Consider the following 115,343-nt stretch of genomic DNA (forward strand, 5'->3'; position numbering starts at 1 on the left):
GTGTTCTCCGACGACGGCGGCCCGGTCGGCGTGGCGGTCAACACCGGCAACGGGTTCGCGCCGCCCACCCCGTTCGGCGGCAGCCTGGGCGAGGTCGCCGAGGACCGCAACGCCTCCCTCGGCGGCGGTGTCTACTTCACCTTCGGGTTCTGCTTCTTCTTCGGCTGCATCGTGTTCAACCCCGGCGGCGACGTCTCCACCGGCATCGGCCGCACCGAGGTCGCGCTGCGCGACGTCAACGGCGACGGGTTCCTCGACCACGTGCGGTCGGGCAACGACGGCGAGCTGGTCGCCGCGCACAACCGGACCGGGCGCACCAACCTGCTGCGCACCGTGCACCGCCCGATGGGCGGCCGGCTCGACCTGGACTACACCCGGTCGGGCAACACCACCGACCAGCCGGACTCCCGCTGGGTGCTGTCGCGCAGCAGCGTGCACGACGGCCACCCCGGCGACGGCCAGGACACCCAGCTGTCCACCTACCGCTACGAGAACGGCCGCTACGACCGGCTGGAGCGCGAGTTCTACGGCTTCGGCAAGGTCGTCACCGAGCACCGCGACGCGGGCGCCGGCGACGCGCTCTACCGGTCGCTGACCGCCGAGTACCGCACCGACAGCTACTACGCCAAGGGCCTGCCCACCCGCACCCTCACCGCGGACGCGGCCGGCCGGAAGTTCGCCGAGAAGGTCAACACCTACCAGCTGCGCGACGTGGCGACCGGCTCGGCCGCGAACCCGGGCAGCACCACGGCGACGGTGTTCCCGCTGCTGTCCCGGACCGACAGCCACTTCTACGAGGGGCAGCCGAACCCGGGCAAGTCCACCCACACCGAGATGACCTACGACGAGCACGGCAACCTGCTGCGCTCGTTCGACGCGGCCGACGCGGGCCCGGCGGACGACGTGGAGGCCGTGTTCGGCTACTCGTCGGCCGACCAGGCGTGCCGGGACCGCAACATCGTGGGCATCGCCACGTCCGTGCGGGAGGGCGGCACGTCACCGCAGACCACGCTGCGGCAGCGCAAGTCCAAGGTGGACTGCGCGACCGGCGACATCCGCACCGTGGAGGAGTACCTGGCCGACGGCTCGGCCGCGGTCAGCGACATGGAGTACTTCCCGAACGGCAACCTGCGCGCGCTGACCGGCCCGAAGAACAAGAACGGCCAGCGCTACCGGCTGGAGTACGGCTACGACACCGTGGTCGGCGTGCACGTCGAGTCCACCGTGGACAGCTTCGGCTACCGGTCCACGTCGACGCACGACCTCAGGTACGGGCTCACGAACCTCGTGGTCGACGAGAACAACCAGCAGCTGCGCACCGACTACGACAGCGTGGGCCGCACGGACTCGGTCACCGGGCCGTACGAGATCGGCGGCGGGCGGCCGACGATCGACTTCGAGTACCACCCCGAGGCGGCCGTGCCGTACGCGGTCACCAGGCACCTCGACCGCACCGCGACCGGCGTGCGCGACGACACCATCGACACGGTCCGGTTCGCCGACGGCGTCAAGCGGGTCCTCCAGATCAAGCAGGACGCCTCGGTGGCCGAGACCGCCGGTGCCGCGCCGGCGGAGGTGATGGCGGTCTCCGGCCTCGCGGTCTACGACTTCGTCGGCCGGGTGGTCGAGCAGCACTACCCGGTCACCGAGCCCAAGGGCCCGGCGAACGCGGTGTTCAACCCGGCCGTCGACCCGGTCCGGCCGAGCCGGCTGAGCTACGACGTGCTCGACCGCACCGTGCGGTCCGAGCTGCCCGACGAGACGGTGTCCGCGCTGTCCTACGGCTTCGGCGCCGACCGATCCGGCACGACCCGGTTCGAGACCGTCGGCACCGACGCCAACGGCAAGCAGCGCCGCACGTTCGCCGACGTGCGCGGGCTGACCACCGCCGTGAAGGAGTTCAACGCCGGCACCGCGATCTGGACCGGCTACGACTACGACCCGATGAGCCAGCTCACGGCCGTCACCGACGACCGCGGCAACACCACCCGGGCCGAGTACGACCGGTTCGGCCGCCGCACCGTCGTCGACAGCCCCGACCACGGCCGCACCGAGACCAGGTACGACCTGGCGGGCAACGCGATCGCCAAGGTCACCGCCAAGCTGCGCGCGGCGAACAAGGCGATCGAGTACGACTACGACTACACGCGCCTGTCCGGCGTGCGGTACCCGGTGTTCCCGGGCAACAACGTCACCTACACCTACGGCGCGCCCGGCGCACCCGACAACACCGCCGACCGCATCGCCTCGGTGCGCGACGCGGCCGGCACCCTCACCCGCGCGTACGGCCCGCTCGGCGAGACGACCCGCGAGACCCGCACGGTCACCGCGCTCACCACGCCCGCGCGCACCTACACCACCCAGTACCGGTACGACGCGTTCAACCGGGTGCTCCAGCTGACCTACCCCGACGGCGAGGTGCTCACCTACGAGTACGACACCGGCGGCCAGGTCAACCGCGCCACCGGCCGCAAGGGCGCGTTCGACTACACCTACCTGGCCCGGCTCGACTACGACAAGTTCGGCCAGCGCCTGCTCCAGGAGACCGGCACGGGCGTGCGCACCACCTACGCCTACGACCCGGCCGACCGGCAGTTGGCGAACCTCAGGTCGCAGCTGCCCGACGGCCACCGGTTCCAGGACATCGCCTACACCTACGACAACGTCGGCAACGTCACCTCGCTGACCAACTCGGTGCCGCTGCCGCACGGCAAGCCCGTCGGCGGCCCGAGCAAGCAGAACTACGGCTACGACGACCTCTACCGGCTCACCACGGCCTCGGGCGAGTACCGCAACAAGGACAACAAGCTCGACCGGTACTCGATGAGCCTGGCCTACGACTCCATCCACAACCTGACCGCCAAGAGCCAGCGGCACGAGATCGTGGTGCAGCCCGGCGCCGCCGCGGTGCAGGAGGAGCAGGCGGTCGCCGAGGACACGGCCCTGCTGCCGCCGCTGGGCCCGATCGAGCCGCAGGACGAACCGGTCGAGGAGCAGCCGGCCTACGAGCCGGTGGCCTACTCGGTGTCGGCCGACAACGCCCAGAAGGAGAACGCCCAGGAGCAGAAGGACACCACGTACGACTACTCCTACGCCTACGGCAGCGGCAAGCCGCACGCGCCGAGCGCCGTCGGCCCGGTCAACCAGACCTACGACGCCAACGGCAACCTGATCGACACCGTCAACACGCTGCCGCCCGCACCGGGCAAGCGCCGGCAGCTGGTGTGGGACGAGGAGAACCGCCTCGCCTGCAACCAGGACCACAGCCGCAACAAGACCGTGGCGCAGGACCCGAGCGCCTGCACCAGCCCGCAGCAGCCCGCGACCGTGCGGTACGTCTACGACGCGGACGGCAACCGGGTGGTCAAGAACGCCGGGCCGCAGCACGTCTACCCCAACCGCAACTTCAGCGAGCGCAACGGGACCGGCTTCAAGCACGTGTTCGTCGGCGACACCCGGATCGCCACCAAGACGGTCAAGACCGACGCCACCTACGAGAACCACCACTTCTTCTTCCACGCCGACCACCTCGGCTCGTCCGGGTACGTCACCGACGAGCACGCGAACCTCACCGAGCACGTCGAGTACTTCGCGTTCGGCGAGACCTGGGTCGACGAGCACCCGGCGCAGCCCACGCCGGTGCCCTACCAGTACAGCTCGAAGGAGCTGGACGAGGAGACCGGCTTCTACTACTACGGCGCCCGCTACTACAACCCGCGGACGCAGCTGTGGCAGAGCCCCGACCCGGTCATCGGCGCCTACCTGGACGGCGGGCCCGCCGGCGGCGTGTTCCAGCCGTTCAACCTCGCCTCCTACACCTACGCCCGCAACAACCCGGTCAAGTACACCGACCCGGACGGGCAGTGGGTCGAGAGCGCGTGGGACGCGGTCAGCCTCGGCATGGGCGTGGCGAGCTTCGTCAGCAACGTCCGCGAGGGCAACGGCTGGGGCGCGGCGCTCGACGCGGTCGGCATCGTCGCCGACGGTGCCGCGCTGATCCTGCCCGTCGTCCCCGGCGGCGCGGGTGCGCTGATCAAGGCGGGCCGGGCCGCGGAGAAGGGCGTCGAGGTCGTCAAGGCGGTGGACCGGGCGCGGGACGCCGAACGGGCGGTCGAGGGCGCCAGGACGACGGCCAAGGCGGTCGACGCGGGCGGTGACGCGGCCAAGACCGCCACCCGCGCCGCGCCGTCCGGGTCGCCGTGCCCCGTGCCGAACAGCTTCCTGCCCGGCACGCCGGTGCTGATGGCCGACGGCAGCCGCAAGGCGATCGAGGACGTCGAGGTCGGCGACCGGGTGCTGGCCACCGACCCGGGGACCGGGCGGACCTCGGCCCGGCCGGTGACCGCGCTGATCACCGGCGACGGCCGCAAGGAGCTGGTCGAGGTCACCGTCGACACCGACGGCGACGCCGGTGACGCCCGGGGCGTGGTCGTCGCCACCGACGGCCACCCGTTCTGGGTCGACGACGAGGGCCGGTGGGTCGCCGCGGCGGAGCTGGACGCGGGCGACGCGCTGCGGGCACCGGACGGCACGCTGCTGCGCGTGCTCGGCACCTCCCGGTACGCCGAGGTCGCGCGGGTGCACAACCTCACCGTCGCGGGCGTGCACACCTACTACGTGGAGGCCGGCGGCGCCGACCTGCTCGTGCACAACTGCGGTGGCGCCAAGCGCGGCCCCAAGCCCGCGGGCACCGGACCGCACAACCAGAAGATCGCCGAGATCGCCGACAACCTGCCCCCGGGCGACAAGGTGGTCGCGGGCGGCCAGCGGCCGGGCCTGAAGGAGGCGGTCATCCCGACCCCCGGCGGCCACAAGGGCGCCCGGCGGCCGGACGTGCTGGTCCAGCGCCCGGACGGCTCGCAGTACGGGATCAACGTCGGCAAGCGGTATAAGGTGTCCGGCGAACCGATCAAGCGAGAGGTCGAGGCGCTGGAGGACCTGCGCGGAGCGGGCCTGGAGATGCGCTTCGAGCCGTACAACTGACGGGCGGGGCATGACGAGGGTGCAGCTCCAGTTCCACGCCGACCCGGCGGAGCTGCCCGCCCTGGCCGAGGGGTGGATGCGCGACCACGGGCTGCACGGGGTCGTCCAGCGGATCTCGCCGGACTTCCTCGTGCGGCCCGTGGCCGTCGACGACGTGCGGGACGCCGCGCGCGGGGCCCGGTGGATCTGCCTGCGCCGGGAGCCGATCGCGGTCGCCGGGGACTCGCCCGCCGCGTTCTTGGCGCACAACCCCGGCTGCCTGGTGGTCGACATCGGCCCGCGGACGGACGAGGGCCTGCGGGAGTCGGCGGTCTCGGCGGACACCGACGACCGGGCGACGCTCAAGCTGTGGCGCGGGCTCGTCAACGCCCTGCGCGCCGGCACCCACGCCGGCGCGACCGTGGTCAACCCGGCCACCGGCGCGCGCGGGCCGTGGCCCAGGAGCCGGCACACGCCGGGCGCGCACGACCTGGCCGCGGCCGGCGTGCCGATGCTCGCCGCAGCCGGCTGGAACCGGTACGAGTTCGACGACCTGGCGGGGTGACGCCGCCCGGTCCGCCGGCCCGTACCCGGGTGCCGTCCCGCGTCGGAAGGTCCTCCCGATGACGACCGGTCCGCCCCGGTCCTCCGTTCCCGGCGAGAGCCCGCTCGACACCTGCCTGCGGCTGCGCCGCACCGCGCCCGTGGTCGAGGTGGAGTTCCCCGGCGGCGTGCCCGCCCACCTCGTGCCGACGGCCGAGGCGGTGCGGGAGGTCCTGGCCGGGGACAACAAGACCTTCGCCCGGGAGCCCCGGCACTGGCCCGCCCCGCACGACGGGTCGATCCCGGCGGACTGGCCGCTGCGCGGCGTCGTCAAGGGCGACCACCTGTCGACCGAGGACGGCGCGGACCACCGGCGGCTGCGCCGCCTGGTCGGCAGGGGCTTCACGCCGGAACGGGTGCGGGCGCTGGGGCCGCGCGTCCAGGAGGTCGTCGACCTGCTGCTGGCCGGGGTCGCGTCCGCCCGCGACGGGGTCGACCTGGTGCCCGCGTTCACCGAGGCGCTGCCGATGGCGGTGATCCGCGAGCTGTTCGGCGTGCCGGAACCGGAGCGGGCCCGGCCGCGGACGTGGACGTCCGCGCTGCCGGCGCCACCACCACGGCCGAGCAGGCGGTCACCGCCCGCCAGGACCTCACCGGGTACCTGCGGGAGCTGGTGGTGCGCAGGCAGCGCGACCCCGGCGACGACCTGACCACGGGCCTGGTCCGGGCGCGCGACGAGGGCGACGGGCCGACCACCGACGAGCTGTTCGGCGTGCTGTGGCTGATGCTGGTCGCCGGGCACGAGACCACGGTCCACCTGATCGGCAACGCGGTCGTGGCGCCGGCCCGGCACCCCGACCAGCTCGCGCTCGCCCTGGCCGGCGACCGGTGGGCGGACGTGGTCGAGGAGACCGCCCGGTACCGCCACCCGGTGATGACGACCAGCTTCCGGTTCACCCTGGAGGGCGTGGTGGTCGCGGGGGTGCCGATCCCCCGGGGCAGGGCCGTCGGCGTCGACTTCGACCGGTACGGCGAGACCGCGGACCGGTTCGACATCACCCGCGAGCGGACCGGCGACCTCGGCTCCGGCCACGGCCCGCGGTACTGCATCGGCGCCTCCCCGGCCCGGCTGGAGAGCCGGCTCGCGCCGGCCTCGCTGTACCGGCGGTTCCCGGGCCTCTCGCTCGCCATCGACCCGGACGGCGTCCCGCAATCGCCGTCGTTCTTCACGATCGGCCCGCTGTCGCTGCCGGTAGCCCTCGGTCCGGACCGCTGACGACGAACCGCCCGGTCCCCCCGCTCCTATCCTGGGGCGCGTGACCGAACTGGGTGCTTTCCTGCGGGCCCGGCGGGCCCGGGTCGACCCCGCCGACGCCGGCCTGCCCCCGGTGGGCAGGCGCCGCGTGACCGGGCTGCGGCGCGAGGAGGTGGCCGTGCTGGCGGGCGTGAACCCCGACTACTACGCCCGCCTGGAGCAGGGGCGCGAGCGCAACCCCTCGCCGCAGGTGCTCGACGCCCTCGGCCGCGCGCTGAACCTCGACGCCGACGCCCGCGACCACCTGCACCGCCTGGCGGGCGTGACGCCGGCGCACCGCCCGGCCCCCGCCGCGGTCGACCCGGCCCTGCGGCGGCTGCTGGACGGCTACCCGACCACGCCCGCGTTCGTGCTCGACCACACCTCGGACCTGCTGGCGTCCAACGCCCTGGCCGACGCCCTGTTCTCCCCCTTCACCGCGGCGGACAACCTGGCGCGCATGGTGTTCGCCGACCCGGCGGCGCGGGCGTTCTACGCCCACTGGGACCGCGTCGCCGAGGCCACCGCCGCGCACCTGCGGGAGGGCTTCGGCCACGACCCGGGCTCACCGCGGCTGCGGGCGCTGGTCGCGGAGCTGAGCGGGACCAGCGCGGAGTTCGCCGCGCTGTGGGAGTCGCACGTCGTGCGCGGCAAGACCAGCGAGGGCGGCAAGGCGCTCGTGCACCCCGACGTGGGCCCGCTGACGCTGGCCTACCAGGCGTTCGACGTCCGGGGCGCGGCGGGCCTGCAACTGGTGGTCTAACGCCGAACCGGGCAGCCCGAGCGCGCGGGCGCTGGCGCTGCTGGGCTCCTTGCGCGCCATCCGCGGGTGACGGCGTCCGCTCAGGGGTCCACGACTCAGGGGTCCACGACTCAGGGGTCCACGACGAGGTCGACGGTCACCACGTGCCCAGCCGTAGCTGACGAGCCCGGACACGGCCCGCAGGTCGTGGCACCGCTCCTTCGGGACGGTGACGAAGAAGTGCGGCGCCGGGCCCCGCCAGTGCCACAGCTCGCCGCTGAACCCGATCCGCACCGCTCGGCCCCCACCCTGGGCGAGGTCGTGCGGGTGCTGCCGCGCGGCTCGCGGCCACCGGACTGCCGTTCACCGCGCCGGGTTCGGCGGAGGTGCGGGCGGAGGTGCGGGCCCTCGCCGACCTGCCGGCGCGGGCGGTCGACGCCGGTTGACGGCCGGGCCGGTCACGCCCGCGACGAGCGCGGCGACCGCGAACAACGCCTCCAGGACACCACCCCACCGGGTCGCGAAGGTGGTGCCCGACCTCAGCGGCACGGCCTCCACCAGCGTCTCCGCGGTGAACATGCCGGAGGACCGCACCACGCCGCCGTCCGGCCGCACCACCGCGCTCACCCCGCTGACCGCCGCCACGACCGCGGCCCGCCCGTGCTCCACCGCGCGCAGCCTGGCCATGGCGAGCTGCTGGTGGGTCATCTCGCCGCGCCCGTACCAGGCGTTGTTCGTCGGCACCACGAACAGCCGCGCGCCCAGGGCCGCGCTCTCGCGCAGCACCGCGTCGTAGGCCACCTCGTAGCAGATCGCCACGCCCACCCGGGTGCCCGCGACGTCCAGGACACCCGGCCGGGTGCCGGCCCGCAGGTCCGGCGCGTCCGCGAACGGGGTGACCAGGCGGGCCAGCGACCTGAGCGGGACGTGCTCGGCGAACGGCACCAGCTCCCGCTTGGCGTACCCCTCGCCCGCGCCGGTCCGCGGGTCCCAGGCGACGACCGCGTTCTCCTCCCGGTCACCGACCCGCCGCAGCGCGCCGACCAGGGTGGGCACGCCCAGGTCCGCCACGACCCGGTCCAGCACCGGGTCGCGCTCGCCCGTGCCGGTCGCGCTCTCCGGCCACACCACCAGGTCGGGCACCGGCACCCCACCCGCGCGGATCGCGTCCGCCAGGTCGGCCGTGGCGCGCAGGTGGTTGCGGCGCAGCGTGTCGCGCTCGTCGAGCAGCCCCAGGCCCACGTCCGGTGCATTGCCCTGCACGGCCGCCACGGTGCGCACGCCGTCCTGCGCGTCCACGCCCACGAGCGGCGCCGCGGCCAGTGCCGCGACCAGCGGGAGCACCGCCCCGGCGCGCCGCACCCCTCCCCAGGCCGCCAGGCCGAACCCCGTCACCACCACCGCGAACGACACCAGCGGCGCGCCACCGACCGCGGCGAGCGGCAGGTACGGCCCCTCGACCTGCCCGAACGCCACGCGCCCCCACGGGAACCCGTTGAACGGCACCCGCCCGCGCGCGCTCTCCTGGGCCACGAACAGCAGCGCCGCCCACACCGGCGCGCCGGGCAGCCGCGCCACCAGCGGCACCGATGCGCAGGCGGCGGCCGTGAACAGGGCCATCACCGCGGCCAGCAGCAGCCACGGCGCGGGACCGAAGTCGCGCCCCAGGAAGTCGTCGATCCACACCAGGTGGCACAGGAAGAACGCCAGGCCGAACACGAAGCCCAGCAGCGCCGCGCGGCGGACGCGCGCACCGCGCAACGCCCACCACAGCACGGCGAACGCGACGACCGCCGTCCACCAGAGCACGCGCGGCGGGAACGCGACGTGCAGCAGCACGCCCGCCACCGCCGCCGCGGCGTACCGCCGAACGCCGGGCACGCGCGCGTCAGACATGCACCTTCGACTTCTCCCTCAACGCCAGGAACACCGCCCCGACCAGGGCGGCGCCGACCGCGTAGCCGGTGACGAGCTGACCGACCCGACCGGAGAAGTCTCCCGCCTGCGGCGGGACGAGCACCGCGAACACCGCCACCAGCCCGGTCAGCCCGGTCCACGCGCGCGTCGGCAGCCGGCACGCGGCGAGGGGGACCAGCGCCCACAGGACGTACCAGGGCTGCACCACCGGGCCCAGCACGACGACCAGGCCCAGCGCCAACCCCAGGGACGCGACCGCGTCGACCCGCCCGCGCAACTGCCCGAGCAGCACGAACGCGACCCCGCACACCGCCAGCGCGGCACCGGCGACCCGGCCGACCGCGATCATCTCCTGGGTGATCCGCGCGCCGAACAGCGAGCCGATGCCCCCGGTCAGGAACCCGAACCAGTTCGTGGGCGCCAGCCAGCTCTCCACCCGCCCGGCCGTGCCCAGCGCCCGCACCCACCCGAACCCGAGCCCGGACGACAGCGAGACCGCCGCGGCCACCACCGCGAAGGACGCGACCACGCCGGCACCCGCCCGCAGCAGGTCGCCGACGCCGCCACCCCCGCGGCGCGCCAGCACCGTCCCGACCACCGCCAGCGCCGCCAGGGCGGGCAGCTTCACCAGGGCGGCCAGGGAGATCAGCGCGATCCCGAGCACCACCCGCTCCCCCAGCGCCGCCACCGTGCCGGCGAGCACGAGGCCGAGCATCAGGGCGTCGTTGTGGGCGCCCGCCACGAGGTGCCAGAGCACCAGCGGGTTGAGCACGCCCAGCCACAGCGCCGCGCGCGGGGAGGCGCCGGTGCGGGCGGCGAGCCGGGGCACCGCCCGGACGACCAGGGCCAGCCCCGCCAGCCCGACCAGGCGGTGCAGCAGCACGCCGGTCACCGGGTCCCCCGCCGACAGCCGGGCGACCAGCCGCTCCACCACGCCGAACAGCGGTCCGTAGGGCGACGGCGTGTCCCGCCAGTGGACCCCCACCCGGGCGACGACCTCCGAGGCCGCGCCGAGCCCCGAGGCGGGCCCGACGGCGTGGGGGTCGAGCCCCCGCGCGGCGATCTCGCCCTGGGCCAGGTAGCTGAACACGTCCCCGCTGAACAGGGGCGGGGCGAGCAGCAGCGGCGCGCACCAGAGGGCCAGCGTCCACCTCAGCCACCGGCTGTCGGGAATCGCCCGGCCCAGCAGCACCCACGACAGCACCACGAGCCCGACCCCGGCGACCCCGCAGGCCAGCGACGCCGTGCCCACGCCGGGCGACGGTCGTCCCGCACCGACCCAGGCGGAGCCGGTGAGCAGCAGGGCACCGCCGAACCCGGTCCAGCGCAGCAGGTCGGCGGGGGTGGGCGGAGCGGGTGCGGCGAGGTCCACCGCCGGTAGCGACATCGCGGTCCTCGGCACGCGGCCGATCATGGTGGGCGGAAGGATCATCGCGTATCACGCTGTGGTCGTACGACCGGTACGACCACAGGAGGACCCGCCGCACCGGTGCCCGGTGCGCGCTTGCCCGGCGGGCACCGCGCTGGGATCGTTGGCCCGGGGGAGGCGTTGCCATGACGATCGGTACCTTGACCGGGCTCTGCGTCGCGCTGTTCATCGCCGCGGCGGCCCTGTTCCACCAGTTCGGCCGCTCCGCGACCGGGCCGCGCGTCGGCCGGGTGCTGCGGTGGCTGGCGTTCGCGGGCACGGTCGGCATCGCGGTCGCCGCCCTGCCGGAGGCCCTGGCCGACAGCTCCGTGGTCGTCGCCCTGCTCGCCGTGCCCGTGGTGCTCGGGCTGCTGGTGGTGGTCGCGGACGCGGCCGGTCGGGCGGTCGGTCCGGTCACCGCGATCGCGGCGGCGCTGATGCTGGGCTGGGGCGTGTTCCTGGCCATGGCGTTCACGCCGTACTTCGTGTTCCCCGCGCTGGTGCTCGGCGTGGCGGCCGTCGCCTCGGTCCGCCCGCGCCGCGTGGCCGGCGGCCGCTCCGCCTGAGCCCCGGACCCCGCCCTCAGGCCCCGTCGTGGACCGTGACGGCGTAACCGTCGGGGTCGGCGAAGGTGAAGGTGCGCCCGAACGGGCCGACCACCGGCGGGGCCAGGATCGGCACCCCGGCCCCGGCCAGCTCGTCGTGCAGCTCCCCGGCGTCGTCGGCGCGCAGCCACAGCGCCACCCCCGTGCCCGGTCGCGGCACGGCCGCGTCCAGGTCCACGCCGGGCAGCGGCACGCGCACCGCGAACGGCACCGGGCTGGTCGCGAAGACGACCGCCCCCGGCGGCGCGGCGGGCGCGCGGCGCAGCCCGAGGTGCCGCTCGTAGAACGCGGCGGCCGCGTCGAGGTCGCGCACCTGGAGCGCGATGAAGTCCGGTCCGGTCACGGTGGCCATGGGTTCCCCTTCCACATGTCAGGTTCCTGACACGCAGACCGTATGTCAGAATCCTGACATGACGCAAGAGCCGGTCGACCTCGACTCCTCCGTCGGCTACGCCCTCAAGCAGGCCGCCACCGCCCTGCGCGGCGCGATGGACGCGGCGCTGCGCCCGCTGGAGCTGAGCGTGCCGCAGTACTCCTGCCTCGAACTGCTCGGCCAGCGCCCCGGCCTGTCCGCGGCCGACCTCGCCCGCGGCGCCTTCGTCACCCGCCAGTCCATGCACGCGGTCCTGCGCGGCCTGGAGGACCGCGGCCTGCTGGCCCGCCCCACCACCGCGCCCCACGGCCGGGCGCTGCCCACCGAGCTGACCGAGCAGGGCGCCGACCTGCTCCGCCGCGCGAGCCGCGTCGTCGCCGCGGTCGAACGCCGCATGCTCCACGCGCTGACCGCGGACCGGGCCGCACGGCTGCGCGAAGACCTCGCCGCCTGCGCCGCCGCCTTCGACCAACCCCCGGTCACCCCGGGGTGAACCCCGGTCACCCCAGGACGAACGGCAACCCCGCCGCGAACTCCCCCGCGCCGCCGGGGCCGGACGGCCGCGCAGCCCCCGTCACCCGCGCCGCCGCCTTCGACCAACCCCCGCTCAGCCCAAAACGAACGGCAACCCCGCCCCGAACTCCCCCAGCGCCGCCCGCTCCGCGCCCGTCGCCTCCCGGCGCCCGGTGCCGACCAGCAGCGCGTCCGCGTCGGAGAACGAGGCGGGGAACGCACCCCCGGCGATCCTCTCCAGCGCCGCCCGCGCCGCCGCGAGCGCGTCCGCCGGCGGCGCGGCGACCGACGGCACGTGCGCGCCCAGGTCCAGGTGGTGCAGGGTCCACTCCAGCACGTACGCCGACAGGTAGTCGCCGACGGTCAGCACCTCGTCGCGCGTGCCGACGCGGGCGGCCGGGTCCGCGAGCCCGGCGGCGCGCCCCGCCGCAGACCCGACGTCGTCCAGGTGGAACTTCAGCCACCGGGGCTCGCCGTACGCGGCGGCCAGCCTGGGGATCAGCGCGTCGAGCGGGTCCTCGCCGGTCGGCGGCTCGACGAGGCGCCAGTAGCCGTCCGCGTCGACGGTCGGTTCCGCCTCGGCGGGCGTGACCAGCGTGATCAGCACGTCCTGGGCGTCGATGACCAGGTGGCACACCAGGTCCCGCACCAGCCAGCCCGCGCAGCCGGAGGGCCGCTCGAAGTCCTCGTCCGGCAGTTCGGCGACCGCCGCGCGCAGCGCCGCCCAAGACCGCGTGAAGAGATCCACCCCACCAAGTTATTGCACCAACCGGTCGCGGATGGCCGCCGCGCCGGACTCGGCCAGCCAGTCGGCGAGCGTGCGCAGCCCGGGGTGGATCACGCGCAGCGCCTCGACGTCGGCGTGCCAGCGGTGACCGGCCTCCCAGCGCGCCTTGGTCCCGGCGATCTCCGGCCCGAGCGCGGCGGCCTCGTCGTCGGTCAGCTGCTCGTACCGGACCGGGGTGCCGGTGGCCGCGGAGATCGCGGCGGCGGCCGCCACCGGCGTCGGCTCGTCACCGGCCAGCTCCAGCGTCCGCCCGGCGAACCGGGTCGGGTCCGCGAACGCCAGCGCGGCGAACTCCGCGATGTCCTCCACCGCGATGACCTGCATCGGCTCGTGCGGCGGGAACAGGTGCCGGTGCACCCCGCCGGCGAGGCCGTCGATGCCGACCACCGGGACACCGAGGTAGTTGGTCATGAACCGGACCGGGCGCAGCACGGTGGGCAGCGCGACGCGGTCGTGCAGGTACTGCTCGATCTCCGCCTTGCCGCCCGACCCCGGCGACGTCCGCGACATGGCGGCGACGGTGCTGAACACGACCTGCCGGACACCGGCCCGGACGGCCGCGTCGATCAGCGCCCGGCCGCGGGCCGCCTCCAGCCCGGCCCCGGCCCCGGTCCCGCGGACCACCGGCGGCACGCCGAACACGGCGGCGACCCCGTCGAGCGCCGGGGCCAGGCTCGCCGGGTCGTCGAAGTCGCCGCGCACGAGCCGGGCACCGGCGGCGGCGAGCGCGACGGCGGCCGGGGCGCCCGGGTCGCGGACCAGGGCCCGCACCGGCCGGCCCCCGGCCAGCAGCCGCCGCGCGGTGGCACCCCCTTGGCGGCCGGTGGCACCGGTGACGAGGATCGGGGCGTCGGGGTCGGCATCGGGGTCGGCGTCGGTCGAGGTGGTCATGGCGTCCGTCCCGGAGGTGGTGGATACTGGCACGAACCGGAATGATCCGCCCGTTTCCGCGCCGAGGAGAAGGCTTGCGTGACACCACCGCGGCACCCGTCGAACGCGCGGACGCCCGCCGCAACCGGGAGATCGTGCTGCGCACCGCCGCGCGGCTGTTCGCCGAGGACGGGCCGGACGTGTCGCTGGGCCTGGTCGCCCGCCGCGCCGGTGTCGGCGCCGGTACCGTCTACCGGCACTTCCCCAGCAAGGACGTCCTGGTCGAGGCCGTGCTGGCCGACCACGTCGAGAACCTGGTGGCGGCCGCCGACCGCTGGGCGACCCGCGCCGCACCCGGCGACGCGCTGCTCGGCTTCCTGTTCGAGGTGATCGAGAAGTCGACCGGCCGCCGGCACCTCTGCGACGCGCTCACCGCGGACCGGAGCTGGCCGCACGCCGTGCTGGCCGCCGCGTCGCGGAGGTTCCACGAGGCCCTGGACCGCCTGCTGCGCAACGCCAAGCGGGCCGGTGCCGTCAATGCCGACGTGCGGGTCGACGACCTGATCGCGCTCGGCGTCGGCGGTGCCGCACTGCGCTCGGCGCACCGCGACCGGGCCCGCGGCACCCGGCTGGTGTGGCTGCTGCTCGACGGACTGCGTGCCGCTCCTGTCACGAAAGACGGCAGTTTGCGTGACACGGTCCCGCGCGACCGTCACGGAACCGCCGGGCACTGCCTGGAGTGCGGCACGCGGCTGCACGTCCGGGCCACCGGGCGGCCACCCCGCTACTGCGGCCCGACCTGCCGCCAGCGCGCCCGCCGCCGCCGGGCGGCCGGCATGATCGACCCGCGCTGATCAAGCCGCGCTGACCGATCCCCACCGACGTGACGGGAGATCCCGATGGGTCCGTTCGACGTGCCGCTGGAGGACGAGCGCACCCAGCTCGACGCGTTCGTCGAGGAGTACCGCGGTGCCATCGAGGCGACCCTCGACGGCCTCACCGAGGAACAGGCCCGCCGCCGGCTCGTCCCGTCGGCCACGACCCCGCTCGGGCTGCTCAAGCACGTCACGTGGATGCAGCGGGTGTGGTTCGAGGAGTGCGTCGGCGGCACACCCCGCTCGGAGCTCGGCCTGGTGCCGGGCCCGGACGACTCCTTCCGGCTCTCCGCCGACGACACCGTCGCCTCGGTCACCGAGGCCCACCGGCGGGCCTGCGCCACGGCCCGGGCGGTGACCGCCGGCCTGCCGCTGGACGCCGTCGTGACCGGCCACCGGACCGGGCCGCGCACGCTCCGCTGGGTGTACCTGCAGGTCCTGCGGGAACTGGCCCACCACTGCGGGCACGCCGACATCCTGCGCGAACAGCTGCTCGCCGACCGCGCTAAGCCGTGACCGGCCGCCGGGTCCGCCCCACCCGGTCGAGCAGGGCGGCGGCGTGCCCGGGCCCCGGCAGCGCGACCAGCTCGTCCCGCAACCGCTCCGCCGCCCGCCGGTACCCGTCCCCGGCCAGCACCTCCGCCACCGCGGCCCGCGCGTCCGCCGGCGTGACCGCGACGGCGTCGAGCGCCAACCCCACCCCCAGCTCCACCCAGCGCTCGGCGTTCGCCGGTTGATCCGCTCCCAGCGGCACCAGCACCCCGGGCACCCCGTGCGCCAAAGACCCCACCACGGTGCCCGACCCGCCGTGCGACACGACCACGTCGCAGTGCGGCAGCACCTCGTCCTGCGCCACGTACCGCTCGACGCGGACGTGCGCCGGCTGCGGCCCGAACCCGGCCGGGTCGATGTCCCGCCCCACGGTCATGAGCAGGTTCACCGGCAGCTCCCGCAACCCGGCGAGCACCCGCTCGAACACGTCCCCCGACTCCACCCCGAACTCGGTGCCCAGCGTGAAGTACACGACCGGCGCACCCGGCCGCACCCGCGCCCAGTCCGGTCGCTCCCCCGCCCGGCGGGGCAGCGGCGGCCGGACGGCGTGCTCGGTGCCGCACCGCCACGCGCCCGGCGCGGGGAACGACGGCGGGAACGGCGACAGCCTCAGGTACCGGCCGAGCGCGGTCAGCCCCGGGTCGGCCGGGAGGCCGCACCCCGCCCGGACCTCCGCCAGCGCCTCGCCCACCACGTCGGGGCGAACCAGCAGCCCGGCGGCCGTGACCAGGACGCTCGCGTGGGGCACGTCCGCCTCCTCGGCCGCGAGCACCGCGGCGAAGTCGAACTCGTCGCAGACCACCAGGTCGGGCCGCCAGTCCCCGACCAGCGCCCGCAGGTGGGGCCACCGCTCACGGGTCGCCCGCCTGACGAAGTGCTCGCGCACCTCCTCCTCGACGAGCCGGGGGTCCGGCGGGATCAGCGGCCCGCGCGGTCGGGGCGCGGCGGGGGCGGCGGCGGCACCGAGCAGGTGGTGGGCGAACCCGGCGTCCTCCACCGGTCGGCGCAGCCCGGCGGTGGTCGCCCACAGCACCTCGTGCCCGAGGTCGGCGACCGCCCGGGAGATCGGCAGCAGCGGGTTGAGGTGGCCGGGACCGCCGACGCAGGTGAACAGCACGCGCACCGCGCCACCCTGCCGGCCGGCGCCCGGCGGGTGCCACCGGTTTCCGCCAATCAGGGTCGGGCCGGCACCTTCGACGCCTCCCGGTCGGCCGTGGCGCGGTAGCCCGCCGGGACGTCCGCCGGGGTCACCTCGCGGCGATGAGCGCCTGCGGCGCGGCCTGCTTGATCCGGGTGCGCAGCCACGTCAGCAGCCGGGCGGTGTCCTGCTCGCACGAGGTCACCACGTCGAGCAGTTCGCGGTCGCGCAGCCCCTGGGCGGCCTGGCCGACGACGGTCCAGGTGATGTCGGCCAGGCTCGCCAGGGCGTAGAGGTCCTGGAGGTCGCGCAGCAGCCCGACCGGGCCGCCGCGGGTGGATTCCAGCCCGGCGGCGTGCAGGCGCTCGGGTTCCTCCTCGCGGTGCTCGCCGTAGCGCTCCACGACCGGCGCCAGCGCCTCGGCCTGCCGGTCGACCCGCTCGGCGAGGAGCAGGCACGTGTGCCGGACGTCGGGTTCCTCGCCGTGCCCCTCGCCGACCTCGCGGAAGGCGTCGGCGAGCGTGGTGAGCGAGGTGTGCAGCAGGCCCAGGTAGGTGGACAGGTGCATGGCGTCAGCCCTTCAGCACGTTCGGCGTCCGGTCGGGGGTCGGCGGCGGGGGCGGCGGTCCGGTGGGCGCCAGGTCCTCCCGCACGTCGTCCTCCCCGGTGGTCGGCGGCACGCCCGCCGGGTCGTGCGGCGCGGACGCCGTGGTGGTGGGCGCGGGCGCCGGGCCGGTCGCGTCGGCCAGCCTGGTCACCCGCGCGGCACCGACCTTGAACAGCGGTTGCTTGGACACCGGGTCCCACTCGGTGGGGGTCAGCTCGTTGGCCGCGCGGGTGTGCCCGTCGTCCCCGGTGTCCCAGTAGCCGTAGTGGAAGGGGACGAACACCACGCCGTCGCGTCCGTGCCCGATGCGGGCCGGGGCCTCGACCCGGCCGCGCGGCGACTCGACCCGGACCAGGTCGCCCTCGGACACGCCCAGGGCGGCGGCGTCGTGGGCGGACAGCTCCGCCCAGGGCTCGGGCGCGGCGCGGCGGAGCTGCCGGGAGCGGCCGGTCTTGGTGCGGGTGTGGAAGTGGTAGGCGGTGCGGCCGGTGGTCACCACGAACGGGTACTCGTCGCCGGGCTCCTCCGGTGGCGGCGAGTAGTCGGCCGCCTTGAGGAACGCGCGGCCGTCGGGGCGTTGTGCCTTGTACCGCTCGGGCGAGGTGGTGCCGCCGGTGAGCAGGTCGTGGCCGTAGTCCTCGCACACGTCCGGGTGGGTGGGGAACACCCCGTCGGCGTAGAGGCGGTCGCAGCCGTCGGGGTGCTCGTCGTTGCACGGCCAGGGGATGCCGCTGCCGCCGCGCAGCTTGGCGTAGGACAGGCCGGTGTAGTCGCACAGCCTGCCCCGGCTGCACTCCTGCCACGCCTCGAACGCGCCCTCGGGGTCGGACCACTTGATCAACGGCTGCCCGTCGCGGTCGCGGAAGTCCATGCGGCGGGCGTAGTCGAGGAAGATGTCCAGGTCCGACCGCGCCTCGCCGGGCGGTTCGACCGCTTTGTCCGACAGGTGCACGGTGCGGTTGACGTTGGTGAACGTGCCCTGCTTCTCACCCCACAGCGCCGCCGGGAGCACCACGTCGGCGTACTCGGCGGTCTCGGTGCGGAAACCGTCCTGCACCACCACGAACAGGTCCTCCCGCGCCAGGATCTCGCGCACGCGCGGCAGCTCCGGCAGCGACACCGCCGGGTTGGTGGCCGAGATCCACAGGAACCGGATCGAGCCCTGCTCGGCGAAGCGCCAGATCTGCATGGCGTGCGTGGGCGGCGCCCAGTGCGGGATGGTCAGCGGGTCGACGTTCCACAGCTCGGCGAGTTCCCGGACGTGCTCGGGGTTGTCCCAGTTGCGGAAGCCCGGCAGGTCGCCGTTCGCGCCGGCCTCGCGGGTGTTCTGGGCGGTGGGCTGGCCGTTCATCTGCAGGATGCCGCAGCCCGGCCGGCCGATCAGGCCGCGCAGCAGGTGCAGGTTGTTGACCTGGCACGACGCCGCGGTGGCCTGGTGGGACTGGTAGAAGCCCTGGAGCACGGTCGAGAGCACGCGGTCGGAGGTGCCGAAGACCCGCGCCGCCCGCCGCACGTCGTCGGGGTCGACCCGGCAGATCTTGGCGACGTGCTCGGGCGTGTACGGCTCGACGGTGGCGGCCAGCCCGTCGTAGCCGAGGGTGTGCGCGGCGACCCAGTCGCGGTCGACCCACCCGTGGGTGATCAGCTCGCGGACCAGGCCGTTCATCAGCGCCAGGTTGGTGCCCGGCAGCGGGGCCAGGTGCACGCCCCCGGACCCCACCGCCGCCTCGGCCACCCTGGTGCGCCTCGGGTCCACCGCCACCACCACGGGCCGGTCCGGGCCGGCCAGGCGGTCGAGCACCCTGGCCCACAGCACGGTCTGCGTCTCGGCCATGTTGTGCCCGAACAGGAACAGCGCGTCGCACGAGTCGATGTCGGTGTAGCTGCCGGGCTGGCCGTCGGAGCCGAAGCTCTCCTTCATCGCCGCCGCCGCGGTGGCCGTGCACAGCCGGGTGTTGCCGTCCATGTGGGGCGTGCCCAGGCCGGCCTTGCCGATCACGCCGAGGGTGTAGTACTCCTCCAGGAACAGCTGACCGCTGGTGTAGAAGCCGTGCGACAGCGGGCCGACCTCGTCGAGCAGTTCCTTCGACCGCCGCACCACCAGGTCCATCGCGGTGTCCCAGTCGGTCTCCACCAGCTCGCCGCCGCGCCGCACCAGCGGCCGGGTCAACCGGTCCGCCCCGTTCCACTGCCACGAGCCGTACAGGCCCTTGGGCCCCAGCCGGCCGTGGTTGACCACGTCGGCGGCGCGACCGCGCACCCCGACCACCCGGCCGTCCTTGACGGCGATGTCGCAGCCGCACCCGTTGCTGCACAGCACGCACGCCGACTGCACCCACCGGTCCACGTCGGCCTCCGCCAGGCCGCGGTCGAGGTGCAGGTCCACCCGGACGGGCCACGGGGTGTCCCTGGCGTGCGGCGTGCGCGTGCCCCAGATGTCCGAAATGCGGTCGGCCATGTGGTCCCTCCGTCGATCCGCCCCCCGCCGACTACCCACCGCGCGTGCCGTCGACTCATCGGACTGGTCGGCGGGCGCGCCGGGTACCTGGTGCCCATGCGCAGCGCGGACGGGTGGGACCTGGCCGAGTTCACCGACGTCGGCGGCACGCGGGTGCACGCCGCCGTGCTGGGGCCCGAGGGCGCGCCGGACGTGGTGTGCGTGCCGGGCCTGGGCTGCTCGCACCGCTACTTCCTGCCGCTGGCGCGGTGCCTGGGCACCTGGGCGCGGGTCGCCGCCGTCGACCTGCCGGGCTTCGGCCGCACGCCGGGGCCGCCGGGTGCGCTGGACGTCCGCGGCCTCTCGCTCGCGCTGGCCGGCTGGCTGCGCGCCACCGGGCGGGGCGGTGCCGCGCTGGTGGCCAACTCCGCCGGGTGCCAGGTGGTGGTGGACCTGGCCGCGCACTCCCCCGACCTGCTCGGCCCCGTGCTCATGGTCAGCCCGACCATGGACCGGCACGCCCGGTCGACCGCCCGGCAGCTGGCCCGCCTGGCGCTGGACGGCCTGCGCGAGCGGCCCGCGCTGATCCCCCTGCTGACCCGGGACTACCTCACCTGCGGGGTGCGCCGCATCGCCGCGACGTTCCGCCACCTGCTCGCCGACCCGGTGGAGCGCAAGCTCGGCCACGTGACCGCGCCGACCGCGGTGGCGCGCGGCGACCGTGACCCGATCGTGTCACGGGAGTGGGCGCGCGAGGTCGCCGCGCTGCTGCCGGTCGGACGCCTCGTCGAGGTGCCGGGCGCCGCGCACGCCGCGCACCACTCCGCGCCCGGGCGGCTGGCCCCGGTCGTCCGTTCCCTGATGGGGGAACACCGTCACCCGTGAGCGGCCGCGCGTGCGGTTACCCTTGCGCGCACGCGACGCGCGGGGCGATCGCACCGCGGAGGGAGGCGGACGGTGGTGGATCCGGCGGAGCGCGCGGTGGTCCAGCGGCTGGACGAGGTCACCGGCGCGCTCGTCGCGCTGTCGCGGGTCCTCGACCAGGAGGAGGACCTGGCGGCCATCATGGACCGGGTGTGCCGGCAGGTCGTCGGCGCCATCCCGGACGCGGACCTGGCGAGCGTGACCGTGCTGCGCGACGGCAACCCGCAGTCCGCCGCGTGGATCGACGAGCACACCCTGGCCGTGGACCGGGCGCAGTACGAGGCGGGCGAGGGCCCCTGCCTGGAGGCCGCCCGGTCGGGGCGGATGCAGCGCGTCGCGGTGGCCGAGGCCGCCGACAGGTGGCCCGCGTTCGCCGCGGCGGCCCGCGGCCTGGGCGTCGGCAGCTACCTGTCCGCGCCGCTGCTCATCGACGACGAGTACCAGGGCTCGCTCAACCTCTACGGGCTGCGCCCCCACGGCTTCCGCGAGCTCGACGCCGCCCTGCTGGGCCTCTACACCGCCGCGGCCGAGGCGGCGCTGCGCAACGCCAGCCGCTACCTCCAGGCCCGCAGGCAGGTCGCCCAGCTCAGCGACGCGCTGACCTCGCGCGCCGTGATCGACCAGGCCAAGGGCATCCTCATGGCCGCGCACCAGGTCTCCGCCGACGAGGCGTTCACGATGCTGGTCGACCGGTCGCAGCGCGACAACCGCAAGCTGCGCGACCTGGCCGAGGACTTCGTCGACGACGCCACCCAGCCCGACGAATGACCTCGGCCGCCGGCCCGCGAAGATCAACCGGAGCCGGTAGCGTGGCCGGGGACGGCAGCGACGGAGGAAGGGTGCGCATGAGCGAGGTCGGCGCGGTGGACGTGCTCATCGACGGGTACGGCCGGGTCCTGGAGTCGGTCGAGCACGTGCTGGACGGCCTGACGTCGCGGGAGCTGACGCACCGGGTCGGCGGCACGGCCAACTCGATCGCCTGGCTGGTCTGGCACCTCACCCGCGTCCAGGACGACCACGTGGCCGAGGTGGCGGGCACCGAGCAGGTCTGGACCGCCGACGGCTGGGCGGGCCGCTTCGACCTGCCGCTGCCCACCGGCGCCACCGGGTACGGGCACAGCGCCGAGGAGGTGGCCGCGGTCAGCGCGCCCGCCGACCTGCTGCTGGGCTACCACCGGGCGGTGCACGAGCGCACGGTCTCCTACCTGCGCGGGGTGACGGCCGAGGCGCTGGGCGAGGTGGTGGACCGGTCGTACGACCCGCCGGTCACGCTGGCGGTGCGCCTGGTCAGCGTCATCGAGGACGACCTCCAGCACGTCGGCCAGGCCGCTTTCGTGCGCGGTCTGCTGCGCTGACCGGGGGCGGTGCGGCCGGGGCGAGGACCCGGCGCACGGCCCCGTGGTCCACGCACACGACGAGCGAACCGGAAGCCACCGCCTCGGCGGCGGTGGCTTCGAGGTCGTTCCCCTTGCCCCGCACGGGTTCCACGCGCCGTCCGCGGCCTCGGCCGGCAGGTCGCCCGCACGTCGTCCCCGGTGACCGCGGCGTTGTTGCCGCACGCGGTGCACCGGCGCTCGGTGAAGCCCGGCCGGAAGCCGAAGCCGTCGCCGGTCCGGGACGGCCCGGCCCCCGGTCCCCGGTCCCCGGTCAAGCCACCTCGGCGATCCCCACCACCGGCTGCTCCACCAGCCCCCTCGCGAACTCGTGGACCAGCCGGGGCACGACGTACCGCCCGCCGTCGCGGACGACCAGGTGCGCGTCCACCAGCCGCCGCAGGGCCGCGTTCGCCCCCGCCGCCGTCATGCCCGCCTCCGCGGCCAGCACCGCGGCCGTGACCCCGTCCCGCGCCAGTGAGCCGAGCACCCGGACCAGCCCCCGGCACACCTCGTCCAGCGCGTCGCACCACTCCCGGAAAGCCACCGACAGCGCGCCGTGCGCCTCGTCCAGCGCCGCCAGCGCACCCGCCGCGCGCATCCGGGCGACCAGGTCCGCGACCGGCGCCCGCGCTCCCCGGTCGAGCGCGCACCCCGCGATCCGCAACGCCAGCGGCAGCCCGCCGCACAGCTCGGCCAGCGCCCGCGCCGCCGCCGGTTCCCCCTCCACGACCCGCTCACCCGCGCACGCCGCCAGCACCCGCACCGCGGCCACCGCCCCCAGCGGCGGCACCTCGACGACCTCGGCGCCGTCGTGCACGACCAGGTCCACCAGGCGGTCCCGGCTCGTCACGACCGTGCACGAACCCGGCCCGCCGGGGCGCAGCGGCCGCACCTGGTCGGCGGTGACCGCGCCGTCCACGAGCAGCAGGACCCGCCGGTCGGCCACGGCGGACCGGAACAGCGCGGCCGCCTGCTCCCGGTCGGCGGGCACCTCCGCGGCCGGCACGCCCAGCCCGACCAGCAGGTGCGCCAGCGCCTCGCCCGGTCCGCGCCCGCGCAGGTCGACGGAGAACTGGCCGTCGGGGAAGCGGGCGCGGGCCCGGTGCGCCCAGTGCACCGCCGAGGCCGTCTTGCCCACCCCCGGCGGACCGGTGACGACCGCCAGCCGCGCCCCGGGACCTCCGGTGACCGCGTCCAGCCGCGCGACCACCGCGTCCCGGCCCACCAGCCCGGCCGGCGCGGGCGGCAGCTGCCTGGGCACCGGCGCGGCCACGACGTGCGCCGACCGCGCGACCGCGGCCCGCACCGCCGCGTCGGCCGACGCGGCGATCCGCGCCCGGCTCGCCAGCCACTCGGCCACCTCCGCCCCGTCACCGCCGCAGGCCCGCACGTACGCGGCGACCAGCTCGGGACCGGGCAGGGTGGGACGGCGCAGCACGGTCGCGACGGTGCTCGGCGGCAGCGCCCCGCCGCCGCGCCGGGCGTGCCGGTCCAGGTCCCGGTACGACATGCCGGCCACCTCGCGCCGCCGCCCCAGCAGCACCACGAACTCGGCGGCGGTGCGGGCGGTGCCCGGGTCGACGGCGGTCACCGGCCCGGCCCCGTTCTCCCGCGCGACGAAGTTCCCTCGGTCCATCACGTTCCCCCCGGAAGTGGTGGGACGGCCGTGCTCCCCGCGGCCGCCGAACCCCGTCAGTGGAAGATCAGGTGCAGACAGCCCGCTGAACGGCCGCTGAACAGCGCTCGCACCCCGGCGCGACCCGGTCGGGCACCCCCAACGCGGCGAACTCGCCCGCCGCCGCCCGCCACGCGTCCGCCCCGTGCCCGCCCGCCGCGCACCCGGCGCGGGCCAGGCCGTGCAGGGCGCACGCGCGCTGGTAGGGGTCGCCGAGGCGGCGGGCCTGCTCGAAGTGCGCCCGCGCCGGTTCGGGGCGCCCCTGCGCCAGCCGGAGCAGGCCCGTCTCCAGCGCCACCTCGCAGCGCAGCGCCGCGTCGTCCACCACGGCGCCGAGCGCGGCCGCCGCGTCGAGGTGGTCGGCGGCCCGGTCGAACCGCCCGCGCCCGCGCTCCACCGCGCCCAGGCCGCACCGCGCCTCGCCCTCGTGCCGCGGGTCGCCCAGCTCGCGGAACCGCTCCAGCGCGTCCCGGTAGTGCTCGGCGGCGCGGTCCGGCTCGTCCGCGTGCCGGTGCACGTGGCCCAGGTTGAGCACCGAGGCGGCCTGCCCGAACCGGTGCCCCAGCTTCTCGAACAGCGCCAGCGCCCGCCGCCCGTGCTCCAGCGCCAGGTCCGCGCGGCCCAGCCGCAGGTGGAAGCCGCCCAGCGCGGTGTGCGCCATGGCCTCGCCGAACGCGTCGTCCAGGTCGCGCCACCGCGCCAGCACGCGTTCGCCCTGCTCGACGGCGTCCCGGTAGCGGCCGGCCAGGTAGTGGACCACGGCGGTGTTGGTCAGCGTCCGCACCGTGCCGACCCGGTCGCCCAACGCCTCGCGCAGCACCAGCGCCTGCTCGTAGACCTCCAGCGCCGTGTCGTACCGGTGGGCCGTGTAGTGGGCCGTGCCCAGGATGTTGAGCAGGTCGCCCTGCGCGCGCGGGTCGCGCCGGGTGCGCGCGGACGCCAGCCCGACCTCCACCGCGGCGGTCAGGTCGTCGACCAGGCCGAGCGTGAACCAGTGCCGCCACAGCGCGGCGGGCAGCCGCCAGGCGTGCTCGTGCGCGCCGACCGCGGCCGCGAACCGGACGACGGCCACGAGGTTCGCCCGCTCCGCGGCCAGCCAGGCCGCCGCCGCGTCCCGGTCGGCGAACACCCCGCCCAGGTCGTCGGTCTCGGTCTCCACCAGCGCGACCGCCGCCTCCGCGTGCGCCAGGTACCAGTCCAGCACGCGGATCGCCGCCGCGTGCCGCTCGTCCGGCCCGGTCGGCCGGGTCGGGCCGGACAGCCCGGTCGGCTCGGTCTGCCCGGCCGACTCAGCCGGGCCGGTCTGCCCGGCCGGCCCGCTCTGCCCGGCCAGCTCGGCGGCGTAGGCGCGCAGCAGGTCGTGCAGCCGGTACCGGTCCAGCGCGGTCTCCTCCACCAGGTGGCCCGCGACGAGCACTTCCAGCGCACCGGCGACATCCGGGTCGTCGGCGGCCGCGGCCGCCGCGCCAGCACCGAAGTCGGTCCCGGGCAGGACGGCGAGGGCGCGGAACAACGCCGCCGCGGCCGGCGGGAGCGCCCGGTAGGACCACGAGAACACCCCGCGCACCGCCGCGGTCGGGTCGTCGGGCGGCGACAGCAGGTCCATGCGCCGCGCCCGGTCGGCGAGTTGGTCGGCCAGCGCGGCCAGCGGCACCGACGGCCGCCGCAGCGCCCGGTGCGCCACCACCCGCAGCGCCAGCGGCAGCCCCGCGCACAGCCCGACCAGCCGCGCCGCCGCGACCGGCTCGGCGTCGACCCGCGCGCCCACCACGCGCCGCAGCAGCGCCAGCCCGTCGTCGGCCGCCAGCGGGCCCACCGTGACCAGGTGCGCGCTGTCCCGCGTCGCCAGCCCGGCCAGCTCGACCCGGCTGGTCACCACCACCGCGCAGCCCGCCGTGCCCGGCAGCAGGGGCCGCACCTGCTCGGCCGACCGCGCGTCGTCCAGCACCACCAGCACCCGGCGGCCCGACAGCAGCGACCGGCACAGCGCCGACCGCTCCGCCCCGGTCTCCGGCACCTGCCCGGGGTGCACGCCCAACGCCCGCAGGAACCCGCCCAGCACGACCTCGGGCGCCACCGGCTCGTCCGGCCCGTGCCCGCGCAGGTCGGCGTGGAGCTGCCCGTCCGGGAACCGCGCCGCCACCCGGTGCGCCCAGCCCAGCGCCAGCGCCGTCTTGCCCACCCCCGGCGTCCCGACCAGGGCCACCACCAGCGGTTGCCCGCCCGAGGCGGCGAGCAGGCCGTCCAGCGCGGCCAGGTGGCCGTCCCGCGCGGTGAGGTCCCGGACGGGCGCGGGTAACTGGCGGGGCACCTCCCGCGCCGCGGGCGCCGCGGTGCCGTCGTCGGCCAGGATCACCTGGTGCAGGTGCCGCAGCCGGGGCCCCGGCTCCACCCCGGCCCGCTCCACCAGCAGCGCCCGCAGCCGCCGGTAGACCTCCAGCGCCTCCACCCGCCGCCCGCACCGGTGCAGCGCGAGCATCAGCGCGGCGGTCAACCGCTCCCGCCCGGGGTGCTCAGCCGCCAGCGCGGCCAGCTCGCCCACCACGTCGTGGTGCCGCCCCAGCTCCAGGTCGGCCTCCAGCCGCTCCTCCAGGGCCGCCAGCCGCTCCTCGGCCAGCGCGACGACCACCCGGTCGCGCAACGGCCCGCCGGCGGCGTCCGCGAACGCCGGCCCGCGCCACTCGGCCAGGGCGCCCGCCAGCAACTGCCGCCGCAGCGCGACGTCCGGAGCCTCCCGCGCCCGCCGGACCGCGTCCCGGAACCGGTGCACGTCGACGTCGGCCGGGTCGACGTCCAACCGGTACCCGCCGCCCGCGCTGACCAGCGCGATGCCGGAGCCGCTGAGCAGCTTGCGCAACCGGGACGCGTAGACCTGGACGGTGCCCCGGGCGGCGGGTGGCGGCACCTCCCACAGCGCCTCGACCAGCCGCGGCAGCGGCACGGCACGGCCGGCCTCGGACGCCAGCACCGCCAGGACGCAGCGCAACTGCGGTCCGGCCACCGGCACCGGCCGGCCCTCCTCGCCCAGCTCGACCGGCCCCAGGATCCCGATCCGCATCCACACCCCCTCGAATTTCCGGTGCGAACTTAGCGGTGCGGTGCCCGGCGCGGAGATCGATTACCGCGGTCCCGGGAAGCGGTGCGGTGCCCGAGGCGGAAACCGGTTGCCGCGGTCCCGGGAACCGGGGCGGTCCGCCGTCCGACCAGTGGTGCGGACCGCCCTCGCCCGAAAGGACACCCGCACCGTGACCGTCGCCCTGCTGGAAGCCCTCACCTTCGGGCTCGGCCGCCTCGCCGACGCCGCCCGCGCCGCCGGGCACGACCTCGTCCTGCTCACCGGCGACCGCACCACCTACCGGCACGAGCTGGGCGCTTGCGGCGACCGGGTGCGGGTGGTGGACGTCGACACCACCGACGTCGCGGCGTGCGAGCGGGTGCTGCGCTCCCTGCCCGACGTGGCCGGGCTGATCAGCTCCACCGACACCTGGGCCCTGCCGGGCGCCGAGCTGGCCCACCGCCTCGGCCTGCCCGGTCCCCGGCCCGAGGCGGTCCGCACCCTGCGCGACAAGGCCGCCGTCCGGGCCCGCCTGCACGCGCACGGCCTGAGCCGCAGCGGTCCGCTGGACCCGGCGGGCGCGGCGGTGTTCCCGCTGGTGCTCAAGGACTCGGCGGGCACCTCGTCGCGGGGAGTGTGGCTGTGCCGCACCGCCGCCGAGCGCGACGCGGCCCTGGCGGAGGCCGCCGGCACGCCGTTGAAGGGGCGCCTGACCGCCGAACCGTACTTCGAAGGGCCCCTCTACAGCGCCGAGACCGTCACCTGGCGGGGGCGGACGCGGCTGCTGGGCGTGCTCAGCCGGGTCGTCTCGCCGGAACCGGTGCGCCGGGAGGAGGCCGCCGCGTTCCCGGTCGCCTTCCCCGGGGACGAGTCGGCCGAGCTGGGGCGGTGGATCGGCCGGGTGCTGGAGGCGGCCGGGCACGAGCGCGGCTTCGCGCACACCGAGTTCGTGCTCACGGCCGACGGTCCCGAGGTGGTCGAGGTCAACGCGCGCATCGGCGGTGCCCTCGTCGGCGAGGCCCTGTGCCGGGCGCTGGGCACCAACGTCTACACGTCGATGGTGCAGGTGGCCCTGGATGTCGAGCCCGAGTTGCTGACCGCGCCGGTGGGCGGTGGGCCGGCCACCGGGTTCGTGCTGCTCTACCCGCGCGAGGCCGGGGTGCTGGAGGGGTGGTCGGGGTTGGAGCGGTTGCCCGCGCTGCCGGGGAACGCGCAGTGGTACCCGACCGCCTCGCCGGGTGATGTCCTGGAGCACCTGGCCGACCAGCGCTCGTGCACCGGCATCGTGCTCGCCGAAGGGCCCACCGCCGAACTGGCCTTGCACCGGGCGCAGGCCGCCGCCGGTGGGATCGCGCCGCTGGTCCGGGCACGGCGGGGTGCCGCGGTGCCGTCGTAGGACAAGGCCGGGGGGCGGGTGGCTCGTCGCGGTCGGGGCGAAGTCGATGGCGAGTGGCCGGGGCCGGGTTCGCGGTGAGGCCGCGCAAGGACCCGGTAGAGGCCGCCGTCCCCCGGTGGGTTCGGGAGCGGCGGCCTTGCCAGGGCGGGTCAGCCCACCTTGCCGGAGCCGGCGGTGATCAGCCGCTCCGCCGGGGCTCGTCGGGCTCGCCCGTCCGGGTTCAGGGCGCGGTCCGGTAGCGCGGGTTGGTGTTGTGCCACTCGAAACCGCCCCCCATCCAGGCGCGCAGGCCGCGCAGGAACCGCTGGAGTTCCGGTGACGGCACGACGCTCAGGCTCTCGTGCAGCTCCTCGAAGTCGTGGACGAACTTGTTGTGCAGGGCCACGGTCGCCTCGGTCGCCTCCTCGACCGAGCAGTTCCGGTCCGCCGCGATCTGCAGGACCATGTTGCACACGGGGTTCTCGTCCGCCGCGTCCTTCGCCACCGACAGCAGGTCGTTGATCAGCACCGACGCGGTCCCGGCCTGGGTGAGGGCGCGCCGCACCCGGGGGTCGTAGTACAGGTTGGCGGGCACCTCGTAGCCGCCGACCGGGTCGATCAGCGTCATCGAGGTGGCGAAGGTGTCGTGCTGCCGGGTGGCGAGGTACTTCCAGGCGGGCGGGTACTCGCCGGTGTACCGCCACGCCGCGTAGGTGTTCCAGCTGACGAACATGGCGAACGTCGAGTAGCAGATCCGCTGCACCTGGGCCGGTGTCCCGGCGCGCTCCAGGTGCTCGACGGCCGACCGCAGCGCGATCAGCACCGGTTCGGAGCGCACCGCCTCCTCCAGCGGCTCGTCGAACTCGCCGGCGGGTGCGACCGGGTCCATCGCCGCCATCGCCAGCGCGAGACGCGGTGGCAGTTCGGCGGGGGTGGCGCCCATGTCGGTGTTGTCGGCGTACAGGTCGTCGGCGGCCCACCACGCGGCGTTGAGCTTCGCCGCGAGCAGCAGTTGCTCCGGGTCGGCGGTGTCGGTGTGGGTCAGCATCGCCAGGCGCCCGAACCCGGCCTTGCGGAGCTGGTCGAGCTCGTCGCCCCGGAAGCCGCACTCCTCGCCCCACCGGACCAGCCGGTCGTCGACCTCGTCGGCCAGCGCGTCGTCGATCCGCTCGACCACGGGGACGTAGACCGGGGACGCCGTACCGTCACCCCACTCCCGCTCCACGTAGCCGGGGCTGGCGGTGGGGGTGGTGTCGGGGATCGGGAGGGGGGTTGGTGCGGCGGTCGGGGTGGGGATCGGTGTGGGGGTCGGGGTGGCGGTCGCCCCCGTGGTCGCCCCTGCGGTCGTCGCGGCGGCCTCGGCGAGCCCGGCCGCGAACCGGGTCGCCAGCCGGGCGGCGGAGGTGCCCAGCCCGGTCAGACCGAGGTTGGCCAAGTCCTGGCCCACCGGAGCCTCACCCACCGGAGCCCGCACCACCGAAACCTCACCCGTCGAGACCTCGGCCACCGGAGCCTGATCCACCGGAGCCCACGCCGCCGGGACCTGGCCGGCCGGAACCTGGCCGGCCGGGACCTGGCCGGCCGGAGCCTCGCCGGCCGACGCCAGCCCGGCCGCCAACAACCCGGCCGCCCCGGACAGCCCGTTCGGAATCGCCCCGGCGGTGGTCATCGCACTCGGTCCGCGACGATCATCAGGTAGTGGAAGCTGCCCTCCCGGTACGCCGTCAGGAACGACTTCTCCACCCCCGTCGCCACCGACGACTGCTCGCGCAGCTCCCAGTACGGGATGGTCTGCGGCGTCAGGTCGACCACCTCGATCGGCACGAGGTTGTTGGCGGTGAGCGCCTTGAAGTACTGGCTGCGCGCGTGGACGCTGCACGTGTACCGCTCGTCGATCTGGCTCACGGCCTTGGACCGCCCACCGGTCACGTCGTTGTAGCAGCCGGTGATGCACACGTACCGGCCGCCGTGGCGCAAGAGGCGGGAGAACTCGCCGAACAGCTCGAACAGGTCGACGTACATGGTCGTCTCGTTGGTCCAGACCGCGGAGAAGTCGCCGGCCTCGAAGCCCGTGTCGAGCATGTTCCTGAAGTGGAACCGCACCTTGTCCGCCACGCCCCACCGCGCGGCCTGGGCGTTGGCGAAGTCGACCTGCTTCTGCGAGATCGTCACGCCGTCCACCCGGCACCCGAACCGGCGGTTGGCCATCAGGCTGGTGCCGCCCCGGCCGGAACCGCCGTCGAGCAGCCGGTCCTCCGGCCGGATCGGGCCGAGGTGGTCCAGCAGCACGTCGGCCTGCGCGCTCTCCAGCCGGTGCAGCTCGGCGATCACGCGCGCGTCGCGGGTCTCCTCGGGACCGGACAGGACCGACTCGTCGTACGCGCCGAGCCCGTAGTGGTGGTGGTAGATCCCGTCGACCTCGCCCAGCTTGATGTTCACCGGGTCCTGCTCCTTGTTCCAGTAGTCCGCGATGGACCGCTGGTAGTCGGTGCGCAGGACGGGGGATGCCGCGGTGGTGGTCATGTGGGGTTCTCCTTCGGGTTGTTCGTCCGGGTGGCGGTGGGTGCGCCTGCCCGGGGCGGTTGTTTCAGCGAGTGGTCCCGATGTCGCCGAGCACGTCCGGGGCGGGCGGGCCGGACACGGCGGCGGGGATGCGCTCGACGGCGGCGGGGATGCGCGCAGTGGCGGCGGTACGCGCGACAGCGGCGGTACGCGCGGTGAAGCCGGTGCGTGCGGTGGCGGGGATGCGTGTGGCGGCGGCGGTGCGTGTGGCGGCGGCGGTGCGTGTGGCGGCGAGACCGGGGGTCGGCCTGGCGCCGTGTGCGCCGGGGGTCGACTCCACCGGTTGTGCAAGGGTCACGAGCACCGCCCAATCCACGTCTGCGAGGGATTTCACCGAACACCGGTGGCCGCAGCGGAATGGGCGCCGCGAACATTGAATGCGCGGCGCTCATTCCGGAGTGCAACGGATTCGACGCTAGCAGCGCCGTTTAGCCGTGTGAAGTCACTCAAAAGAGGACCGTGGATGGCGGGATGCGATATGCCATGCGAGTGAATAACCGCCACGATGCGGTGAGGAACGGCACCGAAATCTACTGTGAGTCGCGCTCAACAATCCACACGTGTGATCTTGCGTCCGGGCGGTGATTTCCGAGGTTCGTTCGGAATCGCGCCGAGCACGGCCGACGGCACCGCCACCCTGCGCGACCACCAACGCGCTGCACACCAGGGCGATGCGCGCATCGGGGTGACAACCGGCGGCGATTCGGTAACCCGCAGCGGCGGCGGGGAAACCCAGGCTGCCGGCGCGTCGACGACGCCGAACGCGCCCAGGTCCGCGCCGAGTCCGACCAGGAGGTGGGTGGGCAGGAGCGCGTTGAAACGGTGACCACCACGCTTCCCCGCGCGTATAGCAGCACCAGCCGCCGCGCAGCGCGGCGCTGACCGACACGAAGGCCGCAGCGATGAGGGGGAGCGCGAAGTTGGCGGCGTAGGTGCCGACGTCCGGCGGCGCCGGACGCAGGCGGGGCGGGGTGCGGGTGGGGCGGTGGCGGGGCGGGGCGGTGGCGGGGCGGTGCGGTGCGGTGGGACGGGGTGGCGCGGGACGGCGGGTGCGGCGCGGCGGGGTGCGGGCCGGGCGGGGCGAGGCGCGGACGGGGCGGGGCGGGGCGCGAGCCGGGCGAGGCGGCGGCGCGGACTGAGGCGGAGGCAGAGCGGGGCAGGTGGGTGGCGTGGGCTGTGGGTGGCGTGGGCTGTGGGTGGGATGGGTTGCAGGTGGGGTGAACCCGGCCGGGCGGTGCGAACCAGCCCGGCCGGGAAACCCCTCAACCGCCCAGCGCCTTCAACACCCGCTCGCCCACCACCGCCATCACCGCCGCATCGACCCGCCCCGGATCACGGGTCACGCGCAACTTCGCGGCACCCCCGACCGGCGCGATCAGCTCGACCTGCAACTCCGCCAACGGCGCCGTGGGCTCGTCGTGCCACGTCACCTCGCAGCCGGGCAGCTCCAGGCGTGGTTCCGGCGAGTCCTGCACCGCCGCGATCACCCGGTACAGCGGGTCACGCGACCGGCGCAGCCGCGCCACCTCGGCGTACGGCAGGTCGGCGTGCGCCAGGGCCCGGGTCACGGCCTCACCGGCCGGGCGCCCACCGACGCGCACGCACACCATGTCGATCAAACAGCCCACCGGCAGCTCCAACGCCTCCGTCCCGCGCCTGGTCACCGGCACCCCGACGCCGAAGTCGTCCCACCCGACCGCGACCGCCAACGCCTCGGCCACGGCCTCCACCAGCACCGCCGACCTACCGACCCCGCGGTCGCGGGCGACGGCGTCGACGACCGCCGGGTCGACCGGGTGCTCCACCACCACCTCCCCCGCGCCACCGGCCGGGAACACCGGCGTCGGCAGGTCGGCCACCTCCGCACCCCAGAACGCCCGCTGCGCCTCCACGTCCGCCGCCGACGCCAGCTCGGTCAGCGCCCGGTGGGTCTCGGCCGGGCTCGGCACGGCCACCTCCCAGCGCGGTTCCCCGCTGGCGGCCCGGGCCCGGTACGCCACCGACAGGTCCTCCGCGATCCGGTGCCGCGACCAGCCGTCGAACGCGATGTGGTGCGCGGTGAGGCCGAAGTGCCAGGCCCCGGGCGTGCGGACCAGGACCGCGCGCCACGGTGCGCCCGCCTCCAGGTCCAGCGGCTCGGCCAGGGCGGAGCGCAGCGGCTCGGCCGGAGCGGCGTCCGGCCCCGTCGTCACCAGCGCGAACGCCGCCGGCAGGTCGCCCGGCCGGGCCAGGGGCAGGTCGTCGTCGGTGTACGCGGCGTGCAGGTAGCCGTGGCGGCGGTGGACGTCCTGCACGGCCGCGGCGAGGGCGTCCGGGTCGAGCGGGCCCGTGATGGTCCACCGCAGGGGGCAGTGGTTCTCGACGTCCGCGCCGCCGGCGACCTGGTGCCGCACCAGGAACGAGTGCTGCATCGGGGTCAGGTGCGGCTGCCCGACCTGCACCCCGGCGAACGAGGTAGACAGCCACGCGCGGAAGTCGGCCAGGGTGGGCGAGGTCATCAGCCGCGACACCGGCACCGGGCGTCCGTGACGGGCCCCGAGCCTGGTGCACAGCCGCACGGCCGCCAGGGACGTGCCGCCCTGGTCGAAGAACGACCGGGACGGGTCGGCGGAGCCGATCAGCGCGGCGCACTCGGCCAGCACGTCGTCGTCGGAGGACCCGGCCGGCGTCGACTCGGGGGGCAGCAGCGCCAGCAGCGCCCGGGTGTCGACCTTCCCGTTGGCCGACAGCGGGAACGCCTCGACCGCGACCACGTGGTCGGGCACGGAGTAGGCCGGCAGCCCCCGCCTCAGCTCGTCGCGCAGCGCCGGGGCGTCGAGCGCGTCGGAGGTGAAGAACAGCGCCAGCGCCCGGCACGTCCCCAAGTCATCGGTCACCGGCACGACCACGGCCCGCCGCACGCCCGGCACGGCGTTGGCGACGTGCTCGACGCCCGCGGGCTCCAGCCGGTGGCCGCGGACCTTGACCTGGCGGTCGCCGCGGCCGCGGAAGTGGAACACGCCGGCCCCGTCCACCACGCCGAGGTCGCCGGTCCGGTAGGCGCGGGTCTCCCGGCCGCCGAGGCGGAGGGTGGTGAACTTCGCCGCGGTCAGCACCGGGTCGCCGAGGTAGCCCAGGGCCAGGCCGTCGCCGGCGACGACCAGTTCGCCGACCTCGCCGGGCGCGCACTCCCGGTCGCCCGCCACCACGTGCACGGACGTCCGGGGCACGGGCCGCCCGAGGGGCACCTCGCCCGCGGCGTCCGGGGGGCGCACGTCGTGGGTGAGGGCGAACACGGTGCTCTCGACCGGCCCGTAGGCGTTGACCAGCCGCACGTCCGGGTGCGCGGCCAGGAAGCGCCCCGCGTGCCGCGCGGACAGCTTCTCCCCGCCGACCATCAGGGTCCGCAGGCCGGCGAACGCGGCCACGTCCTCCTCCACGACCAGGTGGAACAGGGACGTGGTCAGGAACATGGTGTTCACGCCCGCGCCGGCGACCAGCGCCCGCAGGGACGACGGCATCAGCGGCCGGTCCTCGACCAGGGCGCACGTGCCGCCGGTGACCAGCGGCCCCCACAGCTCCAGGGCGAACGCGTCCCACGGCACCGCCGAGACCTGGGCCACCACGGTGGTGCGGTCGAAGGTGGCGAAGGTGCAGCCGTCGAACAGCCGGGTGGTGGCGCCGTGCGGCGACACGACGGCCTTGGGCTCGCCGGTGCTGCCGGAGGTGAAGAACACCATCGCGGCGCCCGGGGCGGTGATGGCGGGTGGCCGCCAGGCACCGCCGGCGCGGCGCGGGAACGCGTCCACGTCCGCCTCCACCACGGCCACCTGGCCGGGCAGCAGCGAGTCGATGCGGCGCAGGCGCTCCGCGGGCCACGACGGGTCGAGGGCGGCGTAGGCGGCGCCGCGCTTGAGCACCGCCAGCACCGTGGCGACCAGCCGGGCCGACACGGGGACGACCACCGGGACGACGTTGCCGGGGCCGACGCCCGACGCGGCCAGCTCCCCGGCGATCGCCGAGGACAGCTCGTCCAGCTCGGCGTAGGTCAGGCGCCCACCGGCGTGGACCAGGGCGACGGCGCCGGGCTGCTCCCGGACGCGCTCGGCGAAGGCGGTGTGGATGCCGGGGTGGGGCACAAAATGGGTCACGGGATGCGTCACGGGGTGGGTCGCGGGGTGCGTCACGCGGTCCTCGCCAGGGGCATCACGCCGCTGCGGCGGACGTGGGCGATCAGGGCCATCCGCTTCCAGCCGTGCCGGCGGGTGGCGGGTTCGGGCAGGTCGAGCTTGCGCACCAGGTAGTCGATGTGGGCGTCCACGGCGCGCGGGCTCAGGCCCAGCCGCCCGGCGATGTCGGCGGAGGTGGGCGCGAGCACGCCGCCCGGCTCGCACAGCGCCTCCAGCACGGCGTAGTAGCGGGCGTCCGGGTCCAGGGCGGGCACGCCCGGGTGGACGGCCGGGCAGCGCGGCCGCAGCGGCACCGGGGCCTCCGGCACCGACGCGAACACCGTCACCGACACCGTCGCCGGGCCCCGCGACGGCGTCACGATCGCCATGTCGAACCCGAACGGCAGCCGCTCCCCCGGCCGCACCGCGGTGGCCTCGCCCGGGTGGTCCACCGACGCCACGAACAGCGGCTCGCGGTCGGACAGGTTGACCACCCACCACACCGCGCCGTCCGCGACGAGCGCGCCCCGGAAGTCCGGCTCGCCCGCGATCGGCAGGTCCCAGTCGCACGACCCGCAGGCGCAGGTGCCGAACGTGCGCGTGCCGCCGACCGGCACGTCCACGCGCCTCGGGTCCCGGCCGCGGGCCACCGGCCCCTGCACGGTCAGTCCAGTCACTTTCTCTCCCCCAAGAGGTTCACCCGATGAGCCGCTGGACAGCCACCGGGAACTTCGGCCGGTCAACCTTCGATCCGGGGGGTCGAATACCGGAATGGGCACAACTACCCACTGCACCCCGGCGCGTTAGCAGACCGGCGGACCCCCTCGCAAGCGGCTCGTTCCGGGAACGCCCGGATTACCCGTTCGGGCCAGGACGCCGACTCTGTGGTCACGCAGAGCGGAAGGAACCCATCGAGTGAGCGCGCAACCCCGCACCACCACCCCGCTGACGTCGGCGCAGCGGGGGCTGTGGCTGCTCGACGAACTGCACCCGGGCAGCTCCCTGTACAACGTGTTCTGCTCGGTCCGGCTGACCGGGCCGCTGGACCGCGCCGCCCTGCGGCGGGCGTTCGACCGGCTGGTCGCGCGGCACGAGGTGCTGCGCACGGCGTTCCCCGCGGCCGGTGGCGAGCCGGTGCCGGTGGTCGCGGAGCCGGCGCCGGTGGAGCTGCCGGTGCTCGACCTCGCGCGGGTGCCCGCGGCGGAGCGGTTCGACCGGGCGTGCGAGCTGGTGGACGCGTGGGCGGAGCGGCCGTTCGACCTGGCGGAGGGGCCGCTGTTCCGCGCGCTCCTGGTCGCGCTCGACGACGGGGACCACCTGCTCGGCGTGGCCGCGCACCACATCGTGTCCGACGGGCGGTCGCTCAACGTCGTGTTCGACGAGCTGGCCCTGCTCTACGCGGGCGAGGAGCCCGGGGCGCCGCCCGCCCAGTACGCCGACTACGCGGTGCGGCAGCGGGCGCGGGCCGAGGACCCCGAGCTGTCCGCGTGGTGGGTGGAGCACCTGCGCGGCGCGCCGGACGTGCTCTCCCTGCCCTCGGACCGGCCGCGGCCGGCGGTGCGCGGCGTGGCGGGCGCGACGCACCTGTTCGACGTGCCCGGCGAGCTGACCGCGTTCTGCTCGGCCCACCGGGTCAGCCCGTTCATGCTGCTGATGACCGCCTGGGCGGTGCTGCTGGGCCGGCTCGCGGACGTGGACGAGGTGCTGGTCGGCACGCCCGTCTCGGACCGGCCGGGGCCCGAGTTCGACGGGGTGGTCGGCCTGTTCGTCGACACCGTGCCGGTCCGCGTCGACCTGTCGGGCAACCCGGCGTTCGGCGAGCTGCTGGGCCGGGTGCGCGGTGCCGTGCTGGACGCGGTGACCCACCAGGGCGTGCCGTTCGACCGGATCGTGGCGCTGGTCGGCCCGGACCGGGCGCCGAGCCACACCCCGCTGGTGCAGAACATCTTCAGCGCCGACCTCGCGCCCCTGGTCCGCCCCCGCTTCCCCGGGCTGACCGCCGAGCTGCGCACGCCCGCGCCGACCACGGCCAAGTTCGACCTGGACCTGACCGTGCAGGGCGGCGCGGACGGCCCGGTCGGCGTGCTGACCTACAGCACCGAGCTGTTCGACCCCGGCACGGCCGAGCGCATCGGCGACCGGTTCGCGCGGCTGCTCCTGGCCGGCACGGCGAACCCCGAGACCCCGATCCGGCACCTGCCGCTGCTCGACGACGACGAGCTGACCACGATCCTGGGCACCTGGCACGAGACCGCGCCCGCCGCGCCGCCGGACCTGCTGGTGCACGAGCTGTTCGGCGCCTCCGCCCGCCGCACCCCCGACGCGCCCGCCCTGGACGGCGACGGGGGCGCGCTGACCTACCGGGAGCTGGACGAGCGGTCCACCCGGCTGGCGCGGGCCGTCGCCGCCCGGCCCGACGAGGTCGTCGGCGTGCTCGTGCCGCGCGGCACCGACCTGATCGTCGCGCTGCTGGCCGTCCTCAAGTCCGGCGGCGCCTACCTGCCGCTGAGCCCGACGCACCCGCCCGCCTACCTGGCCCGCGTGCTCGACGCCGCCGGCGCCACCCGCGTGGTCGCCGCCGACGAGCTGGCGCACCGGCTCACCGGCGTCGAGGTGATCCCGCCCGGCCGGGGCCTCGACGACGGCGAGCTGCCGCGCGTGCACCCCGACCAGCTGGCCTACGTGCTCTACACGTCCGGCTCGACCGGGGAGCCCAAGGGCGTCGCGGTCACGCACCGGGCGCTGGCCAACGTCGCCCGCACCATGGTCGGCGAGTACGACCTGACGCCCGCCGACCGCGTGCTCCAGTTCGCCAACATCGGCTTCGACATCGCCGCCGAGGAGCTCTACACCACGTGGACGGCCGGCGGCTGCGTCGTGCTCGCGCCGGACCCGCCGCCCGGGCCGGACGGCCTGGTCGACCTGATGCGCGACCGCCGCATCACGTTCACCATCCTGACCTCCAGCAACTGGCGGCAGTGGGCGAACGCGGCGTGGGCGCGCGGCGCGCACCCCGGCCCCGCGCTGCGGCTGGTGTCGATCGGCGCGGAGCCGGTGGACCGGGACACCCTGCACCGCTGGCAGGCCGAGGTCGGCGTGCCGGTGATCAACATCTACGGCCTGACCGAGAGCACGATCAACGCCACCATCGTGCCGCTGGACGGGCCGGTCGGCGACACCGTGCCGGTGGGCGTGCCGCTGGCGGGCGTCACCGCGTACGTGCTGGACCGCGAGCTGGAGCCGGTGCCGGTGGGCGTGCCCGGTCAGCTCTACCTGGGCGGCGACTGCCTGGCGCGCGGCTACCTCGGCCGGGCCGACCTGACCGCGGACCGGTTCGTGCCGCACCCGTTCGCGCCGGGCGCCCGCCTGCACCGCACCGGCGACCGGGCGCGGTGGCGCGCCGACGGGCAACTGGAGGTGCTGGGGCGCCTGGACAAGCAGCTCAAGGTGCGCGGCTACCGGATCGAGCCGGGGCACGTCGAGGCCGCGCTGTCGGCGCACCCCGACGTGCGCGACGCGGTGGTCGTGGCGCGGGACGAGCGCCTGGTGGCCTACCTGGTGCCCGCCGTGCCCGACGACGTCCGCGACCACCTGGCCGCGCGGCTGCCCGTGCACCTGGTGCCCGGCGCGTTCGTGGCGGTGGACGCGATCCCGCTCAACGCCAACGGCAAGGTCGACGAGAAGGCGCTGCCCGTGCCGACGACCAGGACCGCGGGCACGGCCGCCGCGAGCACCGACCTGGAGCGCGAGCTGGCCGCGCTGTGGCGGGAGGCGCTGGGCCTGGACCGCGTCGGCGTCCACGACAACTTCTTCGAGCTGGGCGGCAGTTCGCTCACGCTCGCGGCCGTGCACCGGGCGGTGCGCGACCGGCTGGGCCGCGCGCTGCCCGTGGTGGCCCTCTACGAGTACCCGACCATCGCCGCGCTGGCCCGCCACCTGTCCGGCGGCGCGGCGACCACCTCCCCGCGGGTCGCACGACCGCGCCCGCGCCGACCCCGTCGACGGTGAAGGAAGACCCCGTGTTCGAAGACGACGACGACCGCCGCTACGCGGTGGTGCGCAACGCCGAGGAGCAGTACTCGATCTGGCCGGTGGACCGCCCGCTGCCGCCCGGCTGGAGCGGTGACGGCACGACCGGGTCGAAGGCGGCGTGCCTGGCGCACATCCGCGAGGTGTGGACGGACCTGCGCCCCCTGAGCCTGCGGGAATCGGGCCTGCGGGGGTCGGCGTGAGCGTGATGCGCGTGCCGGCGTTCCGGAACCTCTGGTACGCCCAGACGTTCAGCCTGCTCGGCACCCAGGTGACGCTGCTCGCGCTGCCGCTGGCCGCGCTGCTGCTGCTGGACGCGTCGGCGGCCCAGGTCAGCCTGCTGGCCGCGGCCGAGTACGTGCCGATCCTGCTGTTCGGCCTGCCCGCGGGCGCCTGGGTGGAGCGGCTGCCCAAGCGGACCGTGCTGCTGGTGTCGGACGCGGCGCGCGCGGTCGCGCTGGGCGTGGTGCCCGTGGCGTACGCGCTGGACCTGCTCACCCTGCCGCTGCTGTTCGCGGTGGCGTTCGCGGTCGGCCTGGGCACGCTGTTCTTCGACGTGGCGCAGATGTCCTACCTGCCCGCGCTGCTCGACGACGAGCAGTTGGCCGACGGCAACGCCAAGCTGGAGGGCTCCCGCTCGTTCGCGCAGCTCGCCGGGCCGAGCGGCGGCGGTGCGCTGGTGCAGGTGGTGAGCGCGCCGGTGGCGATCCTGGTGGACGCGCTCAGCTACGTGGCGTCGTTCGCGGTGCTGCTGTTCGTCAAGGGCCGGGACACCACCACGCCGCCGGCCGAGCGGCAGTCGCTGGGCAGGGAGATCGGCGAGGGCGTGCGGTTCGTGGTGCGGCACCCGCTGCTGAGGCCGCTGGCCATCGCCGACGCCGCGGCGAACTTCGCGTTCGCCGCCGTGCTGGCGCTCCAGGTCGTGTACGCGGCCGACGAGCTGCACCTGGGCGCCACGGCCATCGGCGTCGTGCTGGCCGTCGGCAACGCGGGCGGCCTGCTCGGCGCGCTGGTCAGCGGGCCGCTGAGCGGGCGCGTGCCGTCCGGGCCGCTGCTGATCGGGTCCATCGTCGTGTTCACCGCGGGCGCGGCCGTCCTGCCGCTGGCCGGTGGCGCGGTCGGGTTCGCCCTCGGCCTGTTCGTGGTCTACCTGGGCGTCGTCGTCTACAACGTGGTGTCCGTGACGCTGCGGCAGTTGGCGACGCCGGAACGCCTGATGGGCCGGATGAACGCCACGCTGCGCTTCATCGAGTGGGGCACGCTGCCGCTGGGCGCGGCGATCGGCGGCCTCCTGGTCGCGCCGCTGGGCATCCGGGCGGTGCTGTGGCTGGCCGCCGCCGTGTGCGCGGCGTCGGTGCTGGCGCCGCTGTTCTCGCCCGTGCGGGCGCTGAGGTCCAACACCACCGAAGAGCTGCAGGGGGCGCTGTGAACGAGGAGGAGAGCCCGCACCTGGCCGTGATCGGCATGGCGGGGCGGTTCCCGGGCGCGCCGGACCTGGCCGGGTTCTGGCGGAACCTGGTGGGCGGCGCCGAGTCGGCCGAGCGGTCGCCCTCGGGCGGCGACCGGTTCGACGCCGGGTTCTTCGGCTACGCGCCCAGCGAGGCGCTGCTGCTCGACCCGCAGCACCGGGTGTTCCTGGAGTGCGCGTGGGAGGCGCTGGAGCACGCCGGGTGCGACCCGTCGACCTACCCGGGCGCGATCGGCGTGTACGGCGGCAGCGGCGACACCGGCCACGCCGAGGTGCTGCGCCGGCACCGGTCGCGGTTCCCCAACACCTCGGAGCTGCAGTTCCGGATGGCCTCCGGGGTGGACTTCCTGACCTCGCGGGTGTCCTACAAGCTCGGGCTGACCGGGCCCGCGGTGACCGTGCAGACCGCGTGCTCCACCTCGCTGGTGGCGATCCACACCGCGGCGCAGGCCCTGCTGGCGGGCGAGTGCGACCTGGCCCTGGCCGGCGGCATCACCCTGCACGTGCCGTTCCCCGACGAGCCGGTCGAGGACGGGATCATCGCCCCGGACGGGCACTGCCGGGCGTTCGACGCCGCCGCGCGGGGCACGGTCGCCGGTGACGGCGCGGGGGTCGTGGCGCTCAAGCGGCTCGACGACGCGGTGGCCGACCGGGACCGGATCTTCGCCGTGGTCCTCGGGTCGGCGGTGAACAACGACGGCGCGGGCAAGGTGGGCTTCACCGCGCCGAGCGTGGACGGGCAGGCCGGTGCGGTGCGGGCCGCGCTGGACCTGGCCGGGGTGGACCCGCGGACCATCGGCTACGTCGAGGCGCACGGCACCGGCACGCCGGTCGGCGACCCGATCGAGGTGCGGGCGCTGACCAAGGCGTTCGAGGTGGACGAGACCGGTTTCTGCCTGCTCGGCTCGGTGAAGACCAACATCGGGCACACCGACGCGGCGGCGGGCGTCATCGGGTTCATCAAGGCCGTGCTGGCGCTGGACCGCGAGCTGGTGCCCGGGACGGTGCACTACGAGTCGCCCAACCCGCTGCTGGAGCTGGGGTCGAGCCCGTTCACCGTGACGTCGGCGGCGACGCCGTGGCCCCGGTCGGACCGACCGCGGCGGGCCGGGGTGAACTCGCTGGGCATCGGCGGCACCAACGCGCACGTGGTGCTGGAGGAGGCGCCTCCGCCGGTGCGCTCGGCCGGGCGCCCCTACCAGCTGCTGCCGGTGTCGGCGCGCGGGCCCGAGGCGCTGGCCGCCGCGGGTGGGCGGCTGGCCGCCGCGCTGGACGGGTCGGCCCAGGACGGCGGGGTGGCGCTGAACGACGTCGCGTGGACCCTGCAGACCGGGCGGAAGGCGTTCGAGCACCGCGGTTTCACCGTTGCGTCCGCTGTGGACGACGCGGCGCGGTCGCTGGTCCGGTTGACCGGCGCGCCCGTGCCGGGCACCGCGCCGGAGGTGGCGTTCCTGTTCCCCGGCCAGGGCGGCCAGCACGTGGGCATGGCGCGCGAGCTGTACGAGCACGAGCCGGTGTTCCGCGCCGAGTTCGACCGGTGCGCGGACCTGGCGCTGCCGGAGCTGGGCGCGGACCTGCGGCGGGTGGTGTTCGACGGTGACGCGCAGGTCCTGGCGACGATGAGCGCCGGTCAGCCCGCCGTGTTCGCCGTCGAGCACGCGCTGGCGCGGCTGCTGGTCTCGTGGGGCGTGCGGCCGACCGCGGTGGTCGGGCACAGCCTCGGCGCGTACGCGGCGGCCACGACCGCGGGCGTGCTGTCCGTGGAGGACGCCCTGTCGCTGGTGCTGGAGCGCGGGCGGCTGCTCGACGCGATCCCGGCCGGCGCCATGCTGGCCGTGCCGCTGCCGGAGGCCGAGGTGGTGCCGCTGCTCGGCGAGCTGTCGCTGGCCGCGGTGAACGGGCCGGAGCAGTGCGTGGTGGCGGGCCCGGTGGCCGGGGTGGCGGCCCTGCGCGAGCTGCTGGCCGCGCGCGGCGTGGACGGGCGGGTGCTGCGGATCAGCACGGCCGCGCACTCGTCGCTGGTGCAGCCGGTGCTGGAGGGGTTCGAGAAGCGGGTGGCCGGGGTGCGGCTGCACGCGCCCGCCGTCCCGTGGGTCTCCGACCGCACGGGCCGGTTCGTCAGCGCCGACGAGGCGACCGACCCGGCGTTCTGGAGCGCGCACCTGCGCGAGACCGTGCGGTTCGCCGACGCCCTGGACGCGCTGTCCGCCGCGGGCGGGCACGCGCTGGTGGAGGTCGGCCCCGGGCGCACCCTCTCCGGCCTGGCGCGGCAGCGGTCCTCGCCCGGGCGGGTCGTGGTGGCGAGCATGCCGCACCCCGCCGAGGACGTGCCCGGCCCGCACGTGCTGCTGGGCGCCGTGGGCGCGCTGTGGCAGGCGGGCGTGGCGGTCGACTGGGCCGCGCTGCACGAGGGGTCGGCGCCGGGGAAGGTGCCCCTGCCGACCTACCCGTTCCAGCGGCGGCGGTTCCGGCTCGACGTCGAGGTCGCCGAGGACGAGGTGGTCGGGACCGCCGAGGTGGTGCTGACGCCGACCGAGCGGGTGCTGGCCGAGGCGTTCGGCGCGATCCTCGGCCTGCGCCGGGTCGGGCCGGACGACAACTTCGTGGCGCTGGGCGGCGACTCGATGCTGGCCGCCCGCGTGGTGGCCGTGGTGCGGGCGGAGCTGGGCGTGCGGCTCGGGGTGCGGGACCTGTTCCGCGCGCCGACCGTGGCCGGGCTGGCGCGGCTGGTCGACGAGCGGGAGGCCGCGTGATGGACCAGTGGCTGCTGTGCCGCCACCGGCGGCCGGGCGCCGCCCTGCGGCTGTACTGCTTCCCGCACAGCGGCGGCTCGGCGGGCGAGTTCCTGCGCTGGGCCGACGACCTGCCCGACGTCGAGGTGTGGGGCGTCCAGCTCCCCGGCCGGGGCACCCGCCTGGACGAGGAGCCGCCGACGCGGCTGGACGCGCTGGTGGAGGCCGTCGTGGCCGAGGTGGCGTTCGAGGGGCCGTTCGCGTTCTTCGGGCACAGCCTGGGCTCGCTGGTGGCCTACGAGGTCGCCGCGGCACTGGGCGACCGCGGTCCGGTCCACCTGCTGGTGTCCGCGCACGAGGCGCCCCACCTGCACCGGGGCGACCCGACCGCGCACCGGCTCGACGAGGCCGGGCTGCTGGCCGCCGTGGAGCAGCGCTACGGGCCGCTGCCCGCCGAGGTCCGCGACGACCCCGAGTGGCGGGAGGTGGTCCTCGGGCCGCTGCGCGCCGACCTGGAGATGGTCGCCGGCTACCGCTTCCCCGGCCACGAGCCCCTGAGCTGCGCGATCACCGCCCTGGGCGGCCTGGACGACACCGTCGCCGCCGCCGACCTGTCCGCCTGGGACCGGCACACCACCGGCCCGTTCGCCCGCCGGGTGTTCGCCGGCGGCCACTTCTACTTCCGGGAGCAGCACCATGACGTCCTCCGTAGCCTCGCCGCCGACCTTGCGCGGCCTGTTCGATGAGCTGTTCCTCGGCCGGGTGCGCTGGGACCTGCTGCGCCCGTTCCCGGAGCAGGACCCGGCCGACCGCGCGGCGGGCGACGCGGCGGTGGCCGCGATCCGCGAGCTGCTGACCGCGCGGGTCAACCCCGAGCGGGTCGACCGCACCGGCGAGCTGCCCGACGGCCTGACCGGGGCGATGCAGGACGGCGGCTTCTACCGGATGCTGCTGGACCGCTCGCTCGGCGGCCTGGAGCTGTCGCCGCTCAACGCCCTGCGCGTGGTGTCCGCGGCCGCGAGCTGGTCGCCCGCCGTGGCGTGGTCGCTGGCCGTCGGCAACGGCTTCGGGTCCGGCTCGTACCTGCCGATCATCCCCGAGGGGCCGCTGCGGGACCTGATCACCCGCTACGTCCGCGAGGGCATCGTGTCCGGCAGCGCCGACACCGAGGCCAACGGCGCGGCCAACCACCGCCGCCACACCACGGCCGTCCCGGTCGACGGCGGCACCGCCTACGTGCTCAACGGCGAGAAGGTGTTCACCGGCAACGGACCCCTCGCGCGGATCGTGGACGTCGCCGCGACGGTCGAAATGGACGGCGTCACGCAGGTCCGGTACTTCTTCGTCGACACCACCTCGCCCGGGTTCACCAAGGTCACCCCGCACGAGTTCATGGGGCTCAAGGGCACGCCCATCGGCGTGCTGCGGATGGAGGACGTCCGGGTGCCCGCCACGCACCTGCTGCCGTCGTCGGCCGACGAGTCCCGGTACGCGCCGGAGATCGCCCGGCTGGCCACGCTGGCCCGGACGCTGGTCATCTCCTCGCCCGCGCTGGCCATCGCGAAGCTGTGCCTGGTGTGGCAGAAGGACTTCGTCAACCGCCGCGTCATGGACGACCGGCCGCTGGGTTCCTACGAGGAGGTCCAGCGGATCGTCGCGGAGACCGCGGCCGAGGCGTTCACCATCGAGAGCGTGCTGGAGTGGGGCCTGCTGGCCCGGGACCGCGCCAACACCGAGCCGGACCTGACCGCGGCCAAGAACACGACGTCGCTGGCGTGCTGGCGGGCGGTCGAGCGGACCATGTCGCTGCTGGGCGGCGAGGGGTTGGAGACCGCGCGCAGCAAGGCCAGGCGCGGGGCGGTGCCGCTGCCGGTGGAGCGGTTCCACCGCGACGCGCGCGGGTTGCGCGTGGCGGGCGGCGTGGACTTCCTGCTCGACTACTGGTCGGCCGAGTCGGCGCTGGTGTCCTGCTACTACGAGGCCGCGGACGCGCCGGTCACCGGGTCCCTCCCCGACGTGGACGAGGTGTCGCTGTCGCCGCGCTGCCGCGGGCACCTGCGGCACCTGCTGGCGCAGGCGGAGGCGCTCGGCTCGGCGTGCGCGCGGCTGACCCGCGAGCACGGCCGGGACGAGCTGCTGCGGCGCGAGCACGTCGTCATCACGCTCGGGAAGATCGCCAACGACCTGCTCGCCATGGCCGTGGTGCTGGCCAGGGCGGCGGCGCTGGCCGAGCGCGGCGACACCGCCGCCCTGGACCTCGCCGACGTCGCCTGCTCGGCGGCCCGGGTGCGCCTGGCCGGGCTGTGGCCCGAGCTGGACCAGTCCGCCCCCGACCACGCCGCGGTGAGCGCCGACCTGCTCGGCGGCGACCGGTTCGCGTTCCTGCTGTCCGACGTCGTCACCGACCTGCCCCCTCACGAGGTGTGACATGAACACCGTGCACGAGTTCGTCGCCGCCCACGCCCGCACGTCGCCGTCCCGGACCGCCGTGGTGTCCGGGACGGGGTCGATGACCTACGCCGAGCTGGACCGGCGCGCCGGCGGCCTGGCCGCCGCCCTGGTGGCGCGCGGCGTGCGGCCCGGCAGCCCGGTGTGCGTGCTGCTGCCCCGGTCCGCCGAGTTCGTCGTGGCCGCCCTGGCCGTGCTCAAGGTCGGCGGCCACTACGTGCCGCTCGACCCCGACTACCCGACCGCGCGGCTGGTGCGCATGGCGGCGGCGGTGCGGGCGCCGGTGGTGGTGACCGACGCGTCGCTGGCGTCGGTTTTGGACGTGCCGGCGGTGCTGGTGGACGGGTGCGCGCCCGCCCGGTTCGACGGCCCGATCGTGCCCGCCGACGAGCTGGCGTACGTGATGTTCACGTCCGGGTCGACCGGGGTGCCGAAGGGCGTCGCGGTGACGCACCGCGGGATCGTGCGGCTGGTGCGGTCGCCCGGGTGCGTCACGCTGCGGGGTCAGACCATGCTGCACATCTCGTCGCCGTCGTTCGACGCCGCCACGTTCGACATCTGGGGCGCGCTGGCCAACGGCGGGCGGCTGGTGGTCGGGCCGCCCGGCAAGGCGTCGGTGGCCGAGATCGGCGGGCTGGTGCGCGGGCAGGGCGTGACGACGGCGTTCTTCCCGACCGGGCTTTTTCACCTGATCGTGGACGAGGACGTGGCGGCGCTGGCCGGACTGCGGCAGGTCGTGGTCGGCGGCGACGTGCTGTCGGCGGCGCACGCGCGGCGGTTCCTGGCGGCCGTGCCGGGGTGCCGGCTGGTCAACGGGTACGGGCCGACCGAGATGACGACGTTCACCACGTTCCACGACGTGCGCGGCGGGGACGGGCCGGTGCCGATCGGGACGCCGCTGAACCGGACCACCGTGCGGGTGCTGGACGACTCGCTCGACCCGGTGCCGTTCGGGACGCCCGGGCAGCTGTACGCCGGGGGTGACGGCCTGGCGCGCGGGTACCTGGGCGACCCGGCGCTGACGGCCGAGCGGTTCGTGCCGGACCCGTGGGTGCCCGGTGCGCGGCTGTACGCGACGGGGGACTTGGTGCGGGAGACCGTGGACGGGTTGGAGTTTTTGGGTCGGATCGACGGGCAGGTGAAGAAGCGCGGGTTCCGGGTGGAGCCCGGTGAGGTGGAGGCGGCGCTGCGGGACGACCGGGACGTGCGGGACGCGGCCGTGGTGGCGACCGGGGAGCGGGCGGACACGCGGCGGCTGGAGGCGTTCCTGGTGCTGACCGGGCCGCTGGCGGGGGTGCGGGCGCGGGTGTCGCGGGTGCTGCCGGAGCACCTGCTGCCGGACCTGTGGTTCGAGGTGCCCGAGCTGCCGCTCAACCCGAACGGGAAGGTGGACCGCGCGGCTCTCCGCTCGCAGCCGCAGGGGTCGGCGGTCGTGGGGTCGGCGGTCGTGGGGTCGGCGGTCGTGGGGTCGGCGGTCGTGGGGTCGGGGGGATCGGGTGCCGGCTCGGGGGTGGCGGGCGCGGCGGCCTGGGGCGCGGGCCCGGGTGCGGCGGGCGCGGCGAGGGCGGCGGGCGCCGACTCGGGCGCGGCGGGCGCGAGTGCGGCGGGCGCGGCGGCCCGGGGCGCGGGCTCGGGGGTGGCGGGCGCCAGCTCGGGCGTGGGTGCGGCGGGTGCGGGTGCGGCGGGTGCGGCGGGCGCGGGCGCGGGCGCGGCAAGCGCGGGGGCGGGGTCAGCCGGCTCTGGTCCCGGCTCGGGCATGAACCCGACCGAGAACACCATCGCCGCGATCTGGCGGGACGTCCTGGAGGTCGAGGAGGTGGGCCGCGACGACGACTTCTTCGCCCTCGGCGGCCACTCCCTCATCGCGAACCGCATCGTCACCCGGATGCGCAAGGCGCTGGGCGTCGACCTGCGCCTGGTCGTGTTGTTCGACCACCCGACCGTGGCCGGGCTGGCGCGGGTCGTGGACGCTAGCAGCTGACCCGGACGTCGGTCAGCAGGCCGAGGGACTGGGCGCGCAGGACCGTCGAGAGGCGGTCCGTCGTGCCCAGCTTCCGGTAGACGTGCTGGAGGTGGCGGTGGACCGTGCGCGGGGAGATGTCCATGCGCCGGGCGATCGCCTCCGCGGTCAGCCCCTCCGCCAGCACGGCCAGCACGGTCTGCTCGCGGTCGGTCAGCCCGTGGTCCGCCGGGCCGGACACGCCCAACCGGTCGGCCAGCCCCGGTTCGCACCGGTCGAGCAGGGCCCGGGACCGCTCGCGCTCCTGGCGCTCCTGCTGGGCGCGGCCCGTCAGCCGGAACAGCGCGGCGGCGGCCAGGTGCGTGTGCGCGGCCAGCACGGTGTTGTCGCCGGCCTCGAACTCCGCCGCCGCCCGGACCGCGTGGTTGGCGGCCTCCGTGGGTGCCTCGGGCCGCAGCGCGCCGACCCGCGCCAGGTGGACGTACGCCTGCCCGAGGTGCAGCGGCAGGGCCTCGCCCAGGGCCCGCGCGCGTTCGGCCCAGCCGATCGCGGCCACCGGCCGGTTCCGCGCGCCCTCCGCCAGGGCGAGCACCGCGCACCGCGTCACCTCGACCAGCGGGTCCGGGTCCGCGGTCTGGTGCAGGGTCTCGACGGCCCGGTCCGGCTCGCCCGCGGAGAGCAGGGCCTTGGCCAGCGCCGTCCGCGACACGTGGTCCCGACCGGCCCGGACGGCCTCGCGCGCCAACCGGACGGCCCCCGCGGCGTCCCCGCGCCAGAGCGCGACCCTCGACCGGCCGGCGAGCGACCGGGCCCGGGCGGCGGGGGCCTCCCAGGCGTCCAGGTAGCACTCGACGGCGGCGTTGAGGCGGCCGAGGCGCTCCAGGGCCTCGCCCTGGGCCAGGGCGAGGTGGGGCAGGAGGTCGTGCCGGTCCGCCGCGCGGGCTCGGCGGGTGGCCCGCTCCAGGTGCTCCAGGGCGGCCCGGGGCTGTTCGAGGGCCAGTTCGGCGCGGGCGAACCAGAGGAGGGCCTGGGGTGGGGCGTCGGTGAGGGTGCGGGCTTCGGCCAGGAGGGCGGGGGTGCGGTGGTCCACCGGTTTGTTCAGGCGGACGCCCAGGGCGAGGGCCAGGAGGGCGGGGTCCTGGAGGTGGCGGGCTGTGGCGATGACGTCGTCGGCGCGGTTGCGGGCGGTGGTGGGGTCGGTGGCCAGGCCCAGGTGGAGGAGGGCGCGGTCGGTGGTCGGGCTCGTGTCGAGCCGGGTGCGGTCGGCGGTTCCAGCGGCCGGAGCGCCGGGTTCGGGCTCGGCGCGGTTGGCGACAGCAGCGGGGGCGGGGCGGGTGCTGTTGGCGTCGGCGGCTCGGGTCCCTTCGGGCCGGGTGCGGTTGGTGGCCCTGGTCAGTTCCCTGTTGAGCAGGGCGTTCGCGGCGGCGTGGCGGCCGTGGGCGCGGTGCGCCAGGGCGTGGCGGAGGGCGATCTCGGCCCGGTCGGCCGGTTGCCCGTCCAGCAGGGCGTCGACCGCCCGGTCGTCGTGGTGGGCGGCCAGCCCGCGGAGCGCGCCCTCGTGGTCCGGGCGGGCGCGGAGGGCTTTGCGCAGCCAGTGCAGCGCGATCGTCGGCGACGTGTGCCTGGTGGTGTTGGCGGCCTCCACCAGGGCGTCCGGGTCCGTCACGTGGTGGGCGCGCACGGCGAGCGGCACGCCTCGTTCCAGCAGTGCGCGTGCGGCGCGGTGGTGCGCGGCTTCCCGCTGCTCCGGGTCCATGGCCTCGTAGACGTGGCGTCGTTGGCTCGCGTACCTGAAGTGGCCGTCGGGGTCCAGCACCTCCGCGGCGGTCAGCCGTGCCAGCGCCCGGTGCGCGTCCTGCCGGGTCGTCCCCGCCACCGCCGCGACCAGGTGGGGATCGGCCGTGCCCAGGACCGCGGCCGCCTCGGCGATCCCGCGATCGTCCACGAGCGGGTGATGTTCCAGTGCGATCGGGTGAACCTCCACCACCTCTGCCGACGGCAGGAGGTCGTACCCGGGCCGGTGGGCCACGGCGACCAGCAGGTCGGCCGACGTGCGGTGGCGGGCCAGGCGGTCGAGCAGTTCCAGTGACGCGGGGTCGGCCAGGTGGGCGTCGTCGACCGCCAGGAGCAGGCCGGACGGTGTGGCGATCGCGTCGACCAGCTCGACCACCGCGCGCTGCACCCGGTGGCGCTCGGCGTCCAGACCGGGGGTCAGCACCGAGTGGAGCACCGCCCGGAGCAGCAGGACGGCGTCCTGCGCGGACGGGTCCAGGACGCCGACCGGAACCTGCCGCAACGCCTCGCGCACGGCCCCGAACGGCACCATCCGGTCCGCCTCGGTGGGGCGGACCACCAGGGCGGGGACATCGCGTTCCCGCGCCGAGCGGACCAGCTCCCCGAGGGCGGTCGACTTGCCCCGCTCCCCGATCACCCGGACCAGCCGCAGGCCGCGGGCCGGTGCCGAGAAGTTCCGTACGACGGGCTGTTCGCCCAGGTCAAGTGTGCTCATTCGCTCCTCCCGGGAGGAGGAGTCCCGGGGGCACGACCGAATACAAGCGATCAGTACAAGTGATCACGGAATGCATGGTCGGCGAATGGTCGTTCACCCGAGTGGGGTAGTGCGGCGCTGGAGTGTCCTGGTTCGGCGGCTGTGTGGTCGCGCTCTCACGCCACCACCGACCACCCGCTGTCGTGGATGGTCGCCGGCCGACGGGCACCGGCTTACGACGGCGGACCGGGCAGGGTGGCGGGCTGGGCTGGGCGGCAAGCAGGGCTGGGCGGCGGGCCGGGCTGGGCTGGGCGGCGGGGCAGGGTGGCGGCTGGGCAGGGTGGCGGCTGGGCAGGGTGGCGGCTGGGCAGGGTGGCGGCTGGGCAGGGTGGCGGCTGGGCAGGGTGGCGGGCCGCAGACCAGGCCAAGCCGCGAGCCGCGCCGAGCGCCGGATCGAGCCGGGCATCGGGCCAGGCGGGCATCGGGCCAGGCGGCGAACCAGGCCAGACCGCGAGCCGCGCCAAGCGCCGGGCCGGACCGGGCCAGGCCGGGCCGCGCTGAGCGACAAGCCGCGCCGAGCGCCGGGCCGGGCCGAGCCGCGAGCTGGGCCGGGCGCCGAGCCAGGCGCCGGGCCAGGCGCCGGGCCGGGCGGTGTTGGTGGGCTCCGCGCTGGTCCGGGGCCCACCAACGTGCCGCCCGCGCCGCCCGCCTACCCGACCACCCCCACCGATCAGCGGTGGCGGCGTTCGAAGTCGGTGAAGGCGGCCTCCTGCGCCCACTGCAGCTTCGCCTTGGGGTTGCGCTCCAGGAACGCCCGGCACGATGCGCTCGGCCTCGGCGACCCGGCCCGGTCGCGGGCGCAGGCACCGGTGAGCACGTAGTCGTCCGGGCCTCGCCACAGGCGCTCGCCTTCGAGGAAGGCGTGGTCCAGCGAGGTGCGGGCGATGGTCTTCAACGACCGGTAGCCCAACCGGTAGTCGGTGGTGGCCCGGACGTACTCGCGGGTCAGGTCGGTGCGGGAGATGCCCTCGTCGTCGGTGGCCAGGGTGATCGGCACGCCGAACGCCCGGTAGGTCGGGAACGGGTGCTCCTCGCCGGACACCTCTAAAATCTGGGCGTTGCTGGTCAGCGGGCTCTCCACCATCACGTGCCGCTGGCGCATGGTGCGCATCAGCGCCGGCCAGCGGTCCTCGTGCAGGACGTCCACGGCGTGGCCGACGCGCTCGGCGTGGCCGACCTCCACGGCCTCGCGGATGTGGTAGGTCAGCTCCTCGGGCTTGACCAGGCCGGGTGCCAGCTCGCCGGCGTGCAGCGTGATGTGCCCCTTGGCGTAGGCACCGCGCAGGTGGTCCAGCATCCTCATGTGCAGCCGGTAGTCGCGGAGGGCCACCTCGGCGTCCTCCGGCTGCACCAGGTTCAGCGCGACGTTGCGGTGGTCCGCCTCGGCCAGCTCGAAGCCGTAGACCATGTAGGTGAACACCACGGCCGGGTCGTTGGTGCGACCCACCTGGTGGATGTAGCGCAGGGTCACCCCGCAGCCCGGTGACGCCTGCGCGGTGCCGCAGCGCAGCAGCTCGCGGTAGCGGGCCTCGTCGCGGTCGGTCTCCTGGCGGGCCGCCGCCACGATCGCGGCCAGCCTGCCGTCGGCCAGGACGCGCCGGCGCAGCTCGGCGAAGTCCTCGGTGAACTCGATGCCCCGGGCCAGCTCGAACACCGCGGAGCCCTGCCGGGTGGTCATGGTCTCCATGTACGACTCGCGCTGCCTGCCCGCCTTGTCGAGCACGTCGGCCAGCATCTCGGGGCGGTGCGGGCCGGTGATGGCGCCGGTCTTGCCGAACGCGGCGAAGAAGTGGTCGTGCCCGCTCTCCCCTCCCCCGGGTTGGAAGCCCTCCATCGACCACGCGCCGATCACCTCGGCGCGGAACGCCGGGTCGCCCTGCGCGTCCGCCGCCGGGCGCTGCTCCGGGCCGCACGGGCCGGCGGCGGCCACGTGGGTGGTCACGTGGATGCACATGCCGTCCTGCGCGGCGAGGTCGATCAACGTCTCCGTGGTGACGGCGCCGGACAGGTGGGTGTGCAGGTCGCCGCCCTTGGGTAACTCGCGCAGGAACGCGTCGAGGCGGGCCGGGTCGGCGCGGATCGAGTCGAGGTGGCGCTCGACCGCGACCTCCGGCGGCGTCGTCGCGGACGCCGGGGGCGCGCCGGCGAGCGCACCCGACGCGAGCAGTCCGACGGCCGCGACCGCCGGTCCGACTGAGCTGGTCCGAAGTGTGCGCACGATTGCCTCCGGGGACGTCGTGTGATCCACCACCATTGAGCCGTGGCGTCGGCGATGGCGCAATCGATCTAGGAATGTTCACGGAAAAGTGTGGCACCGCGCAGGTTTCAACCGCTCTCCGTGCACAAAGGACGATTACGAACGAAGCAGCGGAACAACACCGACGAATGAAATCACCAGGTAACCGGCAGTGAGGTCAGGCCGCCGGTCAGGGCGTCCTGGCGCATCGTCAGCTCCTCCAGCGGCACGGCCGGCCTCATGTCCGGGAACCGGACGGGCAGGCGCGAGAAGACGGCCTGCAACTCGATGCGGGCCAGGGGCGCGCCGATGCAGTAGTGGGACCCGTGGCCGAACGACAGGTGGTGCGCGGCCCGGCGGGTCACGTCCACCCGGTTCGGGTCGGGGAAGACCTCCGGGTCGTGGTTGGCCGCGCCGATGTCGAGCAGCACCAGGTCACCGGTCTTGACCGCCACGCCGTCGATCTCCAGGTCGGTCCGCGCGTACCGCGGCACCCCTCCCCCGCTGGTGCCCGGGATGCGCATGATCTCGTCGACCGCGTTCGGGACCAGGTCGGGGTCGTCGCGCAGCGCCCGCCACTGGTCGGGGTTGGCCAGCAGCCCCAGCGCGCCCATGCCGATCTGCACGACCGTCGTCTCGTGCCCGGCGAAGAGCAGCGACATCGACAGCACCGCGGCTTCCTCGTCGCTGACGTCCTCGTCCTGGCACAGCCGCGAGAGCACGTCGTCGCCCGGCTCGCGGTGCTTGCTCGCGATCAGCTGCCTGCCGTACTCGTACAGCTTGCCCAGGCCCTCCAGGGACCGGGCGCCGTCGCGGATGTCGCCCGCCGCCTCGCTCCAGGCCCGGAAGTCGGCGCGGTCGGCGTAGGGCACTCCGATCAGCTCGCAGATCACCAGGATGGGCAGCGGCAGCGCGAGCGCGTCGTTCAGGTCGACCGGCGGGGTGCGGCGCGCCATCTCGTCGATCAGCTGCTCGGTGATGGCCTCGACGCGCGGTCGGAGCGCGCGCATGCGGCCGGGCGTGAAGTGCGGTTGGAGCAGGCGCCGCAGGCGGGCGTGGTCGGTGCGTTCGGTGTCGAAGTCGCCCATCGGGCCGCCGAACAGCGCCGACGCGCCGGCGCGGGCCGCGGTCTCGGGGGCGGGGTGGGCCCGGCCCAGCCGGTCGTCCGAGAGCAGGGTGCGCACCAGGTTGTAGTCGGTGACCAGCCAGCCCTCGTCACCGACCACCGTGCGGATCCGGTGCACGGAGCCGCTGCCGATCAGCTCGCTCAGCGCGGGCGGGAAGCGGAGCGGGTCTTCCTGGGTGAAGGGCAGCTGGACGGTCATGGTGACCCCCGTGGTGTTCCACCTCTGGTCGTTGGGTACCCGGCGACGGTATTGCGGACTTCCGCACCCAACAAGGAACCTGGCGTGGAACGACCCGTCCGGCGGAGCGGGTGCACCCGCTGCGGGGAGGCTTCGCCGGACGAGGCGACAGGGCCGGGGTGACAGGGCCGATGCGACCGGGCCGGGGTAACTGGGGCCGGGGTGACTGGGGCCGCAGCGACCGGGCCGACGCGATCGGGCCGACGCGACCGGGGCTGACACGACCGGGGCCGACGCGACCGGGGCCGGGGCGACCGGGCCGACGCGACCGGGGCTGATACGACCGGGGCCGGGGCGACCGGGCCGATGCGCCGCCGGGCGAACTCCGCAGTCGAGTCGCCGCTCAGGCCACCGCGCTCACCGGGCGGCCGGCCTGGCCGGGCGATCCGCCCGCGAAATCCACCCGACCCGACCTGACCTGACCGCCCGCCCGCGCCACCCACCCGCGTGACCAGCCCAACCAAGCGGCCCGGCCACGTGGCCGGGCCGCCGGGCGACGTACGCGGTCAGGCGCGGACGCGGGGTGGCATGGCCGCGGGCGGTTGCTGGCGCCAGGCGCGGACCGCCACCCGAACGGGTAGCGCCGCGGTGATGACAGCACCGAGCGTGATCAGGGCTGGTGACGCCAGGGTCACCCCGGCGATGATGGTCACCAGGCCCAGCGAGTAGGCGGCGAGCAGCACCACTGCCGACCGCACCGGCTTCGGGACGCGCACCGCCGAGCGGGCGCGGGCGAGCCGGGCGGCGAAGCGGGGGTCGTCGGCGGCCAGTTGTCGCTCGATCTCCGCCAGTGCGCGTTGCTCGTGGTCCGAGAGTCCCATCGTCGCGCTCACCTCCACGTCGTCCGGTCCGGTGCGGTCCCCCTGTCGAGTGTTACCCCGGATCAGGCGGGCCGGCTACCGCGCGACGTTCACTCGATTCCGGCGTAAGAGCGCAGGCCGACCGCGACGAGGTCGACGAAGAACAGGTCGACCAGCACCACGACCAGCCCGGCGACGTTGATCCAGGCCGCCGGACCGCCCTTCCAGCCGGCGGTGCCGCGCTTCGGCGCGCGGGCGCTGAACAGGTGCAGCGCGCTGACCACCCCGGAGAGCAGGAACACGCCGCCGGCCATGATCGCGGTGGCGACGTGGATGGCGATCCGGTACGAGCGCGATGAGGGTCACGCCGCACCGCCCGGGGCAGCGGCGGCAGACCGGCCAGGCGGACGAGGCGGGCCCTCGATCGCGCCACCCGGCCCCAACCCGCCCGTGCTCGTGCCCCGGCACCGCACCCACCCCGGCACGGCTCAGCGCGTCGGACGCCCCCGGAGCCGCGCACCGGGCACGCAGTGCGCCACCGGCCGAATGACACGACCCGCGTCCCGCACGGTGGACGGCCTTGAGGGGGTGCCCCGGCGTTGGGATGCTGCGAACCATGAGCCAGCCACTCGTCGTCGGCACCCTGGTCGGCAACCCCCGCCCAGCGTCCCGCACGCGCACCGCCGCGCTCGCCCTGTCCGAGGCGGTCCGCCGCGCGGCGGGCACCGCGGTGGCCCCCGACGGGCCGCTGGTGGACGCGGCGGAGCTGGCGCCCTCGGTGTTCGAGCCGGGCGCGACGGCCGTGCGGGAGGCGTTGGACCGCCTGGCGGCGGCCGACGTGCTGGTGGTGGCGTCACCGACGTACAAGGCGACGTACACGGGTCTGCTCAAGGCGGTCCTCGACCAGGCGCCCGGCAACTGGCTGCGCGGCCGGACCGCGGTGCCGCTGCTGGTGGCCGCCGCCGACCGGCACGCCCTGGCCGTCGAGCTGCACCTCAAGCCGCTGCTGGCGGAGCTGGGCGCGGCCGTGCCGGGGCGGGGCGTGTTCGTCAACGAGGCCGAGCTGGCCGCGGACCGGGAGGAGCTGGTCGTCCTGCTCGGCGACCGGCTGGTCGAGGCGGGGTGGTTCGCGACACCGGTGGGGGTGGCACCATGACCGACCTGCGCACGGCGCTGCGCGACTTCCCGCAGGCGGTGGGCATCGTCACCGCGGCCGGCGCCGAGGGCCCGGTGGGGGTGACGGTCAGCTCGTTCACGTCCGCGAGCCTGGACCCGCCGATGGTCGTGGTGTGGATCGGCGAGGGCGCGTCGGCGTGGCCGGTCCTGCGCACCGCGCCCCTGTTCGCGGTCCACCTGCTGCACGCGGGCCAGACCGCCCTGTCCGACCTGTTCGCCACCGCCGGCGCGGACCGCTTCGGCCCGGCCACGAACTGGACCGCCGACGTCGACGGCGTGCCCCACCTGCTGGACGCGCCGCTGCGCCTGCTCTGCCGCACGGCCCGCCGGATCGCCGTCGGCGACCACGTGGCCCTGGTGGGCGAACCGCTGGAGGTCCGGCACCACACCGGCAGCCCGCCGCTGGTCCGCTTCCGCGGCCGGTACACCTCGGTCGCCTGACCCGCACCGCGCGGGTCAGGCGACCGGGCGGTCAGGCGTTGGGGTCGAACGGGATGCCGCTCGGCTTGGCCTGGGACAGGTTGTGGTTGAACGCGCTGTCCTTGATCGCCAGGCTCGCGCTGCCGAAGTCGGCGTTGACCAGGATGTCGCGGATGCCGGCCGGGTAGCCGTCCCAGCTCACCAGGTCCGGGTACTGCCAGGTGCCGTAGTGGTTCTCGGGCGCCTCGCTCGCGCTCGCCAGGCGGAAGCAGTGGGTGCTCAGGCCGTCCTTGTGGTAGACGATCTTCGGGTGCGTGCCCTCCCAGGCGACCTGGGAGCGCGGGTAGGTCGAGTACTTGCCGTGCGCGGAGGTGGAGACGTACTGCGCCTGGTCGTTGCTGACCCACACCACGACGTGCTCGATGTCGTGGCGGTGCCCGCAGCAGTCGATGCCCGCGACGGCCTGGTCCTTCTCGAAGTACAGGTCGTAGAGGTAGGCGCACCAGCCGTTGTTGCACTTGGAGCGCGAGTACGAGTTGGTGTTGTCCAGGTCGGACTGGTCGCGGCACTGGCCGTTGAGTGCGCCGGAGTTCTTCAGGCCGGTGGCCACCGCGCCGGTCGGCGAGATCGCCGGGGTCGGGTAGCAGCCGTCGGTGTCGTAGTCGAACGCGGGCTGCCACTTGGCGTCGGCGGCCGCGGCGTTGCCCGGCAGGGCCTGCGGCGGGTCGGCCCAGGCGGCACCCGGCACGAGCACCGCGAGCAGGGTGGCGCCCGCCAGCGCGCTCAGCAGTCTCCTGGCGGTCCTCCCCGCGCGGGAAGTGCTCCGGGCGCGGTCCGTCATGCGGTCGGTCACGACCATGCTCTCCATCCGGTGTCGAGCGGCAGGGACTTCGGTGGCCGGTTCGCGGAGATCACCGGCCGGCACGAGGTTCCCGAGCCCGCGCCGACACCGTCAACCCGCCGATGGTCGCCCGGCGGCGAACAGGCGGCGAACATCCGGGGGTGGGTCGTCCCGGGAAGAACCGGGACGACCCACCCCCGTCCGGGAATCCCGGTCAGCCGACCCGGTACGCCCGGATCACGGTCTGCTCGACGGCGTTGCCGTCGGCGTCGGACGCCCTGGCGCGCAACGAGGCGAACGCGCCCGCCGGGTTGTCCACGGTCGCCGTCCAGCCCGCGCCGTCCCGGGTGAGCGGGGCGGGCGCCCAGGTGGCGCCGTCGTCGAACGAGACCTCCAGCTCAAGCGACCGCGTCTCGTGCGGCCCGTCCTGCCTGCTCACCGCGACCGGGAAGGAGAACCGCCCGGCCGGTGCCGCGTTGTGCAGGTCCACGGCGGGCGCGTAGCCCACCGACAGCAGCGGCAGGGCCCCGCCCGGTCCCTGGCGGAACCCGGAGCGGAACGTCCAGGTGCCGCTGACCCTCGTGGACAGCGGCCACCACGGCGCCTCCCGGCTGACGTCGGCGGTGAGCCGGTAGGTGGCGTCCTCGACCGGCAGCACGAACACGCCGCGCCCCGGCTGGTCCTGCGTGCCGACGACGCGGCCGTCCCGGTGCAGGGCGGTGGAACCCCTGTCGTAGCCGAAGAACGGCTCGGCCGCCCTGGCGTGCCCGGCCGCGTCGGTGAAGAAGGGCACCGTGACGTCGAGCAGGTAGCCGGTGCGCCAGACCCACGGGTGGTCCCGGCCCAGCTCGTTGTCGGTCGTGCCGGTGAACCCGGGCGCGGCCACGGCGGCGTGCCACCGCATCCGGTAGGACTTGCCGCCCTCCAGGGTGGCCCGCTCGTACGCGGTGCCCGCGGCGGCCCACCAGCCGCCGACCCCGATGCGCCACCGGCCGGGCGTGAAGTACTCGACGCGCTCGGCGTGCGCGACGCCCGCCGAGCCCCAGCCGGTGCCGATCTCGCCGCCCAGGGCCTCGGCCCAGGCGGAGATGATCGGCGGCTCCTGCTCGGTGCCGCCGTGGTAGGCCATGCGCACCGCGGCGAGGTCGGCGGTCCTGGCCACCGTGGTCAGCTGCCGGGGCAGCTGACCGGGCGACGGGTAGGACAGCTCGTACCGGTGGGCGCTGGAGGTCCTGGCGGTGAAGGTGGCCGTCAGCCCGCCCCGCGCGGCCAGCTCGGCGAACCGCTTGCCCGGCGCGTCGTACAGCCGCAGCGTCGGCAGCGCGGCCGGCACCTCGTCGTCCAGCCGAGCCGCCCCGGCGGACTCCTCCAGGACGCCCACCGCCACCGCCGCGCCACCCGCGTCCTTCACGGCCCGGATCCGCGCGTAGACCTCCTCGTAGGTGGTCTCGCCGGGCAGTTCCAGCACGACCAGCTTGTCCTTCGCGTCGACGCCCGCCAGGTCCTCCGGCCTGCCCTGGCCGCCGTGCACCGCCGCCAGCCGCCGGGTGCCGCTCGGCGTCGGCGACCCGCGGAGCCAGCCCACGGGTACCTCGAACCGCTGCGGCCCCTCGGCGAACAGCTCCAGCTCGGCTTCCTGCAACCGGAGGTTGTCGGCGTAGCCGTACCAGGGCACGAACCTGCGCTCCTCCGACTGGGCGTACTGCTCGGTGAAGCGGGGGTCGGCCAGGACGGCGAAGCCCACCGGGCGGTCGGGCTGGTCGGTGACCTCGAACCGGTGCAGCGACCGGTGCACGCCGGCGCGCGCGGCCGGTTGGTCGGTGGTGCGCGAGACCCGCTTGCCCCTGCGCAGGTCGAACGCGAGCGCGGTGGTGCGCGACACCCGCACGTCCGGGTCGACGAAGGTGCTCACCGGGGACGTCCCGCCCGGCCTGGGCGTCTCGGCGAGGCCGACCACCGCGTACCTGCCCGCGGGCACCCGGATCGTCTCCCCCGGCGCGGCGAAGCCCACCGCGCCGTCGTCGAGGCCGACCACCATCACGTCGGCCCGGGAGCCGGCGCCGAGGTCGGTGCCGTCGCGGTCCTTCACCGCCACGGTCAGGTCGTACCTCTCCGGCTCGTCGTGCACGGCCACCGGGGTGCGCAGCCGGGTGCCGTCCGCGGAGGTCGCGGTGAGCACGCCGCTGTAGACGCCCGGCGCGCCGGACCGCGGGGTGAGGGTCAGCGCGACGCTCGCCTGCCCGCCCGCCGGGACCGTCACCCCGGTCGCGGACAGGACGGCCAGCCCGGCGGGCGGGGCGTGGCCCTGGCCGTCGGCGAGGCCCAGCTCCAGCGCCAGGGCGATCGGCGCGCCGGTGGGGTTGGTGTAGGTCACCACGCGCTCGACCGGCTTGGTGCCCGGCCACTTCAGGAAGGCGTTGACCGTGCCGGGCGAGGACCGGACCTGCTGCGCGGTGGCCCGCGCGAGGTCGACCAGGCCGCCGCCGACCGCGAACACGCCGGCGCCCGCCACCGGCGCCGCCGTGCCCACCAGGCCCGCCTTGAGGCGGTCACCGGTCCAGTCGGGGTACCGCTGGGCCAGGATCGCGGCCGCGCCCGCGGTGTGCGGGGTGGCCATCGACGTGCCGGACAGCCTGGTGTAGTGCTCGTCCACCGGGTCGCCGAGCCGCGTGCCCGCGGCCCTGGCCGCGACGATGTCCGAGCCCGGCGCGGCGATCTCCGGCTTGACCGCGGCGTCGGTCAGGCGCGGGCCGCGGCTGGAGAACTCCGACAGGGCGCCGGCCTTGGTGACGCTGCCGACCGCGAGCGCCGCGTCGGCCGACGCGGGGCTGCCGACCGCCTCGTCGCTGCCGTAGTTCCCGGCCGCCACCACGAACAGCGTGCCGTGCTGCTCGCTCAGGGTGTTGAGGGCCCGCGAGGTCGGGTCGGTGCCGTCGGTGGGCGACGAGCCCAGGCTCAGGTTCACCACGTCGGCCCCGACCTCCGCGGCGGCCCACCGCATGCCGGCGATGACGTCGTCGGTCTGGCCCTGGCCGCTGTCGTCGAGCACCTTGCCGACGGCCAGCCGCGCGTCGGGCGCGACGCCCCTGTACCTGCCGCCCGAGGCGGCGCCGGACCCGGCGATGGTGGAGGCCACGTGCGTGCCGTGCCCGTTGCCGTCCCGCGCGCTGCCCGTGCCGCTGAAGTCCCGGCTGACCGCGACCCGGCCGGCCAGGTCGGGGTGCGCGTCGTCGTAGCCGGTGTCCAGCACGGCCACCGTGACACCCCGCCCGGTCAGCCCGGCGGCCCACGCGGCGGGCGCGCCGATCTGCGGGACGCTGACGTCCAGCGACGCCCGGACCCGCTGGTTGAGCCAGATCCGCTCGGCACCGGCGGCCAACCGCGCCGCGCCGGGCGCGCCGCCCGTGATCGCCGACCAGAAGCGGCGCGCGTCGGCCTTGCGCTCGGCCACCGCGGTCAGGCCCAGGTCCGGCAGCTCCCGGTCGACCGAGGCGCCCGCCGGGGCGCTGAACGCCGCCACCTCCGCGTGCTCGACCAGCAGCGGCACCGCGTCGCTGCGCGCGTCGTCGTAGCCCTGCCGGACCAGGCCGGTGACGTTGAACAGCTCCGGGTCCAGCGTCCCGGCCCGCACCAGCGCCATCGCCTCCCGCGGCACCGCGTACAGGTCGGTGTCGGCGCCGCGGGGCCTGGCGTACTGGGCGAACGCGGTGGCCCCGCCGCCCGCCGCCGGTTCGGTGAGCAGCGCCCACCGGCCGTCCGCGCCGCGCGAGACCCGCACCCGGTGCCCGGTGATCAGGGTGACCCACTGCCCGCCGCTCACCGCGCGGGCCTCCGGCGTCGGCGGTGCCGCCGGTGCCGCCGCCGCGCCACCCGTCCCCAGCGGTGCGGTCGCCATGGCGGCGGTCAGCGCGGCGATGCCCGCGACCAGCCGCGATCGTCGTTTCATCAACAATCCCCCATCGGTGGCCCAATCGAACTGCCGTGAGGAATTGACGCCTTCGACCGGGGTCACGTTGCCCGGGTGCCAAAAATGGTTCCCAGTACAGCCGGGGTGGAATTTCCCCTGCCCCGTAATGACATCCGGCCCCACCACGACCGACAGGCGTAGCAGTGTGCCTATGGGGAGGGGAAAGGCATGTCAAAGGGTACGAGACGATTACTGGTCGCGTTGGCGGTCGGGGTGGTGGTCGTGCCGCACGCGTTCCAGCCCTCGGGGGCGGAGCACCAGGCGCACCGGCACGTCGCGGTCACCGCCGACGCGATGGTGCCGACCGCCACCGCCCTGCCGCGCACCGGCTGGGCGGTCACCGCGAGCGGCGAGGAGACCACCGGCGAGGACGGCCGGGCCGCGAACGCGCTCGACGGCGACCCGTCGACGTTCTGGCACAGCCCGTGGACGACACCGGCGCCGCTGCCGCAGTGGATCACCGTCGACATGCGGGAGACGCGGCGGGTGTCGGGCCTGTCCTACACCCCGCGCCCCGGCGGCGGCAACGGCACCGTCGGGCGCTACGAGATCCACCTGAGCACCGACGGCACCACCTGGGGCGAGCCGGTCGCCACCGGCACCGCGGCCGACGACGCCTCGGTCAAGACGCTCGCCTTCGCCGTCGCGCCCGCCCGGTACGTGCGGCTGACGGCGCTGACCGAGGCGGGCGGGCGCGGTCCCTGGGCGACCGCCGCCGAGATCGGCCTGCTGGGCGACCCGGGGGCGCCCGCGCCGACCGCGCGGCTCCCGCGCACGGGGTGGACCGCGACCGCGAGCGACCAGGAGACCACGTCGGCGGGCAACGTGGCGGCGAACGTGCTCGACGGCGACCCGGCCACCCTGTGGCACAGCCGCTACAACCCGCAGACCGCGCTGCCGCACTGGATCACGCTGGACCTGGGGCGGCCGACCGCGGTCGGCGGCCTGCTGTACCGGCCCCGGCAGGACGAGGCCAACGGGCGGATCGGCGAGTACCGGGTGACCGTGTCCGACGACGGCACGACCTTCACCGACACCGTGTCGACCGGCGCGTGGTCGGACCTCGGACAGGTGCGGCACGCCCTGTTCACCCGCACCGCCACCACCCGGTACGTGCGGCTGACCGCGCTCACCGAGGCGGGCGGGCGCGGGCCGTGGACGTCGGCGGCCGAGATCGACCTGCTCGGCCCGCTGCCCGACGCCCAGCCGCCGCTGCCCCGGGCCGGCTGGACCGCCGCCGCGAGCACGGCGGACGCCGGCCACGCACCGGCCTCGCTGCTCGACGGCGACACCGGCACCCACTGGCGCACCGCCGGCGACACCGCGCCCGCGCACACCTTCACCGTCGACCTCCAGCGCGAGCAGGAAATCTCGGCGATCGTGGTGACCCCGCGGGCCGACTCGGCCGACGGGCGGATCGGCGCCTACTCCGTGTCGGTCGGCACGGACGGTACCGACGGCACCGACGGCACCGCGTTCGGCGCGCCGGTCGCGACCGGCACCTGGACCGACGACGGCACGCCCAAGACCGCGGTGCTCGACGGCCGCCCGCGGGCCCGCCACGTGCGGGTGACCGTGACCTCGGAGGCCGGTGGGCGCGGGCCGTGGGCGTCGGCGGCGGAGTTCCACGCCTACGGGCCGGGCCCGGCGGCCGGCCCGAGCGGGCCGCTGGACCGGACCGGCTGGGTGGCCACCGCCTCCGACGAGGAGACCTCCGGCGAGAACGGCCGGGCGGCCAACGTGCTCGACGGCTCGGCCGAGACCCTGTGGCACTCCAAGTGGACGTCGCCCGCGGTCGCGCTGCCGCACTGGATCACCGTGGACACCGGGCGCGCCCAGGCCGTGTCCGGCATCTCGGTGCGGACCCGGTCGGACAGCCCCAACGGGCGCATCGGGCAGTACCGCGTGCAGGTGAGTTCGGACGGCACCTCGTTCGGGCCGCCGGTGGCCGAGGGGACGTGGCCGGACACCGCGGGCGTGCACACGGCCGCGTTCGCCACGCCGGTGGAGACCCGGTACGTGCGGCTGACCGCGTTGACCGAGGCGGGCGGGCGCGGGCCGTGGACGTCGGCGGCCGAGGTCGACCTGCTGGGGCCGACCGATCCCAGCGCGGTGGGCGCGTGGGGCCCGGTGACCGGGTTCCCGATCGTGCCGGTCGCCTCCGCGCTGCTGCCCAACAACAAGCTGCTCACGTGGTCGGCCTACGCGGCCGACAACTTCGGCGGCAGCAACGGCTACACCCAGACCGCCGTCATGGACCTCACCACCGGGCAGGTCACCCAGCGCCGGGTCGACAACACCGGGCACGACATGTTCTGCCCCGGAACGTCCGTGCTGCCCGACGGGCGGGTGCTGGTCACCGGCGGCAGCAACGCGGCCGAGACGAGCATCTACGACCCGGTCGCCGACACCTGGACCGACGCCGCCGACATGGCGATCCCGCGCGGTTACCAGGGGCAGACCACCCTGTCCACGGGCGAGGCGTTCACCGTGGGCGGGTCGTGGAGCGGCGGTGAGGGCGGCAAGACCGCCGAGGTGTACTCGCCCGCGTCCAACAGCTGGCGGGTGCTGCCGGGCGTGCGGCCGGAGCCGTTCCTGACCGCCGACCCGCGGGGCGTCTACCGGGCCGACAACCACGCGTGGCTGTTCGCGGTCGGCGGCGGCCGGGTGTTCCACGCCGGCCCGAGCAGGCAGATGCACTGGGTGGGCACGACCGGTGCGGGCTCGGTGACCGACGCGGGCCCCCGCGGCGACAGCGCCGACGCCATGAACGGCAACGCGGTGATGTACGACGTCGGGAAGATCCTCACCGTGGGCGGGGCCACCGCGTACCAGGACGTCGACGCCACCAACCGCGCCCACACCATCGACATCACCGGCGCCGCGCCGGTCGTGCGGCGGGTGTCCGACATGGCCTTCGCCCGCGCGTTCGCCAACAGCGTGGTCCTGCCCGACGGCAAGGTGGTCGTCATCGGCGGCCAGGGCCACCCGGTGCCGTTCAGCGACCGCACGGCCGTGCTCACCCCGGAGCTGTGGGACCCGGCCACCGGCCGCTTCACCCGGCTGGCGCCCATGGCCGTGCCGCGGACCTACCACAGCGTGGCCAACCTGCTGCCCGACGGGCGCGTGTTCTCCGGCGGCGGCGGGCTCTGCGGCTCCTGCTCCACCAACCACGCCGACGGCCAGGTCCTCACCCCGCCCTACCTGCTCAACCCCGACGGCACCCCGCGGCCGCGGCCGGTCGTCACCGCGAGCCCGGCGCGGGCGGGCCACGGCACCGGCTTCACCGTGACCACCGACCGGGCGGTCACCCGGTTCGCGCTGGTGCGCACCAGCTCGGTGACCCACTCGGTGGACAACGACCAGCGCCGGATACCGCTGGTGCCGCAGGTGGTCACGGCCACGTCCTACCGGCTCGCGGTGCCCGCCGACCCCGGGGTCGCCCTGCCGGGGACGTACCTGCTGTTCGCCCTCGACCAGAACGGCGTTCCGAGCGTGGGCAAGCACATCAGGATCGGGTGAACCCTTGTTCCGTTGTGGCGCAAGGGTGGTCGCTCACCTGCGTTGGAGCGGGTGCGCGTTCCGCCGGCGGGACAAAGGACTTCCACCCCGTCCGGTGAAGGGCGAGACTCGTCCGCATCCCGTGACGTGACCGCCGTCGACGCGGTCCCGGGCGGCTTGGTTGCCCGGGACCGCGGCGGTGCCGTCTGTCCGGGGGGCGATCTGACGAGGGGGAAACCGTTGAAGAGAAGGTCCTTGCCCGTGGTGCTGGTGTTGCTGGCCTCGGGGCTGGCGGCGGTGCCGACGCAGGCTGCGGCCCAGGCGCTGATCGGGTACACGGTGCTCGTCGAGTCCGGTGCGAACCGCGACGCGGCGATCGCGGCCATCAGGGCGGCCGGCGGTACCGTGGTCAAGCAGAACACCGCTGTCGGCACGGTGACCGCGCGGGCGCCGGAGAGCGGGTTCATCGAGCAGGTCACGGCGTCGGACGCGGTGTTCGGTGCGGCGCGTGACTTCACCGTGGAGGAGACCACGGCGGAGGCGTCGGGTTCGGGTTCGTCGGGTTCGGTTTCGGGTTCGGTTTCGGCGGGTTCGGTTTCGGGTTCGGCGGGTTCGGGTTCGGTGCAGGGGGTGGAGCCGGATCCGTTGGAGGACCAGCAGTGGGGTCTGCGGATGGTGCGCGCGGACCTCGCCCGGGACAAGCAGCTCGGCAGCGGGGGCGTGTACGTCGGCGTGCTGGACAGCGGCATCGACGGCAGCCACCCGGACCTGTCGGCGCGGCTCGACCGGTCGTTGTCGCGCAACTTCACCCGTGACATCCCGTTGGTGGACGGGCCCTGCGAGGTCAAGGGTTGCGTCGACCCCGTCGACGTGGACGACGACGGGCACGGCACGCACGTGGCGGGCATCATCGCCGCCTCCGCCAACGGTTTCGGCACGGCGGGGGTCGCGCCCCGGGTCACGCTGGTCAACCTGCGGGCCCAGCAGGACAGCGGCTACCAGTTCCTGCAGCCGACCGTCGACGCGCTCACCTACGGCGCCGACATCGGCCTCGACGTGATCAACATGTCGTTCTTCCTCGACCCGTGGCGCTACAACTGCTCGGCGAACCCCAACGACACGCCGGCGGAGCAGATCGAGCAGCGCACGACCGTGGCCACCATGCAGCGCGCCCTGGACTACGCGTACGGCAAGGGGGTGACGCTGGTCAGCTCGATGGGCAACAACCACGAGGATCTGGGCAAGCCGCGGACCGACACCGGCAGCCCGGACTTCCCGCCGGACGGTGAGCGCGCGCGGCCGATCGACAACGAGACGTGCCTGAAGGTGCCCGCGGAGTCCGAGCACGTGCTGGGCGTCACCGCGCTCGGGCCTTCGCAGGCCAAGTCCGACCGGTCGGACTACGGGGTCGAGCGGATCGACCTGTCCGCGCCGGGCGGGTACTTCAAGGACTACTTCGGGACGCCCTGGTACGAGACCAAGGAGAACCGGATCCTGTCCACGTACCCGCGCAGCGCTTCGCTGGCCAAGGGGTTCATCGACGCCGACGACAACGTGACGCCGCTGGGGGTGCAGAACCACCTGGTGAAGCACTGCGTTGGTGGCACGTGTGCGTTCTACGCCTTCGCGGACGGGACGTCCATGGCGTCGCCTCACGTGGCGGGGGTCGCGGCGTTGACGGTCAGCCAGTACGGGACGGCCGACCCGGCTCGGCCGGGGACGCTCACCATGTCGCCGGCGCGGGTGGAGCGGATCCTCAAGGGGACGGCGCACAAGGTTCCCTGTCCGTCGCCGCGGACGGTGTCCTACGAGCAGACCGGCCGTACGCCGGAGTGGAACGCCACCTGTGAGGGTGACCTGAACTTCAACGGGTTCTACGGTCACGGCATCGTGGACGCTTACCACGCGGTTACCCGTGGTGGGGAGTTCCCGGGGGTCTGAGCGTGGAGGACCCTCGGGCTCGGTCGCGTTGGTGCGGGCTTGTCCGGGGGTCCTCTGCTGGGCCGGGTTCGTGTCATCGGCGGTCAGCCTTCGCGGCCTCTTGGGCTTGGTGGGGGGTTGTGAGCAGTTGATGCTCTCGGGTGTTCACGGGCGGGCGCTCGCCGCTGGGCAGGCCGCCGGGGGAAAAGCGGGCTCGTGCCCTCCCGCATGGCCTGCCGGAGGCAACCACCCTTGTCAAGGGCCCCGCGAAAAGCGTGCGGGACCCTTGACAAGCGCGGTAGGGCTGCGCCCAGGCCATACGGGAGACCACGAGCAACCCCCCAGTGAACGAACACGCCACTCCCGTACGTGGTCACGCTCCCACCAGCGAGTCATGCACTGAGGTCGCGCGAGTCATGCGTTGAAGTCGGGCGAGTCATGCGTTGGGCGCCGGCGAGTCATGCGTTGAAGTCGGGCGAGTCATGCACTTGGGTCGCGCGTGTCATGCGTTGGCGCCGGGCGTGTCATGCGTCCAGGCCGCGCGTGTCCTCCAGTCAGGCACCGCGTGTCCTCCGGTCGGACACCGCGAGTCGAACGTTCAGGACCGTCGTGTCGAACGTTCAGGGCCCCCGAGTTCTACGTTCGGGGCGCCGACCCGTTCCGGGCTGATCACGAAGTGAGCCGCGCTCTACTAGGGTGGGCCCATGGCGTCGATCAAGAAGGTTCAGGTCACCTTTGACTGCGCGGAGCCCGAGCGCGTCGCCCGGTTCTGGTGCGAGGTGCTGGGGTACGTGGTTCCTCCGGCGCCGGAGGGGTTTGCGACTTGGGACGACTTCAACCGGTCGTTGCCGGTTGAGCGGCAGGGGGCGGCGTTCGCCTGCGTTGATCCTTCAGGGGTGGGGCCTCGGTTGTTCTTCCAGCGGGTTCCCGAGGGGAAGGTGGTCAAGAACCGGGTGCACCTCGACGTTCGGGTGGGTACCGGGTTGGTGGGTGAGGAGCGGCTTGCCGCGCTTGAGGCCGAGTGCGAGCGGTTGGTTGCGCTTGGTGGGGTGCGGGTGCGGTTGTTGCGCGCTGATGGTTACGACGAGTCGTGCTTGGTCATGCAGGATGTTGAGGGCAACGAGTTCTGCCTCGACTGAGCGGTGCGTCTTGCGGCCGCGTTGCCGGGGCGCGTTCGGACGGTGCTCGCGGCGCTGTCGAAATCTGGCAGCTCCGGTGCCACGTCGTTCGGGAGCCAGGTGGTGGTGAGTCCCGGTAGGACCGTTGCGGGCGCGTTCATGCCCATGCCACCGGGGAAACCGGCAGTGAGGGCCGTAATCCGCTTGCCCTGGACGCGTGGTGCGGGTGCACTGCCGGCCGGGCACCCGTTGCTGACGCCTACCTGGGCACCGCGGCGAGCAGGTCGTCCTCCAGCCTGACGTCGGCGGTGAGGATGTCGCGCTGCAGCTCGACCAGCCGGGCCGAGGGCTCCACGCCCAGTTCCTGCACCAGGGTCTGGCGCAGCGTGGCGAACGCGTCCAGCGCCTGCCAGCGCCGGCCGGAGCGGAACAGCGAGACCATGTACCGGGCGCACAGGTCCTCGTTCATCGGGTGCGACGCGGTCAGCGCGGCCAGCTCGCCGAGCAGGCTGTGGTGGCGGCCCACCCGCATCTCCTCGTCGATGCGGTTCTCCACCACGCTGAGCCTGCTCTCCTCCAGCCGCGTCACCTCGATCGCCAGCGGCGCGCCCGTCGGCACGTCCACCAGCGCCCGGCCGCGCCACACGTCGAGCGCGCCGCGCAGCAGCCGGGCCGCGGACTCGTGGTCGCCCGCCTCGCCGGCGCGCCTGCCCGCCCTGGCCAGCCGCTCGAACTCGTGCACGTCGACGGCCTCGGGGGGCACGTCCAGCAGGTAGCCGCCGAAGCGGGTGGTCAGCACCTCGCGGGCGTCGCCGAGTGCCCGGCGCAGCTGCATGACGTAGGTTTGCAAGGTGGTGCGCGCGCTGCGCGGCGGCCGGTCGCCCCACAGCTCCTCGACCAGCGTCGGCGCGGGCACGACCTGGCCCGCGCGCAGCGTGAGGAAGGCGAAGAGCTGGCGCGGCTTCGCCGCCGACGGCAGTGCCGGGCGGCCGTCCCTGGTGACCTCCAGCGGGCCCAAGACCTTGATCTGCACGCCTTGCCTCCTCCGGACGTGACCCCCGATGTCGAGCCACCAGTCCACCGCACCACGGGCGGAAAAGGCAGTGCTCCTACCACGATCGGCGCGTGAAGTCATCCGCCGGGGCACATGAGAAGTTCATGTTTGGGCGCGTTAAGACGTAACTACCGGAGGTGCCGGGGCGCCGGCCAAAATCCCTCTCAACGCTCCACCGACCGGCTGACTAGGAGAAACAGATGTCCTCCACCTCCACCTCCGTCCCGGTGACCACCGCCGACGACAGCGACCTGGTGATCTACGAGTTCGACCGCACGTCCGGCGGGGCCACCCTGGACTTCCTGGGGTTCTCCGTCCACACCGTGGTGGGCGTCGGCGACATGTCGGCCGTCGCGGCCTGAAGACGGGAGCGGGGCCGTGCAGGAGCGGATCGGGTTCAGACGGCACCTCAGGCCGGAGATCGTCCAGGGCGACGCGGTCTACCTGTTCTCCGAGAACGGGGTCACGGCCCTGCAGGGCCCCCACGTCGAGCTGCTGGCCTCCCTGCTGGACGGCACCAGGGACCACGCGGCCCTGCTGCGGGACCTCCGGCGGGAACTGCCCGCCGAGCAGGCGGGCCGCCTGCTCACCAAGCTCCTGGCGGCGGGGCTGATCGGCACCCGCCCGCCGGACGACACCGGGAACGCCGCGGCGCTCGCCTACTGGGACGCCGCGGGCCTGGACGCCTGCGCCGCCGCTGCGGCGACCCGGGCCGCCCGGGTCGGGGTCGTCGCGGTCGGCGGCGCGGGGACCGAGGGCCTGGTCGCGGCGTTGCGGCGGGCCGAGCTGGAGGTCGGCGTCGGCGCCGGGCCGGACCTGTCGGTGGTCGTGTGCGACGACTACCTGTCCCCCGCGCTGCGCGACGTCGACGAGCAGCACCGCCGGGACGGCACGCCCTGGCTGCTGCTCAAGCCCAACGGCGCGCAGGTCTGGGTGGGCCCGGTGTTCACCCCCGGCGAGGGCGCCTGCTGGTGCTGCCTCGCCGGGCGGCTGGCCGCCAACCGCCCGGCCGAGGCGCACGTGCAGGCGCGGCGGGGTCGGCTCGGCCCCGCCGCGCGGCCCGCGGTGGGCCTGTCGCCGGTCGCCTCGACCGCGTTCGAGGTGGCGGCGCTGGAGGCCGCCAAGTGGCTCGCCGGCTACCGCCACGCCGGCCAGCGCCAGGTCTGGGCGTTCGACAGCCTCGACCTCAAGGTCACCCGGCACGCCGTGCGGGCGCTGCCGCAGTGCCCGGCCTGCGGTGACGAGGACCTGGTGCGCAGGCGGACCCTGCGGCCGGTCGCGCTGCGGTCGCGGCCCAAGCGGTCCCGCGACGGCGGCGGCCACCGGTCCGCGTCGCCCGGCGAGGTGCTGGACCGCTACCGGCACCTGGTGAGCCCGGTCTCCGGCGTGGTCAAGGAGATCCTGCGCGACGAGCGCGGCGGCGAGTTCCTGCACTCCTACCGCTCGGGCACCAACGCGGCGGCGCGCGCGGCCGGCATCGGCGGGTTGCGCTCCACGCTGCGCTGCGAGAACGGCGGCAAGGGCGTGACCGCGCTGGAGGCCGAGGTCGGCGCGCTGTGCGAGGCGCTGGAGCGGTACAGCGGGACCAGCCACGGCGACGAGGCCCGCGTCCGCGGCAGCTTCCGGTCGCTCGGCGACGAGGCCGTGCACCCGGACACCTTCCAGCTGTTCCACCCCGCCCAGTTCGAGAACAGGCGGGCCTGGAACGCCGAGCACGGGCCGTTCCAGTACGTGCCGGAGCCGTTCGACGAGCACGCCGAGCTGGACTGGACGCCGGTGTGGTCGGTGACCCACCAGTGCCACCGCCTGATGCCCACCGGCGCCCTCTACTACGGGGCGCCCGCGCCGGCGTCGATCACCGCGAACTCCAACGGCTGCGCGGCCGGGGCGAGCCTGGAGGACGCGGTCCTCCAGGGGCTGCTGGAGGTCGTGGAGCGGGACGCGGTCGCGCTCTGGTGGTACAACCGGACCCGCATGCCCGCCGTCGACCTCGACGCCCTCGACGACCCGTTCGTCGACCGGCTGCGCGAGGTGTACGCGGGCCTGGGCCGCGAGGTCTGGGTGCTCGACCTCACCGCGGACCTCGGGGTGCCCGTCGCGGCGGCCGTGTCGCGCCGCGTCGACGGGTTGCGCGAGGACGTCGTGTTCGGCTTCGGCGCGCACCTCGACCCGGCGGTCGCCGCGCGGCGGGCGCTCACCGAGCTGAACCAGGTGCTGCCGCCGGTGCTGGCGCTCGGCTCGTCGTACGACCTGCGCGGGGTGGACGTCGACCTGCGGCGGTGGCTGCTGGGCGCTACCGTCGAGAACCAGCCCTATCTGCTGCCCGGACCCGCCGGGGCGCCGGTGCCGGGGTACGCGCCGAACGACGACCTGCTCGACGACATCCGCGCCGTCCAGGCGCGCGTCGAGGCCGCCGGGCTGGAGCTGCTGGTGCTCGACCAGACCCGGCCGGACGTCGGGTTGCCCGTGGTCAGGGTCGTCGTGCCCGGGATGCGGCACTTCTGGTCCAGGCTGGCTCCAGGCCGGCTGTACGACGTTCCGGTAAGCCTTGGCCGCGTCGACAGGAGTGCCGCGCTCGCGGACCTCAACCCGGTCCCCATGTTCCTGTGACCGGGCCCGGTCCCCCGCGGCCGGGCAGAGTGTGGAGAGCACCGTGACATCTCACTTCCCGCCGGGGCGACCGCTGTTCTCGCTGCTGGAGGACACGCGGGTCAGCTCCTCGAACGGGCGGCTGACCGTGCGCGGGAGGTGGGACGCGGTGGAGCTCACCGACTCCGGCCCGGTCGTGCGGGAGGCGCTGCACCGGATGGGGCTCGGCCCGGTGGCCCTGGAGAACATCCCCATGCTGCGCACCGGGTCGCGGGGCGAGCAGTCCGCCGAGCAGTGGGCGCGGCTGTGGCGGGCCATCGACCAGCTCGGCGGCTACGTGGTGCCGTCGCTGGGCCTGCACGACGGCGGCGGGCCGATCCTGTCGCTCGTCGCGGTGGTGCCCGACGCCGTGTTCCGCTGCCCCCGGATAGGTGACGCGGAACCGTTGCGGATGCGCCCGGGGACCACTCTCGGTATCGAGGCCCGGGAACAGGTATTAACGTGCCCCGGATTACCGTACAATGCCGTCCTCCACCGGGAGCCGGCCAACGGGATAACGAAGTCACTGCTGGCCGGCGACACGATGATCGCGCAGGTCAAGGTGAGTTTTCCGGCCGAAGCTGAGGTAGTCTCTGACGTGGTCGCGTACCTGACCAGCGCCGGATTCGTTTTGGTAGGGGGGAGGACAAACCACGCCGGCGTTTAGTCGGGGTGCGGCGGCAGGTCGCGCCCCTGATGGCGTAGTCCCGACCCTTCGCATGGGGAGCGATTGTGGCAACACGCTTCATGACCGCGTTATCGCAGGACAGCGACAGCGCGGAGCGGGCGACGGGTCTTGCTCCTCGCATCGCCTCGTTCGTCGTCACAGTGGTCTTCGCCGCTTTTGTCGTGAACGCCTTCCAATACGTGGTGGAGGATGGCGCGACGATCGCCCGGGTCGTCCCCGCGGCTTTATGCCTCGGTGCGATGATGATACTTCAATTGGGTTTCTTCAGCCGTCCGGGCGCGGCCGTTCGGGGTAGGTCGGGTTATCTCGCGCTGGCCGCGCAGGCCGGTCTGGTGTTCGTGCCCATGGCGTTCTACCGGGAGGCTTGGACGGGCATGCCGGGCTTCCTCGCCGGTGACGCGCTGCTCGTGCTCCGGCCCGCGCTGGGCTGGACGACGTTCGCCGCGATCGCCGCGGTCACCGGCCTGGTCCAGGCGCGGCTGACCGGCGTACCGCTGGAGGTCGCCTACATCGCCAACCTCACCGTGGTGGTGGGCCTGGCGGTGTACGGGCTGAGCCGGCTGCGGTCGTTGGTCCGCGAGCTGCAGGACGCGCGGGCCGAGCTGGCGCGCCTCGCGGTCACCCGGGAGCGGCTGCGCTTCGCCCGGGACCTGCACGACCTGCTCGGCTTCAGCCTGTCCGCCATCACGCTCAAGTGCGAGCTGACCCACCGGCTGGTCACCCGCCAGCCCGAGCGCGCGGAGCAGGAGGTCGAGGAGGTGCTGGGCATCTCCCGGCAGGCGCTGGCGGACGTGCGCGCGGTCGCGTCGAGCTACCGCGAGCTGTCGCTGGACGACGAGCTGGCCTCCGCCCGGTCCGTGCTGTCCGCCGCGGAGGTCGCGGTCGACCTGCGGACCGACGTCAGCCAGGCCGACCTGTCGCCGCGCGTGCGCACCGTGCTGGCCACCGTGCTGCGCGAGGGGGTGACGAACCTGTTGCGGCACAGCAAGGCCGAGCACTGCTCGATCACCGTGTCGCGCGCCGCGCGGGAGGTGGCCATCGAGGTGACCAACGACGGCGTGCGCGCCGCGGTCACCGCCGACCACGGCAACGGCATCGGCAACCTCACCCAGCGCGTCGAGGCGCTGGGCGGCACCCTGACCGCGCGCGCCGACGGCGACGAGTACCGCCTGCGCGCGTCGATCCCGCTGCGCCCCGACGACGAGCACTCGCCGGACGACCGGGACCACGCCGACCGCGGGCCCGCCATGGCGCCGCGCCTGGGCACGCTCATCACCTGCGCGGTGTTCACCGGCTACGCCGTCAACACCTCGGTGTTCGTGTTCGTCGCCCCGCTCAACCCGTGGCAGCACCTGCTCGCGTGGGCGTGCGTCGCCGGGTCGCTGGCGCTGATGGTCGGCTTCTTCAGCCGCCTCGGCGGTGCGGTGCGCTCACCGCTGGGCGTGCCCGCCCTGCTCCTGCAGGCGGTGCTGACCTACCTGCCGATCGCCCTGTTCGACAACCCGTTCCTGGGCATGACCGGGTTCCTGGCCGGGGCCGCGCTGCTGGTGCTGCGCCCGCGGACCGCGATACCGGTGTTCCTCGCCGTGGTGGCCAGCGCGGGCAGCGTCCACCTGGTGTCCGGCGGTGACGCGATCGACGTCGGCTACGGGTTCCTGGTGACGATCAACCACGGGCTGGTGGTGTTCGGGCTGTCCCGGCTGCGGTCGATGGTGCAGAAGCTGCACGACGTCCGCACCGACCTGGTGCACCTGGCCGTCACCGAGGAGCGGCTGCGGTTCGCGCGGAGCCTGCACGACCTGCTCGGCAACAGCCTGTCCGCCATCACGCTCAAGTGCGAGCTGATCCACCGCGTGGTGCGCCGCGACCCCGAGCGGGCGCAGCAGGAGCTGTCCGGCATCCTCGCCATCTCGCGGCGGGCGCTGACCGACGTGCGCGCGGTGGCGGCCAGCTACCGGGACAAGTCGCTCGACGAGGAGGTCGCGTCGGCGCGGGCGCTGCTGGCCGCGGCGAACGTGGACGTGGCGCTGCGGGTGGAGCCGGGCGACCTGCCGCCGGAGGTGCGCAACCTGCTGGCGAAGGTGCTGCGGGAGGGCGTGGCGAACCTGTTGCGGCACAGCGAGTGCCGCAGCTGCGGGATCACGCTGGTCCGGCGGCGGGACCGGGTGGTGCTGGAGGTCGTGAACGACGGGGTGGTCGACCGGGGCACCGCCGGGGCGCCCGAGGCGTGCGGCGGGCTGGACGACCTCGTCGCGCGGGTCGGGCAGGTCGGCGGGACGCTGAGCGCGGGCGCCTCGGCCGACGGGCACTACCGGCTGCGGGCGGAGGTTCCGTTGTCGCGCGCCTGAACCGCGGGCTGGGCTCGCCTCACGCCCGAGTGCTGCCGCACACCTGCCCCCGGCTCCGCCCCGCGCCGGGCGAGCCCGGCCGCGCGTTCGAACCCGCCGGGCGCCCGACCCCGGTCGGGCGCCCGGTCCGCGTGCGCCTTCACAACCACCCGGCGGCGTCGGCGATCCGGACCGCGTCGACCCGGTTGCGCGCGCCGAGCTTGGCCACGATGGCGGTCAGGTAGTTGCGCACCGTGCCCACCGACAGCGACAGGGCCAGCGCGATGTCCCCCACGTCCGTCCCGTCCGCGGCGAGCCGGAGCACCTCCAGCTCCCGCTCGGTGAGCGGGCACTTGCCGCGGTCCCAGGCGGCCAGCACGAGCTGGCTGTCCACGAACCGGCGGCCCGCGGCCACGTCGCGGATCGCCGCGGCCAGCTCCTCGGGCGGCGCGTCCTTGAGGATGAAGCCGTCGACGCCCGCCGCGAGGGCGCGGCGCAGCGTGCCCGGTCGGGCGAGGGTGGTGAGCATGAGCGTGCGGACGCCCGGCATGGTCAGCCGGATGGTGCCCGCCGCAGTCAGCCCGTCCAGGACCGGCAGGTCGATGTCGATCACCGCCACGTCGGGCGCGTGGCGCTCGACCATGGGCACGATCTGGTCACCGGCCTCTACCTCGGCTACGACCTCGATGTCCGGTTCGAGGTCGAGCAGGGCAACCAGCGCACCACGGACCATGTGCATGTCCTCGGCCAGCAGAACCCTGATCATCCCTGCCGCGTCCCTCCCCTGATCCGCACACCCTAGCGGCCCGGGCGCGCCCGGCGCGGGTGTTCTAGCCGGCGAGTTGCGCCACCGGTGCGAGGGCCGGGTCGTCGCCGAGGATGGCGCGCTGCAACCTGCGCAGCCGGCCGGAGGGGGCCAGCCCGAGCTCCCGGTCGAGCCGGTCGCGCAGCGCGCGGTAGACCTCCAGCGCGCTGCCCTGCCGCCCCGAGCGGTAGAGCGCGAGCATGTGCTGGGCGCAGAAGTTCTCGTGCAGCGGGTGCTGCGCGGTCAGCAGCGCCAGGTCCCCGAGCACGGCGTGGTGCCTGCCCAGGCGCAGGTCGGCCTCCAGCTGCGCCTCCAGGGTGCCCAGCCTGCTCTCCTCCAGCCTGGTGACCTCCACGGCCAGCCGCGTGCCCGCGCGCACGTCGGCGAGCACCGGGCCGCGCCACACCGCCAGCGCCGCGCGCAGCAGGGTGGACGCCGACTCCAGCTCACCCGCCGCCAGCGCGCGCTGCCCCTGGTCGACCAGCCGCTCGTACTCGGTGGCGTCGAGCCGGCCGCCGCGCGTGTCGAGCAGGTAGCCGCCGTAGCGGGTGACGAGCACGTCCTTGGCCGCGGCGGCGCCCGCCGCCTCGATGCGCCGGCGGATCTGGAGCACGTAGGTCTGCAACGTCGTCAGGGCGCTGCGCGGTGGCGTGGTGCCCCACAGCTCCTCGACCAGGGCGGGCACGGTGACCACGTGGCCGGCCTGGAGCCCGAGCAGCGCCAGGAGCTGGCGCGGCTTGGCCGCGCTCGGCGCGATGGACACGCCGTTCTCCCGGACCTCCAGCGGCCCTAATACGTCGATGTCCATCCCAGTCTCCCCAGTCGAGTGCGGCCGGCGCCTTTTTCGCGCACCGCTAGTTCAACCGAGCGGGCCGGGGTGCCGCCACGTACCCGCCCACCAGTTCGGGGTGACGACCCAATACCGGCGGAGGTGAAATCTTCACGTGTTGTCGGCCGACACGTGGCGTAGTTGACCGGGTGCCGTTGGTAGCAATGCCGGCGCATCGCGGGACCGCCCCAGGAAATAGGCACAACCCATCCCGGTGATAGCAAATTCGTATGGGTCGGGAGGTCGGTCGGTCGACGACCGCAAATACCTCGGACCACGAGAGGTGAGGTGGAAAACCCACCGACTGATCGCCTAACCCGTGAACGGCTAGAGCCAACCCGCCTTGCGCGCGATCCGCACCGCGTCGACGCGGTTGCGGGCCTCCAGCTTCACGGTGACGGTGGTGAGGTAGTTCCGGATGGTGCCGACCGACAGGTAGAGGGTGCCCGCGATCTCCATCGCGTCCGCGCCGTCCGCGGCGAGCCGCAGGACCTCCAGCTCACGCGGGGTCAGCGGGCACTCGTCGGAGTCCCAGGCGGACAGCGCGAGCTGGGAGTCGATGACCCGGCGCCCCACCGAGACGCCCCTGATGGCGTCGGCCAGCTCGTTGATCGGCGCGTCCTTGAGGATGAACCCGTTGACCCGCGCGGACAGGGCGCGTCGCAGGGTGCCGGGTCTGCCCAGGCTGGTGAGCATCAGCGTCCTGGTGGCCGGCGCCACTTCGTGGATCCGCACCGCCGCGGAAAGGCCGTCCATTCCCGGCAGGTCGATATCCAGCACGGCCACGTCGGGCTCGTTGCGCTCCACCGCCGGAATGATTTCGTCGCCGTTCTCGACGGAGGCGACGACCTCCATGTCCGGCTCCATGTTCAACAGGGCGACCAAGGCACCTCGGACCATTCGCACGTCCTCGGCCAGGAGCACCCTGATCATTGTTCCCCCTACGGGTCGTTCAAAGAGCCCGAGTCTTTCACCCGACGACCGGACCTGCAATGCCGTTGCACCGGATGCGGCGGGCGCTGCGCCGAACGGGTTCGACACCGCCTCGGCACGGTGGGTTGCGACCCGGTTACGGGATGTACGGGGAGTTCGTCGCTTGACCCTTCAAGAGCGCACTGAGAGTAGTTGCACCTACTTTCGTCGGATGGAGATCCTGCGCCCTTTCCGCGAACGAATCGAGAGCCTGGACGAGCAGATCGCCGCACTGATCGCGGACCGGCTCCGGGTGTGCTCGGAGGTCGCCCTGGTGAAGAAGTCCGAGGGGATCCCGATGATGCAGCCGGACCGCGTCGCGGCCGTGCGCTCCGCCTACGCCGAGCGCGGCCGGGCCCTGGGCGTGTCGCCCGGCTTCATGTCCGAGCTGGCGTCGTTGCTGATCAGCGAGGCGTGCCGGCTGGAGGACGAGATCATCGACGGGGCGGGCTGAGAGCACTTCGAGGTGCGCTCAAGTGCCGTTCCACCCCGCGCTGGAACAGTCCGGCGTGACAAACGATCCGCCGGGTTCGTCATTCACCCGAATGGTATGACGCGGGGGCAACATGCGCACGGAACACGCTCCTGACAACGATAACGACGTTTTCTTCAGCATCCTGGGTCCGTTGCAGGTGACCATCGCCGACCGCGTGGTCCAGCTCGCGAAGAACCGGCAGCTGACCGTGCTGGCGGTGTTGCTGACCGAGGCCAACAAGGTGGTCTCGGTCAACCGCATCATCGACGCCGTGTGGGGCGACGCCCCGCCGGTGACCGCGGACAAGCAGATCCAGACCTGCGTGTGGCGGCTGCGCAGCGCCTTCAAGAAGGCGGGCGGCGACGGCCTCATCGAGACCACCCGGGGCGGCTACCTGCTGCGACTGCCCGACGGCTGCCTGGACACCCAGCTGTTCGAGCGCGCCATGCTGCGCGGGCGCGAGTGCGCCGAGGACGGCGACCTGGCCGGGGCGGTCGAGCAGTACCGGGCCGCGCTGGCGCTGTTCCGGGGCAGGCCGCTGGCCGAGCTGGACAGCCCGGCCATCGAGGCGGTCGCCGCCTACTGGACCGAGCGCGAGCTGTCGGTGCTGGAGGAGTGCCTGGACATCGAGCTGGCCATGGGCAGGCACCGCGAGCTGATCAGCGAGCTGCGGCTGCTCGTCGAGGAGCACCCGCTGCGCGAGCAGCTGCGCGGGCGGCTGATGACCGCGCTGTACCTGTCCGACCGCCGCGCCGACGCGCTGGCGGTCTACCGGGCCGGGCGCGCCACGCTGGTCAGCAACCTCGGCCTGGACCCGTGCGCGCGGTTGCAGGACCTGCACCGCCGGATCATCGCCGGCCACCCCGTGTCCTCGCCGCAGCCGCAGCGCGCCCGCTACACCGCGAAGATCCCGGCGCAGCTGCCGCCCGACATCGGCGACTTCACCGGCCGGGCCGACCACCTGGAGTGGCTGGACGCCGAGCTGCGCCGCGAGCGTGCCGGCGGCGTGCCCATCATCGCCCTGGTCGGCCGCGGCGGCACCGGCAAGTCGGCGCTGGCCGTGCACGCCGCCCACCGGGCGCAGGACCACTTCCCCGACGGCCAGCTCCACGCGGACCTCAAGGGCAGCACCGCCCCCCTGACGCCGCAGGCGGTGCTGGGCAACTTCCTCCAGGCGCTCGGGACGCCGGAGCGCAGCGTGCCCGCCGACCTGGCCAACCAGGCGACGCTGTTCCGCAGCATCACCGCGGGCAAGCGGCTGCTGATCCTGCTCGACGACGCGGCGGACTACGCCCAGGTCGAGCCGCTGCTCCCGGGTGGCGGCGAGAGCGTGGTGCTGTGCACCAGCCAGTCCGGCATGGTCGAGACCCCCGGTGTGACCACGCGCCGCGTCGACGGGCTCGACCAGGCCGACGCGGTGCGGCTGCTGTCCCGGCTGATCGGCGCCGAGCGGGTCGCGCGCGAGCCGGAGAGCTCCCGGGCCGTGGTCGAGCTGTGCGGGCACCTGCCGCTGGCCATCCGCGCGGCGGGCGCCCGGCTGCACAACCGGCCCACCACCCGGCTGGAGCGGTTCGCCGACCACCTCGCCGACGAGGGCAGGCGGATGGCCGAGCTGACCTACGGCTCGCTCGACACCGGCGCCCGCCTGACCGCGGCCGCCGACCGGGTCTCGCCCGCCGAGCGGCGGCTGTGGCTGGTGCTGGCCACGCTGGAGCTGCCGCACCTGTCGACGTGGGTGGCCGCGGCGGTCGCGGACCTGGCCGAGGGCGAGGCCCAGCGGCTGCTCGACGGGCTCGCCGACCACCAGCTGATCGACGTGGTCGGCGAGAACCGGCTGGGCCGGTCGCACTACGAGTTCCACCCGCTGACCCGCATCCGGGCCCGGCAGCTCGCCGACGACGAGCTGGGGGCGGACGAGTTGGAGGAGGCGCTGGACCGGCTGGTCGAGGTCTTCTCCTGGCTGGACGCGCGGGCCCGCCGCGCGCTCGACCCGCACGCGGTGGGCCAGTCGACCACCCTGCCCGACGGGGTGCTGCGGATCGGCCAGGGGCTGCTGCACGACGTGACGCACCTGGCCGAGCTGTGGCTGGCACACGAGCGGGAGAACCTGCCGTGGCTGCGCGCCCTGGCGGACATCAGGACGGTGCCGCTGCAACTGCCCCACCAGGTGGTGCGGGTGGCGGCGGACCACCACGTGGCGTGATCGGTGACGGGGTGGTGCGTTCCGCTGCCGGATGCGCCACCCCGGTGCCCGCCGACGGGTCAGGTTCTTCGCCGGTGGGACCGGGCCCGCCGGCGGCGAGGTCGCCTGCCACGGCGACTTCGGGCCGTGGAACGTGGTCTGGCGGGACGGGCGGCCGGTCGGGGTCCTCGGCTGGGACTACGCCGAGTGCGTCGGTGGCCGGCCCACCCCGTCCCTCCCGACCGGCGGCGGCGCCTGGAGCTGTTCGCCGGCGCCTACGGCCTGACCTCGGCGGAGGGCCTGGTCGACGCCGTGGTCGCGGTCCGGCTCGACGGGATCGAGCGGGTCCGCGCCGGCCGGCGCGGGGCACCAGCCCCGGGCCGACCGGGTGGCCCGGGGGCACCTCGACCGGCCTGCCGACCGGGCCGCCCGGAGCCGGTCGACCAGGCACCTGTTCGAACACGCCCGAGCGGACCGGCCATCGGCCGCCGCGGGTGTGGCACTCTGTTCCGGCTGCCCGTGCGCGGCGAGCACGGCGGTCTGCGTCGGACGCGTGCTGAACGGGCACGTCAGTTGGCGGGACCGGCACGGCGAGCGCGCGTACCGGCCCGGGGACTCCTACGTCGCCGCCCAGCCGGACACGCTGCGCCGGGCGATCGCGTTCATCGAGTCCAACGCGCACCGCGACATCTCCGTGGCCGACATCGCCGCCGCCGGCTTCGTGACGGTGCGCGCGGTGCAACCGGCCTTCCGGCGCCACCTCGGCACCACCCCGATGGCCCACCTGCGGTGGGGGTTCTCCCAGCCGTCCTGCTTCGCCGCCCACTACTCCGGATCAAGATCCCGTGGTGCGCCGGTAGGGCCGGTGGAACCCGGGTGTGGCGCGTTGTGGTCCGACCGATGCCGAGTGGGCGTTGATCGAGCCGCACGTGTCGGTGGCGGTCACGGGGCCGTTGCCGCGGCGGGTGCCGGCCGGGCTCGGGGCGCGGGGTGAGCGGCAGGATCCACGCCGCGGTCGACGCCGCCGGGTTGGCGTTCGTGCTCACCCCCGGCCCGCCCGCGGACAGGGCGTACTCCTCCCAGGCCAACCGGGCCTACCCACGTTGCCGCCGGATCACGGCGGTGATCCCGGAGAAGGCCGACCAGCGGGCCAACCGGAAGAAGGGCTCCGCGGGAGGACGGCCGGTCTCGTTGGATCCCGCGCGCTACCGGCGGCGCAACACCGTCGAACGCTGCTTCCAGCAGATCAGGACATGGCACGGCCTGGCCACCCGCTACGACAAGACACCGCAAAGCCACGAGGCCGGACCGCACCTGCGAGGAGCGATCACGTGGCTGAAGACCCCGACCTCAACCACATGATCCCAATCCCGAACAGCCTCCAGCGCGGGGGTCTCCGGTACCGCGGCTCCGCCCGGTCGCCGAACCGCGGACCGGAGACCCCACCGCTTCCGGCCACCTCACCTCCGGCGCACGGCTAGGCCGCGCCGGTCAGCTCCGCCGCCAGCCGCTCCAGCGCGTCCCGCAGCACGTCGATCGCCGTGGCGTACTCGACCAGGTCGATGTGCTCGCGGTCGGTGTGGTCCAGGCTCGAATCACCCGGCCCGTAGACCGCCATCGGCACCCGCCACCGCGGCTCGACGATGTTCAGGTCCGCCGTCCCGGTCTTGAGCTTCAGCCTCGGCCGCGCGCCGCGGGCGCGGATGCCGGCGCACAGGGCCCGCACCACCGCTCCCCCGGTGTCCACGCGCGTGGCCGGCGTGCGGTCCTCGATCTTCAGCACGCCGTCGCCCGCCGCCACGGCCAGGAAGCGCTCGAACGCGTCCAGGTCGAACCCGGGCGGCGTGCGGACCGAGATGGTCAGCGCGGCCGACTCGATCGTGCCGCCCATCCCCACCAGCGTCGCGATGGGCCGCTCGAACGCCTTCTCGCTGGTCGACACCTCCTCGCAGTAGCCGGTGACCGCGTTCCAGAACGCCACCCCGGCCTCGGTGGCCTTCTCCTCGGGGCTCGCCGTGTGCACCGAGGGCCTGCTGACGTCGTACTGGAGCATGACCCGGCCCTTGTAGCCGATGCCGACGCCGGCCCACCCGTTGGGCTCGCCGACGAACCCCGCGTCCGGCCGGAACGTCTCGGCCAGGTGCGTCGCGCCGCGGCCGAACGTCTCCTCCTCCACCACCCCGGCGACGACCAGCTGCACACCGCTGACCCGCGCGGCCGCGGCCGCGCAGATCATGGTGGCCAGCGGGCCCTTCGCGTCGACCGTGCCCCGGCCGTGCAGGAGGGTGCCCTCCTGCCGCACCGGGAGCTGGTCCGGGACGGTGTCCATGTGGCCGATGAGGATGATGGTCGGCCCGGACGGGTCGCCGCGCCTGCCGATGACGTTGCCGACCTCGTCGATGTGGCTGTCGAAGCCGAAGTCGGGCAGCACCTCGGCCAGGTAGGCGGCCAGGGCCGCCTCACCGCCCGAGGGCGACGGGATGTCCACCATCTGCCTGAGCAGGGTCTCCGGCGTGGTCATGCGGCTCCTCCGACGAACGTCGTTCCGGTGCCCGCGCGGGCGGCGAGCACGGGTGATGGACCCCGGCCGTCGGCGAGGACGACGTGCGGCACGCCCGCCAGCCGGGCCTCGCCCGCGCTGCGCAGCTTCACCTTCATCCGCCCGCCCGCCAGCTCCAGGTGCGCGGTCAGGTCGTCGCACGGCACCTCGGCCACGAGGCTGGACGGGTCGTCCGGGTCGCGCAGCAGCCCGGGCACGTTGGACAGCACGATGAGCCAGTCCGCGTCGAGCGCCACCGCGAGCCGGGCCGCGAAGCGGTCCGCGTCCACGTTGAGCGGCCCGACCTCGGGGTCCAGCGCGGGCGGCGACACGACCGGGGTGTAGCCGCCCGCCAGCAGCGTGCGCACCAGGTGCGGGTCCACCGAGGTGATCCGCCCGGACAGGTCGTCGCGCACGACCCGCGGCTCGCCGTCGAGCACCACCCGGGCGGGCGGGGTGCGGCGCGCGGTGACCAGGCCGCCGTCGACGCCGGACAGGCCCACCGCCCGCACGCCCAGCCGCAGCAGCTCGACCACCAGCGGCGGCTTGACCCGGCCGAGCATGCCCAGGGTGAGCGCGTCCAGCGCGGCCGCGTCGGTGTAGCGGCTGCGCCTGCCGTCGCGCGCGGTCAGGTAGCGGGGCGGGCGGCCCAGCTCGCGCGCGACCCGGTCGGACTCGGCCCCGCCGCCGTGCACGACGACGACGGAGCTGCCCTGCCCGACCAGCGCGGCGATGTCGGCGCACGCCCGGGACATGTCGTCGCCGAGCGAACCGCCGACCTTGATCACGTAGCGCTCGGGCTCAGACCGGGTGGAGCCCGGCGAAGGAGAGCCCGGCCGACTCGTCCCAGCCGGAGGCGATGTTGAGGCACTGGACGGCATTGCCCGCACCCCCCTTCACCAGGTTGTCGATCGCGGCCACCACCACGAGGTGGTCGCCCGCGGCGTTGAGCGCGAACCCGATGTCGCAGAAGTTGGTGCCGCTGAGGATCTTCGGCTCGGGCAGGCGGTGCAGCGCGGAGCGCTCCCGGACCAGCCGGATGAACGGCTCGTCGCGGTAGGCGGCGCGGAAGACCGCCCACAGCTCCCGCTCGGTGATCGGGCGGGAGGGCGTGACGTGGCAGGCCACCTGCACGCCCCGCACGGCCTCGATCGCGGTCACCGACATCCGCACGGGCACGCCGCACGCCTGCTGGATCTCGGCGATGTGCCGGTGCCCGTGCGGCTTGGCCATCCGCAGCGCGCCGCTGCGCTCCGGGTGGTGGCTGCCCTCGTCGGGCGTGCGGCCGCCGCCGCTGGACCCGGTCCGGGCGTCGACCAGCACCGGGCCGTCGACCAGGCCCGCCGCGGCCAGCGGGTGCAGGGCGAGGATCGCGGCGTTGGCCATGCAGCCGGCCACCGCGATGTGCTTGGCCCCGCGCAGCGCGTCGCGGTTCAGCTCTGGGATGCCGGTCCGGAAGCGCGACAGCCACATCGGGTCCGGCGCCGGACCCGGGTAGTAGCGCTCGCGCAGCTCGTGGTCGGCCAGCCGGAAGTCCGCGCTGAGGTCGACCACCACGGGTGCCAGCGCCGCCCAGCGGTCGATGGACTTCATCGACGCGCCGTGCGGCATGGCGAGGAACACGACGTCGCACGCCTCGACCTCGTCGTCGGTCACGTAGGTCAGGTCGGTCTGGTCGCGCAGGTTCGGGTGCACCGAGCGCAGCGGTCGCCCCCGGTGGCGGGTCGAGGTGACCTGGGCCAGCTCGACCTCCGGGTGCCCGAGCAGCAGCCGGACGACCTCGCCGCCGATGTACCCGCCGCCGCCGACCACCGACGCCCTTGCCCTGCCGGTCTTCATCCGGACAGCACCTCCTCGACGTGCGCCACGATGAGATCCGCGATGTCCACCTCGGCCACCGCGGCCAGGCCGTGGAACTCCATGGTGTGGTTGACCTCCGTGACCAGCAGTTCCCCGGTGGAGCGCTCGATCAGGTCGACGGCGAGCATGCCGCCGCCGACCGCCTGCGCCGCCTGGAGCGAGAGCTTGACCAGGTCGGGGTCCAGCGGGCACGGCTCGGTGGTCGCGCCGCGCGCGGTGTTGGTGATCCAGTGCTCCGAGCGCCGGTAGACCGCGGCCACCACCTCGTCGCCGAGCACGATCGCCCGGATGTCCCGGCCCGGCTTGTCGATCAGCTCCTGGACGTAGAACACCGAGTGCGCGGGCGACTTCATGGCCTGCTTGTGCTCGACCAGCGTCTCGGCCGCGTCCCGGTCGTTGACCTTCGACAGCAGCCGGCCCCAGGACCCGACGGTGGGTTTGACCACCGCCGGGTACCCGATGGTCTCGATGGCCCGCAGCGCCGCGTCCGGCGTGATCGCGACGACCGTGCGCGGTGTCGGCACACCGGCCCGGACGAGCGCCAGCGACGTCAGGACCTTGTCGCCGCAGGTCTCGATGACCTGGCTGGAGTTGACCACCCGGAGACCCGCGGCCTCGAACAGCCGAGCGGCGTACACGCTGCGCGTGTGCGACATGATCCGGTTGAACACCCCGCGGTAGCGCGCCTCCGGCCCGATCTCCAGGTCGGTGACCAGGGTGCGGTCGTCGACGGCCTGGTAGGGGATGCCGCGCCGCTCCAGCGCGGAGAAGATCATCCGCTCTTCGAGGCGGACGCGGGTCGTCAGGACGGCCAGCACCGCTACTCCCCGAAGTCTTCCTCGATCTCGGGCGCCAGCGCGAACTCGACCGGGTCGACCCCGATGAGTTCGAGCTCGACCTTGCAGGCCGGGCACACGACGATCGAGGTGACGCGCAGGCCGTCGGGGACCGGTACCGCCTCGGCGCAGTCGGGGCAGGTGCTCGCGGTTGCGGTTGTCATGACCCACTTCTCCTTTCGACACTTCGTCCACAGTGGATGTTCACGCGTGGACGTCCAACTCCGAGCGGCCGCGCACCACGGCTCTGGCGGCGGCGACGACGTGCTCCGGGGAGACCCCGGCGGCCTTGAGCTGCTCGCGGTGGGAGCCGGGGCGGGAGCAGAACGCATCCGCCGCGCCGACCCGGAGCACCCTGGTCGGGTAGTGCGCGGCGGTCGCCTCCGCGACCGCGCCGCCCAGCCCGCCGAGCACGGAGTGGTCCTCGACGGTCACGATGCCCGCCGTGGTGGCCGCCGCGCGCACCAGTGCCGGCACGTCCAGCGGCTTGATGGTGTGCATGTTCAGCACGGTCGCCCCGATGCCGAGCGCGGCCAGCCGCTCGGCCGCCTCGACCGCGAACAGCACCGGGTAGGACCCGGCGGCCACGATCGTGACGTCGCCGCCGGAGCGCAGCTCGACCGCGCGGCCCACGGTGAACTCCGCCTCACCGGAGTAGACGGGGTCGGTCTCGGCGCGGCCGATCCGGATGTAGACCGGTCCCGGCAGGTACGCCGCGGCCCGGACCATGCGGGCGGTCTCGGCCGCGTCGGCCGGGGTCATCACGGTCATGCCGGGCAGGGCCCGCATGGCCGCCAGGTCCTGCTGCGCGTGGTGCGTCGGCCCCAGGTGGGCGGCCGAGAACCCCGAGTGCGTGGCCACGATGCGCACCGGCAGCGAGTGGTAGGCGATGTCGACCTTGACCTGCTCCAACGCCCTGGCCGAGGCGAAGGCGGCCATGGTGTTGACGAACGGCAGCACGCCGGTGCTCGCCAGCGCCGCGCCGACCGACATCAGGTTGGCCTCGGCGATGCCCAGGTCGACGTACTGGTCGGGCAGCTCGGTCTCGAACAGCTTCTCCAGCCCGCCGGTGTCCGAGTCGACGCACCAGATCCGGCTGTCCGCGCGCGCCAGCTCCAGCAGCGTCTCGCGGTAGGCGGCGCGGTCGGACGCCGGCGCCGCCGCGACCGCGGGCCCGCTCATGCCGCCGCCCGCAGGGCCGCCAGCGCCCGTTCGTAGGCGGCCTGGCTGAGCTTGGCGAAGTGACCCTGCTTGCGGTGCTCCAGGTGCCGGACGCCGCGGCCCTTGACGGTGTCGGCGATCAGCACGGTGGGGCGCCCCGAGCCGGGCGCGGACCGCAGGGCCGGCACCAGCTCCGCGAAGTCGTGACCGTCCACGGTGGACGCGTTCCAGCCGAACGCGCGCCACTTGTCGGTCAGCGGCTCCAACGCCATCCGGTCCTCGGTGGACCCGTTGATCTGGAGGCGGTTGCGGTCGACCACGGCGGTCAGGTTGTCCAGGCCGAAGTGGGCGGCCGACATCGCCGCCTCCCACACCGAGCCCTCCTGGAGCTCGCCGTCGCCGAGCAGCACGTAGACCCGGTTGGGGCGCAGCGCCCGCCGCGCGGCCAGGGCCAGGCCGACGCCGAGCGACAGGCCGTGGCCCAGCGACCCGGTGGCGAACTCGACCCCGGGCACGGCGAGCGTCGGGTGGGCCATCAGCCTGCTGCCGGGCCTGCCGTACCCGGCCAGCTCGGCGGTCGGCAGGAAGCCCCGCTCGGCCAGCGTCGCGTACAGCGCGGCGCCGGCGTGCCCCTTGCTGAGCAGGAAGTGGTCGCGACCGCTCCACCTCGGCTCGTCCGGGCGCACCCGCAGGACGTCGAAGTACAGCGCGACCAGGATGTCCGCCGCCGAGAGCGAACCGCCGACGTGCGTGCCGATCGGCGTGGCGCCGAGCGCCAGCACGTGCTCCCGCACGGCCAGCGCCCTCCCCTCCAGCTCGACCAGGTCGACGTCGACGCCGACGAGCGCGTCGGCGGTCTGCACGGTCACGCGACACCCGCCGCGGTGGGCTCGTAGCCGGGGACCGCCGTCCACGGCGGCTGGTAGTCCAGCGAGCGGGCGAAGCGGCCCACCACGTCCAGGTGCTGCCAGACCCGCTCGAACGCGTCGGCGTACTCGTCCAGCGCGGGGCCCGCGTCCGGGTTGAGGTGCATGCGGCGCAGGCACAGCGAGTCCTCGATGACCTGGCAGGTGACCGGGTAGTCGGCCAGGTCGTAGCGCTGCGGGTTGGTGCCCGGCAGCGACCACGGGTAGCCCTGGCCGTAGGCGTCCTGCTTCTGGAACACGGGCTGGCCGGGCAGCGGGATGATCTGGTAGTGGGTCAGCGGCACGCCCTCGGCCAGCAGCGCGCGGCGCAGCGCCTGGCGGAAGCGGCCCGCGGTGACGCCCGGCAGGCCGGCGGCCTCGGGGTCGAAGCGGAAGCGCAGCATGTGCCACATGTGGGTGCGGTCGGCGGGCACGGTGGGGATCACGATGCCGGGCAGCTGGGCCAGCCGGTCGAGGAAGACCGGGATGTTGTGGTCGCGCTTGGCCTGGTAGTCCCAGAAGCTGGCGAGCTGGGCGCGGGTGAACGCGGCGAGCACCGAGCTGAGCTTGAGGTTCGAGCCCCGGGTCGCCGAGACGTACAGGCGCTCCTCGGTGCTCAGGTCCTCGCCGAGGATGCGCAGGCTGCGGATGCGCTCGGCGACCTCCTCGTCGTCGGTGGTGACCAGGCCGCCCTCGCCGCAGGTCGGGATGCTCTTCTCGACGTTGAGGCTCCAGCAGGCGACGTTGCCCAGCGACCCGATCCGCTCGCCGCGGTAGGTGCCGCCCTGCGCCTGCACGGCGTCCTCGACGACCAGCAGGTCGTACTTGCGCGCCAGCGCCCGGATCTCGTCCATGTCGGCGGGCAGGCCGCCGAGGTGGACGGGCACGATCGCCCTGGTCCGGTTGGTGATCTTCTCCTCGATCTTGGTGACGTCGATGTTGAAGGTGACCGGGTCGATGTCGACGAAGACCGGGATCGCGAGCTGGTAGAGCGGCGCCATGGCGGTGGCCACGTAGCTCAGGGCCGGGACGATGACCTCGTCGCCGGGCTGGATGCCCAGCGCGGTGAGGGCGAGTTCCAACGCGACCGTGCCGCTGTTCACCGCGACGGCGTGGCGGGTGCCGCAGAACTCCGCCCACTCGCTTTCCAGGCCGTGGATCTCCGGCTCGTTCTTGGCGCCGACGGTGAATTTCCGGTGGTCCAGGACCCGCAGCACGGCCTCGCGCTCGGCGTCGGTCACCACCGGCCACTCCAGCCGTCGGTACTCCGGCCGCACCGCGGGTTTGCCGCCGAACATCGCCAGCTCCGCCTTCATATCTCTTCCTCTCACCACGAACGGGCGACGATGCGTTCCGCGTCGCGCCGGGGATTTTTTCGAAGAGTCGTCCAGTGGCGCTGTGGGCGCCGGTCCTCGGTCGACGATAAATTTCCGCGCTCTCGTCGCGGTATCAGTGGCGAATTACCTCGCCGCGTTTTCCGGCGGCGCGGGTGGTTATGCTGGGGTCGTGGCTCGGGGAGGACCGCTGCGCGCGGACGCGGCGCGCAACCGCGAACGGGTGCTGGAGGCGGCCCGGGAGCGGCTGGCCGCCGGGGACGACTCGCTCCAGCTCAACGCCATCGCCAAGCTCGCCGGGGTCGGCGTCGGCACGGTGTACCGGCACTTCCCCACCCGGCACGCCCTGCTGGAAGCCCTGGTGACGGAGCGCTTCCGGTCCTTGGTGGACCGGGCGCGGGCGGCGGCCGGGGACGACGACCCGGCGCGCGGGCTGCGCTCCCTGCTGCGGTTCGCGCTCGACCTGGTGACGGCGGACGCCGGGTTCGCGGCCGTGCTGGAGTCGGCCGACCGCGCCGAGGGCGCGGCCGCGGCGCTGAAGTCCGAGCTGGACGGTGCCGTGACGCGGCTGCTCGACCGGGCGCGCGAGGTCGGCGCCATCCGGTCGGACCTCGACGCCGACGACGTGCGGCGCCTGGTGTGCGGCGTGCAGCACGCCGTGGGCGCCGGCGGTGATGCCGGGTTGTACCTGGACGTCCTCCTCGGCGGCCTGCGACCGCGCTGACCCCTGCCTCCGGGCGCACTCGCGGCCCCCTCGCGCCGCATTAACCGGATAGCTATCCACTTCTGCTACGGTGGCACCAAGCGGATAGGTATCCGGTTACTGGACGGAGTGGGCAGTGGTGCGCAGGGCAGTGGTCACGGCGGGGACGGCGGGCATCGGGTTGGAGACGGCGGTGGGGCTGGCCGCGGCCGGTTTCCAGGTCACCGTGGTGGGGCGGGACGCCGGGCGCGGTGCCCGCGCGGTCGAGCGGATCGACGGCGCGGCACCGGCGCACCGGGCCCGGTTCCTGGCCGCCGACCTGGCCTCGCTGGGCGCGGTGCGCGCGCTGGCCGGGCGGATCGCGGCCGAGGGGCCGCCGGCCGTGCTGGTCAACAACGTCGGGGCGATGTTCCCCGACCGGCTGGACTCGGTCGACGGCATCGAGGCGAGCTTCGCGGTCAACCACCTCTCGCCGTACCTGCTCACCGAGCTGCTGCTGCCCATGCTGGTGGACGGCGCGCCGAGCCGGGTGGTGAACGTGACCTCGGGCTCGATCCGGACGGCCAAGCGGGTGTTCGACGCGGTCGAGCCGCCCGGTGGCTACTACGGCTTCCACTGGTACGGCCGCGCCAAGCTCGCCAACCTGGCCTACACCCTCGACCTGGCCCGGCGGCTCGACGGCACCGGCGTCTCGGTGTTCGCGGCGGACCCCGGCGGTGCCGCGACGGACATGACCGACGGCACCATGCGCGACCCCCGGATCGTGTCGCCGGGCCTGCGCCTGCTCTGGCCGCTGGTCCGGCGGGTGTTCGACCGCGCCACCTCCGGTCCCGCGTCGGTGGCGGCCAAGCCGTCGGTCTTCGCCGCCACCGACGCGTCGCTGGAGGGCCGGACCGGGGTGGTCGTCGGTCCGGCGGCCAGGCCCGTGCCGCCGTTCGGCCCGGCCACCGATCCCCGGGTGGCCGCGGCCGTGCTGCGGTTGAGCCGGGAGCTGGCGCCGGTCGACGAGCCGGCCCGGTGACCTAGTACATCGCCGGCGGGTTCGGGTCGATCCGCACGTGCACCAGCCGGGGCTCGTCGGCGGCCAGCGCGTCGGCCAGCGCGTCCTTCAGCCCGGCCGGGTCGGTGACGGCCCGGGCCGCGCACCCCATCCCCTCCGCGAGCGCGACGAAGTCGAGCCCGCCGAGGTCGACCCCGGGCAGGTTGCGCCCGCCCGCGGCCGCGCCGAGGGTGTGCACGGCCGAGTAGCGCGAGTTGTCCAGGATGACGAACGCGACCGCCGCCCGTTCCCGCACCGCCGTCCACAGCGCCTGGATGCCGTACATCGACGAGCCGTCGCCGATCACGGCGACCACCTTGCGGTCCGGTCGCGCCAGGGCCGCGCCCACCGCGGCCGGCAGGCCGTAGCCGAGGGCGCCGCTGGCCGTGGTGAGGAAGCCGGTGTCGGTCGCGGTGATCGGCAGGTGGTCGTGCAGCAGCGAGCGGTGGCTGGGGGTCTCCTCCACCACGATCGCGTCGTCCGGCACCAGTTCCGCCAGCAGCGAGTACACCTGGCCGGCGGAGATCGGGTTCGTCTCGGCGGGGCGGGGCGGTCGGGGGCGCGGCACCGGCAGCGGGCGGTCGACCCGGCGCACCCGCCCGGTCAGCGCGGTCAGGGCGAGCTTCGCGGTGGCCCGCAGGCCGACGCCGTGGCGCGCCCTGGCCAGCACGCCGTCGTCGTCGCTGATCAGGAACAGCGGCGGCAGCGGGAGGTCGGACTCGCCGCGGTAGACGTGGTAGGTGAACGCGGGTGCGCCCAGCACCACCACCAGGTCGTGCTCGGCCAGGGCGGCGGCGGTGGCGCGCCGCTCCGGGTTGAGGAAACCGCGGAACAGGGGGTGGTCCTCGGGGAACGAGCAGCGCGCGGACACCCCGCTCGCCCACACGCCCGCGCCGATCCGCTCGGCCAGCGCGACCAGCTCGGGCACCGCGCCGTCCTCGTCGACCGCGGGTCCGGCCACGATGCCGGGCCGCTGGGCCACGTCGAGCGCCGTGACCAGCTCGTCGAGCACCCGCGGGTCCGGTGCGAAACCGGGCACCCGCGGCCGCACCGGGACCGGCGGGCCGGCCTCGGCGTCCCAGTCGTCGGCGGGCACGGACACGAACACCGGGCCCTGCGGCGCCTGGGTGGCCATGTAGTAGGCCCGCGCGATGGCGGCCGGCACGTCCTGCGCGCGGGCCGGTTCGCAGCTCCACTTCACGTAGGGCTTGGGGAAGTCGACCGCGTCGGTGGCACCCAGGAACGGGTCGTCCGGCAGCAGCGAGCGCACCTGCTGCCCGGCCAGCACGATCATCGGGGTCCGGTTGCGGTGGGCGGTGAACACGTGCCCGAGGCCGTGCCCCAGGCCGCCCGCCGAGTGCAGGTTCACCAGCACGGGCCGGCGCGCGGCGTGCGCGTAGCCGTCGGCCATGGCCACCACGGCGGACTCCTGCAACCCCAGCACGTACCGGAAGTCGTCCGGCCAGTCGGTGAGGAAGGCGACCTCGGTGGTGCCGGGGTTGCCGAACACCGTGGTCAACCCCAACGCGCGGAGCAGGTCCCTGGTGGCGTCGCGAACCGTTCGACCCTGCTCGACGGCGGTGTCCTCGTCCATGTCCCCTCATCCCTCGTCCCGCGGCAGCGCGAACAGCCGCGCGCACCGGTCGCGCAGGCCCGGCGCCTGCCCGTCGAGGCGGTCCTCGATCCGGCCGAGCAGGTCCGCGAAGCCCGCGCGGTCACCGACCGACGCGAGCTTGTCCAGCGCCAGCAACCCCTCCGCCAGCGCGGCGCGCGCGGCCGACGCGTAGGGGTTGGCGGCCTGGATGTCCCAGTAAACATCAGGGTTGCCGCCGCTGATCCGGGCCGTCATGGCCAACGCGGTCAGGTGCGGCGGCGGCGCGAGCCCGACCAGCTCGGCCGGGTCGCCGCCCTGGTCGACGTGGTCCGCGACGACGGTGCCGAACGCCAGCAGCGCGGCGTGCGTCGCGACCTGGAGCACCGCGGTGGTCCGGTCGTGCGCGTCGGCCGACAGCTCCACCACCTCGGCGCCCGCGGCGGCGACCAGGTCCAGCAGCTCGGCGGTGCGCGGGCCGTCGACCACGCGGATCGCGGCCACCGGGTTGCCCGCGAAGCCGAGCGCCGGGGCGAACATCGGGTTGAGCCCGCACACCTCGGCACCGCGCTCCTCGGCCAGCGCGGTGAAGTCGCGGCAGGCGCCGCGCTGCACGGACAGCGTCTGCGCCAGCAGCGCGCCCGGCCGGACCGCGCCGGCGCAGGCCGCGGCGGCCTCCACGGCGACGTGCTCGGGCAGCGCGTGGACCACGATGTCGGCCGCCCGGATCGCGTCCAGCACGGCCGCGGTGGGTGTGCGGGCGTCACCGACGACGGAGTCGACCCCCGCCGCGGACGCCGGTCGGAGGTCGACCGACACCACCGGGCCCCGGCTCAGGCACAGGCGCGCGAACAGACCGCCCACGCCGCCGGCCCCGCCGACCACCACCGTGCGCTTCATGGCGTCCCCCTCATGGCGTCCTCGCGATCGCAGCCAACTCGTCCGCCCCGAGGACCACCAGGTCCACCTGGTCCGCGATGTCCGGGGCCCGCAGCGCGAGCCACCGCCGCAACCGCGGTGCCAGCCGGTCCGGGGTGGGCGGGGTCGGCCGGGCGGGCACGCCGGAGCGTTCGAGCACCGCGTCGAAGTGGTACTCGGCGCCGGTCAGCGGGGCCGCGAAGGTCACCTCGTAGCCGTGGTCGGCGCCGATGGCCTCGACCTCCCGCCAGTCCACGCCGTGCCCGTAGCCGTAGCGGACGGCGCCGGGGTGCGGCACGTCCGCGCGCCGGGCCAGGGCGGTGTCGACGACACCCGCGAGCGGGATGCCGACCAGCCGGACCCGCTCCACGCAGTGCACGGCCAGCAGCCGCGCCAGGTGCTCGGGCGACTGCACCTCCCGGTTCCAGCGCAGCATCGGCGTCCGGTGGCCCGCGCCCGCCCGGCGCAGCACCACGTCGAAGTCGCCGGTGAGGTCCAGGGCCGGGTAGGCGTGGGCCTCCACGCCGGGCCCGACGGCCAGGTTGCGCAGCAGCGCGGGCGGTGACCACCCGGCGGCGCCCGGCGTGGTGCCGGCCCGGCTCGCCAGGCGCTCCACCCTCGGGTCGCGCAGGTTCGCCACGAGCACCGCGCCGGGGTCGCCGGCCAGCCGGAGCCAGCCGACGACCGCGGACCGCACGTCCACCGTGGACAGCGAGGGCGCGGCCAAGTCGACCAGGACCAGGTCGTACCGGTCCGGCGCGGCCAGCAGGTCGCCCAGCGACGAGATGGCGCGCACGGTCATCCGCCGCCGCAGGTCGGGGCGGCGGGTGAGCACGTCGCACACCCTCGGCAGCGAGGGGTCGACCAGCCGGTAGGCGGTGCACTGCGCGGACAGCGAGGCGGGCAGCTCGACGTCGCCGATGCCGATCTGCAGCACCCGCCGCGGTGCCAGCCGGCCCGCCCGGTCCAGCAGCTGGGCGATGCGCGGCGGTCGCGCCGGGAGGGCGGCCGGCGCGCTGCGGGGCACGACGACCGCGACCGTGCGGTCGGCCTGCCGGACGACGGCGACCCGGGCCACCAGCGGGTGCGCCTCCAGCGCGGTGCGCAGCTCCACGGCGGTGGTGTGGGGGTCGACGGCGGGATCGGGTGCACCGGGCACGACGAGGTCGGGTGCGGCGGGATCGGGTGCCGCGGGATCGGCTGCGGCGGGATCGGGTCCGGCGGCGGGCCGGGAGTCGAGGACCGTCATGGTGTCGCCACCGGGTCCAGCTCGAAGCTCCGCAGCGCCTGCGCGTCGAGCTTGCCGCTGGGGCTGCGCGGCAGCTCGGGCAGCACCACGAACCGGTCCGGGTGCATGTAGGCCGGCAGCAGCCGGGCCACCTCGCCGCGCAGGTCGCCGTCGGTGAGCCCGGCGTCCGGGGAGGCCACGAACGCGAGCACCTGGTCCACGCCGTTGGGCGCGGTCCGCACCGTGACCGCGCAGTCCGCGACCGACCGGTGCCTGCGCACCGCGGCCTCGATCTCGCCCAGCTCGACCCGGAACCCGCGCAGCTTCACCTGGTTGTCGACCCGGCCGGTGATGTGCAGCTCGCCCTCGACCGACCACAGGCCCCGGTCGCCGGTGCGGTAGAGCCGGTCGCCCGGCGCGCCGAACGGGTCGGGCAGGAACCGCTCGGCCGTGGTGGCGGGCCTGCGGTGGTAGCCGCGGGCCACGGCCGGGCCGCCGATCCAGATCTCCCCCGGCAGGCCGGGCGGCACGGGGCGCAGCCTGCCGTCCAGGACGTGCACGCGGTAGTTGGGCAGCGGGCCGCCGATCGGGATCTTCGCGCCGGTCGCGTCGGGCAGGCCGCAGCCGTGCGCGGTGGCCCACACCGCGCACTCGGTGGGCCCGTAGTCGTTGAGCAGCACCGCTTCCGGGCAGTCGAACAGGTGCCAGGCGACCAGCTTGGGCGGCATCGGCTCGCCACCGACGGACACCAGCCGCAGCTGCTCCAGCCCCTCGCCGCCGGCGGCCTGCAGGACCAGGCCGTAGTGCGAGGGCACCGAGTGGACGTGCGTGACCCGGGTGCGCAGCAGCAACGCGCGCAGCGCCAGCAGGTCGTGCGCCTCGACCTCGGTCGGCAGCACGACGGTGCCGCCGCCGGTGAGCGTCCAGTACAGGCCGCCCGCGGCGCCGTCGAAGCACAGCGGCATGGTCACCAGGTCGCGTTCGGGCGGCGGTCCGCCGACGCCGCGGGCGTGCGTGGAGACCACGATCGCCCGGTGGCTGACCGCGACGCCCTTGGGCACGCCGGTCGAGCCGGAGGTGTAGATCAGGTAGGCGAGGTCGGCCGGGTCGACCGCGACCCCGGGGTCGTGCTCCGGCTGCCCGGCGCAGTCGTCGGGCGAGATCACGGGCACGGGCGCGTCGAACGGCCGGTGCGCGACCACGGCGCGCGCGCCGGAGTCGGCGAGCACGTGCCGGATGCGCTCGGCCGGGTAGGACGGCTCGACCGGCACGTACGCGGCGCCGGACTTGAGCACGCCCAGCATCGACGCGATGGAGCCGGCGGCGCGGTCGGCGAGCACGGCCACCAGGTCGTCGGCGCCGATGCCCGACGCGCGCAGGCGGTGCGCGATCCGGTTGGCGCGGGCGTTCAGCTCGCCGTAGGTCAGGCGGTCCTCGCCGCAGACGACCGCGACGGCGTCGGGCGTGGCGGCGGCGTGGCGTTCGACGAGGGTGTGCAGGCAGGTGTCCTCGACGGCCTGCTCCTGCCCCCGCGACCACGCGGCCACCGCGTCGCGCTCGTCGGCGGTGAGGGCGAGGACGTCGTGCACGGCGCGGTCGGCGGTGAGGTCGGCCAGCACCGCGACGAGCCGGTTGGCGGCCAGGAACACCGCCCGGGTGTCGAACAGCCCGGCGTCGTGGTCGATGCGCAGCTCGCCGGCGGCGGTGAGCGCGATGGCGAGTTCGTGGGTGGCGCGGCCGTCGGAGACGTGCACCGGCGTGACCGTGCACGACCCGATGGCCTCGGGTTCGGTGTCGTCGTGGCAGGAGACGGCCACGGTGGCGCCGAGGCCGGGCGGCACGGGCGTTGCGTGGTCGAGGGCCCGCTGGACTTCGCGGACCAGGTCCATCGCGTAGGCCCGCTCGTCGACGCGCACCGGCACCAGCACCGGGTCGGGCGCCGACACCACGAGGTCCACGTCCGGGGTGCCCCGGTAGCGCGCCAGCAGCACGGCGACGGCGGCGGCCAGCACGGCCGGCGCGGACACGCCCGCCGCGGCCGCGAAGCCGGTCACCGGGGCGCACGGCCGGACCAGCGTGCCCGCCGAGCCGGACGCCCGTCCCCCGCCGCGCAGGGCCGCGGGCAGCTCCACGGCGGGGATCGCCGAGGTGGCGCGCTGCTCGGGCACGCCGGGGTGTTCGGGTGCGTCGGGGTCGAGCACCAGCGACAGCACCGCACGGGGGTCGGCACCGCCCCTGGTGACCACGACGGCGAGGTAGCGGCGGGGCGCGAGCTTGGCCAGGGTGACCCGCGCCGGGGTGGCCGGGTCGGCCTTGGCCGCCTCGACCTCGGCGCGGACCAGCTCACCCCAGCAGGCCGCCGACCGGTCCTCGCCCGCGAACGAGTACCCGCCCTCGACGCGGGACAGGTCGTACGAGGTCAGGTGCGGTGACGGGTGGGCCGCGGCGAGTCGCCGCCGGGCCCGCGCGAGGTCGGGCTCGCCCGACACCAGCCAGGCGCGGTCGGTCAGGTGCGTCGGGTCGGGCACTGCTCTCCTCCTCCGTCGTGGCTCCGGCGGGGTCCCGGGGTGGCGCGGGCGCGCCACCCCGGGACTCCGGTCAGAGCAGGATCCGCTCGTGGGCGGCCGCGCGGTAGCGCCGGGACCGGCGCAGGTCGCGCGTGACGATGACCTTCTTCAGCCACCGGTCGGTGCCGTCGTACCGGGCGCTGAACTCGCTCCGGCCGTGCACGGCCTTGTAGTTGTCGACCACGAGCAGGTCGCCCGCGCCCAGCGCGACCTCGGTGAGGTTCGCGTCGAGCGCCGCCACCAGCACGGCCAGGGCCTCCGCCGCCTCGGGGTCACCGGGGCGGGCCGCCATGAACGCCGGGTCGATGCGCAGGTACGGCGCGTCGGGGTGGCCGAACAGGACGGCGCTGGGTTCGGGGTCGTCCTTCATGCGCTGGATGTCGTGCACCCGGTCGGTGCCCGCCACCAGGACCCGGGCGCGGTTGACGTGCTCGTTGTCGGGTCGGATGAGGAACCGGCGCTGGGCCAGCACCTCCCGGTGGTGTGGTTCCAGGTCCACCGAGTCGATGCTCGCGACGGTCGTGGGCACGGCGTCGTGGTTGCGGACGCCCAGCAGCAGGAGGTAGTCGCACCGGTGCGGGTGGAAGCCGTCCTCGGTGTGCCACTCCAGCTTCACGGTGCCGTGGCCGCTCTGCTCCCGCTGCTCGCCGGGCATCGGGACCACGTTGTGCAGCAGCCTGCCGTCCTGGAGCGTCGACCACCCGAAGATGTCGCCGAGCAGGCTGCCCACCAGCACCAGGTACACCTCGTGCGCGGTGAGGGCGGCGGCCCGCTCCGGGGCGGGCGACTCGCGCCAGTCCAGCGGGGTCGGGCCGATCTCGGCGTCGTCCACCCGCATCCCGCGCACCACCAGGGCGGCGGTGGGCTCGCGCAGCCGGAACTCGCGCAGCTCCTCGACCAGGGCCTGGGGGAAGCGCTGGGCCAGGCCCGCCGCCGCGGCCAGCAGCGACGGCGAGGTGCTGGAGCCGTAGTCGGCGGCGATGTTGCGGGTGAGGGTGTCGACGTCCTTGGCGTCGACGGAGGACAGGTCCAGGTAGCGGACGGTGTCCGGTCGGGTTGGCGTGGGTGTTCCCGTCATGGCGTGCCTTCCTCGTTCAGCGCACGACGTCCTGCGGTGCGGGCAGATAACCGTTGTCCACCAGGAACTGGAAGCAGGAGTGCGCCCACTCCTCGTTGACCGGCGGGCACTCGATCCCGGAGCCCTCCAGCGCCTCCAGGAGCACCCGGCACTCGTCGAGCGGGTCCACCTGCTGCTGGAGGTCGGGGTCGAGCGCGGCGTGCCGCATGGAGGCCACCCGCAGGAGCGGGGTGAGCGGGTAGAGGATGTGGTCCTCGTCCACGGCCAGCGCCTGGCGGCGGGCCTCCTCCTCGTCGACGACGTTGAGGTCGTAGCCGAACGAGCGCAGCCACTGGTAGCACTGCTGCATCGTCGTGGGTTCGCGGTTGGTGATGTTGAAGTTCTTGCCCAGGTTCTCCTCTCGCAGCGACGTGTAGACGATGGCCTCGGCGGTGTAGTCGACGGGCACCGCGTTGATCACGTCGTTGTAGAGCGGCAGGACCCCCAGGTCGAGGAAGCCCTTGAGGTAGACGTAGAGGTAGTCGGTGTCGTGCGACGCCCCGGTCTTGGTGTGGCCGGTGATCATCCAGGGGCGCTGGACGGTGACCGGCACGCCGCGGTCACGGGCGATGACGGTGATCTTCTCCGCCACCCACTTGGTGCGCGGGTAGCCGGTGGGCACCTTGACCGGGCGGTCGCCCAGGTCCTCCTCGGTGAACGGGCGCTCGGCGCCGGTGCCCATGAAGACGTCCACGCTGGACACCAGGTGGAACGCCTTGAGCGTGGTGTTGGTCGCCAGCCGCAGCAGTTCCTCGGTGCCGAGCACGTTCGCGGCCTTCATCGCCTCGAACGGGTAGGTGAAGTTGACGATGGCGCCGCTGTGGTAGATCGAGTCCAGCAGGGACGCGTAGCGGCCGAACTCGCCCCGGGACAGGCCCAGGAACGGCTTGGCCAGGTCGCCGACGACGACCTTGATCCGGTCGCGGTAGGACTCGTCCCACGCGCGGTACTTGCGGAAGGTCTCCTCCAGCCGGTCCCAGGCCGCGTCCTGGCTCTCGCCGCGGACCAGGCAGTGCACCGTGGCGTTGGTGCGCTTGACCAGCTCGACCGCGATGAACACGCCGAGGTAGCCGGTGGCGCCGGTGACCAGGACGTGCCGGGGCTCGAACCAGTTGGCGCGCGGCAGCCCGTCCGGCTTGATCGCCGGGTCGAGCTTGACGTCGGCCAGCAGCTCGGCCACCTGCTGGGTGTAGAGCGCGGCGCTGTCGACGTCGTTGCGGTCGCGCTGGTGGGTCTCCACGACCCGCGCGATGCCCTGCACGGTCGGGACGCGGAACACCTCGTCGATGGGCAGCTCGATGTCGTTCTCGCGGGAGAGCTGCGCGGCCAGGCGGGCCACCAGCAGCGAGTTGCCGCCCAGCTCGAAGAAGTCGGCCGTGGCGCTGATGTGCTGCAGGCCCAGCACCGAGGCGAACGTCTCGGCGATGCCCGCCTCCAGCTGGTTGGCGGGCTCGACGAACCCGCTGGCGATGACCTCCTGCGGCGCGGGCAGCGCGGCGGTGTCGATCTTGCCGTGCCGGGTCAGCGGCATCTTCTCCAGCGTCACGAACGCGCTGGGCACCATGTAGTCGGGCACCTGCCCGATGACGTGGTTGACCAGCGTCTCCTGGGTCAGCACGCGGCCGATCACCGGGACCACGTGGGCGACCAGGCGCGGGACGCCCGGCTGGTCCTCGCGGACGGTGACCACGGCCTCGGCCACCAGCGGGTGGCGCAGCACCACGTTCTCGATCTCGGACAGCTCGACGCGGAAGCCGCGGATCTTGACCTGGGTGTCGCCGCGGCCCAGGAACTCGATGGTGCCGTCGGCCCGGTAGCGCGCCAGGTCGCCGGTGCGGTAGAGCCGGGCGCCGGGCTCGGTGGAGAACGGGTCGGGCAGGAACCGCTCCGAGGTCATCGCCGGGCGGTTGACGTAGCCGCGGGCCACGCCGTCGCCGCCGATGTAGAGCTCGCCGGGCACGCCGGGCGGCACCGGGTTGAGGCGCTTGTCCAGCAGGTGGATGCGCCCGTTGGGGATGGGCCGGCCGATCGGGACGCGGGGCAGCCTGGCGTCGGCCGGGGACACCGGGTGCACCGACGCCCACACCGCGGCCTCGGTGGGCCCGTACTCGTTGAACAGGGTCGCGTTCGGCGAGCGGCGGTAGTGCTCGGCGACCAGGCTCGGCGGCAGCGCCTCGCCCGCGACCACGGTGGCGCGCACCGAGTCGTGCGGCTCCAGGTCGGTCTCCAGCAGCACCGCGTACTGCGACGGCACGCCGTCGACGTGGGTCACCTGCCGACCGCGGATGAGCCGGCCGAGCAGGCGCGGGTCCAGCACCTCGCTGTCGGTGGGGAACACCACCGTGCCGCCGCGGCCCAGCGTCCAGTACAGGCCGCCGCCCGCGGCGTCGAACGTCAGCGGCGCGAGGACCAGGTAGCGCTCGGGCAGGCCGGGGCCCTCGATCGCGGCGCGGGCCGCGGTGGAGTGCACGATCGAGCGGTGCTCGACCGCGACGCCCTTGGGCCTGCCGGTGGAGCCGGAGGTGTAGATGACGTAGGCCAGGTCGTCGGCCCGCGCGCCGGAGGTGACGGGGGCGGCGCCGGTGTCGGTGGTCGGGATGGCGACCCGGCCGGTGCCCGACAACGCCTCCGGGAGCCCGTCCAGGGCGTGGCGGCGGCCGACGAACAGCCCGATGCCGGCGTCGTTGACCACGTACGACAACCGGTCGGCCGGGTAGGTCGGGTCCAGCGGCACGTACGCGCCGCCGGCCTTGAGCACGCCCAGCAGGCCGACCACGGCGTGCACCGAGCGGTCCACCAGCACGCCGACGCAGGAGCCGGGGCCCACGCCGAGGCCGACCAGCTCGGCGGCCAGCGCGTTGGCCCGGTCGTCCAGCGAGGCGTAGGTCAGCTCGACGCCGTCGGCGACCAGGGCGGTGGCGCCGGGGTTGGCGGCGGCCGCCTCCTCCACGAGCCGGTGGAGCGTGCGGGTGCGGTCGTGGTCCGCGTCGGTGCTGTTCCAGTCGACGACGACCTGCTGCCACTCCTGGTCGGTCAGCAGCGGGATCTCGGCGAGCGGCAGGGTCGGTTCGGCGACGGCCTTGCCCAGCAGCAGCAGGACGTGGCCCAGGAAGCGCTCCACGGTGGCGCCGTCGAACAGGTCGGTGTTGTACTGCGCCCGCAGGGTCAGCGCGCCGTTGCGGTCGATCGCGCGCAGGTCGATGTCGTGCGGCGTCCACGTGGTCGGCAGGTCGAGCGGGACCGCCGTGCCGCCCGGCACCGCGCGGGAACCGGCCTCCTCCTCGAAGCTGAACGAGGTCTGGAACAGCGGGGTGCGGCTCAGGTCGCGCTGCGGCTGGGCCGCCTCGACGATCCGGTCGAACGACAGGCGGGCGTGCGCCAGCGCCTCGGCGTGCACCGCGGCCACCCGCGGCGCGAGCCGGGACAGCGAGTCGGCGTCGTCCAGCTCGACCCGCAGCGGCACCGTGTTCTCCAGCGGTCCCACCAGGTTCGCGCCGTCCGACTGCCACGACTCCTGCACCGGCACGCCGACCGCCAGGTCGCGCTGCTGCGCGTACCGGGCCAGCACGGCGACGTACGCGGACAGCAGCACCTCGGTCGGGCCGTGCCCGTGCTCCTCACCGTAGGCGGCGACCGCGGCGGCCAGCTCCGGCGCGACCGGGACGCTGACCGCGTCGCCGTGGATGGTCTTCAGCGGCGGGCGCGGGCGGTCGGTGGGCAGGTCGAGCGGGGTCAGCGCGGCCAGCCGGTCGCGCCAGTAGTCGATGTCCTTGGTCGCCTCGTCGCTGTTGACCCAGGTGCGCTGGGCGGTGACCAGCGAGTGGAAGTCGACCGGTGCGGCGAGCGCGTCGCCGGAGGTGCCGTCGACGAGCGCGGTGTAGCGGGTCAGCACCTCGTCGGCCAGCAGCTTGACCGAGCGGCGGTCGGCGACGAGCTGGTGCAGGGTCAGCACCAGGACGTGGTCGTCCTCGGCGGCCCGCAGCACCGAGGCCCGGACCAGGGGGCCCTTGGCCAGGTCGAACCTGGTCCGGGTCTCGGTGGCGACCACGCGCGCCAGCTCGGCTTCGAGGTCGGCGGCATCGACCTCGACCACCGGCAGGCGCAGCGTCACCGCGGGCGCGGTCGTGGCCAGCGGGTGGCCGTCGACCTCGCGGAAGGTGGTGCGCAGCACCTCGTGGCGCTGCACGACCGCGGTCAGGGCCTGCTGCAGGGCCGCGTGGTTGACCGTCCCGGACAGCCGGACGGCCGTGCTGACCTGCCACGGCTTGCTGTCGTCGAGCTGGAGCAGGACCCAGAGCCTGCGCTGCTCCAGGGAGAGGTTGCTGGGGGTGGCTTCGGCGGACCCGTCCAGGAGCTGGGCGAGCAGCGCGCGCTTCTCCTCCGGCGTCATGGACTCCAGCTCGTGCTGCTGGCTCATCTGGCACTCCTGTCGTGTCGGTGGGCTTGGTCAGCGGACGCGTTCGCGAACCGAACGGGGCCTCATGTCGGTCCACACCTTCTCGATGTGCTGAAGGCATTCCTGCTTGCTGCCGGTGGTCCCGACGGCGCTCCAGCCGGCGGGCAGGGAGCGGTCGGCGAACCAGATCGAGTACTGGTCCTGGTCGTTGACGACGACCTGGAAGGTCGTGTCGGCGTCGTCGATGCCCATCTGGGTGCTCCTCGTTCCTGGTGGTTGGTCAGCCGAGCTGGCGCAGCAGCTGCTCGACCTCCTTGTCGGTCATTCCGGCGAGCTGGCCGCGCAGCGCGGTGGCCTTGTCGGCCTGGCCGCGCGACCGCTCCTCCTCCAGCGCCGCCACCGCCTCGGCCAGGCCGGCCGCGGTGGGCTTGCGGAAGAAGTCCCGCACGGGGACGAGCACGCCGAGTTGGTCGCGCACCCGCCCGATGACCCTGGCGGCGAGCATCGAGTGGCCGCCGAGCGCGAAGAAGTCGGCGTGCACGCCGAACTCCTGCACCGGCAGCGTGTCCTTGAAGATCGCCACCACGGCCCGCTCGACGCGGTTGCGCGGCGGGGTGGCGTCGAGCGCGCCGAGCAGGGACTGGCCGCGCAGCGCGGCCAGGGCGGTCAGCGCGGCGCGGTCGACCCCGCCGTCGGCCAGCCGCGGCAGCTCGGGCAGGACCCCGAACGCCGCGGGCACCTCGTGGGCGGCCAGGGTGGTCAGCGCGCGGGCCCGGACGCCGGCGGCGAACTCGTCCTGCTCGCGGGGGTTCGCGGCGGCGCGGGCGCCGTCGAGCACGAGCCAGCCGACCAGCCGGGTGTCACCGCCGACCTCGGCCGCGACCACGGCCGCCGAGCGCACGCCCGGCACACCGGCCAGCACGGTTTCGACGCGGCCCGGCGCGACCAGGTGGTCGCCGGCGACGAGCCGGTCGTCCGCGTAGCCGACGAATGCCAGCTCGCCGCGGCGGGTGTGGCGGTAGCGCTCGCCGGTGCCGCCCGGGTGGGTGGCCGGGCCGGACAGGTGCAGCTCGCCGACCGTGCCGACCGGGACGGGGGCGCCGGCGGGGTCGAGCAGGCGGCGGGTGGTGTTGGCCAGGGGCGCCGAGGTGTCCCCGAGCGCCACCGGCACGGCCGAGGTGGGGGTGTCGCGGCCGACCACGACCGGGTTCCCGGTGCGGCGCAGCGCGGCCACCAGGTCGTCCGCCACCACCTGACCGCGGCACACCAGCCGGGCGCCGGCCGGGGGCGTCCAGCCCTCGGTGAGCAGCTTCCGCCAGGTGGGCGGCGCGGCCACGACCACGTCCCCCGCACCGCCGAGCACCAGCCGGCGCGCGTGCACGAGCCCCAGCAGCACGTCGACCGGGTCCGGGGCGTCGCCGAGCAGCGCCACGTCGTCGTCCGGGCCGACGGCGAGCCGGTCGGCCAGCGCGGTGACCGCGGCGAGCAGGGCGCGGTGGGAGAACCCGCCCCACGCGGGGTCCTCCGGCGCGGGTTCGCGGGGCTCGACGGGGTCGAACCGGGGACCGGTGGTGACCACCCAGTTGCCGCCGGAGTCCTTGGCGAACGCGCCGTCGCGCGGGTGCCGGTCGCCGTAGGCGAGCTGCGCGCCCACCTCGAACGCGGCCAGCGCGACCACCACGAGCGACGCGGAGGCGACCGGCGGGGTGGTCACCACGACCCCCGCGCCGACGCCCTCCTCGCGCAGCAGCTCGGCCAGCCAGGCGGCGCGGGCCCGCAGCTCGGCGCCGGAGTGCTCGACCCCGCCCTCCCGCACCACGGCGTCCCCGACGTGGTCCAGGACCGTGCCGCCGGGCACGGGCAGGGCCGGGCCGGTCGCCCAGGACCCGACCAGCGCCCGCTCGGCGGGGTCGGCCGCGGGCAGGGTCGCGGACACGGCCGCGGGGTCGTCGACGACCTCCGTCAGCACCCGCCGGTAGACCTCCAGCAGCGCCTCGGCGGTGTCCCGGTCGTACAGGTCGCGGTCGTAGTCCAGGCGCAGCGCCACGCCCGCGCCGTGCGGCACGACGGTCAGCCACAGCTCGAACTTCGCCGACGTGCTGGTCAGCTCGACCGGGGTCATGGTCAGGCCGGGCAGTTCGGCGGCGACCGCCGGCGCGTCCTGGACCGAGAACATCACGTCGAACAGCGGGTTGCGGTCCAGCACGCGGGGCAGCCGCATCTCCTCCACGAGCCGGTCGAACGGCATGCGCTGGTGCGCGAACGCCTCCAGGCAGGTGTGCCGGACGGCGGCCACCGCGGCGTCGAACGGCTGCTCCAGCGGCAGCCGGGTGCGCAGCACCAGGGTGTTGGCGAAGAAGCCGATCAGCTCCTCGGCGTCCGGGTGGTGCCGGCCCGCCACCGGGGTGCCGACCGCGACGTCGCCCTGGCCGGTGACGCGGGCCAGCGCCACCTTGAAAGCGGCCAGCAGCACCATGAAGCGGGTCGCGGAGCAGTCGGCGGCCAGTGCGTCCACCCGGGACACCAGCGCGGCGTCGAGCGGCGCCTCCAGCCGGCCGCCCGCCATCCGGCGCGCGGTGCCGCGCGGCCGGTCGACGGGCAGGTCGAGCGGTGCGACGCCGGACAGCGCGGCGCGCCAGTGCGCCACCAGCTCGCGCATCGGCTCGCCGGTCAGCGCGTCGGCCTGCCAGGCCACGTAGTCGGCGTACTGGATGGACAGCTCGGGCCGCGGGTCGCCGACGCCGTCGACCAGGCGCCGGTAGGAGTGGGCGAGGTCGCGGTAGAACACCTCGGTCGACCAGCCGTCGCAGGCGGTGTGGTGGATGACCGCGACGAGCACGTGCCGGTCGGCGGCCTCGCGGACGAGCACCACGCGCAGCAGCGGCGGTTCGTCGAGGGTGAAGGGGATGGCGGCCTGCTCCCGGGCGTGGTCCTGCACGTCGCCCTCCACCACGGGCAGCGACACCAGCGCCTCGGGCACCACGACCTGCCGCGGTTCGCCGTCCACCAGGCCGATGCCGGTGCGCAGGCTCTCGTGGCGGGCCACCACCTCGTTGAGCGCGCGTTGCAGCGCCAGGTGGTCCAGCCGCCCGGCCAGGCGCACCGCGCTGACCACGTTGTAGGCGGCGTTGCTGGCGGGGTCGAGCTGGCACAGGAACCACAGCTGGCGCTGCGCGGGCGCGGCGGGCAGCACGAAGTGGTCGCTGTAGTCGCGGGTGGGCCCGCCGCTGACGCCGCCGACGTAGGACGAACTGCTCATCGCCGCGCACCTTCCCCGACCAGGTCGGACTCGATCAGCGACACGATGCGCCGCTCGTTGTGCTGCACGAAGAAGTGGTCGCCGTCGAGGTCGGTGACGGCGCAGCCGGCCGAGGTCAGCTCGGCCCAGCCGCCGCTGCCCTCGACGCTGACCTGCACGTCGCCGCGCCCGCGCAGGACGTGGATCGGCACCGGCAGCGGTGGCTGGCGGCGGTGCTCGTAGTTCTCGACCACGGCGAGGTCGGCGCGGATGGTGGGCAGCATCAGGTCGATCAGCGCCGGGTACTCCAGCACCTCGGCGTCCAGCCCGTTGACCCCGACCAGCCAGGCGACCAGCTCGTCGCGCGGCAGGTCGTGGGCGCGGTCGAGGTCGAGCCGCTGCGGCGCGTCCATGCCGGCGACGAACAGGCCGCGCGGCAGCGGCAGCCCCTCGGCGCGCAGGCGGCGGGTCAGCTCGTACGCGACGAGCGCGCCCATGCTGTGCCCGTAGAAGGCGTAGGGCCGCCCGGTGAGCCCGGACAGCGCCGCGGCGAGCGCGTCGACGAGCGCGTCGAGGTCGGCGATCGCGGGTTCGCGCAGCCGGGACTCCCGGCCGGGCAGGCGGACCGCCGACACGCGCAGCACGTCGGTGTGGCGCTGCCAGGTCTGGAAGACCGAGCTGCCACCGCCCGCGTGGGGGAAGCACACCAGCTCGCACACCGGGTCGGGCACGTCGGCGAAGGACGTCACCCAAACCGTTCCCCTGTCGGCCACGCGCACCTCCGGATTGTTCGGCCCTGCGAGCACAGTGAAATGGGTACCAGCCGGCCCCGCGGGGGCGTCAAGACGTGCAGAGAAAGGTGAGAGATCACCGGTAGGTGCGTGAGAACGGGGCGAGAGTCCGGGTCTTTACATTTGCCCGAGCGGTCACTGCAGAAATGGAGTCTCGCCGATGACCCATCGCACGCTGGCGCACGTCCTGGTCGACCACGTCGCGACCGACGGCGACCGCCCCGCCTTCGAGTACCTGCACGACGACGGCCGGGTCGACCGGCTGACCTACCGGGAACTGCTCGACCGCGCGACCCGGGTCGCGCGGCGGCTGCGCGACGCCTCCGACGGCGGTCCGACCCTGCTGCTGTACCCGCCGGGGCTGGACTTCGTGGTGGCGGTCTACGGCTGCTTCCTGGCCGGGGTGCCCGCCGTGCCCACGTACCCGCCCCTGTTCGGGGCCGCGGACCGGATCAAGCAGCGGTTCGAGCGGGTGCTCGCGGACTCCCGCGCCACGGCGCTGCTGGCCGACCCGCTGGTGCTGTCGGTGCTCACCTCGTCGGGCGCGCCGGACTCCCTGCCGCCGGTGGTCGACCTCGCCGACGACGGCCTGCCCGCGGGCCCCCGGGACGCCCTGCCGGCGCCGGGGGACGTGGCCCTCGTGCAGTACACCTCGGGCAGCACCAACCAGCCGAAAGGCGTGGTGCTCGACCACGGGAACCTGATGGCCAATATGGCGGCGATCAGCGCGGTGTTCCGCCTGGGCGCGGACACGCGCGCGTTGTCGTGGCTCCCGCCGTATCACGACATGGGATTGATCGGATTCATCCTCACCCCCGTGTACGGTGGTTTTCCGGTTCGCCTGATGTCGCCGATCCATTTCCTCAAGAATCCGCTGGAGTGGATCCGGCAGATCGGCGAGCTGGGCATCACGCACACCGGCGCGCCGAACTTCGGCTACGACCTGTGCGTGCGCCGCGCCGAGGGCAAGGACCTGTCCGGGGTCGACCTGAGCCGCTGGCGGCTGGCGTTCAACGGCGCCGAGCCGGTCCGGGCCCGCACGCTGACCGCGTTCGCGGACCGCTTCGCCGCCAACGGCTTCCGCCCCGAGGCGTTCCTGCCCTGCTACGGGTTGGCCGAGGCGACGCTGATCGTCACCGGGCGGCACTGGTCCGGCCACGACGTCGACGAGGAGGGCCGGGTGGACTGCGGCCCGGTGATCGACGGGCACCGCGTGCTGGTCGTCGACCCCGCCACGGGCACCCCGGTGGAGGACGCGGAGGGCGAGATCTGGGTGCGCGGCCCGAGCGTGAGCCGCGGCTACCTCAACGACACCGGGCAGCCGGAGTCCGAGCTGTTCGGCCACGTCGACGGCGAGCGCTACCTGCGCACCGGCGACCTCGGCCACCTGCGCGCCGGGCACCTGTTCGTCACCGGCCGCCGCAAGGACGTGCTGATCCAGCACGGCGTGAACCACCACGCCCACGACCTGGAGGCGGCGGCCGTGCTGGACAACCCGCTGCTGCGCCCGACCGCGGCCGCGTTCACCGCGGCCGACGACCAGGAGCTGGTGCTGGTGGCGGAGCTGGCCAAGCGCACCGCCGCCGACCCCGGGGAGCTGGCCGTCGACATCCGCGCCAGGGTGCTCACCGCGACCGGCGCCCGGGTCGACACCGTGGTGCTGTGCCCGCCGGGCACGATCCCGCGCACCACCAGCGGCAAGATCCAGCGCGCCCTGACCAGGGCCCGCTACCTGGCGGGCGGGCTGGCGGGGGCCGTGCTGCCCGCGGCCGGCCCGACCCGGGACGCCGCGCGGGAACCCGTCGAGCTGTTCCTGGCCGGCGTGTTCGCCGCGGTGTGCGACGTGGCCGAGTGCGCGCCCACCCAGACCCTGGGCGCCATCGGCGGCGACTCCGTGCGCGGCGCGGAGATCGCGGCGGTCACCGAGGACGCACTGCGCCTGCCGGTGCCCGTGGAGCTGGTGCTGGAGGCCCAGTCGCCCCGCGAGCTGGCCGGGCGGCTGCTGGCGCGCTGGGCGGCCGACGGCGTCACCGGCGCCCAGGTCGTCGACCGGATCGACGCCGTGGCCGGCGTGCAAGCCTGACCCGACCGGAGGAGCTTCGTCGTGGAATTCCCCGCTGCCCTCGGACGCGATCTCGTCAAGCGGTGGCGCACCCGCGCGGCACCGGTCGCGGCGTCCGGCGACACCCCGACGCAGGCGGGGATCCGGCTGTTCGAGCAGGTGCACCCCGGCACGGCGGTCAACGTGCTGTCGTTCGTGGCCGCCGCGCCGGGACCGGTGGACGCCGACCGGCTGCGGTCGGCGCTGGCCGAGGTCGCCGCCCGGCACCCCCACCTGGGTCCGGGCGCACCGCTGGAGGTGCTGCGCGCGGACGGGCGCGAGGCCGCGCTGGCGCAGGCCCGCGAGCGGGCGGGGCGGCCGGTGGACCTGGCGACCGGGCCGCTGTGGCGCGCCGCGGTGTGGTCGGCGGCCGGCGAGACGGTCATCCAGGTGGTGGCGCACCACCTGGTGTGCGACGGCTGGTCGCTCGGGGTGTTCCTGGCGGAGCTGTCCGCCGCGTACTCCGGCGCGCCGCTGCCGCCCGCCGAGCCGCTGCCCGCGACCACCACCGAGGTGACCGACGCGGACCTGGCCTACTGGCGCGACCGGCTGGCCGGCGCCGCACCGCCCGCGCTGCCGACCGACCGGCCCCGGCCGGCCCGGCCGCGGTTCCGCTCCGGCTCCGTGCCGCTGGCGCTGGGCGCGGACGTGGCGCGGCGGGTGCGGGAGGTGGCGGCGGCCGAGGGCGTCACACCGTTCATGCTGCTGCTGAGCGCGTTGCACCTGGTGGTGGCGAAGGTGTCCGGGCAGTCGGACGTGGTGGTCGGGTCGCCGACGATCACCCGGGAGCGGCACCGCGCGCCGCGCGCGATCGGGCCCCTGGTGAACATGCTGGCGCTGCGGACCGACAGCTCGGGTGCGCGCACCGGCCGGGAGCTGGTGCGGGCGGTGCGGGAGACGTGCCTCGGCGCGTACGGGCGCGGGCACGTGCCGCTGGAGGCGGTGGGTGGCGGCGCGATCCGGGTGATGTGCGTGCTCCAGGACGGGGTGCCGGAGTTCCGGCTGGGCGACCTGCCGGTGCGCCCGCTGCTGATGGCGCCGGCGGCGATCCAGCACGACGTGGAGCTGTACCTGTGGCTGACGCCGGAGGGGGTGACCGGGTTCCTCGGCTACGACACCGACCTGTTCGACGCCTCGACGGCCGGGTTGCTGGCGGACCGGTTCGGGGTGGCGCTGGGCGCGTTGCTGGCGGACCTGGACGTGGAGCTGGCCGGGCTGGACGTGCGGACCTCGGGTGAGCGCGCGCAACTCGCCCTGCTGGGTGCCGGTTCGGCCGCCTCGGTACCCGCGGCGTGCGTGCACGAGCTGGTCGAGGCCCAGGTGGACCGGACGCCCGACGCCGTGGCTCTGCGGGCCGTGGACACGACGTTGACCTATCGCGAGCTGGACGCCCGCGCCAACCGACTGGCCCACCAGCTGATCGAGTGGGGCATCACCCCCGGCACCCTCGTCGGCGTCCGCCTGCCCCGCACCAGCGACCTGGTCGTCGCGCTCCTGGGCATCTTGAAGGCCGGTGCGGCCTACGTGCCGATCGACCCGGCGTACCCGGCCGAGCGGGTCGAGTACATCCGCCAGGACACCAACGCACCCCTCATCCTGACCACCGACAACTTCGCAATGTCGAATGTTGACATTCGACCTGCGGTGGCTGTTGGTGTCGAGGACCTGGCGTACACGATCTACACCTCGGGCTCGACGGGGCGTCCGAAGGGCGTGATGATCGAGCACCGGCAGACCGCCGCCATGCTCGACTGGGCCGTGAAGACGTTCTCGGCCGATGTCCTGGCCGAAACCCTCGCGGCCACCTCGATCTGCTTCGACCTGTCGGTCTACGAGATCTTCGCGCCGTTGACCAGTGGCGCCACCGTCACCCTCGCCCCGAACAACGCGCTGGACCTCATCCACTCCCCGGCCGACTACCAGCACATCACGTTGATCAACACCGTCCCCTCGGTCGCCCGCGAACTACTCGCCGCCGACGCCATCCCACCCCACGCCCACACCGTGAACCTCGCCGGCGAACCCTTGTCGCCCGAACTCGTCCGGCAACTGCACGCGCACCCCACCGTGCACGCCCTGCACAACCTGTACGGCCCCAGCGAGGACACCACCTACAGCACCCACGCGGTGACCGACCCCGCCGACGACCGCACCCCCATCGGGCGGCCCGTCCACGGCACCCAAGCCCTCATCCTCGACAGCGAACTGCGCCCCGTGCCCCTGGGTGCCATTGGTGAGCTGTACCTGACCGGTCTGGGCATCACCCGCGGCTACCACGACCGGCCGGTCACCACCGCCGAACGCTACCTGCCCAACCCCTACGGCCCCGGCCGCCTCTACCGCACCGGCGACCTCGTGCGGTGGCGCACCGACGGGCAGTTGGACTACCACGGCCGCATCGACAACCAGCTCAAGCTCCACGGCCACCGCATCGAACCCGGCGAAGTCGAAGCCGCGCTCCGCCGGCAGAGCACCGTCACCGACGCCGCCGTCGCCGCCCACAGCGGACGCCTGATCGCCTACGTCGTCGGCACCGCCGACCTCAACGCCCTCCGGCGCGAACTCCCCCAGCACCTGGTCCCCCACCAGGTCGTCAGCCTCCCCGCCCTCCCCCTCACCCCCAACGGCAAGATCGACCGCAACGCGCTGCCCGCGCCCGTCGTCACGGGCAACGACTCCGCACCGCCGCGCACCCCGGCGGAACGGCTCGTCGCGGACGTCTGGCGGGAACTGCTGGAGGTGCCGGCCCCGGGCGTGCACGACAACTTCTTCGCCGTGGGCGGCCACTCCATCCTCGCCACCCGCCTGGCCCACCGCCTCACCGCGGTGCTCGGCGCGACCGTCCCGCTGCGACTGGTCTTCGACCACCCGACCATCGCGGAACTGGCCGAGAACCTGCCGTCCAACCAGGACTTCACCCCGATCCCGGTCGCACCGAGGGTCCACGCAGCCGACGGCACGATCACCCTCCCCGCCTCCGCGAACCAGAAGCGGCTGTGGTTCCTGTGCCACCTGGACCCGCAGGCGAACCTCGCCTACCACATCACGGGGTCGGCCAGGATCGACGGACCGCTGGACGTCGACGCCCTGCACGCCGCCCTGCGCGCCACCGCCCAACGGCACGAGGCGCTGCGCACGACGCTGCGCGAGGTCGACGGCGAGGTGGTGCAGGTCGTGCACCCCGGGTGGGAGCCGACCGACTGGACCTCCGCGACCGTGGACCTCGAACGCGGACCGCTGTTCCGCGCCCGGGTCGTGCGGCGGGCCGCCGACGAGCACCTGCTGGAGCTGTCGCTGCACCACGCCATCGCCGACGGCTGGTCGCTGACCGTGCTGCTGCGCGAGATCGCCGAGCACTACCGCGCCTCGGGCGACACCACCCCCGCTCCCCCGCCAGTCCAGTACGGCGACGTCGTGCGGTGGCAGGGGGACGCCGACCCCGACGACCTCGCCCACTGGGCCGCGAAGATGGCCGGCGCCGCGCCGCTCGACCTGCCGACGGACCGACCCCGGCCCGCGCACCAGACGCACAACGGCGCGGCCGTCCCGATCACGCTGCCCGCGGACGTCGTCGAGCGGCCGGCGCGCGCCACGGGCACCACGGCGTTCGCCGTCGTCACCACCGCGCTGACCGTGCTGCTGGCCAAGCTGACGGGCCGGCACGACGTGACGATCGGCATCCCCGTGTCCGGGCGCACGCACCCGGACACCAGGGACGTCATCGGCTTCCTGGCCAACAGCCTGCCGCTGCGCCGCACCACCACCCCGGGCACGACGCTCGCGGCGGCGCTGCGCGACACGCACGCCGACCTGGGCGAGGCCCACCGGCACAGCGACACCCCGTTCGAACAGCTCGTGCGGCACCTGCGGCCGGAGCGCGACCGGAGCCGCAGCCCGCTGTTCCAGGTGATGCTCGCGCTGAACGTCGAGCCGCCCCGGTCGCTGGACATCCCCGGCCTGCGCTTCACCCGGCTCGACGCACCGCCCGCGGGCACGCAGTTCGACCTGTCGCTGCACCTGGAGCAGACCGCCGACGCGGTGACCGGTCACCTGACCTACAACACGGACCTGTTCGCCGAGTCGACCGCGCGGTTGTTCGTCGAGCGGTTGGCGGTGGTGGTGCGGGCGCTGGCGGAGGAGCCGGGCACCACGCTGGCCGAACTGGACGTGCGGACCGCCGGTGAGCGCGCCGAACTCGCCGCCCTGAGCACCGGCCTGCCCGCCGAGGTGCCCACGACGTGCGTGCACGAGCTGGTCGAGGCCCAGGTGGACCGGACCCCCGACGCCATCGCGTTGCGAGCCGTCGACACCACCCTGACCTACCGCGAACTGGACACCCGCGCCAACCGACTGGCCCACCAACTGATCGAGTGGGGCATCACCCCCGGCACCCTCGTCGGCGTCCGCCTACCCCGCACCAGCCAACTCATCATCGCCCTTCTCGGAATCCTCAAGGCCGGCGCCGCGTACGTACCGATCGACCCCGCCTACCCCGCCGAACGCGTCGAGTACATCCGCCAGGACACCAACGCACCCCTCATCCTCACCCCCGACAACTTCGCAATGTCGAATGTTGACATTCGGCCAGCGGTAGCGGTCAACCCTGAGGATTTGGCCTACACGATCTACACCTCGGGCTCCACCGGACGCCCCAAGGGCGTGATGATCGAACACCGCCAAACCGCCGCCATGCTCGACTGGGCGGTCAAGACGTTCCCGGCCGACGTCCTGGCGGAAACCCTCGCGGCCACCTCGATCTGCTTCGACCTCTCGGTCTACGAGATCTTCACGCCGCTGGTGTCCGGCCACGCCGTCACCCTGGCGCCCCACGACGCGCTGGACCTCATCCACGACCGGGACAGGTTCACCCACGTCACGCTGATCAACACCGTGCCCTCGGTCGCCCGCGAACTGCTCGCCGCCGACGCCATCCCACCCCACGCCCACACGATCAACCTCGCCGGCGAACCGCTGCCCCCGCCGCTGGTGCGCGAGCTGTACGCACACCCGACCGTGCGAACCGTGCACAACCTCTACGGCCCCAGCGAGGACACCACCTACAGCACCCACGCCATCACCAGCCCTCACGACGACCGCACCCCCATCGGGCGACCCGTCCACGGCACCCAGGCCCTGGTCCTCGATGCCGAGCTGCGCCCCGTCCCCCTGGGCACCATCGGCGAGCTGTACCTGACCGGCGTGGGCATCACCCGCGGCTACCACAACCGGCCGACCACCACCGCCGAACGCTACCTACCCAACCCCCACGGCCCCGGCCGCCTCTACCGCACCGGCGACCTCGCCCGCTGGCGACCCGACGGACAACTCGACTACCACGGCCGCACCGACAACCAACTCAAACTCCACGGCCACCGCATCGAACCCGGCGAAATCGAAACCGTCCTACGCCAACAACCCACCGTCACCGACGCCGTCGTCACCGCGGTCGACGGACGCCTGATCGCCTACGTCGTCGGCACCGCCGACCTCAACGCCCTGCGCGACCAGCTCCCCCAGCACCTGGTCCCCCACCAGGTCGTCAGCCTCCCCGCCCTCCCCCTCACCCCCAACGGCAAGATCGACCGCAACGCGCTGCCCGCACCCACCCCCGTCGCCTCCGCCCACCACGAACCACCCTCCACACCGGCCGAACGGCTGGTCGCGGACATCTGGGCCGAGCTGCTGGACCGCCGGGACATCGGCGTGCACGAGGACTTCTTCGCCGCTGGCGGGCACTCGCTGCTGGCGACCCGCCTGACCCACCGCCTCACCACGGCACTGGGCACGACCGTCCCGCTGCGGCTGGTCTTCGACCACCCCACCATCGCCGAGCTGGCCCGGGCGCTCCCGAGCACCACCACCGGCGCACCCGAACCGGTCCGCGTCCTGCCCCGCACGCCGGCCGCGGACGGCACGGTCACGCTGCCCGCGTCGGCGGCCCAGCAGCGGCTGTGGTTCCTGTGCCGGCTGGACCCGCAGGCGAACCTGGCGTACCACATCACGGGCGCCGCGGAGATCGACGGGCCGCTCGACGTCGACGTCCTGCGCGCCGCCCTGCGCGAGACCACCCGCCGCCACGAGGCGCTGCGCACGTCGCTGCGCGAGGTGGACGAGGAGGTCGTGCAGGTGGTGTCGCCGGAACCGGTGGTGCTGCTGCACGAGGTCACCGCCACCGACTGGGCCGGGGTGGTCGAGGCGGAGGCCGCCCGGCCGTTCGACCTGGCGGTGGGACCGCTGGTGCGCGCCGTCGCGGTGCGGGTCGCGCGGGAGCGCCACGTGCTGCTGCTGAGCCTGCACCACGTGATCGCGGACGGCTGGTCGGTCGACGTGCTGCTGCGCGAGATCACCGACCACTACGCCCGGATCAGCACCGACCCGGCGGCCGAGCCGCCCGCGCCCGCGGCCGTCCAGTACGCCGACTTCGCCCAGCACCCGCGGCCGTCCGGCAACCTCGACTTCTGGCGGGAGCACCTGGCCGACCCGGCGCCGCTCGACCTGCCGACCGACCGGCCGCGCCCACCGCACCAGACCCACCGGGGCGCCACCGTCCCGCTGGTCCTGCCCGCGCGCGGCGCCGGCGGCACGACGACGTTCACCACGCTGGCCACGGCGCTGGGCGTGCTGCTGGCCAAGCTCACCGGCAGGCACGGCGTCACCATCGGCACCCCGGTCGCGGGCCGGGCGCACCCGGACTCGACCGGCCTGATCGGCCTGCTGGTCAACACGCTGCCGCTGCACCTGCGGACCGAGCCGGGGACCACGCTGGGCGAGGCGCTGCGGGCCACCCACGCCACCGTGCTCGACCTGCACCGGCACGAGGTGCCGTTCGAGCGGTTGGTGCGCGAGCTGGCACCCGTGCGGGACCAGAGCCGCAGCCCGCTGTTCCAGGTGATGCTGGCGGTCAACAGCGCGCCGCCGGTGTACCGGATGCCGGGGATGGTCGTGCGGCCGGTGCGGGTGCCGCAGCGGGCCACCCAGTTCGACCTCGTGCTGCAGGTGGAGGAGCGCCCGGACGCGGTGACCGGTGTGCTGGTCTACAACACGGACCTGTTCGACCACGCGACCATGGAGCTGTTCGCCGAGCGGTTGGCGGGTGTGCTGCGGGCGCTGGTGGAGGAGCCGGGCACCACGCTGGCCGAACTGGACGTGCGGACCGACGGTGAGCGGGCCGTGCTGGCTTCCTGGGAGGCCGGTGAGCGGGCTCCGGTGCCGGTGACGTGCGTGCACGAGCTGGTCGAGGCCCAAGTGGACCGGACCCCCGACGCCGTGGCTCTGCGGGCCGTGGACACGACTCTGACCTACCGCGAGCTGGACGCCCGCGCCAACCGGTTGGCCCACCAACTGATCGAGTGGGGCATCACCCCCGGCACCCTCGTCGGTGTCCGCCTGCCCCGCACCAGCGAATTGATCGTCGCGCTCCTCGGCATCCTCAAGGCCGGCGCCGCTTACGTGCCGATCGACCCGGCCTACCCGGCCGAGCGGGTCGAGTACATCCGCCAGGACACCAACGCGCCCCTCATCCTCACCCCCGACAACTTCGCAATGTCGAATGTTGACATTCGGCCAGCGGTGGCGGTCAACCCTGAGGATTTGGCGTACACCATCTACACCTCCGGCTCGACCGGACGCCCCAAGGGCGTGATGATCGAACACCGCCAGACCGCCGCCATGCTCGACTGGGCCGTCAAGACGTTCTCGGCCGACGTCCTGGCCGAAACCCTCGCCGCCACCTCGATCTGCTTCGACCTGTCGGTCTACGAGATCTTCGCGCCGTTGACCAGTGGCGCCACCGT

At 74.7% G+C, this 115,343-nt stretch carries 80 protein-coding genes (2 of these 80 running past the window's edge); 37 read left to right on the forward strand and 43 right to left on the reverse strand.

Annotation, left to right across the window (positions count from 1 at the left end):
- The 4 genes from EKG83_RS30380 to EKG83_RS30395 all read left to right on the forward strand — a co-directional run.
- On the forward strand, positions 1-4,983 hold the 3' portion of the coding sequence (locus EKG83_RS30380) for a SpvB/TcaC N-terminal domain-containing protein (protein ID WP_051766155.1). It extends 3,939 nt beyond the left edge of the window; 4,983 of the gene's 8,922 nt are visible here — the last part of the coding sequence; its start codon lies off the left edge, out of view; it ends in the stop codon at positions 4,981-4,983.
- A gap of 10 nt (positions 4,984-4,993) precedes the next feature.
- Positions 4,994-5,527 (forward strand): hypothetical protein, encoded by a 534-nt coding sequence (locus EKG83_RS30385; protein ID WP_153278547.1) that lies wholly within the window; start codon positions 4,994-4,996, stop codon positions 5,525-5,527.
- Positions 5,528-6,091: 564 nt separating this feature from the next.
- On the forward strand, positions 6,092-6,781 hold the full coding sequence (locus tag EKG83_RS30390) for a cytochrome P450 family protein (RefSeq protein ID WP_051766157.1): 690 nt from the start codon (positions 6,092-6,094) through the stop codon (positions 6,779-6,781).
- Between the two features lie 40 nt (positions 6,782-6,821).
- Entirely contained in the window at positions 6,822-7,562 is a 741-nt protein-coding gene (locus EKG83_RS30395; protein WP_456153894.1) for a helix-turn-helix transcriptional regulator, read from the forward strand.
- 342 nt (positions 7,563-7,904) lie between these two features.
- Here EKG83_RS30395 and lnt read toward each other — a convergent pair whose 3' ends face one another.
- On the reverse strand, positions 7,905-9,437 hold the full coding sequence (gene lnt, locus EKG83_RS30400; protein WP_084716583.1) for an apolipoprotein N-acyltransferase: 1,533 nt from the start codon (positions 9,435-9,437) through the stop codon (positions 7,905-7,907).
- Complete coding sequence (mptB, locus tag EKG83_RS30405) at positions 9,430-10,890, reverse strand: polyprenol phosphomannose-dependent alpha 1,6 mannosyltransferase MptB (protein WP_153278548.1); 1,461 nt, start codon at positions 10,888-10,890, stop codon at positions 9,430-9,432. The genes lnt and mptB overlap by 8 nt, the downstream gene beginning before the upstream one ends.
- Before the next feature lie 122 nt (positions 10,891-11,012).
- Between mptB and EKG83_RS30410 the strand changes: the two genes are divergently transcribed.
- Positions 11,013-11,432: a hypothetical protein gene (locus EKG83_RS30410; protein WP_033431976.1), complete on the forward strand. Its 420-nt coding sequence runs from the start codon at positions 11,013-11,015 to the stop codon at positions 11,430-11,432.
- Positions 11,433-11,448: 16 nt separating this feature from the next.
- Here EKG83_RS30410 and EKG83_RS30415 read toward each other — a convergent pair whose 3' ends face one another.
- Entirely contained in the window at positions 11,449-11,823 is a 375-nt protein-coding gene (locus tag EKG83_RS30415; RefSeq protein ID WP_033431977.1) for a VOC family protein, read from the reverse strand.
- A 58-nt stretch (positions 11,824-11,881) separates the two neighbouring features.
- Here EKG83_RS30415 and EKG83_RS30420 point away from each other — a divergent pair, with 58 nt between their 5' ends.
- Positions 11,882-12,337: a MarR family winged helix-turn-helix transcriptional regulator gene (locus tag EKG83_RS30420; protein ID WP_033431978.1), complete on the forward strand. Its 456-nt coding sequence runs from the start codon at positions 11,882-11,884 to the stop codon at positions 12,335-12,337.
- 114 nt (positions 12,338-12,451) lie between these two features.
- Here EKG83_RS30420 and EKG83_RS30425 read toward each other — a convergent pair whose 3' ends face one another.
- Both EKG83_RS30425 and EKG83_RS30430 read right to left on the reverse strand, forming a co-directional pair.
- Complete coding sequence (locus tag EKG83_RS30425; protein ID WP_033431979.1) at positions 12,452-13,105, reverse strand: maleylpyruvate isomerase N-terminal domain-containing protein; 654 nt, start codon at positions 13,103-13,105, stop codon at positions 12,452-12,454.
- A gap of 9 nt (positions 13,106-13,114) precedes the next feature.
- The gene (locus EKG83_RS30430; protein ID WP_084716587.1) at positions 13,115-14,035 is read right to left on the reverse strand and encodes an NmrA family NAD(P)-binding protein; all 921 of its coding nucleotides are present in this window, start codon (positions 14,033-14,035) and stop codon (positions 13,115-13,117) included.
- Between the two features lie 74 nt (positions 14,036-14,109).
- On the opposite strand from EKG83_RS30430, the gene EKG83_RS30435 reads away from it, so the two are divergent.
- Together EKG83_RS30435 and EKG83_RS30440 are read left to right on the forward strand one after the other, a co-directional pair.
- A complete protein-coding gene (locus tag EKG83_RS30435; RefSeq protein WP_033431980.1) occupies positions 14,110-14,868 on the forward strand; it encodes a TetR/AcrR family transcriptional regulator in 759 nt (252 codons plus the stop codon).
- 45 nt (positions 14,869-14,913) lie between these two features.
- Entirely contained in the window at positions 14,914-15,405 is a 492-nt protein-coding gene (locus EKG83_RS30440; RefSeq protein WP_033431981.1) for a DinB family protein, read from the forward strand.
- Here EKG83_RS30440 and EKG83_RS30445 read toward each other — a convergent pair.
- The 3 genes from EKG83_RS30445 to EKG83_RS30455 all read right to left on the reverse strand — a co-directional run bounded on the left by EKG83_RS30445 (position 15,395) and on the right by EKG83_RS30455 (position 19,644).
- Positions 15,395-16,564 (reverse strand): glycosyltransferase, encoded by a 1,170-nt coding sequence (locus EKG83_RS30445; RefSeq protein WP_033431982.1) that lies wholly within the window; start codon positions 16,562-16,564, stop codon positions 15,395-15,397. The genes EKG83_RS30440 and EKG83_RS30445 overlap by 11 nt on opposite strands.
- Positions 16,565-16,688: 124 nt before the next feature.
- Positions 16,689-17,147 (reverse strand): hypothetical protein, encoded by a 459-nt coding sequence (locus tag EKG83_RS30450; RefSeq protein WP_033431983.1) that lies wholly within the window; start codon positions 17,145-17,147, stop codon positions 16,689-16,691.
- A 4-nt stretch (positions 17,148-17,151) separates the two neighbouring features.
- Positions 17,152-19,644, reverse strand: coding sequence for a molybdopterin oxidoreductase family protein (locus tag EKG83_RS30455; protein ID WP_033431984.1), 2,493 nt, complete (start codon positions 19,642-19,644; stop codon positions 17,152-17,154).
- Positions 19,645-19,740: 96 nt separating this feature from the next.
- Here EKG83_RS30455 and EKG83_RS30460 point away from each other — a divergent pair, with 96 nt between their 5' ends.
- The 3 genes from EKG83_RS30460 to EKG83_RS30470 all read left to right on the forward strand — a co-directional run bounded on the left by EKG83_RS30460 (position 19,741) and on the right by EKG83_RS30470 (position 21,902).
- On the forward strand, positions 19,741-20,508 hold the full coding sequence (locus EKG83_RS30460) for an alpha/beta fold hydrolase (protein WP_033431985.1): 768 nt from the start codon (positions 19,741-19,743) through the stop codon (positions 20,506-20,508).
- Between the two features lie 72 nt (positions 20,509-20,580).
- Positions 20,581-21,315 carry an ANTAR domain-containing response regulator gene (locus EKG83_RS30465; RefSeq protein ID WP_153278549.1) on the forward strand — a complete coding sequence of 245 codons (735 nt, stop codon included), beginning with the start codon at positions 20,581-20,583 and terminating at the stop codon, positions 21,313-21,315.
- A 77-nt stretch (positions 21,316-21,392) separates the two neighbouring features.
- The gene (locus EKG83_RS30470; protein ID WP_033431987.1) at positions 21,393-21,902 is read left to right on the forward strand and encodes a mycothiol transferase; all 510 of its coding nucleotides are present in this window, start codon (positions 21,393-21,395) and stop codon (positions 21,900-21,902) included.
- A gap of 292 nt (positions 21,903-22,194) precedes the next feature.
- Here the strand turns inward: EKG83_RS30470 and EKG83_RS30475 are convergent, their stop codons facing one another.
- Both EKG83_RS30475 and EKG83_RS30480 read right to left on the reverse strand, forming a co-directional pair.
- Positions 22,195-23,559 carry an ATP-binding protein gene (locus EKG83_RS30475; RefSeq protein WP_033431988.1) on the reverse strand — a complete coding sequence of 455 codons (1,365 nt, stop codon included), beginning with the start codon at positions 23,557-23,559 and terminating at the stop codon, positions 22,195-22,197.
- A 67-nt stretch (positions 23,560-23,626) separates the two neighbouring features.
- Positions 23,627-26,656, reverse strand: coding sequence for an AfsR/SARP family transcriptional regulator (locus tag EKG83_RS30480; protein WP_153278550.1), 3,030 nt, complete (start codon positions 26,654-26,656; stop codon positions 23,627-23,629).
- Between the two features lie 187 nt (positions 26,657-26,843).
- Between EKG83_RS30480 and EKG83_RS30485 the strand changes: the two genes are divergently transcribed.
- Positions 26,844-28,049, forward strand: a complete 1,206-nt coding sequence (locus tag EKG83_RS30485) for an ATP-grasp domain-containing protein (RefSeq protein ID WP_033432092.1) — start codon at positions 26,844-26,846, stop codon at positions 28,047-28,049.
- 220 nt (positions 28,050-28,269) lie between these two features.
- Here the strand turns inward: EKG83_RS30485 and EKG83_RS30490 are convergent, their stop codons facing one another.
- The 5 genes from EKG83_RS30490 to EKG83_RS47165 form a co-directional block, all read right to left on the reverse strand.
- The gene (locus tag EKG83_RS30490) at positions 28,270-29,490 is read right to left on the reverse strand and encodes a family 2 encapsulin nanocompartment cargo protein terpene cyclase (RefSeq protein WP_265590292.1); all 1,221 of its coding nucleotides are present in this window, start codon (positions 29,488-29,490) and stop codon (positions 28,270-28,272) included.
- 203 nt (positions 29,491-29,693) lie between these two features.
- Positions 29,694-30,551, reverse strand: coding sequence for a geranyl diphosphate 2-C-methyltransferase (locus tag EKG83_RS30495; RefSeq protein WP_033431989.1), 858 nt, complete (start codon positions 30,549-30,551; stop codon positions 29,694-29,696).
- Positions 30,552-30,615: 64 nt separating this feature from the next.
- Complete coding sequence (locus EKG83_RS30500; protein WP_153278551.1) at positions 30,616-30,924, reverse strand: hypothetical protein; 309 nt, start codon at positions 30,922-30,924, stop codon at positions 30,616-30,618.
- Positions 30,925-31,852: 928 nt separating this feature from the next.
- Positions 31,853-34,732, reverse strand: coding sequence for an AMP-binding protein (locus tag EKG83_RS30505; protein ID WP_170191866.1), 2,880 nt, complete (start codon positions 34,730-34,732; stop codon positions 31,853-31,855).
- Positions 34,733-34,752: 20 nt separating this feature from the next.
- Positions 34,753-35,415 (reverse strand): helix-turn-helix domain-containing protein, encoded by a 663-nt coding sequence (locus EKG83_RS47165; RefSeq protein ID WP_170191867.1) that lies wholly within the window; start codon positions 35,413-35,415, stop codon positions 34,753-34,755.
- 238 nt (positions 35,416-35,653) lie between these two features.
- Here EKG83_RS47165 and EKG83_RS30510 point away from each other — a divergent pair, with 238 nt between their 5' ends.
- The 7 genes from EKG83_RS30510 to EKG83_RS30540 are packed head-to-tail and all read left to right on the forward strand — an operon-like array spanning position 35,654 to position 47,396.
- Positions 35,654-38,746, forward strand: a complete 3,093-nt coding sequence (locus EKG83_RS30510; RefSeq protein WP_051766167.1) for a non-ribosomal peptide synthetase — start codon at positions 35,654-35,656, stop codon at positions 38,744-38,746.
- An 11-nt stretch (positions 38,747-38,757) separates the two neighbouring features.
- Positions 38,758-38,970 (forward strand): MbtH family protein, encoded by a 213-nt coding sequence (locus EKG83_RS30515; protein WP_033432097.1) that lies wholly within the window; start codon positions 38,758-38,760, stop codon positions 38,968-38,970.
- Between the two features lie 5 nt (positions 38,971-38,975).
- Positions 38,976-40,196, forward strand: a complete 1,221-nt coding sequence (locus EKG83_RS30520) for an MFS transporter (protein WP_033432098.1) — start codon at positions 38,976-38,978, stop codon at positions 40,194-40,196.
- Positions 40,193-42,988 carry a type I polyketide synthase gene (locus tag EKG83_RS30525; protein WP_033431991.1) on the forward strand — a complete coding sequence of 932 codons (2,796 nt, stop codon included), beginning with the start codon at positions 40,193-40,195 and terminating at the stop codon, positions 42,986-42,988. The genes EKG83_RS30520 and EKG83_RS30525 overlap by 4 nt, the downstream gene beginning before the upstream one ends.
- Positions 42,988-43,713, forward strand: a complete 726-nt coding sequence (locus EKG83_RS30530; protein WP_033431992.1) for a thioesterase II family protein — start codon at positions 42,988-42,990, stop codon at positions 43,711-43,713. The genes EKG83_RS30525 and EKG83_RS30530 overlap by 1 nt, the downstream gene beginning before the upstream one ends.
- Positions 43,664-45,394, forward strand: coding sequence for an acyl-CoA dehydrogenase family protein (locus EKG83_RS30535; protein WP_063741359.1), 1,731 nt, complete (start codon positions 43,664-43,666; stop codon positions 45,392-45,394). Before EKG83_RS30530 ends, EKG83_RS30535 begins: the two co-directional genes overlap by 50 nt.
- A 1-nt stretch (position 45,395) precedes the next feature.
- Positions 45,396-47,396, forward strand: coding sequence for a non-ribosomal peptide synthetase (locus tag EKG83_RS30540; RefSeq protein WP_051766170.1), 2,001 nt, complete (start codon positions 45,396-45,398; stop codon positions 47,394-47,396).
- Here EKG83_RS30540 and EKG83_RS30545 read toward each other — a convergent pair.
- From EKG83_RS30545 to EKG83_RS30565, 5 genes are all read right to left on the reverse strand, one after another.
- Positions 47,386-49,884, reverse strand: coding sequence for a LuxR family transcriptional regulator (locus EKG83_RS30545; RefSeq protein WP_033431993.1), 2,499 nt, complete (start codon positions 49,882-49,884; stop codon positions 47,386-47,388). The two genes, EKG83_RS30540 and EKG83_RS30545, sit on opposite strands and share 11 nt — an antisense overlap.
- A gap of 709 nt (positions 49,885-50,593) precedes the next feature.
- Positions 50,594-52,141, reverse strand: coding sequence for an adenosine deaminase family protein (locus EKG83_RS30550; protein ID WP_033431994.1), 1,548 nt, complete (start codon positions 52,139-52,141; stop codon positions 50,594-50,596).
- 173 nt (positions 52,142-52,314) lie between these two features.
- Positions 52,315-53,484: a cytochrome P450 gene (locus tag EKG83_RS30555; protein WP_033431995.1), complete on the reverse strand. Its 1,170-nt coding sequence runs from the start codon at positions 53,482-53,484 to the stop codon at positions 52,315-52,317.
- A 545-nt stretch (positions 53,485-54,029) separates the two neighbouring features.
- A complete protein-coding gene (locus EKG83_RS30560; RefSeq protein WP_063741363.1) occupies positions 54,030-54,344 on the reverse strand; it encodes a DUF3040 domain-containing protein in 315 nt (104 codons plus the stop codon).
- A gap of 89 nt (positions 54,345-54,433) precedes the next feature.
- A complete protein-coding gene (locus EKG83_RS30565) occupies positions 54,434-54,637 on the reverse strand; it encodes a hypothetical protein (RefSeq protein ID WP_033431996.1) in 204 nt (67 codons plus the stop codon).
- 302 nt (positions 54,638-54,939) lie between these two features.
- On the opposite strand from EKG83_RS30565, the gene EKG83_RS30570 reads away from it, so the two are divergent.
- Together EKG83_RS30570 and EKG83_RS30575 are read left to right on the forward strand one after the other, a co-directional pair.
- Positions 54,940-55,479: an NADPH-dependent FMN reductase gene (locus EKG83_RS30570; protein WP_033432102.1), complete on the forward strand. Its 540-nt coding sequence runs from the start codon at positions 54,940-54,942 to the stop codon at positions 55,477-55,479.
- The gene (locus EKG83_RS30575; protein WP_033431997.1) at positions 55,476-55,940 is read left to right on the forward strand and encodes a flavin reductase family protein; all 465 of its coding nucleotides are present in this window, start codon (positions 55,476-55,478) and stop codon (positions 55,938-55,940) included. The genes EKG83_RS30570 and EKG83_RS30575 overlap by 4 nt, the downstream gene beginning before the upstream one ends.
- Positions 55,941-55,971: 31 nt before the next feature.
- On the opposite strand, the gene EKG83_RS30580 is transcribed toward EKG83_RS30575, so the two are convergent.
- Together EKG83_RS30580 and EKG83_RS30585 are read right to left on the reverse strand one after the other, a co-directional pair.
- The gene (locus tag EKG83_RS30580) at positions 55,972-56,760 is read right to left on the reverse strand and encodes an NPP1 family protein (RefSeq protein ID WP_033432103.1); all 789 of its coding nucleotides are present in this window, start codon (positions 56,758-56,760) and stop codon (positions 55,972-55,974) included.
- A gap of 214 nt (positions 56,761-56,974) precedes the next feature.
- Entirely contained in the window at positions 56,975-60,706 is a 3,732-nt protein-coding gene (locus EKG83_RS30585) for a S8 family peptidase (RefSeq protein ID WP_033431998.1), read from the reverse strand.
- A gap of 189 nt (positions 60,707-60,895) precedes the next feature.
- Between EKG83_RS30585 and EKG83_RS30590 the strand changes: the two genes are divergently transcribed.
- From EKG83_RS30590 to EKG83_RS30600, 3 genes are all read left to right on the forward strand, one after another.
- On the forward strand, positions 60,896-64,249 hold the full coding sequence (locus tag EKG83_RS30590; RefSeq protein ID WP_211269142.1) for a discoidin domain-containing protein: 3,354 nt from the start codon (positions 60,896-60,898) through the stop codon (positions 64,247-64,249).
- A gap of 234 nt (positions 64,250-64,483) precedes the next feature.
- Positions 64,484-66,169, forward strand: coding sequence for a S8 family serine peptidase (locus EKG83_RS30595; protein WP_407690794.1), 1,686 nt, complete (start codon positions 64,484-64,486; stop codon positions 66,167-66,169).
- A gap of 683 nt (positions 66,170-66,852) precedes the next feature.
- Complete coding sequence (locus tag EKG83_RS30600) at positions 66,853-67,287, forward strand: VOC family protein (protein WP_033432000.1); 435 nt, start codon at positions 66,853-66,855, stop codon at positions 67,285-67,287.
- A 238-nt stretch (positions 67,288-67,525) separates the two neighbouring features.
- Here EKG83_RS30600 and EKG83_RS30605 read toward each other — a convergent pair whose 3' ends face one another.
- Complete coding sequence (locus EKG83_RS30605) at positions 67,526-68,299, reverse strand: AfsR/SARP family transcriptional regulator (protein ID WP_033432001.1); 774 nt, start codon at positions 68,297-68,299, stop codon at positions 67,526-67,528.
- A 221-nt stretch (positions 68,300-68,520) separates the two neighbouring features.
- Between EKG83_RS30605 and EKG83_RS30610 the strand changes: the two genes are divergently transcribed.
- From EKG83_RS30610 to EKG83_RS30625, 4 genes are all read left to right on the forward strand, one after another.
- Positions 68,521-68,682, forward strand: coding sequence for a hypothetical protein (locus EKG83_RS30610; RefSeq protein ID WP_153278554.1), 162 nt, complete (start codon positions 68,521-68,523; stop codon positions 68,680-68,682).
- 16 nt (positions 68,683-68,698) lie between these two features.
- Entirely contained in the window at positions 68,699-70,930 is a 2,232-nt protein-coding gene (locus EKG83_RS30615; RefSeq protein WP_033432002.1) for a TOMM precursor leader peptide-binding protein, read from the forward strand.
- A 148-nt stretch (positions 70,931-71,078) separates the two neighbouring features.
- On the forward strand, positions 71,079-71,615 hold the full coding sequence (locus tag EKG83_RS30620) for a hypothetical protein (RefSeq protein ID WP_153278555.1): 537 nt from the start codon (positions 71,079-71,081) through the stop codon (positions 71,613-71,615).
- 275 nt (positions 71,616-71,890) lie between these two features.
- On the forward strand, positions 71,891-73,984 hold the full coding sequence (locus tag EKG83_RS30625; RefSeq protein WP_194282951.1) for a histidine kinase: 2,094 nt from the start codon (positions 71,891-71,893) through the stop codon (positions 73,982-73,984).
- A 139-nt stretch (positions 73,985-74,123) separates the two neighbouring features.
- On the opposite strand, the gene EKG83_RS30630 is transcribed toward EKG83_RS30625, so the two are convergent.
- The 3 genes from EKG83_RS30630 to EKG83_RS30640 form a co-directional block, all read right to left on the reverse strand.
- Positions 74,124-74,729 (reverse strand): response regulator transcription factor, encoded by a 606-nt coding sequence (locus EKG83_RS30630; RefSeq protein WP_033432004.1) that lies wholly within the window; start codon positions 74,727-74,729, stop codon positions 74,124-74,126.
- A gap of 64 nt (positions 74,730-74,793) precedes the next feature.
- The gene (locus tag EKG83_RS30635; RefSeq protein ID WP_033432005.1) at positions 74,794-75,576 is read right to left on the reverse strand and encodes an AfsR/SARP family transcriptional regulator; all 783 of its coding nucleotides are present in this window, start codon (positions 75,574-75,576) and stop codon (positions 74,794-74,796) included.
- A 348-nt stretch (positions 75,577-75,924) separates the two neighbouring features.
- On the reverse strand, positions 75,925-76,530 hold the full coding sequence (locus tag EKG83_RS30640) for a response regulator transcription factor (RefSeq protein WP_033432006.1): 606 nt from the start codon (positions 76,528-76,530) through the stop codon (positions 75,925-75,927).
- A 211-nt stretch (positions 76,531-76,741) separates the two neighbouring features.
- On the opposite strand from EKG83_RS30640, the gene EKG83_RS30645 reads away from it, so the two are divergent.
- The 5 genes from EKG83_RS30645 (at position 76,742) to EKG83_RS30665 (ending at position 80,588) form a co-directional block, all read left to right on the forward strand.
- The gene (locus EKG83_RS30645) at positions 76,742-77,023 is read left to right on the forward strand and encodes a chorismate mutase (protein ID WP_033432007.1); all 282 of its coding nucleotides are present in this window, start codon (positions 76,742-76,744) and stop codon (positions 77,021-77,023) included.
- A 178-nt stretch (positions 77,024-77,201) separates the two neighbouring features.
- On the forward strand, positions 77,202-79,247 hold the full coding sequence (locus EKG83_RS30650; protein ID WP_228122956.1) for an AfsR/SARP family transcriptional regulator: 2,046 nt from the start codon (positions 77,202-77,204) through the stop codon (positions 79,245-79,247).
- A 31-nt stretch (positions 79,248-79,278) separates the two neighbouring features.
- Complete coding sequence (locus EKG83_RS30655; RefSeq protein WP_033432008.1) at positions 79,279-79,512, forward strand: phosphotransferase; 234 nt, start codon at positions 79,279-79,281, stop codon at positions 79,510-79,512.
- Positions 79,513-79,779: 267 nt separating this feature from the next.
- Positions 79,780-80,220, forward strand: coding sequence for a helix-turn-helix transcriptional regulator (locus tag EKG83_RS48480; protein WP_211269144.1), 441 nt, complete (start codon positions 79,780-79,782; stop codon positions 80,218-80,220).
- Positions 80,217-80,588, forward strand: a complete 372-nt coding sequence (locus EKG83_RS30665) for a transposase (protein WP_084716601.1) — start codon at positions 80,217-80,219, stop codon at positions 80,586-80,588. Before EKG83_RS48480 ends, EKG83_RS30665 begins: the two co-directional genes overlap by 4 nt.
- A 115-nt stretch (positions 80,589-80,703) precedes the next feature.
- Here the strand turns inward: EKG83_RS30665 and EKG83_RS30670 are convergent, their stop codons facing one another.
- The 8 genes from EKG83_RS30670 to EKG83_RS30705 are packed head-to-tail and all read right to left on the reverse strand — an operon-like array spanning position 80,704 to position 87,843.
- Positions 80,704-81,747 carry a M20/M25/M40 family metallo-hydrolase gene (locus EKG83_RS30670; protein WP_033432009.1) on the reverse strand — a complete coding sequence of 348 codons (1,044 nt, stop codon included), beginning with the start codon at positions 81,745-81,747 and terminating at the stop codon, positions 80,704-80,706.
- The gene (locus EKG83_RS30675; protein ID WP_033432010.1) at positions 81,744-82,553 is read right to left on the reverse strand and encodes a [LysW]-aminoadipate kinase; all 810 of its coding nucleotides are present in this window, start codon (positions 82,551-82,553) and stop codon (positions 81,744-81,746) included. The genes EKG83_RS30670 and EKG83_RS30675 overlap by 4 nt, the downstream gene beginning before the upstream one ends.
- A gap of 13 nt (positions 82,554-82,566) precedes the next feature.
- Positions 82,567-83,604, reverse strand: a complete 1,038-nt coding sequence (gene argC, locus EKG83_RS30680; protein ID WP_033432011.1) for an N-acetyl-gamma-glutamyl-phosphate reductase — start codon at positions 83,602-83,604, stop codon at positions 82,567-82,569.
- Positions 83,601-84,443: a lysine biosynthesis protein LysX gene (lysX, locus tag EKG83_RS30685; RefSeq protein WP_033432012.1), complete on the reverse strand. Its 843-nt coding sequence runs from the start codon at positions 84,441-84,443 to the stop codon at positions 83,601-83,603. The genes argC and lysX overlap by 4 nt, the downstream gene beginning before the upstream one ends.
- Before the next feature lie 2 nt (positions 84,444-84,445).
- Complete coding sequence (locus EKG83_RS30690) at positions 84,446-84,625, reverse strand: lysine biosynthesis protein LysW (protein ID WP_033432013.1); 180 nt, start codon at positions 84,623-84,625, stop codon at positions 84,446-84,448.
- A gap of 40 nt (positions 84,626-84,665) precedes the next feature.
- Entirely contained in the window at positions 84,666-85,643 is a 978-nt protein-coding gene (locus tag EKG83_RS30695; RefSeq protein WP_051766174.1) for a transketolase family protein, read from the reverse strand.
- A complete protein-coding gene (locus tag EKG83_RS30700; protein WP_228122282.1) occupies positions 85,640-86,491 on the reverse strand; it encodes a transketolase in 852 nt (283 codons plus the stop codon). The genes EKG83_RS30695 and EKG83_RS30700 overlap by 4 nt, the downstream gene beginning before the upstream one ends.
- On the reverse strand, positions 86,488-87,843 hold the full coding sequence (locus tag EKG83_RS30705; RefSeq protein WP_033432014.1) for a DegT/DnrJ/EryC1/StrS family aminotransferase: 1,356 nt from the start codon (positions 87,841-87,843) through the stop codon (positions 86,488-86,490). Before EKG83_RS30705 ends, EKG83_RS30700 begins: the two co-directional genes overlap by 4 nt.
- A 190-nt stretch (positions 87,844-88,033) precedes the next feature.
- Here EKG83_RS30705 and EKG83_RS30710 point away from each other — a divergent pair, with 190 nt between their 5' ends.
- Both EKG83_RS30710 and EKG83_RS30715 read left to right on the forward strand, forming a co-directional pair.
- On the forward strand, positions 88,034-88,585 hold the full coding sequence (locus tag EKG83_RS30710; protein ID WP_051766175.1) for a TetR/AcrR family transcriptional regulator: 552 nt from the start codon (positions 88,034-88,036) through the stop codon (positions 88,583-88,585).
- 115 nt (positions 88,586-88,700) lie between these two features.
- Entirely contained in the window at positions 88,701-89,585 is an 885-nt protein-coding gene (locus EKG83_RS30715; RefSeq protein ID WP_211269145.1) for an SDR family NAD(P)-dependent oxidoreductase, read from the forward strand.
- A gap of 1 nt (position 89,586) precedes the next feature.
- Here the strand turns inward: EKG83_RS30715 and mdlC are convergent, their stop codons facing one another.
- The 9 genes from mdlC to EKG83_RS30760 form a co-directional block, all read right to left on the reverse strand.
- Complete coding sequence (mdlC, locus tag EKG83_RS30720) at positions 89,587-91,197, reverse strand: benzoylformate decarboxylase (RefSeq protein WP_033432016.1); 1,611 nt, start codon at positions 91,195-91,197, stop codon at positions 89,587-89,589.
- A gap of 6 nt (positions 91,198-91,203) precedes the next feature.
- Positions 91,204-92,094 (reverse strand): prephenate dehydrogenase dimerization domain-containing protein, encoded by an 891-nt coding sequence (locus tag EKG83_RS30725; RefSeq protein ID WP_033432017.1) that lies wholly within the window; start codon positions 92,092-92,094, stop codon positions 91,204-91,206.
- A gap of 10 nt (positions 92,095-92,104) precedes the next feature.
- Positions 92,105-93,361: a hypothetical protein gene (locus tag EKG83_RS30730; RefSeq protein WP_033432018.1), complete on the reverse strand. Its 1,257-nt coding sequence runs from the start codon at positions 93,359-93,361 to the stop codon at positions 92,105-92,107.
- Positions 93,358-95,868, reverse strand: coding sequence for an amino acid adenylation domain-containing protein (locus EKG83_RS30735; RefSeq protein ID WP_051766176.1), 2,511 nt, complete (start codon positions 95,866-95,868; stop codon positions 93,358-93,360). The genes EKG83_RS30730 and EKG83_RS30735 overlap by 4 nt, the downstream gene beginning before the upstream one ends.
- A 70-nt stretch (positions 95,869-95,938) precedes the next feature.
- Positions 95,939-96,985, reverse strand: coding sequence for a guanitoxin biosynthesis L-enduracididine beta-hydroxylase GntD (gntD, locus tag EKG83_RS30740; protein ID WP_063741360.1), 1,047 nt, complete (start codon positions 96,983-96,985; stop codon positions 95,939-95,941).
- A 16-nt stretch (positions 96,986-97,001) separates the two neighbouring features.
- Positions 97,002-101,441: a non-ribosomal peptide synthetase gene (locus EKG83_RS30745; RefSeq protein ID WP_033432019.1), complete on the reverse strand. Its 4,440-nt coding sequence runs from the start codon at positions 101,439-101,441 to the stop codon at positions 97,002-97,004.
- Positions 101,442-101,471: 30 nt separating this feature from the next.
- Positions 101,472-101,672 (reverse strand): MbtH family protein, encoded by a 201-nt coding sequence (locus tag EKG83_RS30750; protein ID WP_033432020.1) that lies wholly within the window; start codon positions 101,670-101,672, stop codon positions 101,472-101,474.
- 28 nt (positions 101,673-101,700) lie between these two features.
- A complete protein-coding gene (locus tag EKG83_RS30755; protein ID WP_051766177.1) occupies positions 101,701-104,679 on the reverse strand; it encodes a condensation domain-containing protein in 2,979 nt (992 codons plus the stop codon).
- Positions 104,676-105,407, reverse strand: a complete 732-nt coding sequence (locus EKG83_RS30760) for a thioesterase II family protein (protein WP_211269146.1) — start codon at positions 105,405-105,407, stop codon at positions 104,676-104,678. The genes EKG83_RS30755 and EKG83_RS30760 overlap by 4 nt, the downstream gene beginning before the upstream one ends.
- A 202-nt stretch (positions 105,408-105,609) precedes the next feature.
- On the opposite strand from EKG83_RS30760, the gene EKG83_RS30765 reads away from it, so the two are divergent.
- Together EKG83_RS30765 and EKG83_RS30770 are read left to right on the forward strand one after the other, a co-directional pair.
- Complete coding sequence (locus EKG83_RS30765; RefSeq protein WP_033432021.1) at positions 105,610-107,532, forward strand: AMP-binding protein; 1,923 nt, start codon at positions 105,610-105,612, stop codon at positions 107,530-107,532.
- 21 nt (positions 107,533-107,553) lie between these two features.
- On the forward strand, positions 107,554-115,343 hold the 5' portion of the coding sequence (locus EKG83_RS30770; RefSeq protein WP_153278557.1) for a non-ribosomal peptide synthetase. 1,114 nt of this gene lie beyond the right edge of the window; only the first 7,790 of its 8,904 coding nucleotides appear in the window; it begins with the start codon at positions 107,554-107,556; its stop codon lies beyond the right edge, outside the window.

This window comes from Saccharothrix syringae (genome assembly GCF_009498035.1).
Lineage (GTDB): Bacteria > Actinomycetota > Actinomycetes > Mycobacteriales > Pseudonocardiaceae > Actinosynnema > Actinosynnema syringae.

Excerpts from the sequence above, each read along its gene's own strand:
- EKG83_RS30385 (WP_153278547.1), top strand. The coding sequence starts at position 4,994 with ATGACGAGGGTGCAGCTCCAGTTCCACGCCGACCCGGCGGAGCTGCCC.
- lnt (WP_084716583.1), bottom strand. The coding sequence starts at position 9,437 with ATGTCTGACGCGCGCGTGCCCGGCGTTCGGCGGTACGCCGCGGCGGCG.
- mptB (WP_153278548.1), bottom strand. The coding sequence starts at position 10,890 with ATGATCCTTCCGCCCACCATGATCGGCCGCGTGCCGAGGACCGCGATG.
- EKG83_RS30410 (WP_033431976.1), top strand. The coding sequence starts at position 11,013 with ATGACGATCGGTACCTTGACCGGGCTCTGCGTCGCGCTGTTCATCGCC.
- EKG83_RS30415 (WP_033431977.1), bottom strand. The coding sequence starts at position 11,823 with ATGGCCACCGTGACCGGACCGGACTTCATCGCGCTCCAGGTGCGCGAC.
- EKG83_RS30420 (WP_033431978.1), top strand. The coding sequence starts at position 11,882 with ATGACGCAAGAGCCGGTCGACCTCGACTCCTCCGTCGGCTACGCCCTC.
- EKG83_RS30430 (WP_084716587.1), bottom strand. The coding sequence starts at position 14,035 with ATGACCACCTCGACCGACGCCGACCCCGATGCCGACCCCGACGCCCCG.
- EKG83_RS30440 (WP_033431981.1), top strand. The coding sequence starts at position 14,914 with ATGGGTCCGTTCGACGTGCCGCTGGAGGACGAGCGCACCCAGCTCGAC.
- EKG83_RS30450 (WP_033431983.1), bottom strand. The coding sequence starts at position 17,147 with ATGCACCTGTCCACCTACCTGGGCCTGCTGCACACCTCGCTCACCACG.
- EKG83_RS30455 (WP_033431984.1), bottom strand. The coding sequence starts at position 19,644 with ATGGCCGACCGCATTTCGGACATCTGGGGCACGCGCACGCCGCACGCC.
- EKG83_RS30460 (WP_033431985.1), top strand. The coding sequence starts at position 19,741 with ATGCGCAGCGCGGACGGGTGGGACCTGGCCGAGTTCACCGACGTCGGC.
- EKG83_RS30470 (WP_033431987.1), top strand. The coding sequence starts at position 21,393 with ATGAGCGAGGTCGGCGCGGTGGACGTGCTCATCGACGGGTACGGCCGG.
- EKG83_RS30475 (WP_033431988.1), bottom strand. The coding sequence starts at position 23,559 with ATGGACCGAGGGAACTTCGTCGCGCGGGAGAACGGGGCCGGGCCGGTG.
- EKG83_RS30480 (WP_153278550.1), bottom strand. The coding sequence starts at position 26,656 with ATGCGGATCGGGATCCTGGGGCCGGTCGAGCTGGGCGAGGAGGGCCGG.
- EKG83_RS30495 (WP_033431989.1), bottom strand. The coding sequence starts at position 30,551 with ATGACCACCACCGCGGCATCCCCCGTCCTGCGCACCGACTACCAGCGG.
- EKG83_RS30520 (WP_033432098.1), top strand. The coding sequence starts at position 38,976 with ATGCGCGTGCCGGCGTTCCGGAACCTCTGGTACGCCCAGACGTTCAGC.
- EKG83_RS30530 (WP_033431992.1), top strand. The coding sequence starts at position 42,988 with ATGGACCAGTGGCTGCTGTGCCGCCACCGGCGGCCGGGCGCCGCCCTG.
- EKG83_RS30535 (WP_063741359.1), top strand. The coding sequence starts at position 43,664 with ATGACGTCCTCCGTAGCCTCGCCGCCGACCTTGCGCGGCCTGTTCGAT.
- EKG83_RS30540 (WP_051766170.1), top strand. The coding sequence starts at position 45,396 with ATGAACACCGTGCACGAGTTCGTCGCCGCCCACGCCCGCACGTCGCCG.
- EKG83_RS30545 (WP_033431993.1), bottom strand. The coding sequence starts at position 49,884 with ATGAGCACACTTGACCTGGGCGAACAGCCCGTCGTACGGAACTTCTCG.
- EKG83_RS30555 (WP_033431995.1), bottom strand. The coding sequence starts at position 53,484 with ATGACCGTCCAGCTGCCCTTCACCCAGGAAGACCCGCTCCGCTTCCCG.
- EKG83_RS30560 (WP_063741363.1), bottom strand. The coding sequence starts at position 54,344 with ATGGGACTCTCGGACCACGAGCAACGCGCACTGGCGGAGATCGAGCGA.
- EKG83_RS30565 (WP_033431996.1), bottom strand. The coding sequence starts at position 54,637 with ATGGCCGGCGGCGTGTTCCTGCTCTCCGGGGTGGTCAGCGCGCTGCAC.
- EKG83_RS30570 (WP_033432102.1), top strand. The coding sequence starts at position 54,940 with ATGAGCCAGCCACTCGTCGTCGGCACCCTGGTCGGCAACCCCCGCCCA.
- EKG83_RS30575 (WP_033431997.1), top strand. The coding sequence starts at position 55,476 with ATGACCGACCTGCGCACGGCGCTGCGCGACTTCCCGCAGGCGGTGGGC.
- EKG83_RS30580 (WP_033432103.1), bottom strand. The coding sequence starts at position 56,760 with ATGACGGACCGCGCCCGGAGCACTTCCCGCGCGGGGAGGACCGCCAGG.
- EKG83_RS30585 (WP_033431998.1), bottom strand. The coding sequence starts at position 60,706 with ATGAAACGACGATCGCGGCTGGTCGCGGGCATCGCCGCGCTGACCGCC.
- EKG83_RS30590 (WP_211269142.1), top strand. The coding sequence starts at position 60,896 with ATGTCAAAGGGTACGAGACGATTACTGGTCGCGTTGGCGGTCGGGGTG.
- EKG83_RS30600 (WP_033432000.1), top strand. The coding sequence starts at position 66,853 with ATGGCGTCGATCAAGAAGGTTCAGGTCACCTTTGACTGCGCGGAGCCC.
- EKG83_RS30610 (WP_153278554.1), top strand. The coding sequence starts at position 68,521 with ATGTCCTCCACCTCCACCTCCGTCCCGGTGACCACCGCCGACGACAGC.
- EKG83_RS30630 (WP_033432004.1), bottom strand. The coding sequence starts at position 74,729 with ATGATCAGGGTTCTGCTGGCCGAGGACATGCACATGGTCCGTGGTGCG.
- EKG83_RS30635 (WP_033432005.1), bottom strand. The coding sequence starts at position 75,576 with ATGGACATCGACGTATTAGGGCCGCTGGAGGTCCGGGAGAACGGCGTG.
- EKG83_RS30640 (WP_033432006.1), bottom strand. The coding sequence starts at position 76,530 with ATGATCAGGGTGCTCCTGGCCGAGGACGTGCGAATGGTCCGAGGTGCC.
- EKG83_RS30645 (WP_033432007.1), top strand. The coding sequence starts at position 76,742 with ATGGAGATCCTGCGCCCTTTCCGCGAACGAATCGAGAGCCTGGACGAG.
- EKG83_RS30655 (WP_033432008.1), top strand. The coding sequence starts at position 79,279 with ATGCGCCACCCCGGTGCCCGCCGACGGGTCAGGTTCTTCGCCGGTGGG.
- EKG83_RS30670 (WP_033432009.1), bottom strand. The coding sequence starts at position 81,747 with ATGACCACGCCGGAGACCCTGCTCAGGCAGATGGTGGACATCCCGTCG.
- argC (WP_033432011.1), bottom strand. The coding sequence starts at position 83,604 with ATGAAGACCGGCAGGGCAAGGGCGTCGGTGGTCGGCGGCGGCGGGTAC.
- EKG83_RS30690 (WP_033432013.1), bottom strand. The coding sequence starts at position 84,625 with ATGACAACCGCAACCGCGAGCACCTGCCCCGACTGCGCCGAGGCGGTA.
- EKG83_RS30695 (WP_051766174.1), bottom strand. The coding sequence starts at position 85,643 with ATGAGCGGGCCCGCGGTCGCGGCGGCGCCGGCGTCCGACCGCGCCGCC.
- EKG83_RS30705 (WP_033432014.1), bottom strand. The coding sequence starts at position 87,843 with ATGAAGGCGGAGCTGGCGATGTTCGGCGGCAAACCCGCGGTGCGGCCG.
- mdlC (WP_033432016.1), bottom strand. The coding sequence starts at position 91,197 with ATGGACGAGGACACCGCCGTCGAGCAGGGTCGAACGGTTCGCGACGCC.
- EKG83_RS30725 (WP_033432017.1), bottom strand. The coding sequence starts at position 92,094 with ATGAAGCGCACGGTGGTGGTCGGCGGGGCCGGCGGCGTGGGCGGTCTG.
- EKG83_RS30730 (WP_033432018.1), bottom strand. The coding sequence starts at position 93,361 with ATGACGGTCCTCGACTCCCGGCCCGCCGCCGGACCCGATCCCGCCGCA.
- gntD (WP_063741360.1), bottom strand. The coding sequence starts at position 96,985 with ATGACGGGAACACCCACGCCAACCCGACCGGACACCGTCCGCTACCTG.
- EKG83_RS30745 (WP_033432019.1), bottom strand. The coding sequence starts at position 101,441 with ATGAGCCAGCAGCACGAGCTGGAGTCCATGACGCCGGAGGAGAAGCGC.
- EKG83_RS30750 (WP_033432020.1), bottom strand. The coding sequence starts at position 101,672 with ATGGGCATCGACGACGCCGACACGACCTTCCAGGTCGTCGTCAACGAC.
- EKG83_RS30755 (WP_051766177.1), bottom strand. The coding sequence starts at position 104,679 with ATGAGCAGTTCGTCCTACGTCGGCGGCGTCAGCGGCGGGCCCACCCGC.
- EKG83_RS30765 (WP_033432021.1), top strand. The coding sequence starts at position 105,610 with ATGACCCATCGCACGCTGGCGCACGTCCTGGTCGACCACGTCGCGACC.